This window comes from Parvimonas sp. KA00067, from assembly GCF_001553085.1.
In the GTDB taxonomy this organism is placed as follows: domain Bacteria; phylum Bacillota; class Clostridia; order Tissierellales; family Peptoniphilaceae; genus Parvimonas; species Parvimonas parva.
Map to the genome: position 1 here is coordinate 196,026 of NZ_KQ960141.1, position 96,671 is coordinate 292,696.

General features: G+C 25.6%; 88 protein-coding genes and 1 other RNA gene (1 of these 89 only partly in view). 31 read left to right on the forward strand and 58 right to left on the reverse strand.

Translation table 11 applies throughout. The features are described from left to right. Nucleotides 1-118, forward strand: the end of a protein-coding gene (locus HMPREF3181_RS01500) for an ATP-binding cassette domain-containing protein (RefSeq protein ID WP_068472315.1). The gene continues 1,487 nt to the left of window position 1, outside the view; only the last 118 of its 1,605 coding nucleotides appear in the window; its start codon lies off the left edge, out of view; it ends in the stop codon at nucleotides 116-118. A 60-nt stretch (nucleotides 119-178) separates the two neighbouring features. Here HMPREF3181_RS01500 and HMPREF3181_RS01505 read toward each other — a convergent pair whose 3' ends face one another. Continuing rightward, the gene (locus HMPREF3181_RS01505) at nucleotides 179-784 is read right to left on the reverse strand and encodes a Maf family protein (RefSeq protein ID WP_068472317.1); all 606 of its coding nucleotides are present in this window, start codon (nucleotides 782-784) and stop codon (nucleotides 179-181) included. Between the two features lie 131 nt (nucleotides 785-915). Continuing rightward, nucleotides 916-1,047: a hypothetical protein gene (locus HMPREF3181_RS08020; protein WP_255353722.1), complete on the reverse strand. Its 132-nt coding sequence runs from the start codon at nucleotides 1,045-1,047 to the stop codon at nucleotides 916-918. Nucleotides 1,048-1,212: 165 nt separating this feature from the next. Between HMPREF3181_RS08020 and HMPREF3181_RS01510 the strand changes: the two genes are divergently transcribed. After that, the gene (locus HMPREF3181_RS01510; RefSeq protein ID WP_068472319.1) at nucleotides 1,213-1,851 is read left to right on the forward strand and encodes an XRE family transcriptional regulator; all 639 of its coding nucleotides are present in this window, start codon (nucleotides 1,213-1,215) and stop codon (nucleotides 1,849-1,851) included. 42 nt (nucleotides 1,852-1,893) lie between these two features. Here HMPREF3181_RS01510 and mgtE (HMPREF3181_RS01515) read toward each other — a convergent pair whose 3' ends face one another. Then, complete coding sequence (gene mgtE, locus HMPREF3181_RS01515) at nucleotides 1,894-3,270, reverse strand: magnesium transporter (RefSeq protein ID WP_068472321.1); 1,377 nt, start codon at nucleotides 3,268-3,270, stop codon at nucleotides 1,894-1,896. Continuing rightward, nucleotides 3,260-4,654, reverse strand: coding sequence for a magnesium transporter (gene mgtE, locus HMPREF3181_RS01520; RefSeq protein ID WP_068472322.1), 1,395 nt, complete (start codon nucleotides 4,652-4,654; stop codon nucleotides 3,260-3,262). The genes mgtE (HMPREF3181_RS01515) and mgtE (HMPREF3181_RS01520) overlap by 11 nt, the downstream gene beginning before the upstream one ends. Nucleotides 4,655-5,028: 374 nt before the next feature. On the opposite strand from mgtE (HMPREF3181_RS01520), the gene rsmD reads away from it, so the two are divergent. The 24 genes from rsmD (at nucleotide 5,029) to efp (ending at nucleotide 28,598) form a co-directional block, all read left to right on the forward strand. After that, a complete protein-coding gene (rsmD, locus tag HMPREF3181_RS01525) occupies nucleotides 5,029-5,571 on the forward strand; it encodes a 16S rRNA (guanine(966)-N(2))-methyltransferase RsmD (protein ID WP_068472324.1) in 543 nt (180 codons plus the stop codon). Between the two features lie 2 nt (nucleotides 5,572-5,573). Beyond that, nucleotides 5,574-6,053: a pantetheine-phosphate adenylyltransferase gene (coaD, locus tag HMPREF3181_RS01530; RefSeq protein ID WP_068472326.1), complete on the forward strand. Its 480-nt coding sequence runs from the start codon at nucleotides 5,574-5,576 to the stop codon at nucleotides 6,051-6,053. Next, complete coding sequence (locus HMPREF3181_RS01535) at nucleotides 6,053-6,526, forward strand: ATPase (protein WP_068472328.1); 474 nt, start codon at nucleotides 6,053-6,055, stop codon at nucleotides 6,524-6,526. The genes coaD and HMPREF3181_RS01535 overlap by 1 nt, the downstream gene beginning before the upstream one ends. An 11-nt stretch (nucleotides 6,527-6,537) precedes the next feature. Continuing rightward, entirely contained in the window at nucleotides 6,538-7,506 is a 969-nt protein-coding gene (locus HMPREF3181_RS01540; protein WP_068472330.1) for a PhoH family protein, read from the forward strand. A 2-nt stretch (nucleotides 7,507-7,508) separates the two neighbouring features. Beyond that, entirely contained in the window at nucleotides 7,509-7,979 is a 471-nt protein-coding gene (gene ybeY / locus HMPREF3181_RS01545; RefSeq protein ID WP_068472333.1) for an rRNA maturation RNase YbeY, read from the forward strand. Further along, entirely contained in the window at nucleotides 7,963-8,334 is a 372-nt protein-coding gene (locus tag HMPREF3181_RS01550; RefSeq protein ID WP_068472335.1) for a diacylglycerol kinase family protein, read from the forward strand. Before ybeY ends, HMPREF3181_RS01550 begins: the two co-directional genes overlap by 17 nt. Beyond that, a complete protein-coding gene (gene cdd, locus HMPREF3181_RS01555; RefSeq protein ID WP_068472337.1) occupies nucleotides 8,335-8,730 on the forward strand; it encodes a cytidine deaminase in 396 nt (131 codons plus the stop codon). It begins immediately after the preceding gene. Between the two features lies 1 nt (nucleotide 8,731). Then, nucleotides 8,732-9,628 carry a GTPase Era gene (gene era, locus HMPREF3181_RS01560; protein WP_068472339.1) on the forward strand — a complete coding sequence of 299 codons (897 nt, stop codon included), beginning with the start codon at nucleotides 8,732-8,734 and terminating at the stop codon, nucleotides 9,626-9,628. Beyond that, nucleotides 9,609-10,307: a DNA recombination protein RecO gene (locus HMPREF3181_RS01565; RefSeq protein ID WP_068472341.1), complete on the forward strand. Its 699-nt coding sequence runs from the start codon at nucleotides 9,609-9,611 to the stop codon at nucleotides 10,305-10,307. The genes era and HMPREF3181_RS01565 overlap by 20 nt, the downstream gene beginning before the upstream one ends. Before the next feature lie 5 nt (nucleotides 10,308-10,312). After that, on the forward strand, nucleotides 10,313-12,130 hold the full coding sequence (gene dnaG, locus HMPREF3181_RS01570; protein ID WP_068472343.1) for a DNA primase: 1,818 nt from the start codon (nucleotides 10,313-10,315) through the stop codon (nucleotides 12,128-12,130). Continuing rightward, nucleotides 12,123-13,271 (forward strand): RNA polymerase sigma factor RpoD, encoded by a 1,149-nt coding sequence (gene rpoD, locus HMPREF3181_RS01575; protein ID WP_068472345.1) that lies wholly within the window; start codon nucleotides 12,123-12,125, stop codon nucleotides 13,269-13,271. Before dnaG ends, rpoD begins: the two co-directional genes overlap by 8 nt. Nucleotides 13,272-13,275: 4 nt before the next feature. Beyond that, nucleotides 13,276-13,956, forward strand: a complete 681-nt coding sequence (locus tag HMPREF3181_RS01580; protein ID WP_068472347.1) for a tRNA (adenine(22)-N(1))-methyltransferase — start codon at nucleotides 13,276-13,278, stop codon at nucleotides 13,954-13,956. Further along, complete coding sequence (locus HMPREF3181_RS01585) at nucleotides 13,946-14,725, forward strand: Nif3-like dinuclear metal center hexameric protein (protein WP_068472349.1); 780 nt, start codon at nucleotides 13,946-13,948, stop codon at nucleotides 14,723-14,725. Before HMPREF3181_RS01580 ends, HMPREF3181_RS01585 begins: the two co-directional genes overlap by 11 nt. A 6-nt stretch (nucleotides 14,726-14,731) precedes the next feature. Continuing rightward, nucleotides 14,732-15,062: RNase P RNA component class A (rnpB, locus tag HMPREF3181_RS01590), an RNA gene on the forward strand. A gap of 190 nt (nucleotides 15,063-15,252) precedes the next feature. After that, entirely contained in the window at nucleotides 15,253-17,343 is a 2,091-nt protein-coding gene (gene rnr, locus HMPREF3181_RS01595; RefSeq protein ID WP_082713862.1) for a ribonuclease R, read from the forward strand. 4 nt (nucleotides 17,344-17,347) lie between these two features. Further along, on the forward strand, nucleotides 17,348-17,815 hold the full coding sequence (smpB, locus tag HMPREF3181_RS01600) for an SsrA-binding protein SmpB (RefSeq protein ID WP_068472351.1): 468 nt from the start codon (nucleotides 17,348-17,350) through the stop codon (nucleotides 17,813-17,815). Between the two features lie 11 nt (nucleotides 17,816-17,826). Further along, complete coding sequence (gene miaB, locus HMPREF3181_RS01605) at nucleotides 17,827-19,143, forward strand: tRNA (N6-isopentenyl adenosine(37)-C2)-methylthiotransferase MiaB (RefSeq protein WP_068472354.1); 1,317 nt, start codon at nucleotides 17,827-17,829, stop codon at nucleotides 19,141-19,143. Between the two features lie 12 nt (nucleotides 19,144-19,155). After that, on the forward strand, nucleotides 19,156-21,741 hold the full coding sequence (gene mutS / locus HMPREF3181_RS01610; RefSeq protein WP_197415905.1) for a DNA mismatch repair protein MutS: 2,586 nt from the start codon (nucleotides 19,156-19,158) through the stop codon (nucleotides 21,739-21,741). A 13-nt stretch (nucleotides 21,742-21,754) separates the two neighbouring features. Continuing rightward, on the forward strand, nucleotides 21,755-23,608 hold the full coding sequence (gene mutL / locus HMPREF3181_RS01615) for a DNA mismatch repair endonuclease MutL (RefSeq protein WP_068472356.1): 1,854 nt from the start codon (nucleotides 21,755-21,757) through the stop codon (nucleotides 23,606-23,608). A gap of 2 nt (nucleotides 23,609-23,610) precedes the next feature. Beyond that, the gene (miaA, locus tag HMPREF3181_RS01620) at nucleotides 23,611-24,552 is read left to right on the forward strand and encodes a tRNA (adenosine(37)-N6)-dimethylallyltransferase MiaA (RefSeq protein WP_156435978.1); all 942 of its coding nucleotides are present in this window, start codon (nucleotides 23,611-23,613) and stop codon (nucleotides 24,550-24,552) included. A gap of 1 nt (nucleotide 24,553) precedes the next feature. Continuing rightward, a complete protein-coding gene (locus tag HMPREF3181_RS01625) occupies nucleotides 24,554-25,834 on the forward strand; it encodes a methionine gamma-lyase family protein (protein ID WP_068472357.1) in 1,281 nt (426 codons plus the stop codon). A 114-nt stretch (nucleotides 25,835-25,948) separates the two neighbouring features. Further along, on the forward strand, nucleotides 25,949-26,551 hold the full coding sequence (nth, locus tag HMPREF3181_RS01630; RefSeq protein WP_068472497.1) for an endonuclease III: 603 nt from the start codon (nucleotides 25,949-25,951) through the stop codon (nucleotides 26,549-26,551). Between the two features lie 13 nt (nucleotides 26,552-26,564). Beyond that, nucleotides 26,565-27,959, forward strand: coding sequence for a VanW family protein (locus HMPREF3181_RS01635; protein WP_068472359.1), 1,395 nt, complete (start codon nucleotides 26,565-26,567; stop codon nucleotides 27,957-27,959). Nucleotides 27,960-28,040: 81 nt separating this feature from the next. After that, complete coding sequence (gene efp, locus HMPREF3181_RS01640) at nucleotides 28,041-28,598, forward strand: elongation factor P (RefSeq protein ID WP_068472362.1); 558 nt, start codon at nucleotides 28,041-28,043, stop codon at nucleotides 28,596-28,598. 47 nt (nucleotides 28,599-28,645) lie between these two features. Here the strand turns inward: efp and HMPREF3181_RS01645 are convergent, their stop codons facing one another. From HMPREF3181_RS01645 to HMPREF3181_RS01810, 34 genes are all read right to left on the reverse strand, one after another. Then, nucleotides 28,646-29,620 carry a tyrosine recombinase XerC gene (locus HMPREF3181_RS01645; protein WP_068472364.1) on the reverse strand — a complete coding sequence of 325 codons (975 nt, stop codon included), beginning with the start codon at nucleotides 29,618-29,620 and terminating at the stop codon, nucleotides 28,646-28,648. A gap of 147 nt (nucleotides 29,621-29,767) precedes the next feature. Next, nucleotides 29,768-30,889 (reverse strand): tetratricopeptide repeat protein, encoded by a 1,122-nt coding sequence (locus HMPREF3181_RS01650; protein ID WP_068472367.1) that lies wholly within the window; start codon nucleotides 30,887-30,889, stop codon nucleotides 29,768-29,770. Between the two features lie 6 nt (nucleotides 30,890-30,895). Then, nucleotides 30,896-32,632, reverse strand: coding sequence for an arginine--tRNA ligase (gene argS / locus HMPREF3181_RS01655; protein WP_068472369.1), 1,737 nt, complete (start codon nucleotides 32,630-32,632; stop codon nucleotides 30,896-30,898). Nucleotides 32,633-32,641: 9 nt separating this feature from the next. Further along, the gene (locus HMPREF3181_RS01660) at nucleotides 32,642-34,996 is read right to left on the reverse strand and encodes an endonuclease MutS2 (protein ID WP_068472371.1); all 2,355 of its coding nucleotides are present in this window, start codon (nucleotides 34,994-34,996) and stop codon (nucleotides 32,642-32,644) included. Continuing rightward, the gene (zapA, locus tag HMPREF3181_RS01665; RefSeq protein ID WP_068472373.1) at nucleotides 34,986-35,516 is read right to left on the reverse strand and encodes a cell division protein ZapA; all 531 of its coding nucleotides are present in this window, start codon (nucleotides 35,514-35,516) and stop codon (nucleotides 34,986-34,988) included. The genes HMPREF3181_RS01660 and zapA overlap by 11 nt, the downstream gene beginning before the upstream one ends. A gap of 13 nt (nucleotides 35,517-35,529) precedes the next feature. Then, nucleotides 35,530-37,896: a phenylalanine--tRNA ligase subunit beta gene (gene pheT, locus HMPREF3181_RS01670; protein ID WP_068472375.1), complete on the reverse strand. Its 2,367-nt coding sequence runs from the start codon at nucleotides 37,894-37,896 to the stop codon at nucleotides 35,530-35,532. Nucleotides 37,897-37,906: 10 nt separating this feature from the next. Continuing rightward, nucleotides 37,907-38,929 (reverse strand): phenylalanine--tRNA ligase subunit alpha, encoded by a 1,023-nt coding sequence (pheS, locus tag HMPREF3181_RS01675; RefSeq protein ID WP_068472377.1) that lies wholly within the window; start codon nucleotides 38,927-38,929, stop codon nucleotides 37,907-37,909. 12 nt (nucleotides 38,930-38,941) lie between these two features. Then, nucleotides 38,942-39,631 carry a response regulator transcription factor gene (locus tag HMPREF3181_RS01680; protein WP_068472379.1) on the reverse strand — a complete coding sequence of 230 codons (690 nt, stop codon included), beginning with the start codon at nucleotides 39,629-39,631 and terminating at the stop codon, nucleotides 38,942-38,944. Between the two features lie 10 nt (nucleotides 39,632-39,641). Further along, a complete protein-coding gene (selB, locus tag HMPREF3181_RS01685; RefSeq protein WP_068472381.1) occupies nucleotides 39,642-41,546 on the reverse strand; it encodes a selenocysteine-specific translation elongation factor in 1,905 nt (634 codons plus the stop codon). Nucleotide 41,547: 1 nt separating this feature from the next. Beyond that, nucleotides 41,548-42,936: an L-seryl-tRNA(Sec) selenium transferase gene (selA, locus tag HMPREF3181_RS01690; protein WP_231723242.1), complete on the reverse strand. Its 1,389-nt coding sequence runs from the start codon at nucleotides 42,934-42,936 to the stop codon at nucleotides 41,548-41,550. Between the two features lie 11 nt (nucleotides 42,937-42,947). Beyond that, nucleotides 42,948-44,003 carry a selenide, water dikinase SelD gene (gene selD / locus HMPREF3181_RS01695; protein WP_082713864.1) on the reverse strand — a complete coding sequence of 352 codons (1,056 nt, stop codon included), beginning with the start codon at nucleotides 44,001-44,003 and terminating at the stop codon, nucleotides 42,948-42,950. A gap of 10 nt (nucleotides 44,004-44,013) precedes the next feature. Continuing rightward, nucleotides 44,014-44,628 (reverse strand): helix-hairpin-helix domain-containing protein, encoded by a 615-nt coding sequence (locus HMPREF3181_RS01700; protein ID WP_068472388.1) that lies wholly within the window; start codon nucleotides 44,626-44,628, stop codon nucleotides 44,014-44,016. A 181-nt stretch (nucleotides 44,629-44,809) separates the two neighbouring features. Then, nucleotides 44,810-46,195 carry an asparagine--tRNA ligase gene (gene asnS, locus HMPREF3181_RS01705; RefSeq protein ID WP_068472390.1) on the reverse strand — a complete coding sequence of 462 codons (1,386 nt, stop codon included), beginning with the start codon at nucleotides 46,193-46,195 and terminating at the stop codon, nucleotides 44,810-44,812. Between the two features lies 1 nt (nucleotide 46,196). Then, the gene (locus tag HMPREF3181_RS01710) at nucleotides 46,197-47,483 is read right to left on the reverse strand and encodes a replication-associated recombination protein A (protein ID WP_068472392.1); all 1,287 of its coding nucleotides are present in this window, start codon (nucleotides 47,481-47,483) and stop codon (nucleotides 46,197-46,199) included. A 54-nt stretch (nucleotides 47,484-47,537) separates the two neighbouring features. Next, complete coding sequence (rplS, locus tag HMPREF3181_RS01715; protein WP_068472394.1) at nucleotides 47,538-47,885, reverse strand: 50S ribosomal protein L19; 348 nt, start codon at nucleotides 47,883-47,885, stop codon at nucleotides 47,538-47,540. 57 nt (nucleotides 47,886-47,942) lie between these two features. After that, nucleotides 47,943-48,635 (reverse strand): tRNA (guanosine(37)-N1)-methyltransferase TrmD, encoded by a 693-nt coding sequence (trmD, locus tag HMPREF3181_RS01720; RefSeq protein WP_231723243.1) that lies wholly within the window; start codon nucleotides 48,633-48,635, stop codon nucleotides 47,943-47,945. Then, nucleotides 48,628-49,128, reverse strand: coding sequence for a ribosome maturation factor RimM (rimM, locus tag HMPREF3181_RS01725; RefSeq protein ID WP_068472395.1), 501 nt, complete (start codon nucleotides 49,126-49,128; stop codon nucleotides 48,628-48,630). The genes trmD and rimM overlap by 8 nt, the downstream gene beginning before the upstream one ends. 4 nt (nucleotides 49,129-49,132) lie before the next feature. After that, the gene (locus tag HMPREF3181_RS01730; protein WP_068472397.1) at nucleotides 49,133-49,360 is read right to left on the reverse strand and encodes a KH domain-containing protein; all 228 of its coding nucleotides are present in this window, start codon (nucleotides 49,358-49,360) and stop codon (nucleotides 49,133-49,135) included. Nucleotides 49,361-49,371: 11 nt separating this feature from the next. After that, entirely contained in the window at nucleotides 49,372-49,626 is a 255-nt protein-coding gene (gene rpsP, locus HMPREF3181_RS01735) for a 30S ribosomal protein S16 (RefSeq protein WP_004833375.1), read from the reverse strand. 17 nt (nucleotides 49,627-49,643) lie between these two features. After that, complete coding sequence (gene ffh, locus HMPREF3181_RS01740) at nucleotides 49,644-50,987, reverse strand: signal recognition particle protein (RefSeq protein ID WP_068472399.1); 1,344 nt, start codon at nucleotides 50,985-50,987, stop codon at nucleotides 49,644-49,646. A 12-nt stretch (nucleotides 50,988-50,999) separates the two neighbouring features. Beyond that, nucleotides 51,000-51,353: a YlxM family DNA-binding protein gene (ylxM, locus tag HMPREF3181_RS01745; protein WP_068472401.1), complete on the reverse strand. Its 354-nt coding sequence runs from the start codon at nucleotides 51,351-51,353 to the stop codon at nucleotides 51,000-51,002. Between the two features lie 99 nt (nucleotides 51,354-51,452). Continuing rightward, nucleotides 51,453-52,337: an ADP-ribosylglycohydrolase family protein gene (locus HMPREF3181_RS01750; protein ID WP_068472403.1), complete on the reverse strand. Its 885-nt coding sequence runs from the start codon at nucleotides 52,335-52,337 to the stop codon at nucleotides 51,453-51,455. 112 nt (nucleotides 52,338-52,449) lie between these two features. After that, a complete protein-coding gene (gene ftsY, locus HMPREF3181_RS01755) occupies nucleotides 52,450-53,430 on the reverse strand; it encodes a signal recognition particle-docking protein FtsY (RefSeq protein ID WP_068472405.1) in 981 nt (326 codons plus the stop codon). 1 nt (nucleotide 53,431) lies between these two features. Further along, nucleotides 53,432-56,965 carry a chromosome segregation protein SMC gene (smc, locus tag HMPREF3181_RS01760; RefSeq protein ID WP_068472407.1) on the reverse strand — a complete coding sequence of 1,178 codons (3,534 nt, stop codon included), beginning with the start codon at nucleotides 56,963-56,965 and terminating at the stop codon, nucleotides 53,432-53,434. Next, nucleotides 56,955-58,034, reverse strand: coding sequence for an elongator complex protein 3 (locus HMPREF3181_RS01765; protein WP_068472409.1), 1,080 nt, complete (start codon nucleotides 58,032-58,034; stop codon nucleotides 56,955-56,957). The genes smc and HMPREF3181_RS01765 overlap by 11 nt, the downstream gene beginning before the upstream one ends. Further along, a complete protein-coding gene (rnc, locus tag HMPREF3181_RS01770; protein ID WP_068472417.1) occupies nucleotides 58,027-58,743 on the reverse strand; it encodes a ribonuclease III in 717 nt (238 codons plus the stop codon). Before rnc ends, HMPREF3181_RS01765 begins: the two co-directional genes overlap by 8 nt. A gap of 11 nt (nucleotides 58,744-58,754) precedes the next feature. Beyond that, a complete protein-coding gene (locus HMPREF3181_RS01775; RefSeq protein WP_068472419.1) occupies nucleotides 58,755-58,976 on the reverse strand; it encodes an acyl carrier protein in 222 nt (73 codons plus the stop codon). Next, nucleotides 58,976-59,971: a phosphate acyltransferase PlsX gene (plsX, locus tag HMPREF3181_RS01780; protein ID WP_068472421.1), complete on the reverse strand. Its 996-nt coding sequence runs from the start codon at nucleotides 59,969-59,971 to the stop codon at nucleotides 58,976-58,978. Before plsX ends, HMPREF3181_RS01775 begins: the two co-directional genes overlap by 1 nt. A gap of 47 nt (nucleotides 59,972-60,018) precedes the next feature. After that, nucleotides 60,019-61,356, reverse strand: a complete 1,338-nt coding sequence (locus tag HMPREF3181_RS01785) for an MATE family efflux transporter (RefSeq protein ID WP_068472423.1) — start codon at nucleotides 61,354-61,356, stop codon at nucleotides 60,019-60,021. Between the two features lie 70 nt (nucleotides 61,357-61,426). Beyond that, entirely contained in the window at nucleotides 61,427-63,244 is a 1,818-nt protein-coding gene (locus HMPREF3181_RS01790) for an aminotransferase class I/II-fold pyridoxal phosphate-dependent enzyme (RefSeq protein WP_068472425.1), read from the reverse strand. A 9-nt stretch (nucleotides 63,245-63,253) separates the two neighbouring features. Further along, entirely contained in the window at nucleotides 63,254-64,297 is a 1,044-nt protein-coding gene (locus tag HMPREF3181_RS01795) for a DUF1015 family protein (protein ID WP_068472427.1), read from the reverse strand. Nucleotides 64,298-64,501: 204 nt separating this feature from the next. After that, nucleotides 64,502-65,287, reverse strand: coding sequence for a uridine phosphorylase (udp, locus tag HMPREF3181_RS01800; RefSeq protein ID WP_068472429.1), 786 nt, complete (start codon nucleotides 65,285-65,287; stop codon nucleotides 64,502-64,504). Then, nucleotides 65,288-66,127 carry a 16S rRNA (cytidine(1402)-2'-O)-methyltransferase gene (gene rsmI, locus HMPREF3181_RS01805; protein ID WP_068472430.1) on the reverse strand — a complete coding sequence of 280 codons (840 nt, stop codon included), beginning with the start codon at nucleotides 66,125-66,127 and terminating at the stop codon, nucleotides 65,288-65,290. Continuing rightward, on the reverse strand, nucleotides 66,111-66,830 hold the full coding sequence (locus tag HMPREF3181_RS01810; RefSeq protein WP_068472432.1) for a tRNA1(Val) (adenine(37)-N6)-methyltransferase: 720 nt from the start codon (nucleotides 66,828-66,830) through the stop codon (nucleotides 66,111-66,113). Before HMPREF3181_RS01810 ends, rsmI begins: the two co-directional genes overlap by 17 nt. Before the next feature lie 82 nt (nucleotides 66,831-66,912). On the opposite strand from HMPREF3181_RS01810, the gene HMPREF3181_RS01815 reads away from it, so the two are divergent. After that, complete coding sequence (locus tag HMPREF3181_RS01815) at nucleotides 66,913-68,760, forward strand: ATP-dependent helicase (protein ID WP_068472434.1); 1,848 nt, start codon at nucleotides 66,913-66,915, stop codon at nucleotides 68,758-68,760. A gap of 30 nt (nucleotides 68,761-68,790) precedes the next feature. Here the strand turns inward: HMPREF3181_RS01815 and HMPREF3181_RS01820 are convergent, their stop codons facing one another. From HMPREF3181_RS01820 to HMPREF3181_RS01840, 5 genes are all read right to left on the reverse strand, one after another. Further along, nucleotides 68,791-70,530, reverse strand: coding sequence for a flavocytochrome c (locus HMPREF3181_RS01820; RefSeq protein WP_068472436.1), 1,740 nt, complete (start codon nucleotides 70,528-70,530; stop codon nucleotides 68,791-68,793). 15 nt (nucleotides 70,531-70,545) lie between these two features. Then, the gene (dusB, locus tag HMPREF3181_RS01825) at nucleotides 70,546-71,499 is read right to left on the reverse strand and encodes a tRNA dihydrouridine synthase DusB (RefSeq protein ID WP_068472438.1); all 954 of its coding nucleotides are present in this window, start codon (nucleotides 71,497-71,499) and stop codon (nucleotides 70,546-70,548) included. 1 nt (nucleotide 71,500) lies between these two features. Continuing rightward, a complete protein-coding gene (locus HMPREF3181_RS01830; RefSeq protein ID WP_068472439.1) occupies nucleotides 71,501-72,280 on the reverse strand; it encodes a type III pantothenate kinase in 780 nt (259 codons plus the stop codon). Nucleotides 72,281-72,533: 253 nt separating this feature from the next. Beyond that, nucleotides 72,534-74,135 carry a CTP synthase gene (locus tag HMPREF3181_RS01835; RefSeq protein ID WP_068472441.1) on the reverse strand — a complete coding sequence of 534 codons (1,602 nt, stop codon included), beginning with the start codon at nucleotides 74,133-74,135 and terminating at the stop codon, nucleotides 72,534-72,536. Between the two features lie 9 nt (nucleotides 74,136-74,144). Beyond that, complete coding sequence (locus tag HMPREF3181_RS01840; RefSeq protein ID WP_068472443.1) at nucleotides 74,145-76,220, reverse strand: glutamine synthetase III domain-containing protein; 2,076 nt, start codon at nucleotides 76,218-76,220, stop codon at nucleotides 74,145-74,147. A gap of 231 nt (nucleotides 76,221-76,451) precedes the next feature. On the opposite strand from HMPREF3181_RS01840, the gene HMPREF3181_RS01845 reads away from it, so the two are divergent. Both HMPREF3181_RS01845 and HMPREF3181_RS01850 read left to right on the forward strand, forming a co-directional pair. Next, complete coding sequence (locus tag HMPREF3181_RS01845; RefSeq protein ID WP_068472445.1) at nucleotides 76,452-77,552, forward strand: glycosyltransferase; 1,101 nt, start codon at nucleotides 76,452-76,454, stop codon at nucleotides 77,550-77,552. Nucleotides 77,553-78,087: 535 nt separating this feature from the next. Then, on the forward strand, nucleotides 78,088-79,434 hold the full coding sequence (locus HMPREF3181_RS01850; RefSeq protein ID WP_156435979.1) for a DUF6020 family protein: 1,347 nt from the start codon (nucleotides 78,088-78,090) through the stop codon (nucleotides 79,432-79,434). A 43-nt stretch (nucleotides 79,435-79,477) separates the two neighbouring features. Here the strand turns inward: HMPREF3181_RS01850 and HMPREF3181_RS01855 are convergent, their stop codons facing one another. The 4 genes from HMPREF3181_RS01855 to HMPREF3181_RS01870 form a co-directional block, all read right to left on the reverse strand. Further along, nucleotides 79,478-80,737, reverse strand: coding sequence for a Glu/Leu/Phe/Val family dehydrogenase (locus HMPREF3181_RS01855; protein WP_068472449.1), 1,260 nt, complete (start codon nucleotides 80,735-80,737; stop codon nucleotides 79,478-79,480). A 9-nt stretch (nucleotides 80,738-80,746) separates the two neighbouring features. Beyond that, nucleotides 80,747-82,642, reverse strand: a complete 1,896-nt coding sequence (locus tag HMPREF3181_RS01860) for an ABC-F family ATP-binding cassette domain-containing protein (RefSeq protein WP_068472451.1) — start codon at nucleotides 82,640-82,642, stop codon at nucleotides 80,747-80,749. 11 nt (nucleotides 82,643-82,653) lie between these two features. Further along, nucleotides 82,654-83,823, reverse strand: a complete 1,170-nt coding sequence (locus HMPREF3181_RS01865) for an O-antigen ligase family protein (RefSeq protein WP_231723244.1) — start codon at nucleotides 83,821-83,823, stop codon at nucleotides 82,654-82,656. 102 nt (nucleotides 83,824-83,925) lie between these two features. Then, complete coding sequence (locus HMPREF3181_RS01870; protein ID WP_068472455.1) at nucleotides 83,926-84,573, reverse strand: redox-sensing transcriptional repressor Rex; 648 nt, start codon at nucleotides 84,571-84,573, stop codon at nucleotides 83,926-83,928. A gap of 266 nt (nucleotides 84,574-84,839) precedes the next feature. On the opposite strand from HMPREF3181_RS01870, the gene HMPREF3181_RS01875 reads away from it, so the two are divergent. Further along, complete coding sequence (locus HMPREF3181_RS01875; RefSeq protein WP_068472458.1) at nucleotides 84,840-85,481, forward strand: Crp/Fnr family transcriptional regulator; 642 nt, start codon at nucleotides 84,840-84,842, stop codon at nucleotides 85,479-85,481. 47 nt (nucleotides 85,482-85,528) lie between these two features. Here the strand turns inward: HMPREF3181_RS01875 and HMPREF3181_RS01880 are convergent, their stop codons facing one another. The 3 genes from HMPREF3181_RS01880 to HMPREF3181_RS01890 all read right to left on the reverse strand — a co-directional run bounded on the left by HMPREF3181_RS01880 (nucleotide 85,529) and on the right by HMPREF3181_RS01890 (nucleotide 87,486). Beyond that, nucleotides 85,529-86,005 (reverse strand): hypothetical protein, encoded by a 477-nt coding sequence (locus tag HMPREF3181_RS01880; protein ID WP_068472460.1) that lies wholly within the window; start codon nucleotides 86,003-86,005, stop codon nucleotides 85,529-85,531. 11 nt (nucleotides 86,006-86,016) lie between these two features. Next, nucleotides 86,017-86,970 carry a flotillin-like protein FloA gene (floA, locus tag HMPREF3181_RS01885; RefSeq protein ID WP_156435980.1) on the reverse strand — a complete coding sequence of 318 codons (954 nt, stop codon included), beginning with the start codon at nucleotides 86,968-86,970 and terminating at the stop codon, nucleotides 86,017-86,019. 117 nt (nucleotides 86,971-87,087) lie between these two features. Continuing rightward, nucleotides 87,088-87,486, reverse strand: coding sequence for an ATP-binding protein (locus tag HMPREF3181_RS01890; RefSeq protein WP_068472463.1), 399 nt, complete (start codon nucleotides 87,484-87,486; stop codon nucleotides 87,088-87,090). Nucleotides 87,487-87,614: 128 nt separating this feature from the next. Between HMPREF3181_RS01890 and rodA the strand changes: the two genes are divergently transcribed. After that, a complete protein-coding gene (gene rodA / locus HMPREF3181_RS01895; RefSeq protein ID WP_068472465.1) occupies nucleotides 87,615-88,715 on the forward strand; it encodes a rod shape-determining protein RodA in 1,101 nt (366 codons plus the stop codon). Between the two features lie 42 nt (nucleotides 88,716-88,757). Here the strand turns inward: rodA and alr are convergent, their stop codons facing one another. From alr to HMPREF3181_RS07810, 8 genes are all read right to left on the reverse strand, one after another. Then, complete coding sequence (gene alr / locus HMPREF3181_RS01900; RefSeq protein WP_068472467.1) at nucleotides 88,758-89,939, reverse strand: alanine racemase; 1,182 nt, start codon at nucleotides 89,937-89,939, stop codon at nucleotides 88,758-88,760. A 4-nt stretch (nucleotides 89,940-89,943) separates the two neighbouring features. Continuing rightward, entirely contained in the window at nucleotides 89,944-91,167 is a 1,224-nt protein-coding gene (locus tag HMPREF3181_RS01905; protein ID WP_068472469.1) for an NAD(P)H-hydrate dehydratase, read from the reverse strand. Then, a complete protein-coding gene (locus HMPREF3181_RS01910; protein WP_068472471.1) occupies nucleotides 91,167-92,546 on the reverse strand; it encodes a GTP pyrophosphokinase in 1,380 nt (459 codons plus the stop codon). Before HMPREF3181_RS01910 ends, HMPREF3181_RS01905 begins: the two co-directional genes overlap by 1 nt. Nucleotides 92,547-92,659: 113 nt before the next feature. After that, nucleotides 92,660-93,850, reverse strand: coding sequence for a MalY/PatB family protein (locus HMPREF3181_RS01915; RefSeq protein WP_068472473.1), 1,191 nt, complete (start codon nucleotides 93,848-93,850; stop codon nucleotides 92,660-92,662). A gap of 48 nt (nucleotides 93,851-93,898) precedes the next feature. After that, nucleotides 93,899-95,077 (reverse strand): methionine adenosyltransferase, encoded by a 1,179-nt coding sequence (gene metK / locus HMPREF3181_RS01920; protein ID WP_068472475.1) that lies wholly within the window; start codon nucleotides 95,075-95,077, stop codon nucleotides 93,899-93,901. 10 nt (nucleotides 95,078-95,087) lie between these two features. Continuing rightward, a complete protein-coding gene (gene ispF / locus HMPREF3181_RS01925) occupies nucleotides 95,088-95,561 on the reverse strand; it encodes a 2-C-methyl-D-erythritol 2,4-cyclodiphosphate synthase (RefSeq protein ID WP_068472477.1) in 474 nt (157 codons plus the stop codon). A 1-nt stretch (nucleotide 95,562) separates the two neighbouring features. Then, nucleotides 95,563-96,249, reverse strand: a complete 687-nt coding sequence (gene ispD, locus HMPREF3181_RS01930) for a 2-C-methyl-D-erythritol 4-phosphate cytidylyltransferase (RefSeq protein ID WP_068472479.1) — start codon at nucleotides 96,247-96,249, stop codon at nucleotides 95,563-95,565. Nucleotides 96,250-96,465: 216 nt separating this feature from the next. After that, a partial coding sequence (locus HMPREF3181_RS07810; RefSeq protein ID WP_197415906.1) for a hypothetical protein occupies nucleotides 96,466-96,671 on the reverse strand: 206 nt, incomplete at its 5' end.

Below are 96,671 nucleotides of genomic sequence, written 5' to 3' on the forward strand. Positions count from 1 at the left end.
AAATTTAGGATTTATAAATATTTCCCACAATTATTCAGAAGAAAATTTACAAATGTATGACTATATCCTAGACTTTGAAAACGGAAAAGTAAATATAATGAAAAAATCCAATGTTTAAAATCATTGGATTTTTTCGTTCTCATTCAATGCGAAGTTCTGTGTAATGGTGAGTTTCTTCTTACATAATTTCTATTAATTTTCTATTTAGTTTTGAGATAGGGAGTCCTACTATATTAAAATAATCACCTTTTATGGATTTTATTAGTAGATTTCCTTTGTCTTGTATTCCATAGCCACCGGCTTTGTCAAATGGGTTTTCTGATTTAATATAATCTTCAATTAATTCTTTTTGTGTAGAATCTAGGTCATAAAAAGTTACAAAACTCTTTTCTGAAAATGTATGAAATTGTCCTTTAAAATATATTGTAACAGATGTTTGTACGATATGTTCTTTTCCGGATAAATATTCTAAAATAGATTTTGCATCATTATAGTCAAGCGGTTTTCCAAATAATTTTTTATCGTCATAAACAATTGTATCTGCCGATATAATTAATGAATCTTTATGTTTTAGACTTACGTCCTTACATTTTTCAAAGGATAGTATATCACATAATTCACTAAATTTTGATTTATTATCTTTAAATGTTTTACTTAAAAATTTTTGTTCTAATTCTCTTTCATCGATATTGGAAGAAATTATCTTAAAATCTTCAAATATATATTTTAGAAGTTCTTTTCTTCTTTGTGAGTTGCTGGCTAGTATAATATCATAATTTTTCATAAAATCCTCCTAATATATATTATAAAAATTATAACAAAAATAAAAAAACATCTCAACATTTCTTAATGTCAAGATGTATTTTTTAATCCAGTATTGCTCAACTGCCTTTGTAAAATAAGTTTTAAATTATATTAAATCAACTTTCCAGTTACTCCATACATTATCATAAAAAAGCATGATAATGTAAAAGTTGTGAAAGTTAGTAGTAATTTTAACATTTCTAGTGTTTCTATTTTTAAATTTTTATTTTTTCTTTTTTGCATAATAATTACCTCCAATTTAAAATAACTTTTTAAGTTACTAATATTATACAACTAAAAAAATAACTTGTCAAGATACTTTTTAAAGAAATTTGAAAAATTTTTTAAATAAATTGCTTTTTAAGTTATTTTGTTATATAATATATTTAGAATAGTAGAGGTGATAGTATGACTACTGGTGATAGATTAAAAGAACTTAGACAAAAAGCTAATCTTACTTTATTGGAGGCAGGTGAGCTTATTGGTACAAGTAAACAAAATTTATTCAAGTATGAGAATGATATAATAACAAATATTCCGATAGATAGATTGGTGAAGTTGGCTGAGATTTATAATTCAACGCCTATTGAAATTTTGGGTTGGGAAAATTATACAAATACTCCTAATTCAACTAAGGCATCTTTATATAATTATTTGCCTTATGGGGTTTCTGCGGGTGCTCCTGATGGTCCGAATTACGAAGTTGAACTTGAAAAAATAGAAATAAGTGATTCTGTTATGGGTCCTTATGCAAATGATGATGATATTTTAATAATGCATGTAAATGGGGAAAGTATGAATAAGGTAATTCCAAATGGAAGTTATATTGCTGTTAAATTGAATTATCCTATTTATAATTTAGAAGATGGAGATATTGTTGTATTTTCTAATAATGGGGAATATAGTTTGAAATTATTTTTTAGAGATGGGGAAGATATTATTTTTAGACCTTCTTCAACTTATCATTCATTTACGGATTTTAAATTTTCAAAAGATGAAGAATTTTCTATTTTAGGAAAAGTTGTTATGTATTGTGTTAATTTATAGTAAATTTAATTAAAAATCTAGTGCGTTTTTGCACTAGATTTTTTAAATTTTTAGTATTGCTATTGCTAAGATAAAATATATTATTAAACTTGTTGCATCTACAATAGTTGTTATGAGTGGAGCTGCAGCACTTGCAGGGTCCATTTTTAATTTTTTTGCAATTAATGGAAGTATTCCTCCAGCAATATTTGCAGAAATTAAAGATATTGTTATTGTAAGACTAACTACAAAACTTATAGCAAAGGTTATATTTTTTGAGCCAAAAATATATAATCTGACAAAATTTGTAACAAATAATATCGCTCCACAAATCAAGCCTACTGCTAATTCTTTTTTAAAAACTATAAAAATATCTTTTATATTCAAATCATCAACTGCAATTCCACGAATAACCATAGTTGAACTTTGTCCACCGGCGTTACCTGCTGTTGACATTATGATTGGAATTGATGCAGAAAGTATTGCAACAGCGCTAAGTTTATCTTCAAAGTATTGTAAAATATATCCTGTAAATGTTGCTGAAATCATTAAGATTAAGAGCCAAGATATTCTTGATTTTACCATTTCTTTTGTATCTGTTTTTAAGTATGAACCGTCAGTTGGTGTGATACCACTCATTTTATGAATATCTTCTGTTGCCTCTTCGTTCAAAATATCCAAAACGTCATCGGCAGTAACGATACCTATTAAACTGTTATGGTCATTTAAAACACAAATAGTCGTTAAGTCGTATTTACTTAGTATAGACGCAACTTCTTCTTGGTCGGTGTTTGTATAGACATAGTGAATATTTTTATCCATTATATCCGAAATTAATTTATCATTTTTAGAAACAATTATATCTCTTAAATTTACAATTCCAACTAAAACTCTTTTTTTATCTATTACAAAACATACGTTTACGGTTTCGGCAATTTCAGCTTGTTTTTTTATTTTTGTAATAGCCTCTGCAACAGTATCTTCTTCTAAAAGTTCTACAAAGTCGGTGCTCATAACAGAGCCGGCAGTATTTTCTTCATAACTTAAAAGATGATTTATTTCTTTTCTATGTTCAGGAGAAACATTATCCAAAATATGTTTAATTACATTTGATGGCATTTCTTCAAGGAAATCTATAATATCATCACTAAACATATTATCCAAAATACTTTTTAATTCAACAGAAGATAGAGCTGATGCTAAACTTTCTTGATATTCAGGCTCTAAGTAGCTGAATAGTTCTGCTGAAATATCTTTTGGCAATATTTTAAAAACAAATAATGCTTGGTCCAATTCTAATTCAATAAATATTTCACTTAAGTCAACAATATTATATTCATCAAAAATTTCTCTTATCAATAATACCTTTTTTTCTTTTATAAGTTCAGGAAGTAGGGAAGATAATTGCTCTTTACTGTATTCTAAAAAATTATACTCCATAGATTCCACCTCCTAAAAACATTGATGCTAACGCAAAATAAATTGTTAATGAAATTGCATCACAAACAGTTGTTAAAATCGGTCCACTCATTGACGCAGGGTCTTGCTTTAATGTACTTGCAAATAAAGGCAAAAGACCACCGATTAAATTTGCAATGGTTATAATTATATAAATAGTTGCAGAAATTAAAATTGCGATAGAGAGTGATACTTTAGGCATAAATATTAAAATTCTTAAAATATTTACCGTAAATAATATTGCTCCTAAAATTAGGGAATTTAAAAGTTCTGTTTTTATTACATATTTAAAATCACTTATACTTAAATTATCTATTGCTATTCCTCTTACTACCATTGCACTTGATTGACTTCCGGCATTTCCGGCTGTATCCATTAACATGGGAATAAATATAACAAGTGATGGAATTTTTAAAGTTAAATCACTATTTTTGGTTAAAATTATTCCGGAAACAGTAGCAGAAACCATCAAAATTAAAAGCCAAGTTATTCTACTTTTTACCATTTCAATTATTGGCATATTTATATAAGAACCTTCTATTGGAGTGATACCACCCATTTTTTGTAAGTCTTCAGTAACTTCATCTTGAATGATATCATAAACATCATCAATTGTTATAATACCTATAAGACGGTGTTGGTCATTTACAACAGGAAGTACAATTAAATCGTATTTTGTAAATATCTTAGAAACTTCTTCTTGGTCTTCATCACATTCAACAGAAATAACATCTGTTTCTATAATATCAGAAATTAATGTATTTGCAGGAGATAATAATATACTTCTCATCGAAACAAATCCTAAAAGAATGTGTTGGTCATTAGTTATATAGCAGTAAGAAATGGTTTCAGCAAGTCTTTCCTTATCTTTAATCATTTCTAAAGCCTCATCAGTTGTTATTTCAGGGTCTAACTCAACATAGTCGGTACTCATAACAGAACCGGCGCTATTTTCTTTAAAGTTTAAAATCATATTGATTTCACTTCTTCTTTGATTAGATGCAGAATTTAAAACCCTTTTTACAATATTTGCAGGAAGTTCTTCTAAAAATTCACTAATATCATCTGTAAACATATAGTCCAGCATTATTTTTATTTCATGATCTTGTAGTCCATTTATTACTTCTTGTTTCATATTTTGGGGTAAATAAGCAAAAATCTCAGCAGTTTTTTCTTTTTTAATAACTTTAAACATAAATAAAATTTCTTTTATTTCAAAATATTCTTCAAATATATTTGCAAGAGTTACTTCGTTTGTATCATAAATTATATCTCTTAAATGAAAAATATTTTTTTCTTCTAAATAAATTTTTAATTCGTTAGCAATGATTTTACTTTTTTCTAAAGAATTTTCTTTTAAATCCATAAAACACCTCCTATAAAAATTTTTAGAAATATATATTAATATTATATCATATTTCCATTTTAATAAATTTAAAAAGGTAAATATGATGAAATAAATATTCTTTTACACAAGAATCGTAAATTCATATTTATTATATCATATTTTTTGATTTGGATAAATTTATTTTGATTTAAAAAATATTTAAATAAAATTTGATAATATAATTTTTATAAATTTTAAATGTTTTTATAAATTTTTTGCTTGAAAAATTTTTATTAAAATGTTGAAAATTTAATCTTTTTGTGTTATAATTCAATGTGAATATATTTGTTTAAATCAAAATTTTACTTTTGTTTAGTTACAAAAATAAAATATATTGAAATTAAGGTGAGAAGATGAGAATAATATCTGGAAAAAAAAGGGGATTGAGTTTATTATCTCCTACAGATTATAATGTTAGACCTACTACCGATAAGGTAAAAGAATCTATTTTTAATATTCTATTTGATATAGATTCAAAATCAATTGTGTTAGACCTATTTTGTGGTAGTGGTGCTATGGGTATTGAATTTTTAAGTAGAGGAGCTGAGAGGGTTTATTTTTGTGATTTATCTACGGATAGTTTAAAAATTACAAAACAAAATCTTGAAAAAGCTAATTTTTTAGAAAATTCAATAATTATAAATAAAGATTATATGGCTTCTTTAAATTATTTTTATGATAATAATTTAAAGTTCGATTATATATTTTTAGACCCACCGTACAAAGAAGAATATATTAAAAAATCATTAGATTTTATTTGGAATAACAATATTTTAAATGATGATGCTGTAATTATTGTTGAAACGGATAAAGATATTGTTATAGAAAATTTTGAAATTATAAAAGAAAAAAAATATTCTAAAACTAAGGTAATATTTTTAGAAAGGAAAATCTAAATATGAAAGTAGTTTTTCCGGGAAGTTTTGACCCTATAACCAATGGTCATAAGAGTATTATTTTGAAAATACTAGATATTTTTAAATCAGTAGATGTCGTTGTTTTAAATAATATAAATAAAAATCATCTTTTTTCTATTGAAGAAAGAAAAGATATTATTTTAAATATATTTAAAAATTATGAAAATGTTAGAGTAAATACTTATAACGGACTTTTAGCTAATTATGTTAAAGAAAATGATGTTAATCTTTTAGTTAGAGGTGTTAGAAATTCTTTAGATTTTGAATCTGAAAAGATTAATGCTAAAGTTAATAAAGAACTTTGTGGAGTAGAAACATTATTATTGTTTTCAGAGAGTTCTGATGAGTGTATTAGTTCTAGTGTTGTTAAAGATGTATTTTTAAATGGTGGCAATGTTGATTTATATGTAGATAAAATTGTTTTAGATATGTTATATAGAAAATTTAGGAGGAATGGATAATGGAAATTTTAGAATTAATTGACCGTATTGAAGATTTAGTAGAAGAAAGCTCAAGTTTACCTTTTTCAAAGAAAGTTATGGTAGATTCTGAGGCGTTATTTTTTATTTTAAAAGAAATGAGAGAAAGTATTCCGGAAGAAATTAAACAAGCTGAATGGATTCAAGAAGAAAAAGATAGAATATTAAACGATGCATCCAAAGATGCTAACCAAATTTTAGAACAAGCAAATAATGAATCTTATAGAATTAAAGCTGATGCTGAAGCTAGATATGAAAAGATGATTAACGAAAGTGATGTTGTTGTTGCTGCCGAAAGTAAAGCAAATGAAATTTTATTAAAGGCTGAACAAAATGCTAAAACTATCAGAATACAAACTAATACTTATGTAGATGATGTTTTATCAAAAACTCAAGAAAAATTAAGAGATTTAATTACTGTTTTAGATACTAACAGAAGTGAATTGAGAAAATAATCGGAGATATAATGAATAAAGTTACTGAAAATTTAACTTTAGAAATTGATGATATTAAAAATTTATTTGGAAACTTAGATTCTAACATTGATTTAATTTCTAAAGAATTTGATGTATTTATAAAAAATAATGATGTTGGTTTATCTATTACCGGAGATGAAAAAATGGTTTTATTATGTATAAAAACCATTGAGTTTTTAGTTAAAGATGGTATGTCTGAAAGTATAGATAAACAAAAAATTTCTTATGTAATTGAGAAAGTAAAGGAAGAAAACAAAGAAATATTAAATGATTGGTTAGACTATACTATTTGTTTAAATTCAAAATTAAAGCCTATAAAACCAAAAACATTAGGTCAAAGAAAATATATTTCTGCAATAGAGGATAATGTAATTACTTTTGGTATTGGTCCGGCAGGAACCGGAAAAACTTTTTTGGCTATTGCTATGGCTGCAAAAGCATTAAAAAATAATTCGGTATCAAAGATAATTTTGACTAGACCAGCAGTTGAGGCAGGAGAAAATTTAGGATTTTTACCTGGAGATTTACAAGAAAAGATAGACCCTTATTTAAGACCTTTATATGATGCTTTATATAATATATTGGGATATGATAATTTTCTTAGATTAAAAGAAAAGGGGATTATTGAAGTTGCTCCTTTAGCATATATGAGAGGAAGAACTCTGGATAATGCTTTTATAATTCTTGATGAGGCACAAAATGCTACTAATGAACAAATGAAGATGTTTTTAACAAGAATAGGATTTGAATCTAAAGCTGTTATAACTGGAGATATTACTCAAATAGATTTAGGAAAGAGAAAAAGTTCCGGTCTTGTTTCAGTTAGTAAAATTTTGAAAAATATAAAGGGTATTAACTTTAATTATTTTGATAGCTCTGATGTTGTAAGACATAGTATAGTTATGAAGATAATAGAAGCATATACTAAATATGAAGATAGTCTAATGGAGAAAAAATAACTATGAATATTCTTTTTGATAATAGACAAGATTTTTTTGTTATCTCAGAAGAACTTAAAGAAAAAATTGAAAAATGTATTAAAACAGCTTTAAATATTGAAAATCACATAATAGATAATGTTGAAGTATCTGTTTCTTTTGTTACCAATGAGGAAATAAAGAATATAAATTCTGAATTCAGAAATATTGACAGGGAAACAGATGTTTTGTCTTTTCCTATGGATTTTGAATTTTTTGAAGAAGGAATGCCTTTTATTTTAGGTGATATTATAATTTCAACAGAAAAGGCTGTTGAACAGGCAAAAGAATTTGGACATAGTATTGATAGAGAAATTTTATATTTAGTTTGTCATTCTGTATTTCATTTGTTAGGATATGACCATATGGAAGAAAATGAAAAAATAATTATGAGAAGTAAAGAAAAAGAAACCATGAAGTTAATGGAAGTTTTTAAAGATGAAGAAAAATTCTAATTTTTTAGAAAGTTTTGTTTGCGCTTTCAAAGGGATAGTTTATGTATTTAAAAATGAGAGAAATTTTAAATTTCATATATTATTTTCTGCTTTAGTATTACTTTGTTCTTTATTTTTTAAATTATCTTATATAGAATTGTCTGTAATATTAATTATGATAGCTATTGTTTTAACTTTAGAAATTATTAATACTATTATTGAAAATATTATGGATTTTTTATGTAAAGATTATAATGTAAATATAAAAATAATTAAAGATATGGCATCTGGTGCAGTCTTGGTTTCAGCTTTTATATCAATAATTGTTGGACTTTTGATATTTGTACCAAAGATAATCATTATGTTGGGTGATTAAATGAATATTTATGAAAAATTGGTAGAATGTGCTTTAGATAGTCAAAAAATGGCATATACTCCTTATTCTAATTTTAAAGTAGGAGCATCTGTGTTGACAGACTCAGATAAAATATATGGAGGCTGTAACATAGAAAATGCATCATATACTCCGACTGTTTGCGCAGAACGTGTAGCTATATTTAAAGCTATATATGATGGAGAAAAGAAAATAAAAAAAATTGCAGTTGTTGGAAAAGAAAATTCTTTTACTTATCCTTGTGGCGTTTGCAGACAAGTTATAAGAGAATTTTGTACAAATGATTGTGAAATTATTATAGTTAAAAATAGAGAAGAATATAAGGTAATAAAATTTTCTGAACTTTTACCTTATAGTTTTGGACCAGAGGATTTATAATATGGAAAGTATAAAGTCAGGATTTGTTAGTATTATTGGCAGGTCAAATGTTGGAAAATCAACTTTATTAAATAGGATTATTGGTGAAAAAATCTCAATTATTTCAAATAAACCCCAAACTACAAGAACAAATTTAAAATTGATATATAATTCCTTGGATTCTCAAATAATATTTGTTGATACTCCGGGGGTACAAAATCCAAAAAATAAATTAGGAGAGTTTATGTTAAAAGAGGCAAGAACCTCTCTTAAAGATGTTGATTTGATTTTGTATATGGTAGATGCTAATTTTGAAATTGGAGAGTTAGATAGTTCTATAATTGAAATGCTTAAGAAAATAAATCTTCCAAAACTTTGTATTGTAAATAAAATAGATACATTAAACACCGAAGAATTATCTAAACTTATTACAAAATATGAGGATATGAAATTATTTGATAATATTGTCCCTATATCAGCATCTGAAGGAACAAATGTTTATAACTTAATAAATGAAATAAAATCTTTTTTACCTTATGGTCCTAAATATTATTCTGATGATATGATTACAGACCAAACTGAAAGAGAAATTGTTGGAGAAATAATTAGGGAAAAGACACTTAATTTATTGAGAGATGAAATTCCTCACGGTATAAATATTTTAATTGAAAAATTTTCTATTAGAAAAAATAAACCTATTATAGATATTGACGCAACAATTTGTGTCGAAAAAAAATCACATAAAGGAATGGTAATAGGTAAAAATGGAGCTATGATTTTAAAAATTGGAAAATCTGCTAGAATGGATATTGAAAAATTTTTAGATTCAAAAGTTAATTTAAAATTATTTGTTAAAATAGACGACGACTGGAGAAATAAATCATTCAAGGTGAAAGAATTTGGATATTTTAAAAAATAATATTTATAATAATGTAAATGGTTTTATTATTTCAGAAAATACTTATTTAAATAAAGGAAAAATATTTAGAGTTTATACAGATAAATTTGGACTTATTTCTATTTATAGTAAAAATACTGAAATGTATTTATCTATGTATTCTAATTACAATTTCAATTTAACATATGGAAATGAATTTTTTTACTGTAATGAATATGAAATGGTAGAATTTGTATCTTTTAAATCGAAAGAACATATTTTATTTTTGAATATTCTTACAGAAATAATTTTAAAAACTAATGTTCAAGAATTAAAAAATTTAGAAGTTTATAATTTAATTAAGGATATACTGAATGTAGAAAAAGTAGATTACAAAATAATTTTAACATATTTTTCAATTAAGTATTTAGCATTTAATGGTTATCATATATTATTTGAAAATATAAAAAATTTTGAAAAATTTAATTTTGATATATCTGAATTGGTTATAAATTCTAACTCAATTTTTAATTATAAATACAATTACATAATAAATAAATATGAGTATAATTATATTTATTTTCTATATAATTTAGAATCCTTTGAAAATTTTGATTCAAACAAGTTTGAAGTTAATTATTCTAGGATTCTCGGCATAATGCTTAACGCTTTATGTTTAAATTTTAATATTTATAAATTAAATAGTTTTAACTTAAGGTGATTGATATGGCTTATATAAAGAAAGAAAAAATTGAAGAAATTAAAGAAAAATCAGATATTGTTTCTGTTGTAAGTGATTATTTACCTGTTAAAAAAAGTGGAAGATATTATATGGGAAATTGTCCTTTTCATCATGAAAAGACTCCTTCTTTTTTTCTTTATCCGGAAACTAATACATTTCATTGTTTTGGTTGTGGGAAACATGGAGATAGTATTTCATTTTTAATGGAATTAGAATCTTTAGATTATGTTACTACATTAAAAAAATTAGCCGAAAAATTTGGCATAGAATTAGAGTATGAAAATAATTTTGATTCATTTAATAAAAAAAACTTTGATAAGTATTATGAGGTTAATGAATTTGTTGCAAAATTTTATTATAGAAAAATGTTAGAAAATTCTGTTCCAAAACAATATTTAGCTAAAAGAGGAATTAATCCTAAATCAATTAATATTTTTTTGATTGGTTATGCTGATGAAAATTGGAAATCTCTATATAATGAATTAAAAGCAAAAAACTTTGATATAAAAATTGCCGAAGAACTTGGACTTATAATAAAAATTAAAACTGGCGATTATATTGATAGATTTAGAAATAGAATTATGTTTCCTATTTTAAATAAGGATAAAAAAATAATAGGTTTTGGTGGAAGAACTATTGTAAATGACAATGCAAAATATCTTAATTCACCAGAAAGTGTTATTTTTAAAAAAGGAGATAATGTCTATGCTATTGATAAAATTGTAGAAAATAATATTAGAGATAAAATATTAATTGTTGAAGGATATATGGACGTTATTTCTTTATATCAAAGTGGAATAAATTATGTTGTTGCAGGACTTGGAACTGCATTTACCGAAAATCAAGCAAGGTTAGTAAAAAGATATTCAAGAGAGAATGTATATTTGTGTTATGATGGAGATAATGCAGGAATAAGCGCAACTAATAAAACTAATTCCGTTTTTAATGAAATTTCAATTAAACCAAATATTATAGTTCTTCCAGATAAATTAGACCCGGATGATTATATAAAAAAATATGGACTTTATGGATTTAATAAACTTTTAGAAAGTCCGTATGATATTAATGGTTTTAATTATGAAAATTTGAAAAAAAACAAAAAAAATACCAATTCTATAACAGAAAATACAATTTTTTATGAAAATGTTTTAAGTTTTTTAACTAAAATAGATACAAATATATTAAGAGATTTATATATAAATAAAATTTCAAGTGATTTTGGTTTAGATGTAAACTCACTAAAAGAAGATTTTAATAAATTTGATAAAAAAGAAGAAAATTATAAAGAAACTGAAGAGAATAAAGAGTTTCAAATAGATTATAAAAGTGAAAATTTGTTATTAAACTCTGACAAAAAAGTTTTAATAATGGGTATTATATTATTAATGAAGTGTGAAGAGAATATTTCAAATATTCTTCCTAAATTAGGAAAAATGTCTAAATATTCCAATTTATATGATATTTTTTCTTATGTTGAAAATAATGCGAAAAATAATACTATAACTATTCCGTCCATGCTAATTGATAAATTTAAAAATAGTGTAGAAAAGTTAAAGATTGTAGATTATATAATAAAATGTTATAAAGAAAAAATTAATCTATCAACTTTAGATTATGTTAAATTATTAGATATATCTATTATAAATTTTGAAATTAGAAGAGTTACCAAAAATATTGAGAAACTAAGAGAAATGGACAAAAATAATGATGACGTAGTTTCCAATTTGAATTTCAACATTGAAAAATTAATGGAATTAAATAGGAATCTTAAGAGTATGGAGAAAGGGGCTCATCGTGGATAATAAATTGAATGATATTGAATATGATGAAGTAAAAATTTTAATTATAGAAGAACTTACAAAATATGCTAATGAACATAATGGTTTTGTTAATAATAAGTATCTTGAATCTTTAGATTTATTTAATTTGGTAGATATTGATGATATTGAAGAGATAAAATCTAAATTAGCTGAAAATCAAATTGAATTTATTGATGAATCTGAAAATTTAGAAGATATTGAAATTGATGATGATTTAATAGATTTAGAAGATGAAAAAGAAGATAATGAAGATGAAGAAATAAAATTAGAGGATTTTTCTGATTTAAAAGGTTTTAACATTGATGACCCCGTAAAAATGTATTTAAAAGAAATAGGAAAAATTCCACTACTTAGTGCTGATGAAGAAAGAATTTTGGCTGAAGATATGGAATCTGGAAGTGTTGAGGCTAAGAAAAAACTTGCTGAAACGAATTTAAGACTTGTAGTTAGTATAGCTAAAAGATATGTTGGTAGAGGAATGCAATTTTTGGACTTAATACAAGAAGGTAATATGGGTCTTATGAAAGCTGTTGAAAAATTTGATTTCAGAAGAGGCTTTAAGTTTAGTACTTATGCTACTTGGTGGATAAGACAAGCTATTACTAGGTCAATAGCAGACCAAGCTAGAACTATAAGAATTCCTGTTCATATGGTTGAAACTATAAACAAATTAGTTAGAATTGAAAGACAATTAGTTCAAGAGTTAGGTAGGGAACCAACTAATGAAGAAATTTCTGAACATATGGGAATTGAAGTTGATAAAGTAAATGAAATTAGGAAAATTGCTCAAGAACCTGTAAGTTTAGAAACTCCTATCGGTGAAGAAGATGATAGCCATTTAGGAGATTTCATTGAAGATGAAACAGCTATAGCTCCAGATGAAGCGGCTAATTTTTCAATGTTAAAGGAACAATTAAATCAAGTTTTAAGTACGCTTTCAGAAAGAGAAAAGAAAGTTTTAGAACTTAGATTTGGTCTTAATGATGGAACTCCTAGAACTTTAGAAGAAGTAGGTAAAGAATTTGAAGTTACTAGAGAAAGAATTAGACAAATCGAAGCTAAAGCTCTTAGAAAATTAAAACACCCTAGTAGAAGTCAAAAATTAAAAGACTTTTTGGAATAGAATTATGATTAGTTTAAGGTTAAATGAGATTTGCAATTTAGTTGATAAAAATTCAATTGTTGCAGATATAGGGACTGACCACGGTATAATTCCTATGATGCTATCAAAAAATTGCATATCAAAAAAAATAATCGCAACAGATATTAGTAAAAATTCTTTAGAAAAATTAGAAAAGAAATTGATATTAAATGATAATATAACAAATATTGAAACCAGAGTATCAGACGGCTTAGACTGTTTAGATGAATTTGAAGTTGATACTATAATTATATCCGGTATGGGTGGAATTCTAATTAAAGAAATTTTAGAAAGAAACTTAAATATTGCTAAAAGTGCCAACTATTTAATTTTATCTCCAAATAATTCTTTAGATGTTTTAAGAAAAATTTTATATGAAAATAATTTTTTTATAGAAAAAGAAAAAGATGTTTTTGAAAATCAAAAATATTACCAAATTTTGAAGGTAAAAAGAGGTAAAGATTTCTATAAAAATGAATACGAATATTTATATGGAAAATTACTTATAAAGAATAAATCTGAAAATTTGAAATTATTTTTAGAAAATGAAATAAAAAAATATGAAAGCATTTTAGAAAAAATAAATATTGAAAGCAAAGATAATGAGAGAATATTAGAATTAAATGGTTTAATTGATGAAATTAGAGGTATCTTAAGTGAATTTTAAAATAAAAGATTTGATTGAATTATTGGACAGAGAATATTCATTTGATTTACAAGAAGATTGGGACAACTCTGGTTTTCAAATTGGAAATTTAGAAGATGAACTGACAGGGATATTATTAGCTATGGATATTTCAGTAAATTCCATTAATTATGCAATAGAAAATAATATAAATTGTATTTTAACTCATCATCCATTGTTTTTTGAAAAAATTAAAAATTTAGAGGCAAAATCCGGTAGTTACAAAAAATTAGAATTATTGATAAAAAATAGTATCAATGTAATATCTATACATACTCCTTTAGATTTACACCAAAATGGAATTAGTAAATTTTTAGCAGATAAATGTTTTTTAAATAATCAAGAAATTTTTATTAATTATAAAAACTCGGCAGGTTATGGTATAGTAGGGATTATTGAAAATCAAAAGTTTATAGATTATATTTCTAAGTTGAAAAATAATTTTGAAAATCCTATAATATATTTTGGAGATATCGATAAACACATTTCTAAAATTGCAGTATTAGGTGGTTCAGGAGCTTTTTCAATAAAAGATGCTATTAATAAAAATATTGATTTATTAATCAGTGCTGATTTTAAATATCACGATATCCAATTTGCATTGGAGAATAATCTTAATATAATTGATTTAGGACACTATGAATCAGAGATTTTTGGATTATTTTCATTAAAAAATTTCTTAATGAAAGAAAATTGTGATTTTAAAATATTAATTTATGAAAATAATATATTTAAAAGAAATATATTTTAATTTAATTAAGTAAGACAGACAATCGCGTGAATTTTTACGAGGAAAGTCCGTGCACCACAGAGCAGGATGCTGGATAACGTCCAGTGGGGGCGACCCTAAGGCTAGTGCAACAGAGATATACCGCCATTTTTATGGTAAGGGTGGAAAGGTGAGGTAAGAGCTTACCAGCATATAGGAGACTATGTGGCTATGTAAACCCCATTCGGTGCAAGATCAAGATTGGACTTTTGTAGTTGCTCGCTACGTCCATAGGTAGATTGCTTGAACAAATTGGTAACAATTTGTCTAGATAGATGATTGTCAAATACAGAACACGGCTTATAGTTTTGCTTAATATTTATAATAATTAAATATAAGGTATTGCCTTATATTTTTTTATTATGAAATAACAAGGTTCTCAGATATACATAGAATGTAGAGCATCGTGGAAAGATGAGGGGCTTATTATATAACAAATTTCAAAAAAATTTACAAGATATTTATATCTTGTGATTATAGATTATACTTTTATATAGGAGGAAGTTTTAATGAATTTTAAAAGAAAAATATTAAATTTTATAAAAAAAGAAAATTATATTCCATTAACAAATAAAGAACTAGCAGTTGCTTTAGATATTCCGTTTAATGATTTAAAGAAATTTTTCAAAATATTAGATTCTCTTGTTGAAAGTAAAATCTTATCAATAAATGATAATAAATACAATATTTATGAAAAAATGAAAACTTTAAAAGGTAAAGTAACTTTTACTCCAAAAGGTAATGCCTTTTTTATTTCAGAAGGTATGGAGGATATTTTTATTCCTAAAAATGAATTAAATAATGCTAACCATAATGATGAAGTTGAAATAGAAATTATAAAAGAAAAAAGTTTGAAATCAAAAGCTGAAGGTAGAGTTGTTAATGTATTAAATAGAAATTCAAATTTAATTGTTGGTACTTTTACTGAAAATAAAAATTTTGGATTTGTAGTTCCTGATGATAATAAATGTAATTATGATGTTTTTATCAAAAAAGGTGATAAAAATGGTGCTAAAACTAATGATAAAGTTGTTTGTAAATTAATTGAATTTCCAGATAAAAGAAGAAATCCTGAAGGAGTTATAATTGAAGTTCTTGGAAACAAAGAAGATAAGAATGTTCAAATAATATCTTTGCTTAAAGATATGGAAATTCCTTATAAATTTTCAAATAAAATAAATAAAGAGCTTGAAGAAATTTCACAGCTTGATATAAAAAAGGAAATAAAAAACAGAGTTGATTTTAGAGATTTATTTACTGTAACCATTGATGGAGCAGATTCCAAAGATTTTGATGATGCGATTTCTATTGATAAAAAAGGAAATGATTATATACTATATGTTCACATAGCAGATGTATCTTATTATGTAAAAAAAGATAGTAAAATAGATAAAGAGGCGTACAAGAGGGGAAATAGTGTATATTTATTTGATTTTGTTGTGCCTATGTTACCCGAAATATTATCAAATGGATTATGCTCATTAAATCCTAATACTGATAGATTAGCTATGACTGTAAAAATGGTTATAGCTAAAAATGGAAATGTTAAAGAATATAAATTTTATGAATCCGTTATAAACAGTAATTATAGATTAGTTTATGATGATGTAACTAATTTTTTAGAAGGTAAAAAGCATTTTTATTCCGATGAAATATTAAAAGAAAAATTGTTAATTATGCAAGAATTAGATGATATCTTAACAACTAAGAGAAAAAATAGAGGAACGATAGACTTTAATTTCCCGGAAGTTGCAATAACTTTTAATAAAGATGGAAGTGTTGAAAATATATCTAAAAAAGAACTAGGTATAGCAAATAGAATAATAGAATCATTTATGATATGTACAAATGAAGTAGTTGGAAAGCATTTTGCAGATTTTGATATTCCTATAATATATAGAATTCATTCAAAGCCGACTGAAGAAAAATTAGAAACATTAAGAAATTATTTTAAACGTTTAAATATAGAAATGAAACCTATAGATATGATTTCTTCTAAATATTTAAGTGAATTAGTTGAACAATTTAAAGATACTAATAAATCAAGTTTTGTGAATTATTCTATTTTGAGGTCTATGAGTAAAGCACAATATTCTTCAAATATTGATATACATTTTGGCTTATCAACATTTTTATATTGTCATTTTACTTCTCCTATAAGAAGATATGCTGATTTAACTGTTCATAGAAGTTTAAAAAATTATTTACATTCCAATAATGATTTACCTAAAAATTATTTGAGCTACTTAAATATAACAGCAAATCATATAAATGATACTGAAATATTAGCTGTTGATGCTGAAAGAAAACTTGAAGATATTAAAAAAGTTGAATTTATGAAAAATAAAGTAGGGCAAGTATTTGAAGGTATTATTGTTTCTGTTACTTCTTTTGGACTTTTTGTTCAATTGGAAAATACAGTAGAAGGACTTATTAGATATGAAGATATGACTGATGATTATTATATATTTGATGAAGAAAGTTTGACTGCTGTTGGCAAAAGAGGAAATAATATTTTTGATATAGGTATGAATGTAGAAGTTGTTGTTGCAAAAGTTAACGAATTAACTAATGAAATAGACTTTTATTTGAATAGGTGATATTATGAGAGATAAAACTAGTATAAAAATAATAGCAAATAATAAAAAAGCAAGACACGATTATTTTATAGAAAATACTTATGAAGTTGGAATTTCTCTTGCAGGAACTGAAGTTAAAAGTATTAGACAAGGAAAAGTTTCGATTAAAGAAAGCTATTGTCAAATAAAAAATGGAGAAGTTTTTATTATTGGTATGAATATCACTCCTTATGACCATGGAAATATATTTAATTTAGAACCTACAAGAGAAAGAAAACTACTTTTAAATAAAAAAGAAATAAATAAACTTATTGGGCAAACAAAAGAAAGGGGATATGCGTTAATTCCTCTAAATATTCATCTAAAAAACGGATGGATAAAATTGGATATAGCGCTTGCTCGTGGTAAGAAAAATTATGATAAAAGAGATAGTATGCTCGAAAAAGAACACGAAAGAAAAATCCAATATGCCTTAAAAAGTAAATATAAATAGAGGTGAAATTTTTGAATAAAAAATATACAATTATAACTTATGGTTGTCAAATGAATCATCACGATTCAGAAAAAATAGCTTATCTGTTAGAAACTTTAGGTTATACAAAAGAAAATGATATTGAAAAATCAGATTTTATAATTTATAATACATGTTTAGTTAGAGAAAATGCAGAACTTAAAGTTTATGGACAACTAGGAGCATTGAAAAATTTAAAAAGAAAGAAACCGGAAATGATTATAGCTGTTTGTGGTTGTATGATGCAAACGGGCGATGCAAGAGCAACTATAATTTCAAAATATAAACATGTTGATATAATTTTTGGAACTAAAAACATTTCAAGGCTACCATCCCTTGTTGCAAGACATAGAAGTACTGGAGAAGTTATTGTTGACATAGAGGAAGAAGATATTATAGATGATGAAACTCCAATAAATAGAGAGCATCCATTTATTGCTTATGTAAATATAATGACCGGTTGTAATAACTATTGTACTTTCTGCATAGTTCCTTATGCCAGAGGAAAAGAAATTAGTAGAACTCCGGAAAGTATAATTAATGAAATAAAAGAATTGGCAAAAAAAGGATATAAAGAAATAACTTTATTAGGACAAAATGTTAACTCTTATGGAAAAACTTTAAGACCAAGAGTTACTTTCCCAGAATTGTTAAAGATGGTTAATGAAATTGAAGGAATAGAAAGAATAAGATTTTTAACAAGTCATCCTAAAGATTGCTCAGATGAGCTAATAGATGCAATAGCAAATTTAGATAAAGTATGCGAAAATATTCATCTACCTTTCCAATCAGGTAGTAATAGAATATTAAAAAATATGCATAGAATTTATACGAGAGAACATTATCTAGAACTTATTAAAAAACTTAAAGAAAAAGTACCAAATATTACACTTTCAACAGATATAATTGTTGGATTCCCGGGAGAAACAGAAGAAGATTTTCAAGATACTTTAAGTTTAGTTGAAGAAGTTGGATATGACCAAGGTTTTACTTTCTTATATTCTATAAGAAAAGGTACAAAAGCTGCTGAAATGCAAGACCAAATACCTCATGATGTAAAACAAGAAAGATTCCAAAGATTAGTTGACTCAATGTATAAAATATTTTATGAAAAAAATAAAGAGTGCTTAGGACAAACTCTCGAAGTGCTTGTTGAAGGTCCTAGTAAAAATAATCCTGAAATTTTAACAGGAAGAACTAGAGGATATAAATTAGTACATTTTAAAGGTGGTTCAAGAAATATTGGACAGCTGGTAAATATTAAAATAACTGGACATAATTCATTTGCACTTGAAGGAGAAATGCTTTAATAAGGAGTTAATATGAGTAATTTTACACCAATGATGAAACAATATTTAGAAGTTAAGTCTAATTATAGTGATTGCATTATTTTTTATAGATTAGGTGATTTTTATGAAATGTTTTTTGATGATGCGAAAATTGTTTCAAAAATATTAGATTTAGCACTAACAAAAAGAGATTGTGGTGGTGGAGAAAGAGCACCAATGTGTGGAATTCCACATCATGTAGTAAATCAATATTTATATAAATTAGTTTCTCAAGGTTTTAAAGTTGCTATATGTGAACAAGTTCAAGACCCTAAACTTGCAAAAGGAATTGTAAAAAGAGAAGTTATTAAATTAGTTACTCCTGGAACTATTGATGAATTTGATGAATTAGCTACTAATAAAAATAATTATATTATGAGTGTGTATATGGATTCTACGAATTTAAGTATTACATATTCTGATATTTCTACAAGTGAAATATTTTGCACTAATATTTTTGAAATGAATAGAGATAATTTAATTAGTGTATTAGAAGAAGAAGTAATTCGTACAAATCCTTCTGAAATTATAATAAATTCAAATATATTAAAATCTTTAGAAAAAAGTGTTATTAAATTATTTAAAAATTTGAGAATTATTTATACTAAAGTAGATATTGACCATAATTTTAAATCTTTGAAGGAAAATAATGAACAATTTTACTTAGATAATCTAAATAATAAGATTTTACTCTTTTCAATAGATAATTTTTATAGTTATGTATGTAGATTCAATGTAAAATTAAATGATTTTAAAAATGTAAACATATATGAATTAAGTGATTATTTAAGAATAGATGCAAATTCAAGGATTAATTTAGAATTAAAGAAAAATAATTTCAGTAATGATATTAAAGGTTCTTTACTTTCTGTTATAAACTATACAAAAACTCCTATGGGATTTAGATTATTAAATAAGTGGTTAGACCAACCTCTTCTTGAAATTGATAAAATAGTTAGAAGACAATCTTTAGTTGAAGAATTGGTTTTAAATTCTAATTTTAGAAATGAATTAGAAGAATTGTTGAGTAATATTTCAGATATTGAAAGAATTAATTCAAAAATTTCTTTTGGAAATTGTAATGGTAGAGATTTAATTCATCTAAAAAATTCTTTATCTAGTATTCCAAAAATGAAAAATTTATTTTTAAATAGTAATACTTTATTTTCAAATATTGTTTCAAATATTCCGGAAACTAAAGATATTTATAATCTCATAGATTCATCAATACTTGAAGATGTTGGAATTCTAATAAAAGATGGTAATCTTATTAAAGTAGGATATGATGAAGAATTAGATTTAATTAGAAATAATAAGATTGTTGGAAAAGAAAGATTAATTCAATATGAAGTAGAACAAAGAAATATTACTGGTATAAAAAATTTAAGACTAGTATTTAATAAAAAAACAGGTTATTTTTTTGAAGTTACTAAATCTTATCAAAATCTAGTTCCAGATTATTTTGAATTAAAGCAAACTTTAACTAATGCAAATAGATATAAAACAAATGAACTTACTATTATAGAAAATATGATTTTCGGTTCAGAAGGCGATGTTGTAGAAAAGGAATATGAATTATTTGTCGCTATAAGAAATACTATAAAATTGAATATAAAAAGGCTACAAAAATTATCGGATATGATTTCTTTTATAGATTCTATTTTTTCTTTATCTGTTGTTGCATTTAAAAATAATTATTGCAAACCAACATTGAACAATGAAGGAATATTAGATATAAAAGATGGAAGACACCCTGTTATAGAAAGCTTTTTAAGTTCGATAAATGAATTTATTCCAAACGATACGAATATAGGACAAAAAGATAATTTGATTCAAATTATAACAGGTCCAAATATGAGTGGCAAATCTACTTATATTAGACAAGTCGCTCTCATAGTTATACTTGCTCAGATAGGTTCATTCGTGCCTGCAAGTAGTGCAAATATTTCTATTGTAGATAAAATATTTACTCGTATAGGGGCATCAGATAATCTATATAAAGGTGAAAGTACATTTATGGTAGAAATGAAAGAAGTTAATAATATTTTAAGATATGCAACTAAAAATAGCTTACTTATCCTTGATGAAGTTGGTAGGGGAACTTCTACTTTTGATGGATTGAGTTTAGCTTGGGCTATTGTTGAATACATTTCAAAAAATATAAAATCTAAAACATTATTTGCTACGCATTATCACGAATTAATTGACTTAGAAAATATTTTTCCGGATATAAAAAATAAGCATATAGAAGTTATTGAAGATAAAGAAAATGATGATATAGTCTTTTTAAGAAAAATAATGAATGGGGGAGCGAATAAAAGTTATGGTATTGAAGTTGCAAAACTTGCAGGACTACCTATTGATGTTATAAATCGTTCAAAAAATATTTTAGATAGTATTGAAAAGAAAGAAGTTGAAATAGAAAAAGATATTCTTAAATCATCAAATGAAACCACTTCTAAAGTAAATAATACTATAATTACTAATTTGAGTAATATAAATATAGAAAAGATAAGCCCGATAGAAGCTTTTGGAATATTAAATGATTTAATAAATATGGCTAAAAAAGATGAAAATTAGTTAGGAGATTTATATGTCTATAAAATTATTATCAGAAGATACAATTCAAAAAATTGCAGCCGGTGAGGTTGTAGAAAATCCATACTCTGTAATAAAAGAGTTAGTTGAAAATTCAATAGATTCCGGAGCTACTTTCATTAAAGTTGAAATTAAAAATGCTGGAAAAAAAGAAATTATGATTTCTGATAATGGTTGTGGCATAGAGGAAGATGATATAGAACTTGCTTTTACAAAACACGCAACTTCTAAATTGAATAATTTTGAAGATATATATTCAATTCTTTCTTATGGTTTTAGAGGAGAAGCGTTAGCCAGTATTTCTGCTGTTTCTAAGGTAGATATAAATACTAGAACAAAAAATAGTGAATTTGGAATACATTGTTATCTTGAAAATAATAAAATCATTAGAAAAAATAAAATTGGAATGAATCTAGGAACGACAATTTATATTAGAGATTTATTTTATAATGTTCCAATTAGAAAAAAGTTTTTAAAATCTGATGCTTATGAAAATTCAATAATAACAACTTTAATGTATTCTTTTGCGCTTGCAAATCAAAAAATATCTTTTAAATATATCAAAGATTCTAAAGTTGTTTTTGAAACCAATGAAAAAAACACATTAAAAGAAAATATAAAGTATATCTTTAAAGATGAACTTTATAAAAATTTGATTCCTATTGATATTAATGATTCAGATTATAAAATTTATGGATATATTTCAAATAATCATTTTTACAAAGGTACTAGAAGTTCACAATTTTTATTTGTAAATGGAAGATATATTTTTGATGAAAAAATAAGAAATATAATTGAAAAATCTATTTCTTCTTTAATACCGAAAGGAAAATTTCCGGCATTTATAATATTTATTGAAGTCAATCCAAATTTAATAGATATAAATGTTCACCCTAATAAACGAAAAATAAAATTTGTTTTTGAAGATAAATTATTGAATTTATTAAATAATAATATTACTGATATAGTGATAGACAATACTACAAGTGATTTTATTTCTTCTAAGGAAGAACAAAAGGAAAAAATTTTATATAATGAAAAAAAAAATACTAAAAATGATAATTCAACAGATGAAGATATTGTTGAAACAATAATTTACGATGAGGATTATAGTGTAAAAAATATTATAAATAAATTTTCTTACGATGATTTGTTCAAAGTTAATCAAGATGACATACAAACTATAAATGAAGATGATAATATAGAAAATTATATCATAGAAGAAGAAAAAGTAGAAATAGATCCTATTTTAACTCAAATACAGTTAGACCAAAAAGAAAATACAGCAAAAAATATTCTAGATTATGATTTGTTAGGAACGATTTTTTCAAAATATATTTTATTATCAGATAAAGATGAATTAATAATTTTGGATATTTTAAATGCAAAATACAGGATATTATATGAAAATTTATTGAATGAATACAATAACCATACTGTAACAAAACAAATACTTCTATTTCCTATAATTTTAGAATTAAATGAGTATGAAATGAATGTGTTTAATGATATAAAGACTAATTTAGATGATTTAGGTATAGAGGCTGATATTTTTGATGAAGATTCTATTGCAATAAGAACAATGCCTAATTTGTTAAATAATAATTTAGATAAAGAAGATATAAGAGCAATGTTTAATGAAATATTGTTAAAAAATAACGATGCTTTTGAAAATTCTTTGTATAAAATGATTTGTAAAAAAAGAATAAATGTTAATTTAACAGATTTTGAAATAAATGAGTTACTAGTACAACTTTCTAAAATTAATTTAGATATAAATTTCTATGATAAAAAAATATTAAGAAAAATATCTAAAGAAGATTTTGAAAAGTTATTTTTTAAGGATTAAATATGAAAAAGAAATTAATATTTATTGTTGGGCCAACATCTGTTGGAAAAACAAAATTAGGTGTAGATATAGCTAAAGAGTTTTCAGGAGAAATTATTTCTTGTGATTCTATGCAAATATATAAAGAATTTAATATTGGAACAGCAAAAGTTACTAATGAAGAAACTGATGGAATTAATCATTATATGATTGATATTTTAGATGGAAATCAAAATTTTAATGTTTCTGAATATAAAAATATGGCTGAAGAATGTATTGGAAAAATATATTCAAATAAAAATATTCCAATATTTGTTGGTGGAACAGGACTTTATGTAAATTCTATTATATATGATTTAAAATTTACAGATTCCGAACAATCAACTGAACTAAGAGATAAAATAGTTGAATTTTACGAAAAAAACGGTAAAGATTTACTTTACGATTTGTTGTTATACTTAGACTATTCTTGCAAAGAAAAAATTCATAAAAACAATGTAAAAAGAGTAATTAGGGCAATAGAAGTCTGCTTGAATACAAAAAAAGAATTTTCTAAACAATGTAATGACTACGAAAATAATACCAAAAAATATGATTCATTAGTAATTGGTTTAACTTTAGACAGAAAAATATTATATGATAGAATAAATTCTCGTGTTGATATAATGATTGATAATGGTTTAGTAGAAGAAGTTACAGAATTATATAAAAAATATGGAGAAAATTCTCAACCATTTACTGCAATAGGATATAAAGAGTTTATTCCTTACTTAAAAAACGAAATCACCATTGAAGAATGTATTGAAAATATAAAACAAAATTCCAGAAAATATGCAAAAAGGCAATTCACTTGGTTTAATAAAAATGAAAATATAAATTGGATTGATGTAGAAAATGGATATGATTATGTTTTAAGTGATGCAAAAGAATTGATAAGTAAGTTTTTATCAGAAGGAGATTTATAAATTGGAAAAATATTTAGATACTGATTTTAGCTTTAACTCTAAAATCATTGAATTTGTAAATAATTGTGTTAAAGATATAGAAAAAGGTTTTGAAAATTTAAAAGAGATTGAAGAATATAATCAGATAAAAGTTTTAAATGCTTTTAAAAAGCAAAAATTATCTGCTACTGATTTTTCGTGGACAACAGGATATGGTTACGGTGATTTTGGCAGAGAAAAACTAGAAAGAATTTATTGCGATATTTTTAAAGCTAAAGATGCTATTGTTAGACAAGAAATCACTTGTGGCACTCATGCAATAGCTTTAGCTTTGCAAGGTACTTTATTACCTAATGATGAGTTTATTTATATAACCGGAACTCCTTATGATACACTTCTAAAAGTTATAGGTATTTCTGGAGAAGAAAAAGGAACACTTTTAGACTATGGAATAAAATATAATAAAGTTGATTTGGTAGATAATAAAATTGATATAGAAACTGTATTATCAAAAATAAATGAAAATACAAAATTGTTGGCTATTCAAAGGTCTGCCGGATATAGTAGTAGAAGATGTATTTCTATTAGTGAATTAGAGTTTGCAATAGAAAAAATAAAAGAAAAATATCCAAATATATTAATAATGATAGATAATTGTTACTGCGAATTCGTTGAAAAGAAAGAACCAATAGAAGTTGGGGCAGATATAGTTGTTGGCTCATTGTTAAAAAATTTAGGCGCAGGAATTACTTTAAATGGGGGATATGTTGTATCAAATTCAACAGAAATTATAGATTCTATTTCAAATAGACTAACTTCTCCAGGTCTTGGAAAGCATGTAGGTGTTAGTTTTGGAACTACTAGAGCCATTGTTCAAGGCTTATACTTTGCTCCTCATATAGTTTTAGAGGCAGTAAAAAGTGCTAAACTCTTAGCTTATGTTTTTGAAAAATTAGGATATGAAATAATACCTAAATTTAATGAAGATAGAAGTGATATTATCCAAGTAATAACTTTAAAAGATGAAAATAAAGTTATAGACTTTTGTAGAGCAATACAAGAGTTTTGTTGTGTAGATAGTCATGTTATACCTTATCCTTGGGATATGCCGGGTTATTCTGATAAAATTATTATGGCTTCAGGTAGCTTTATAGATGGTTCAAGTATAGAATTAAGTGCTGATGGCCCACTAAGAGAACCTTTTAATGTATATTATCAAGGTGGGCTTAGTTTTTATCAAACAAAAATAGCTCTAATGAATGTATTAAATATTTTTTATGATAAAAAATATTTAGATATATAAAATCAATTTAAAAAATTTTTACTTTTTTTATTAAAAATTTTTTAAAATATGATATAATAAAACAAAGCAGGTGATTATTTGAAATCTTTATCAAAAGATAAGATAAATATTGTAATGAAAAAACTTGAAACATTGTATCCGGATGCAAAACCGGAACTTAATTTTTCTAATAGTTTTGAACTGTTAATAGCAACCATACTATCAGCTCAATGTACTGATGTTAGAGTAAATAAAGTTACTGAAAAATTATTTAAAGATTTTAAAACTCCTAAGGAATTTTTAACTCTAGATATAGACGGTTTATCAAAATATATACACAGTTGTGGTTTTTATAATTCAAAAAGTAAAAATATTTTAGAAACTTGTAAAATCTTGGTGGAAAAATATAACTCAGAAGTTCCAACGAATATGGAAGATTTAACAACTTTACCAGGTGTTGGAAGAAAAACAGCAAATGTTGTTAGGTCTTGTGCTTTTAATATTCCATCTCTTGCAGTTGATACACATGTTTTTAGAGTAACTAATAGGATTGGGATAGTAAATGAAGATAATGTTTTAGATACTGAATTATCACTTATGAAAAAATTAAAAAAATCTACTTGGAATAAGGCGCATCATTTATTTATTTTTCATGGCAGAAGATTATGTAAATCTAGAAAGCCAGATTGTGAAAATTGTATGATAAATTCTGAATGCTTATATTTCAAAAATTTATAGGCCGGGAGATTTTATGAAAAAATATTTAAAAATATTTATTATATTCGGAATATTGCTTATTGTGGCAGGAGTATCTATTTACTTTTACATAAATAGATATCCTTTAAGAAATGCTAGTGGAAATACAAAATCATTAACAAAAGAAGAGATTTTATCTTATGATAAGTTTTATGAAGGTATTTCAATTAATAATATTGATTTAAAAGATTTAACAAAAGAAGAAGCTATAAACAAAATTAAAGAGAATTTACAAGTAGAAGATAAATTTACATTCAAGTATAATGATTATGTAAAAAATTTTATCCCTAAAGATATAGAATTTTCATACGATTATGAAAATTTAGTAAATGAAGCATTCAAGCTGGGAAGAAGTGGTAATGCTGAAGAAAGAATAGAAACTTTAAAAAATTTATTAGCTAATCCTAAAAATTTTGAAGTAAAATCTAGTTATAATCTTGAAAAATTAAATGAAATAATAAAAGAAGTTTCTGAAAAATTAAATTCAGAACCCGTTGATGAAAAGATTGATTTTTCAAAAGAAAAAGCATCAGTAATTGATGGAAAATTAGGAATTAAAGTTGAAACAGAAAAAATAATAAATAATTTTAAAGCTATTCCTGTAAAATTTAATTTAGAAATACCTGTTTCCGTTACTGAATATAAAAAACTGGATAGAAATTTAGTATCTTCTATAAAAGGAGTTATTGGTGAAGCTACTACAAAATTTGATTACCAACCTAATAGAAATACAAATATAAAAATTGCAGCAAATAAAATGAACGAGTTTGTAGTAAATCCTGGAGAGACCTTTTCATTCGCAAATGTTTTGGGAGAAGTTTCTAGTAGTACTGGATATAAACCTGCAGGTACCTTTGTTAATGATAAGGTAGTAGATTCGATAGGTGGAGGTATTTGTCAGGTTAGTTCTACATTATATCAAGCTTTAGTAAAATCAGATTTAAAAATAGTAGAAAGAAATCAACACTCTATGAGAGTTGCTTACTGTACTATTGGATTGGACGCGATGTATTATGCCGGTTCTAGTGATTTAAAATTTAAAAATAATTTTGATTTTCCTATAATTATAAAAAGTTATGTTTCAAACGGGAGTTTAACTTTTAAAATTTTTGGAGATACAGATAAGAAAAATTATAAAATTTCATTATTTACATCTGGAGTATCAACAATTCCAATGCCAATAGAAGAAATTGAAGATCCGGAACTTCCCGAAGGAGAAAAAGTAATCGTTGAAAAAGGATTTAATGGATATAGAGGGTCATCATATATAAAAAGAGGAAACGGAGAGGCTGTTTTACTAAATAGCGATTACTATAAACCTAAAAAACAAGTTGTTAAAGTAGGTACTAAAAAGGAACCTACTGAAGAAAAAGAAAAAGAAAATGATTAAAAAATAAATTTAAATATGGATATTTATCAAATAATATGTTATAATTATTGATAGATTATTTATAAAATTAGGAGGAAATTAATGATATCAGCAGGAGATTTTAGAAAAGGGACAACATTTGAAATGGATGGAGATGTATATCAAATTATAGATTTTCAACATGTTAAACCTGGAAAAGGAGCTGCGTTTGTAAGAACAAAAATAAAGTCAGTTAAAAGTGGTGGTTCAAGAGAAATGACTTTCAACCCAAATGACAAATATGAAATCGCTAAGATTGAAACAAAAGAAATGCAATATTTATATTCAGATGGTGAATTATATTATTTTATGGATACTGAAACTTATGAACAATTACCATTAAACTTTGATGTAGTTGAAGATGCTCTTCTATATTTAAGAGAAAATGATAATGCAACAATAAGATTCCATGATGGAAAGGCATTTCAAGTTAATGCACCAAACTTTGTTGAATTAGAAGTTATTGAAACTGAACCTGGTGTTAAGGGAGATTCAGCTACCGGAGCAAATAAACCAGCTAAAGTTGAAACAGGAGCAGTTGTTACAGTTCCTTTATTCATAAACAATGGAGATAAAATTAAAATTGATACAAGAACTAATGAATATCTTTCAAGAGTTTAATAATTAAAATATTAAAGACAAGTTTTTAAAACTTGTCTTTTTTGTACTTATATTTTCAATTTTGAAATCGGATTTTTTGAAATTCCTTTTTTAATATCATCATCATCTAAATGGGTGTATATTTGTGTTGTAGCGACACTTGTATGACCAAGAATGCTTTGAATTGTTCTTATATCAACATCTCCATATTTATACATAAGTGTAGCGGCTGTGTGTCTAAGTTTATGTGGAGTATATATTTTAGGGTCTAATCCTGATAATAATATATATTTTTTCAACCTTAATTGAATTGAACGATTAGAAATCCTTTTATTATGTGAACTTATGAATAGGGCAGTTGTATCTTTTGTTACAGGTCTAAGTTGTAAATAACTTTTTATTGCATAAATACAATTTTCGTTTAGAAAAACAATTCTTTCTTTATTTCCTTTTCCTATAACACTTAATTTATCTTCTTTTATAGATTCGATATTAATACCTGTAAGCTCAGAAATTCTAAGTCCACAAGTTAAAAATATTAAAATTATACATAAATCTCTAGCTCTGTTAAATTCATTTTTTTCTTCTTTTATGGCGTTTATAAGTTTTTCAGATTCAGATAAAGTGAGATATATAGGATTTCTTTTTTGTAATTTCGGTAATTCCAGCTTTTCTGAAGGATTTTTATCAATTAATTCAACTGTATTATGTAGATATTTAAACCATGATTTTATAGCTGAAATTTTTCTCGCTTTAGTTTTTGTTGAATCATTATAATTAGAATCACAAAAAGAGATATAGGCGTGCAAATCTGTAATATCTATATCAGAAATATCTCGTTTATTAATTGATAAAATAGGTACAGAATTTATATCTGATTCTAAATTATATCCAAATAATTTTTTTCGCATTATAATAAATTTTAAAAATCTTTTTAAATCATAATAATATTCTTTAACCGTTAAATTTGAACGACCTTTAATAGTCAATAAATAATTTAAATAGTCATCTAAAATCGTTGGACAATCATCAAAATGTATCATACAATCTCCTCTAATATTTTTTACATTATTTTCGCAAAACTATAATTTTGCGAAAATAAATTTAATTAAAATAAAGAAGAGATTTTTTTAACCTCTACTCTATTTACATTTTAATTATATTATATTTTAAAAGTTAAGTCAAGTTTTTTATTCTAGCTCCAACTCTTCTTTATACATTTCTTTTAAGTACAATATATCGTTCATTATAGAATTATCTAAATCTTCATACAATAACAATTTATCTATATCTTCCTTAGCTTTTTGGTATTTTTTTAGTTTTAATTCCAATACTATCTTATTAAATAGCAATTTTTCATCATCAATATATATAGATAGTCCTCTTTCGAAAATTTTTAGTGATTTTTCGACTTTTTCTGTTTTGTAATATAATAACCCCAATTCTATAAAAATATTCAAAAAATCGGCGTTTAAATCCAATGATTTTTCATAATACTCAATAGATTTTTCAATTTCATTCAATTTGTTATATATATAAGCAATCCAATAAGAATCTTCTTTATCTAACGAAGTTTTGTCTATATTTTCTAAAAGCTCATAACATTCTTCATATCTAAATTTATCAACAAGTTGTAAAATTTCTTCAATTTTTACTTTTGTATCAATTTCCGATATTTTTTTCTTGATAATGTTATCAATGGAAAAATTAGAATTTGTAATAGCCTTTTTATAAAATAAATTTGCTTTTATATAAAATTTTTCTTTTACAAATAAATCACCATAAAGCATATTTAGTAAATAATCTTCTGAATTCTTTTTTTCTAAATCTGATAACAAAACCTTTATTTCATTCAAAAAAATATTATAATAGTTGTTATCAATATAATCTAATATCATTAGAAGATATTTAATATAGATTTTTAAAATAAAATCATCATAAATTTCTAAATTAAATAAACCTCTAACAATTAATAAATTGTAAATTATATTTTCAAACTTTTCATCATTAAAACGAATTTTAGATTTTGTAAAATCTATCAGATTAATTTTTTTAGATTTAATAAAATCATTTAAAAGTTCTATATTATCAAAATTTGAATTTATACCATTTAATAATAAAATTCCTTCAAAAAAATATTCTAAATTGATATTTTCGTTGAATTTATTATTTTTTATATTTTCTAAAAGTACATCTGAATTAATTGGAAAATCTATATTTTTATATAGATTTCCATTAATTTCAATTTCTTTTATAGTAAGAAAATATATTTTTTCAGAAAATTTTTCAAAATAATTACACAAATTATCCATATTCACCTACATTTTTTTAGGAGTATCCATACCTAAAAGCCCTAAGCCGATTTCTATAAGCAATCTTGTACAATAGGTTAAAATTAATCTAAATTCTTTAATATATTCTTCTTGATTATTTATTGGACATGAATTATAAAATTTATTGAATAATTTTGCTATTTCAGTTATATATCTAGCTAGTATTGAAGGTTCATATTTTTTAGCAGATTCTTGCAAAATATCTTCAAATTTATAAATAGCTTTAACTAAAGTTAATTCATCAATATTCATTTCATAATTTTCAAATTTTGAAATATCAACAGAATCTAACTTTGAATAAAAATTATTTTTTTCTAATATACTATTAGCTCTCGCTGCAGAATATTGAACATAAGGTCCAGTTTCTCCATCAAAATTTAATACATTATTCCAATCAAAAGCGTAATCTTTAATTCTAGTATTAAATAGTTCTTGGAATATAACCGCTCCGATACCTACCTCTTTTGCAATTTCTTCTTTATTTTCAAGAGAACTATTTCTATCATTTATAATTTCTAAAGTTTTTTCGACACTTTTTTCAAGAACATCATTTAAAAATATAACATTTCCTTCTCTTGTACTAAGTTTTGCAGAAGTACCTAAAAGGTCATCTTTAACACTAACCATACCAAAAGAAACGTGAATACAGTCTTTAGCCCATTCATATCCCATTTCTTCAAGAACAGCTTTTAATTGTTGAAAATGTAATTTTTGTTGAGTGGCTACAACATAAATATTTTTATCAAATTCATAATCTTTCTTCCTAGTTAAGGCAGTTGCAATGTCTCTAGTTATATATGTACTAGAAGAATTACTCTTTAATATTAGCGCTGGAGGTAGATTATATTTATCTAAATTTACGATTTTACAGCCTTCACTTTCAACCAATAAATTCTTATCTTCCAATTCCTTAACTACATCATCAATAAATTGTGAATGATATGCCTCACCTCTATATGAATCAAATTCAACTTTTAGTTTATCATAAACCTTTTGAAATTCTAATAAACTTATTTCTTTAAACCAATTCCAAAGTCTTACAGATTCTTCATCACCATTTTCTAATTTATTGAAATAATCTCTAGCCGTTTCAAGCATTTCTTCATCAGTTTTACAAAGATTGTTAAAGTCAACATATAATTTCAAAAGTTGATTTATAGGATCTGCATTTATCTCATCATCATTACCCCATATTTTATAAGCGGCAATTATTTTCCCGAATTGTGTGCCATAATCTCCAAGATGATTTACTCCAACTGTGTTATAACCCAAAAATTTATATATGTTCTTTATTACATTACCAATTAAAGTGCTCCTAATATGACCGATATGGAACGGTTTAGCAATATTAGTAGAAGAATAATCAATTACTATTGTTTTATCTAAATTATCATTTGATGAACCATAATTTTCTTTTTTTTCAAAGATTTCATTTATAACATTTTTAGAAAACTCTGAAGGTTTAATAAAGAAATTTATATAAGGTCCAACATTTTTTACATCTAAAAATATAGTATTTTCTAATTTAATTTTACCAACCAATTCTTCAGAAATCATATTTGGAGCTTTTCTTAAAATTTTTGATAACTTAAAACAAGGAAACGAAAAATCTCCCATTTCAGCATTAGGTGGAATTTCTATTAATTCTTTAATTTCTTCTTTACTTAAATTTATATCTAAGTCAAAGATAGTATTTACAACTATGTCTTTAAAATTTATCATAATATACTCCTATTTTAATTTTACAACGGTAGCACCATCGCCACCTTCATTAATTTTCCCAAAGCTAAAAGACTTAACTAATTTATGTCTTTTTAGAAAATCAGATATGTTATTTCTTAAAATTCCAGTACCTTTCCCATGTATAATAGTAACTTCATTCAAATTCGCTATAAAAGAGTCATCTAAAAACTTATCTATTTCATAAATAGCATCTTCAGTATTAAAACCCCTTACATCAATTTTATTATCATACATTTTATCACTCTTAATAAAAGTAGTCTTTGAATAAGACGTTTTTTCTTTAGAATCATCTATTATTTTTTCAATTCTAATTATATCGCTAATATTAGCATTTACCTTTAAAATACCAATTTTAACCTGTAAATTACCATTTTTATCAGGCAATGTTTGAACATATCCATTTTCATTTAAACTAAGAACTTTAATTTCTTCTCCTAACATTAAAGGCTCATTCAATATGTTTGCATTATTTTTGCTTTTTAACATTCTAGAATGATTAATTTTATCCGTCTTCTTAAATATTTCTTCAGAAATTTTTCTTAATTTTACAGACTCTTGCTTTGATTTAGCCTTGTTTATATCTTTGATAGTTTCTTTACAAAACTTATCTGTTTCATATATTGAATTTTCAATATATTCTTCTAATTTTTTTATTTTTTTCTCTTTTTGTATATTAAATTTTTCTAATTTTTCTTCATACTCTTCTTTAATTTTTTTATTATAATCTAATATTTCTCTTTGTTCGATAATGAGATTTTCATATTCCTTACGTCTATTATCTACATTACTAACAAGTTTATCAAAAGAGATTTCGTTGTTAGATATAAATTTTTTAGCATTTATAATAAAACTTTCATCAAGTCCTAATTTTTTAGAAATTTCAAATGCATTTGATTTTCCTGAAACTCCAATTATTAACTTATAAGTTGGTTCTAATTTTTCAACATCAAACTCCATAGCTGCATTTTGGACGTTTTCAGTTGACATCGCATACATTTTTAATTGACTATAATGAGTTGTTGCAATAGTCCTAATGTTTTTTTCTAAAAAATAATTCAAAATAGAAATAGAAAGTCCTGAACCTTCTTCCGGATCTGTACCTGAACCTAATTCATCAAATAAAACCAAACAATTTTCTTTAGCATTATCTATTATTTCTATTATATTTTTCATATGTGAAGAAAAAGTACTTAAAGATTGTTCTATACTCTGTTCATCACCAATATCGGCAAATAATTCAGTAAATATAGCAACTTCTGAATTATCAAAACAAGGTATCATAAGTCCAAATTGAGTCATTAAGGTTAATAAACCAACAGTTTTTAAAGTAACAGTTTTACCACCTGTGTTAGGCCCTGTTATTACCAAAGTATTAAAATTACCACCAAGAGAAATATCAATCGGTACAACTTTATCCTTGTCTATTAACGGGTGCCTTGCTAATTTCAAATTAATAATACCTTTATCATTAATTAATGGCTTACTAGCCTCCATATTATATGCAAGTTTTCCTCTTGCAAATATAAAGTCTATATTAGCGATTATGTCTAAATTTGATAATAATTCCGGTAAAATTTCTAAAATACGATTAGAAAATTCACTCAATATTCTTTCAATTTCTTTTTCTTCATCAATTTCTAATTTTTTTAAATCATTATTCAAATCAACAACAAACATCGGTTCAATAAAAACAGTTTGTCCTGATGCAGATTGGTCGTGAACAATACCTTTAAATGAATTTTTAAACTCACTTCTTACGGGAACAACATATCTACCATCTCTTAAAGTATAAATATTATCCATCAATTTATCTGATGTAGAAATAAGTTGATTAAGTCTATCTCTAATTAAATCATTTTTAGACTTAATCATTCTTCTTATCCTTTTAAGTTCAGGACTTGCATCATCAGAAATTTCTTCTTCTGATATTATTGAAACTTCTAAATCTCTTTCAAGTTGAGTATTAACATTTAAAGAACTTAAAAGTCCAAAAATATTTTCATACTCAACTTCATCATCACTAGAAATTAAATTTTTTAAAAATCTTGATGTATTCAAAAGTTTCCAAACTTCTAGAAGTTTTCTAATTGTAAAAAAACGTCCAACTTCTAAGAGTTTAAAATCTTCTTCTAAATCATCAATGTTAGAAATAGCAGGAGTCTTATGTTTCATTATAAATCTATAAGCCTCATCTGTTTCATCTAATAATTTTTTAATTTTTATAATATCAGTAGAAATTTCAGCATTTTTTATTAACTTTTTTCCTATTATACTCTGAGAACAATCTAATAACATATTTATAATTTTATAAAATTCTAAAGTTTTTAACACTTTATTTTTCATTATTATTTATTTCTCCATTTTTTATAATTTTTTTAATATATTCATCTTTTATTTTTGAAATTTCATTTTGTAATTCAATAATTTTTTCATCTTTTTGTTTTATTTCATAAAAATTATCGTAAGAAATTTTTTCAAGATTTTCATATCTTTTCTCAAGCGTACTAATAGTATGAATTAAAATATTATTTTTATCAGTTAGCTCTTTCAAGCTTTCTTTTAATTCTTCTTTTTCCTTTTCGATTTTTTCAGTATTCTTTATGAATTCTTCTTGTTTTTTAATAGGAAAATCACTATCTTCACTCATTAAATTTAATTCTTTTTTTAAGTCAAAATAATCACTAGAAATATTTAACGCTACCAAAGTTGCTGCCATAGTTGGATTTAACAAATAATTTTGTGAAGTTATTTTTTTTATTTCTTCATCAACAAAATTTGCTATTTCTTCAACTTCAGATTTATCTTTTTGTCCAATAATTGTATAAATACTTCCTGCAATATTAACTTTAATTTTATTATTCATAATATTCTCCTAATTATGACCTTAAACTTGCTCCTAATTTTTTATTTAAATCAGATAGCATATCATCGATTATAGAATTTATATCTTCATCAACTAAAGTCTTATCTTTAGATTGGAAAGTTAATTTATAAGCCATTGATTTCTTTCCTTCACTCACTTGATTTCCGATATAAACATCAAAAAGTTCAACATTTTTAAGTAAATTATTTGAATGCTCTTTAAATATTTTTTCTATTTCCCCACTATCTATATTTTTATCTACAACCAAAGCTAAATCTCTCTTTACAGCCGGATATTTTATAAGTGGTTCATAAATTTTTACAAGACTTGATTTATCTCTTATCTTCTCAATATCAATTTCACATACAAATATATTTTTCTTAATTGAGAAATTTTTACATACTTCATAAGAAATTTGACCAATTTCCCCTATCTTTTCGCCATTTGCTAATACATCAGCACATACTCCTGAGTGAAAATATTCAATATTATTATTTTTTACAAATTCAACATTTTCAATGTTTAATATATTTAACAAATTAAATATTATATCTTTCAAATAATAAAATTCATATTTCCCATAAGCTCCAATAGCAAGTTTTTTCTTTTCAATAGGTATTTTTTCTCCTTCAACTGAATGAAAAGTATTTCCAAGCTCATATACTAACAAGTCATCATTTTTATAATTTAAATTTTTAGCTAAAACATCAATAATATTTGGAATTAAAGATTTTCTCATAATACTAAATTCTTCACCTAACGGATTTAAAATCTTAACAGTATTTAAAGCATTCATCTTTGTCTTTCCGATTATATTTCCTCCAATGAAAGAATAAGTTGTAATTTCATATAAACCTAAATTTAATAAAATATTTTTTATCTTATCTTCAAAAACTCTTTTACTACTCTTTTTACCTATCGTATTTGGAGCTAAAATAGGTGTAGGATTAAGATTAGAGAATCCATATATTCTACCTATTTCTTCAACAATATCCTCTTGAATAGATAAATCTGTTCTAAAATAAGGTATAGTACAAATTATAACATCATCTTTAACTTCTGTTTCGATTTCTAATAAATTTAAATATCTAACTATCTTTGAATTTTCAATTTCAACTCCTAATAGTCTTTTTACTAAATTTGTATTAAATTCTATTTTAGTTGGAACAAAATTTGCGTTATCAACGTCAAATACTGAATCAATTTCACATTTTACATTTTTTTCTAACAAATATAAAAATCTAGATAAAACATTTATAGTATGTTCTGAAGTCAATCCTTTTTCATATCTTATAGACGCCTCAGATTTTAATCCCAATCTTTTTGAAGTAGATTTGATTGATTTTTTAGTAAAGTATGCAGATTCAACTAAAATATTTTTAGTATTTTCATCAATTTCTGAATTTTTAAGTCCCATAACTCCAGCAATAGCTATAGGTTTTACAGAATCGCAAATCAACATATCTTCTGATGAAAGAGTTCTTTCAACCTCATCTAAAGTTACAACTTTTTCTCCTTCAAATGCATTTCTAACAGTTATATCTCCTTCTAACTTATCTAAATCAAAAGCATGAAGAGGTTGTCCAAATTCTAACATTAAAAAGTTAGTTAAATCCACTATATTATTTATAGGTCTTATTCCGGCATTTAAAAGATAATTTTGAATTTTTCTATTTGATTCTTCTATCTTAATATTTTTTATTATACTAGCAGAATATCTTTTACAATTTTCTGCTGAAATATTTATATTTAACGAACTTTTATTTTCAATTTCTTTTAAATTTTTTAAATTAATTTTATTTAATTCTTTATCAAAACTTGCAGAAATTTCTCTTGCCATTCCAACAATAGATAAGCAATCCGGTCTATTAGGTGTAATTTCAAATTCTACAACAATATCATTCAAATCTAAAATTTCTCTAATATCTGTACCTAAAACAATATTTTCATCAAAAATTCTTAAAACTCCATCTTTATATTCTTTTGGAATAACCGAATCAGCATAACCTAATTCTTTATAACTACAAAACATTCCTTGTGAAATTTCTCCACCTAATTTTGCTTCCATAATTTTTGTTCCATCAGCAAGTGTCGAATTAACTTTTGCAACCGGAACATAATCAAATTGCTTTAAATTTTGAGCAGCAGTAACAATTTGAACTACTTCATTTCCCAAATCAACTTTTGTAATCCAAAGTTTTTTAGAATTTTCATGTCTATAAATTTCTAAAATTTTACCTATTACAATATTTTCTAATTCAGTTCCTAATTTTTCAATGGATTCAACATGAGAACCTGTAAGAGTTACTTTATCACAAATTTCCATTATATCATTATCTATATTAATATATTCTTTTGCCCATTTTATCGGTAATAACATATAATCCTCCTTAAAATTGTTCTAAAAATCTTTTATCATTATCATATAATAATCTAATATTATTTATCTTATGCTTAACCATAGTAATTCTATCAATTCCCATACCAAACGCAAAACCAGAATATTTTTTAGAATCAATTCCACAAGCTTCTAATACATTAGGGTGAACCATGCCACAACCTAACAATTCCATACTCCAACCTGTTCCATTACAAACTTTACAACCTTTACCTTTACAATTAAAGCAAGAAACGTCAACTTCAGCACTTGGTTCAGTAAATGGAAAATAATGAGGTCTGTATCTTGTTTGCATATCTTCTCCAAAAAACTCCTTGATAAAAGTATTAAGTGTTTCAATTAAGTTACTCATATTAATATTTTCATCTACAACAAGACCTTCGATTTGATGAAACATTGGTGAATGAGTATCATCAACTTCATCAAATCTAAATGTTCTACCAGCAGAAACCATTTTAATTGGAGGCTTTGTAGTCATCATAGTTCTAATTTGAACTGGAGATGTATGAGTTCTTAACAACAATTCCTTATCAATATAAAATGTATCAGACATATCTCTTGAAGGGTGATCCATAGGAGAATTTAATTTATTAAAATTATTTTCTACTGTTTCGATTTCCGGACCATCAATTACAGAAAATCCCATTGAAATAAAGAAATTTTCCAATTCTTCCATAGTTTGATTTAAAGGATGTCTATGTCCAACATTTATAAATTTTTTATTGATAGTAACATCAACTGTTTCTTCCTTTATTCTCTTTTCAAGTTCAATTTTATTAAACATTTCAACTTTTTCATTTATGATATTTTCAATTTCCTGCTTAGTTAAATTTATAAGCTCACCAATTTTAGGTCTTTCTTCCTTAGAAACATTGGCCATATTTCTTAAAATACTAGTAAATTCCCCTTTTTTGCCTAAATATTTTACCCTAATTTCTTCTAAATCATTTTTATCAGTTGAATCTTTAATTTCATTTATAATTTTATCTTTTAAATTATTAATTAAGTCTTTCATATTTTTCTCCTACTATCCTTGTATTTTTTTATAATAATATCCTTCTCCCCATTTAGTTTGAATATAGGTAATATCTCCGATATTTATTTTTTCTCTTAACCTTCTTATATGAACATCTATTTTTCTATAATCACTTACATGTTCTTCTTTCCATACACTTTTAGCAATATCTTCCCTACTAAAGACTTTTTCAGAATTAATAGCCATAATATATAAAATATCAAATTCTTTTCCGGTTAAATCGACTTCTTCTCCTTTTAATTTTACAGTCCTACCTACTATATTAAACTCTAAATCATCTGCAAATATTAAATTATCTATATCTGCTCTCCTCTGTCCAAATCTTCTCATGATAGCACGAATTCTCGCCTTTAATTCAAGTATATTGAAAGGATAAATTAAATAATCATCAGCACCATACTCAAAAATTAAAATTTTTTGCATATCGTCTTTCAAAGTAGTTGTAATAATAGTTGGAACATCACAAAATTCATTTAATTTCTTTTTCAAATCTAAACCAGAACCATCTTTGAAATACATATCCATAATTATCATATCAAATTTTTTTTGGTCAGCTAAAATAATAGTGTCTTCAATATTATCTGAAATAGTAATTTCATAATTTTCATCTTCTAACATAGAATACATCAAATCATTTATTTGTGAATCAGTGGGTAAAGCCATTAATATTTTTAATTTCATAATTCTACTCCTATTTCACTAATATTCTCTCATTTTCTCTTCTTAAAGTTATTTTTTCTTTATCTAAAAATTCAAGCAATTCCATAGTCGATTTTCTATTAGAACCAAGTAAATCTCTTGCATCAGAAACAGAAATAGCTCCATTTTTAACTATAAAATCCTTAATCATATTTACAGCTGAATCATAATTTTCTTTAAGCATATAACCTGAATCTAATTTTATAACTCCTTTATTACTTATCAAATATAAAATAAGTTCTCTAAAATGCTCTACACTCATATTTAAATTAAAATCTTCAAAATTCATAATTGAAAATTTATCAGAATTGAATTTATTTTTTATAATTTCAATATTTTTAAAGTCTGTATCATCTAAAGAAACTTTAAAATCTAAAAGAGAAATGTATTCATCAGAAACAAAAAATCTATCTGAAATTAAATAATTCATAAATTCATTCTTTATCTTTCCACCTAGAGAATCAAAGAATTTTGATTTAATAGTTTCTTTAGAAATTCCAATTCTTTTTGGATATTTCTTGTGAAAATCTCCTATAAATTCACTTATCTGTTCAATTAACTTTTCAACAAATTTATCCGATAAAATTAATCTGTCCGAATTAATACCAAAAGAAATAATTTTATTTTCTTCAATTAATTCATCAATTAATTTTGAAATATTTTTATTTGAATCTGATAAAAAGTTATAATAATTTTTTTCTAAATAAAATTTATCACTAAATCTATTAATATAATTATAAATATATTCTTTAAAATCACAACCATCAAGTCTTTTTATATTTTTTATATCATATTCATTAAATCTTTTCTTTTTTGTAGCATTAGAATCAATTATATATCCTCCACCTATAGTGTAAAGTGGTGAGAATAATCTAAGTATAAATTTATCATTTCTTTTACTAATAATCGGTTCTTCAAGTCTTAATTGAACGATATATTCCTTATTTGATTCTAAAACTTCATCTTCTAACAAAATTGCTCTACACAAAACTTCACTAGAACCTAAATATAAATGAAATCTAGTTCTATTTGTTATTTCAAAAGGTAAATTAACCGTTTTAAGTTTAACATCGATAATACTACTTTCAGTAAAAGTATTGTTAGGTACAAGAACAGAGCCTTTTGGTACATCTTCTTTTTTTACATTTGCAAGATTTATCGCAACACGTTGCCCAGCATAAGCAGTTGGAACATTACTATCATGCACTTGTAAATTTCTAATTTTAGTTATTTTATTTGATGGATATATTAAAATTTCATCATCAAGGTTAAATGTTCCGGAAATTAAAGTTCCTGTTACAACAGTTCCAAAGCCCGTTATAGAAAAAGACCTATCAACATATAACCTAGGATTAGAGCTTAAATCTTTATCCGGTAACGCATCTACAATTCTCTTTATCTCTTCTTTCAATTCATCAATACCAGTATTTTCAGTTGAAGACACCTCTATTATCTTGGCATTCTCTAAAAAAGTGCCTTCCATTTCATCAGCAATATCAAGTTTAACAAGTTCAATCCAATCCCTATCGACTAAATCACATTTTGTTAATGCAATTATACCATTTTTAATTCCTATTAAATTTAGAATATCTAAATGCTCTTTAGTTTGTGCCATAATACCTTCGTCAGCAGCAACAACTAAAACAATCATATCCATTCCACAAACACCCGAAAGCATATTTTTTATAAACTTTTCATGTCCAGGAACATCAATAATACCAACTCTAAGTTCATCTGTTAAATCAAAATGAGTAAATCCTAATTCAATAGAAATACCTCTATTCTGCTCTTCTTTTAATCTATCTGTATTTCTTCCTGTTAAAGCTCTTATCAAAGTTGTTTTTCCATGGTCAATATGACCGGCAGTTCCAACAATAATATTCTTTTTATTTTTCATATTATTCTCCTATTAATGAATCCAAAGCATCTTTAATTATACTAAATTCATTTTCAAAAATAGTTCTTACATCAAAAATTAAATTTCCCTTATAAATTCTAGCAACAATTGGAATATTATGATTTCTTAATTTTTCTTCCAGTTCGTTTTCTGTATATGAATTAGAAATAACTTTAACAGCTTTTGATGGTAATTTTTGAGTTGGAAGGGAACCAGCTCCTACTTCTGAATCAATATCTATAATTTCATAAGAAAATTCTTTATTTTCTCCTAAATAATCTATAAATCTTTCTGCCTTATTATAAAGTTCTTCAATTTTTATAGTTAGCATATTTAATGTTGGTATCTTTGAAATTGCTAATTCTTCATCGATATAATATGAAAATACAACTTCTAAAGCAGATAAAGTAAATTTATCAACTCTTAAAGCTCTAGTTAATTGATTTTTTTTCATCTTTTCAATAAATTCTTTTTTACCGACTATAATACCAGCTTGTACTCCACCTAATAGCTTATCTCCACTAAAACTTACAACATCTACTCCATTAGCTATACATTCTTGAACAGTTGGTTCATGTCCTAATCCATATTTAGATAAATCTATAAGCACACCTGAGCCTAAATCTTCAATAATTGGAATATTATATTTTTCTTTTAAATCTTTTAATTCTGTTGAAGTTACGGATTCTGTAAAACCTAGAATTTTAAAATTACTTTGATGCACTTTGAAAAGTGCCGCTGTATTTTCATCTATTGCATTTTCATAATCGCTAAGATGAGTTTTATTTGTTGTGCCAACTTCTTTAAGTTCTGCACCACTTTCTCTACAAACATCAGGAATTCTAAAAGAACCCCCTATTTCAACCAACTCACTTCTACTTGTAATTACATTTCTGCCCTTTGCCATAGTTGACAAAATAAGCATAACTGCAGCTGCATTGTTATTTACAACCATACAATCTTCAGCTCCAGTTATCTTTTTAATAATCTCAGTTAAATGAGAATATCTTGAACCACGTTCCCCTTTTTGTAAATCATATTCAAGATTTGAATATCCAACAGAAACATCTTTAATGTTTTCTAAAATTTCATCTGTTAAAACTGACCTTCCAAGATTTGTATGAATTACAACTCCAGATGCATTTATAACCTTTCTTAAATTTAAACGCTTTTTATTTAGTAAATTTTTTTCTATATTTTTAGCTAAATTTTCAATATAATTTAATATTACTTTTTCATCACAGCCATTTGAAATATTATTTCTAATAGAATTAAGCTCTTCGTGAATCGATTCCATTATTAAATTTTTAGAATTTTCCTCTAAAAGTTTTTTTATTATTTCATTATCTAAAATTTGGTCAACTTTAGGTATCATTTTATATAAATTCATAAATTTCTCCATTATTCAACTATTAAATATTTTTCTTTTTTCTCAATAACTTTTCCTATTACTGCAAATCTAGTAGGAATATCTTTTAGTTTTTCTAAAATATCATCTACTTCATTTTCAGGAACAGTAATCAAAAGACCTCCTGATGTTTCAGGATTAAACATAACATTAAGTAGAGCCTCATCTACTTCATTTTCAAGTTTATAATTATTTCCAACAAATTTTTTATTATCATAACAGCCCTTAGGGATAAGACCCATATTTGCATAGTCAATAGCACCTTTTAAAATTGGCATACTTGCACTATCAAGTACAAATGTAGTATTAGAACCTTTAGCCATTTCATAGCAATGCCCCATAAGTCCAAATCCTGTAATATCCGTACAAGAGTTAATCGTATTACTTTCCACTGCTCTCTTTGCATATTTATTAAGAGTTTCCATAGTATGAACTGCATCATTTATCTCTTCTTCACTTGCAACTCCACCCTTTATAGCAGTATTTATAACTCCAAGTCCAATTGGTTTTGTAAGAATTAAAACATCGCCTACTTTTGCAGAGGAGTTCTTCCAAACTTTATTAGGATGAACAAAACCCGAAACACTTAATCCATATTTTGGTTCATCATCTTGAACTGTATGTCCTCCTATAAGTAAGCATTCTGCTTCTTTCATTTTTTCTAACCCACCTCTCAAAATTTCAGTTAAAATTTTTGGAGGTAAACAATTTGGAAAACAAACTATATTCATTGCCATAGTAGGCTCTCCACCCATTGCATAAACATCAGAAAGAGAATTAGTAGCCGCTATTTTACCAAAAGTAAATGGGTCATCAACAATTGGGGTAAAAAAGTCCAAAGTTTCTATTAAAGCCAATTCATCATTTATTTTATAAACAGCAGCATCATCTGAAGTTTCAATTCCTACAAGTAAATCTTTACTTATAGACGTTTTATTATCCAAACCGGATAAAACCTCATCCAGAATATCTGGACCAACTTTTGCGGCTCACCCTGAAGTTTTTGCATAAGAAGTTAACTTTACATCTTTTATATCAATATTTTTCATACATTTTCTCCTAATCTACACTTATATTATTTTTTATTTTCTCAAAAGTTTTTTTCCCAATACCAGAAACTTTTGTTATATCCTCAATTTTATTAAATTTATTTTTTTCTCTATATTCGATAATAAGTTTAGCTTTAGTTTCTCCAATACCTGTTAATTTGCAAAGCTCTTCTTTGCTCGCAGTATTAATATTTACTAAATTATTAGAATTAGAATTCTGAGAATTACTAGATGATTCAGCATTTGAATTGTTTTGTGTTTCTCCAATTTTATAAATATGTATTTTCATTTCATCTTTTAACTTTACAGCTAAATTCAAACTATTCTTTTCTGCATTATCCGTTAAACCACCTGCAACTTTAATTGCATCATCAACTCTATCACCTAGTTTCATTTTATATACACCAGGTTTATTTATTTCACCATCAATATGTATATAAATTTCAGAATCTTTTTTATTACTTTCAGCTAAATCTTCATCTTTGATTTTTTCGTTTTGCTTAACAACATTTTCTATTTTCTTTTCATTTTTGTTTGAAATAAAAAATTTATATCCAAAACCAAGAAAAGTTAATCCTAAAAACATAGAAATAATTAAAATAATATCTTTTTTATTTTTTAACATATTACACCTCAATTATTGCATTTACGAAATAAAAATATATAATAATTATACCATATTATTACAAAAAAATCTAATTTGTTAATTATAAAATATAATTTATTAAAATTATTTAATATATTTTATTACTTAATATAAAAAAATGAGATGCTAATAAACATCTCATTTAAATATTTTTATTAAATTAAAATTCACATAGACCAACAGTTCTTGGGAAAGGTAATACATCTCTTATATTTTGCATTCCTGTTAAGTACATTAACATTCTTTCAAATCCTAATCCATATCCACCATGTTTAGTTCCACCAAATCTTCTTAAATCTAAATACCAAGAATAATCTTCTATATTCATATTAGAATCTTTCATTTTTTGCTCTAAAATTTCAAGCCTTTCTTCTCTTTGACTTCCTCCGATTAATTCCCCAATTCCTGGGACTAACATATCCGTTGCAGCAACAGTTTTATTATCATCATTAAGTCTCATATAAAATGCTTTTATCTCTTTTGGATAATCAGTTAAGAATACAGGACCTTTTACAACTTTTTCACAGATATATCTTTCATGTTCTGTTTTTAAATCCATTCCCCATTCAACAGGGTATTTGAATTTTTCTTTTGAAGATTTTAAAATTTCAACAGCTTCAGTATAAGTCATAACCTTAAATTCAGAATTTACAACAGCATTTAATCTTTCAAGTAATTCTTTATCAATAAAGTCATTGAAAAATTTCATTTCATCTGGTGCATTTTCTAAAACAAATTTTATTATATATTTTACCATATCTTCTGATAATTTTATTACATCATTCAAATCAGCAAATGCAATTTCAGGTTCAATCATCCAAAATTCAGCAGCATGTCTAGTAGTGTTTGAATTTTCAGCTCTAAAAGTTGGACCAAAAGTATAAATATTTCTATATGCCATAGCAAATGCTTCGCCTTGTAATTGACCACTAACTGTTAAATTAGTAGGTTTAGAGAAAAAGTCTTCTGTAAAGTCAATTTCTCCACTTTCAGTTCTTGGAATATTGTTTATATCTAAAGTTGTAACTCTAAACATTTCTCCAGCACCTTCTGCATCACTTGAAGTTATGATTGGAGTATGAGCATAAACAAATCCTCTTTCATAGAAAAATTTATGAATTGCATAACTAAGCACTGACCTAACTCTATAAACAGCATTAAATGTATTCGTTCTTGGTCTTAAATGTTGAATTGTTCTTAAGAATTCAAATGTATGTCTTTTCTTTTGAAGAGGATATTTTTCATTAGATTCTCCCTCAACAACTATTTCAGATGCATTTATTTCAAAACTTTGTTTTGCTCCTGTACTTTCAACAACTTTTCCTCTAACAATTATTGCTGAAGGCAATAGCAATTTTGAAATATTTTGAAAATTATCTAATTTTGACTCAACTACAATTTGAACACTTTTAAATGTAGTTCCATCATTAAGTTCAATAAAACCTATATTATTATTGAAACGACTATTCTTAATCCAACCTGCCACTTCAACTTCTTTGTTAATAAAATCTTTTTCATTTGCAAAAATATCTTTTAATAAAAACATACTATTCCTCCTTTAATTTATCAATAAAATTTTTTTCATATCCAATATTTTTAGGATTATAAAATTTTAAATTTTTAACTTTTTCAGGTAAATATTCTTGACCTGTATGCATATTTTCGTAATCATGAGGATATTTATATTCCTCATTTTTCTTTGAAATAGTTCTACCACTTTTTAAAAAATCAGGAACTTCTTCAAGTCCATTTTCTCTAATATATTTTAACGCATCATTTATAGCAATATATGACCTATTACTTTTTTCACTACAAGCAAGATATATTGCGCATTGCGATAAGATTATCCTAGCCTCAGGCATACCAATTTTTCTAACAGATTCAGCACAAGCATTAGCTAAAACAAGTGCATCTGGATTTGCATTTCCTATATCTTCTGATGCAAAAATAATCATTCTTCTTGCAATAAAATTTATATCTTCTCCAGCAATTAACATAGATGCCAAATAATAAACAACGGCATCAGCATCACCAACTCTCATAGACTTTATAAATGCAGATATAAAATTATAATGTTTATCCGAATTTTTATCATAATAAACTTTGACTTTATCAAATATAGTTTTTATTACAACTTCAGAAATAACTTTTTTATCTTCTTCAATATTGTCAACAATGAGCTCTAAATAATTCAAAGCAGTCCTTGCATCTCCATTTGACATTTTTATTAAATAATTAATACCATCTTCTGTATAAGATATTGTTTTATTTTTTAATAATTCATCATTTAAAATAGCATTATCAATTATATTTTTTAATTCATCAAATGCGAGAGTTTTTAGTTCAAAAACTATAACCCTTGATAATAAAGCACTATTAACTTCATAAGCAGGATTTTCCGTAGTAGCCCCTATGAAAATTATATCTCCATTTTCAACATATTCAAGTAAAAAATCTTGTTGCATTTTATTAAATCTATGTATCTCATCTATAAATAATATGGTCTTTTTATTATACATTGATAAGTTATCTTTTGCAAGCTCAACAATATCTTTTACTTCTTTAGTTCCAGAAGTAACTGCAGAAATCTTAACAAAAAAATTATCAGTACTATGAGAAATAATATTTGCAAGAGAAGTTTTACCACTTCCAGGTGGTCCATAAAGTATAATTGATGCAAATTTATTATTTTTAATCATATTTTTTAGCACAGAATTATTTTTTATTATATTATCTTGTCCAACAAAGCTAGATAAATTTTCAGGCCTCATTCTTTCAGCTAATGGCTTTGATGATTTAGAAAATAAATTGTAATTCATTTTAAATAAATCCATATTTTCCTCATTTCTATAAAATTAGTACCTCGAAAAAATCGAGGTACTTAAATTTTAGTATTTCTTTAATTCTTTAACTTTAGCAGCTTTACCCACTCTATCTCTTAAGTAGTATAATTTCGCACGTCTTACTTTACCACGTCTAACTACCTTTAAGCTTTCAATTCTTGGTGAATGAATTGGGAAAGTTCTTTCAACTCCAACTCCTTGTAATACTCTTCTTACTGTAAAAGTTGCTCTTGAACCTTTACCTTGAATCTTAATTACTGTTCCTTCAAAAGCTTGAACTCTTTCTCTATTACCTTCTTTGATTTTATATCCGATAACAACAGTATCACCAACATTGAAATCAAATTTTTCTTGTCTTAATTGTTCGTTTTCAATTTGTTTTATTATATCCACAACGATTCCTCCTAATATCAATGCTCTTAAATTTCTATCTAAAATCAGAGGAGCACCCTATTCTTTCTTCAAAATATATTTTTCATATAAGTCAGGTCTTTTTTTCTTAGTATTTTCTAATGAAGACTTTTCTCTCCATTTTTCAATTTCTTTATGATTCCCACTAAGCAAAACTTCTGGAACTTTTAATCCATTGAAATCTCTAGGCCTTGTAAAAACATCATATTGTAACAATGAATTATAATGAGAGTCAGTAGGTGCACTTTCAGAATTTCCCAATACTCCATCAACCATTCTACAAATAGCATCCATAAGTAACATAGCAGGAATTTCACCACCAGTTACAACATAATCCCCCACAGAAATTTCTTCATCCACAAAATTGTTTATAATTCTAGAGTCAATGCCTTCATAATGTCCACATAAAAATATTAAATGTTCATTTTTAGATAATTCTTTACATTTATTTTGTGTTAAAACTTCTCCTTGTGGAGAAAGAAACAAAACTTTTGAATTATCTTTTTTACTGAAATTTATAGCATCAAAAACCGGTTGAACAGCCATAAGCATACCAGCACCACCACCATAAATTTCATCATCAACTTTATTATGTTTATCTTTAGAAAAATCTCTTATATTTAAAACTTCAAGTTCAATAATACCTTTTTCAATGGCTTTTCCTAAAACACTATAATTTCTAATTGAATCAATAAATTCTGGAAATAAAGTTAAAATTGTAATTTTAATCATCTAACATACCATCTATTGTATTTACTTTTATTATAGAGTTTTCCATATCAACTTTTTTTACAAATTCTTTAACAGCTGGAATATAAACACTTTTTCCATTATAATCAACATCATACACATCATTAGCTAATGTAGTTAAGACATCTTTTATTTTGCCAATAAACTTATCATCTTGATTGTAAACATCCATTCCTATGAGTTTATATATATAAAACTCATTGTCTGGAAGTTCTAATAAATCACTTTCTTCAACGAAAAGTCCTTTATTTTTGAATTCTAAAACTTGATTAATATTGTCATACTCATTAAAAGTTAATAAAGCCAGTTCAGAACTTAATTCTCTAACAGATTTTATAGTAACTGCTATTTTCTTATCAATATAAAATTTACAATCAGCTTTAAATCTTTCTATATTGGAAGTTAATGAATATATTTTTACAGTCCCTTTTATTCCGTGAACATTTATAATTTTAGCTACTTCTATAAATTCCATAATACTAATTTATTTCTACTATTACCTTTTTACCTAACTTCATAGCAGAAGACCTAACTATTGTTCTTATAGCCTTAGCAATTTTTCCTTGCTTTCCTATAATTTTACCAATATCATTTTCGTCTGCTTTAATAAAAATCTTTACTAAATCACCTTCTTCCTCAGTTGTAATAACTAAATTATCAGGATTATCAACTAAAGACTTTACTATAAATTCAACTAATTCTTTCATAGATATAATCCTTATTTATTTTCAGAATATATGTTATTGTTTTTAAACAATCTATTTACAGTATCAGTTGGTTTTGCTCCGTTTTTAATCCAAGCATTTACCTTTTCAGCATCAACCTTAATTTCTTTTGATTCTGTTAATGGATTATAATATCCAATTTCTTCGATAAATTTACCATCTCTTGGTGCTCTTGAATCGGCAACAACTATTCTATAAAATGGTTTTTTCTTTGAACCCATTCTTTTTAATCTAATTTTAACTGCCATATTGTCCTCCTTAAAATTTATTTAAAAAAAGGTAAACCAAATTTCCCTTTTTTCTTAGCTCCTTTAGTCATTTCTTGCATTTTTTTCATCATCTTTTTACTATCTTTAAATTGCTTAATCAATTTATTAAGATTTGTAATACTTGTACCAGAACCTTTAACAATTCTTTGCTTTCTTGAATTATCAAGAATATCTGGATTTTCTCTTTCTTTTTTTGTCATTGATAAAATCATAGCTTCAATTTTATCAAGTTCTTTTTCATCAACATTTACATCTTTTAACATTTTAGAATTAACACCCGGCATCATCGCAAGTAAATCTTGTAATGGACCCATATTTCTAACTTGCCTCATCTGAGTTAAAAAATCATCTAATGTAAAACTTTGTTTTCTAATTTTTTCTTCAAGCTCTTTAGTTTGCTTTAAATCAAATTGCTTTTGAACTTTATCTATCATAGATAAAATATCGCCCATTCCTAAAATTCTTGATGCCATTCTATCAGGATAAAATTGTTCTAAATCATCCAACTTTTCTCCAACACCAATAAATTTAATAGGTTTGTTAGTAATTGCTTTTATAGATAAAGCAGCTCCACCTCTAGCATCACCATCTAACTTAGTCATTATTACACCGGTGATATTTAATTCGTTGTTAAAACTTTCTGCAACATTAACTGCATCTTGTCCTGTCATAGAATCTACTACCAACAGAATTTCAATAGGTTTAACTGAATCTTTTATAGCCTTCAATTCATCCATTAAAACGTCATCTATATGCAATCTACCAGCTGTGTCTAATATAACTATATCTTTAGAATTAGAATTTGCAAATTTTATAGATTCATTAGCTATTTTAGTAACATCTTTGCAATCATCAATAGTAAATACTGGAACATCAACTGATTTTCCAACTACCTGTAATTGCTTTATAGCCGCAGGTCTGTAAACATCACATGCTACTAGTAACGGTCTTTTATTTTGCTTTAAAAAATACTTAGCAAGTTTTCCTGCATGTGTAGTTTTACCAGCACCTTGTAATCCACAAAGCATAATAATAGTTGGAGGATTAGAATCAATTTGAATTTTTTCTTCCTTTTTCCCCATAAGAGCAGTAAGTTCTTCATTTACTATCTTAATAACTTGTTGTGCCGGAGTCAAACTCTCCATTACTTCCTTACCAATAGCTCTTTCTTTTACATTATTTATGAATTGTTTTACAACCTTAAAATTTACATCTGATTCTAAAAGTGCAAGTTTAACTTCTCTCATAGCAAGATCTACATCTTTTTCGGATAATTTTCCCTTGCCTCTTAACTTATTTAAAGCTCCTTGAAGTTTTTCAGATAAATTCTCAAATATCATTCCTATCACTTCCTATAAATCATTTTCGATAATTTCATTATTTTTCTTTTGAATAATATCAAGAATATTAGACAAATCAGAATTTTTATTTTTAGAATCCTCAATTAACTTATTAATTTCTCTTAAATTAGAATTTATTTTTTCAAATTTAGAAATTAATTTTAACTCATCTTCATAAAACTTTAATTTTTTTTCTGCTCTGCTTAAAATATCTGATATACCTTGTTTAGAAATTCCATTTAATTCAGCAATTTCTCTAAGAGATAAATCTTCATTACAATATTGGTCAACAACATTATATTGCTTATCGCTAAGAAGTTTACCATAATAATCAAATAGAACTGCTATCTCAACTATTTTTTCCATAATCACCTCTTAAATGGGTCAAGTTTTTTTCTTGACCCTATTATTATACCATTAAATACATATTTGTCAATAGTTTTTTAAAATTTTTTATCCTGTAATTTACATATTTAATCTTTCAAAACATTTAGTACATAAACTTTTTATCCACTCTTTTCTAGCAATATTATTTACCCATTCTTTTGGAATTCCATTTTCACTATTTCTTCCGTAATATATTCCTGCTAATCCTCCAACAATAGCAGAAATAGTATCAGTATCTTCTCCTAAATTAACAGCTGTTAAGACACATTCTTTATAGCTTGTAGTATTAATTAAACACCAAATCACAGCTTCTAAAGTGTTTATTACATACCCACTACTTTTTATATCATTAAGTTTTAAATCTTCAATATTTTTTAACCTTTCAAGTTCAGGAATATTTATATATTCAAAAGAATCTTTTATTGATGTAATAATATCTAAACCGTTTATTAGATTTTTTGCAATATTTATGTAAACTATACAAGCATTACAAGAAATTTTATTTGCATGAGTTATACTGGAAACAGAAATAATATCTTCAGTTTTACATTCTAAAAATGCTAAAGGTAATATGCGCATTAGTGAACCATTACCATTAGAATAAAAATCATCAAGCCCACATTTTTTAACAGATATTTTTTCTTTATAATATCTATCTAATGCAATTTTAGTTGTACTTCCAACACCAAAAACTTCTCCATAAGGTGTAAATTCTCCGTAGTATAACCATTTGATAAAATTATTGGCTATATCTTCTATATCAACTTTCCCTAATCTCGATATACTTTCAATCGTAGCTAAAGTCATAGAGCTATCATCAGACCAAGTTCCTTTAGGTTGGTTATATGTACCATATCCAACCATATCTGTACATTCAAAACTATTTCTATCTTTAAATTCATAAGGAACGCCTAATGCATCTCCTATAACAAGCCCTAGTATTGCATCATATATTTTATTCATATTATTTCCTCCAAAACGCAAAATTATACTACAATTCTATCACTATATTTATAAATAAACAACAAAATTTTTCAAAAAAAATTAACGTATATTTCAACGTTAATTTTAAAAACTATCTAAAAATTGCATTTACAAAATCTTCATCATTATAATCTTGTAAATCATCTATTTGTTCACCGATACCAATTTGTTTTACAGGGATTCCCATTTCAAGTTGAATTGTAAAAACAACTCCACCCTTTGCCGTCCCATCTAATTTAGTAAGTATTACACCGTCAATATTTGCCGTATCTCTAAATTCTTTCGCTTGAACAATGGCATTTTGTCCAGTTGTAGCATCGAGAACAAGAGTGACTTCTTTATTAGCATTAGAAAATTCTCTATCTATTACTCTAGTAATTTTATTTAATTCATTCATCAAATTCTTTTTGTTATGAAGTCTGCCTGCAGTATCACAAATCAACACGTCTATATTTTTACTTTTTGCACTTTGAATTCCGTCAAAAACCACTGATGCAGGGTCAGCACCTTCTTCATTTGAAACAATAGGAACTCCTGCTCTATTTGCCCATTCAGTTAGTTGTTCAGTAGCAGCAGCCCTAAAAGTATCCGCTGCAACCAGCATAACATTTTTTCCTTTTGATTTGAATTTATTTGCAAGTTTTCCAATGGAAGTTGTTTTTCCAACTCCATTAACTCCAACTACAAGTATAATTGTAGGCATACCTTCTACTATATTGAAATTATGATTTAATTCTTTTTCTGATAATTTTTTATTCATCAGTTCAATTAATTTTTCCTTTATTTGAACTGGCTCAGTCATTCTTTCACTTCTTACAATATCTTTTAAATCATCAATTAGTTCCATAGTTACATTAGCACCAATGTCTGCTGAAACTAAAATATATTCTAATTCTTCAAATAAATCCTCGTCAATTTTAGTTGACATAGATAGTAACTTATCAATTTTACTAGACAAATTATTTCTAGTATTAGTCAATCCATTTTTTAATCTTTCAAAGAAACCTTGTTTTTTTTCAACGATTTCTTCATTTGTATTTTCTTCTTTTTTACTTCCAAAAAAATTAAACATACTATTCTCCCTCATTAAATGTCATAGAAACAATTTTACTAATACCTTTTTGCTCCATAGTTACTCCATAAATCATATCTGCCATTTCCATAGTAGGCTTTCTATGAGTTATCATTATAAATTGAGTTTCAGTTAAGAAGTTTTTCAAATATTCAACATATCTTAAAATATTTGAATCATCTAGTGCAGCATCGACTTCGTCTAAAATACAGAAAGGAGATGGCCTTGTTTCAAAGATTGCAAATAATAATGCTACTGCTGTCAATGATTTTTCTCCACCGGACATTAAAGATAATGCCTGCATTTTTTTACCAACCGGTTTTGCAATAATATCTATTCCACAATTTAAAATATCATCACTATCAAGCTCAAGTCTTGCCTCTCCTCCGTTGAAAAGAATTTTAAAAATATTAGAAAACTTTTCATTAATATTTTTAAATTCATCAACGAAAGTTTTTTTCATTGTATTTTCTAATTTTAATATAATTTTATTTATATCTTCAATAGAATTTTGCAAATCAATTTCTTGATTCTTTTGAAATTCCAACTCAGTTTTAACTTTTTCAAATTCTTCTATTGAATCGTAACTAAAAGAGCCGAGTTCTCTTAAATTTTCTTTTAATTTCTTCAATTCATCTTTAGAAAAACACTCTTCTTTGTATAATTCCATCTTTTTCTCACATTCTTCTAAAGTTAAAGAATATTCCTCACAAAGTCTATTTATCAAAGAAGAAAATTGTTCCTTCAAATTAGAAATTCTTAATTCATTTTTTTCAATATCTTTTTCTAGAGTTAAAGATTTTTCATTTAATTCATTATATTTTTTTGAAACTTCTTCATTATCTGATACTAATTTTTTCTTTAAATTAGTATTATATGCTATTGATTTTCTCAATTCATCAATACTGAAATCTAAATCTATAACTAATTTTTCTATATTGTCTATTTCAATTAAATTGTTTTTGAATTGAGTTTCTAAATCTAATAACTCATTTTCTTTTAATTTTAATTTATCTTCAGTAGAAATCTTATTTTCTAATAAAATATTCTTTGAATTTAACAAAAGATTTATATCTCTTTCAACTGAATCTAAATTATTTATAACGACAATTTCTTCTTTTTCTAATTTTGAAATAGAATCTTTAATTTCATTAATTTCTGAATTTATTTTATTTATTTCATTAGCTATAAAAATATTTTTTTCAACAAATGAATCCAATTCTTTTTCTTTATCTAAATTAAATTCCTTATGATTTTCCTTATAATTATTTATTTCATCAATTTTATCTAAAATATTTTTTATATCAAACTCATTTTTATAAATTAATTTTTGCAAGGAATCAATTTTTAAGTTAGTATCATCTTTTTCGTTTTTTAAATTAATCAACTTTTCTTTACTTGAATTAGCGTTTAACTTTATCTTAGAAATTTTATTTGAGTTTTCACTTAAAATATTTTCTAAATTTTTAATTTCAGATAAAGTCTGTTCTAATTGTTTTTTTCTTCCAATTACAGAAAAAGAATTTTTATTTGACTTATATCCACCGGAAATAGAACCCCAACTATTTATAACATCACCATCTAATGTAACAATTCTAAATTTATTTTTATATTTATTGGATAATTTTAATGCAATATCTAAATTTTCACATATAACAGTGTTAGACAAAAAATAATTTATAATATTTCTATATTCATCATCACAAGTTATTATTTCATTTGCAAAAGATAATATATAATCATCAGTTATATTTCCATATTCTCTTTTAGAAAATATTTTTGAAATTGGAAAAAAATTAAGTCTGCCAATCTTATTAAGCTTTATTTTTTCTATTATTTTTTTTGCTTCTAAATCATCATGAACCACAATTCCCTGAAGATTTGAAGATAGAACTGTATCTATTGCTTTTTTATACTTTTCATCAACAGAAATAAGCTCTCCAAGAGTTCCACAAATCATTTTCTTTAATTCAATTTCTTTATCACAAAGTTTAAATAAATCTTGAACAGATTTACCATATCCCTCATAATTTCTAATATAATTTTTTAACATAGCAACTTCTTTGCTTTTATAAGAAATTTCATTATTTGCATTAGAATTTTGACTGTTTAAAAAATTATATTCTATTTCTAAATCATTTAAAAAGGATTCAGTTTTTGAAATATCTAAAGTTATATTTTCAACTTTTTGAATATTAGATTCCAAAAGAAATTTATTTTCAGATAATATTTTTTCAAATTCTTCTTTTTCTGTATTAAGTTTAAAAACTTCTTCGATATTTTCTTCTATTTTCTTTTGTATATTATCTTTTATAATTTCATTTGCTCTTTTTTCAGTTTCTAAATCATTTATATTATTTTCAATTTCAGATTTTTCTAAAGACAATTTATCCAAAACTTCATTTTTGGAGCTCAATAACTCTCTATTTTTAGTAAGTTCATCTTTAACTTTATTTTTATCAAAAATATATCGCTTTAAAATTAATTCTTTTCCTGAAATATCTTTTTCTTTTTCTGAAATTTCAGAATTTATTTTTTCTAAACTTTCAGTATATTCTTTTTTAAAATTTAATGACTGCTCATTATTTAATTTTATAAATTTATTTCTTTCAAGCAAAATATCTTTTTTACTCTTGATTTCATTTTTTTTATTTGAAATTTTATTTAAATCAGTAGAATTTATTTCAACTAAATCTGTAATCTTATCAAGTTCTTCCTTAAGTGGAGCAATTTTTAATTTTACGGTTTCAAATTCTTTATTTATATCAAATAATTCTTCCTTGTTTATTTCTAAAGTTTCTGAAATTTTATTAAAATTCACACTTAAATTATTATAATCTTTATATGAATTTGAAAATTCTGCCTTTTCAATATTTTCTAAAAGAGCAATACCTCTTTTAGCCTTATCTGATTGTCCCTTTAAAAAGTCAAATCTCTGCTCATTTTGTATAATTATATCTCTAAGCCTAGTTAAATTATCTTTTGCTTTAAATAATTTTTTTTGAGATTCATTTTTTTGATATTTAATTTTAGAAATACCTGATGCTTCTTCAAAAATAACACGTCTATCTTCTGACTTTCCGTTAATAATTTCTTCAATTCTACCTTGCCCGATTATAGAATATCCCTCTCTACCTATCCCTGTATCTAAAAACAATTCCTTAACTTCTTTTAATCTTACGGTAGATTTATTTATAAAATATTCGCTTTCACCAGTTCTATATAATTTTCTAGAAATAGTTACCTCTTTAAAATCAATAGGTATCATATTATCTGAATTATCAAAAGTTATACTTACAGTCGAATAATTTTTTCTAACCTTATTATCTGTACCAGAAAAAATAACATCTTCCATCTTACTACCTCTAAGAGTTTTAGCACTCTGTTCTCCCAAAACCCATCTAACAGCATCTGCAACATTGCTTTTTCCACTACCATTAGGCCCTATTATAGCTGTAATATTTGTTTCAAAATCTAACTTTATTTTATCAGCAAATGATTTAAAACCATTTATTTCAATACTTTTAAGTCTCATTAACTCTCCTCAAAATATCTTTTTCAAAAATATAATTAACAAAATCATTCATATATATTATATTTCCATTTAATTTTAAAATATTTTTATCTAAAATATGTGTTTTTGTTTTTATATTCATATTATACTTTTCTTTAAAATATTTTAAATTTAATTTTTTGTTTCCCACAATCTTTGAAACTTCAGAATTATTACATTCAATAATTAAGTCATTTTTTATATTTAAAATATTCATATAATATTCTATAAAATCTTTATAAATAGAACTTTCAACAAGTTCCCTAAAAGCTGGATGATAAGGTCCGGCAACAACATCTCCATCTTCAGAAATATTATCACTACTTTGTAACCCTAATCTTATTATAGGAATGTTATAATATTCAAATAATATATAAACATATTTACATAAATAAATAGAATCTTCAAGACTCATAGGTATATATTTTTTCATATAATAAAGTCTTTCCAATTCTGTATCTTTTATGGTTAATGTAGGATATACTCTTACAAAGTCAGGATTTATTTTAGATAATTTAAAAGCAGTATTCAATACAGTTTCAAAAGTATCCCCATAAAGTCCTACCATCATTTGTAATCCTAAATTAATACCATATTCTTTTATTAATGAAGATGCCTCATATACACAATCTACATTATGTCCCCTATTATTTAAATCTAAAGTGCTTTGAGTCATAGACTGAATTCCCAGCTCAATAGTTTTCACATTGTATTTTACCAAAACTTCCAAAATTTCTTTGCTTATATAATCAGGTCTAGTTGATAATCTTATAGAATCGACAAGTCCATTATTTATATAATCTTTTGCTATGGATAAATAACTAATCATTAAATTTCTATCCAATCCGGTAAAACTTCCACCATAAAAAGCAATTTCAATTGGAATATTTTTATTTTTAAAATAAGAAATATATTTTTCTATATTTTTACGCATATCTATTTCATCAAGAGCATCAATAAAATTTGTTATTTTTCTTTGATTACAAAAAATACAATCATGAGGACAACCTAAATGTGGAACAAAAATTGGAATTATATTACATTTATTCACTTATCGCTCCCGATTTTACAAGTGCATCTCTAGCAGCATTTTGTTCTGCCTGTTTTTTATTTTTACCAGTACCATAACCCATTACTTTATCATCAATATTTACACACATATCAAATTCCTTATTATGGTCAGGGCCTCTTTCTGCTACAAGATTATAAACTATTTTAGTTGTTGAATTTTTATGAAAATATTCTTGTAAATAACTTTTATAATCTTTTATAAAAATATTTTTATTTATCTTATAAACTACTGTATCAAAAAAATGTTTATTAGCTATTTCAGTAACTATGTCCATTCCTCCATCAAGATACAAAGCGCCAAAAAGCGCCTCAAAAGTATCAGCTAAGATACTATTTCTATCTCTACCACCAAAATTATCTTCTCCTTTTCCTAACAGAAGATATTTTCCTAAATCAAATGTTCTAGCAGCATAAGAAAAAGATTCTTCACAAACAATCTTACTTCTAATTTTTGTTAAATATCCCTCATCTGAATCCGAAAACTGACTATATAGTTCAACACTAACTACAAAACCTAATATAACATCTCCCAAAAATTCTAATCTTTCATTAGAAATCTTAGCCTCTTTACATTCATTCAAGTATGACCTATGAACAAATGCTAAATTTAACAATTCTAAATCCTTAAATTTATAGCCAAGAGTTTGCATTAATTCGTTTAATAACTCTTCTCTTTCTTTAGTAATCATAAAATTACCTCTTAAATATTTTTTTCTATATATTCTACTAAATCTCTTACAGTTACCATTGAACGAATAGTTTCTTCATCTAATTCAAGATTATATTCATCTTCAATGTCCATAACAACACTTAAAATTTTTATAGAATCAGCTTGTAAATCTTCTATAAATTTAGTATCTAATTCTATTTCTTTTCCTTTAAACGAATTTTGTAAAAATTCTTTAACTTTTTCAAAAACCATTAGTTTTCTCCTTTCTCAATTTGTTTTTCAATCTTAGAATTTATATCTTTATTTATATAATCACACATAGAAATAATCCCTGAAACAACAGCTTTTTCATCACTACTTCCATGGCCTTTAAATACTACCTTTTTTAATCCTAACATAGGGCAAGCTCCATACTCTTTATAATCAAGAGATTTTTTTAATTTTCTCATTGGTGATTTAATTAAAAGTGCTCCTATTTTCGCAGATAATGAAGACATTAAAGATTTCTTCATATTAGACATTATGAATTTTACAGAACCTTCAATAGTTTTTAAAAGTATATTCCCATGAAAACCATCACAAACTAAAACATCTATATCGCCATCAAAAATATCTCTTGATTCAATATTTCCAACAAAATTTATATTTTCATTTTCTAAAATAGAATAAGTTTCTTTTAAAATTTTTGTTCCCTTTCCATCTTCACTTCCAATATTCAATAAAGCTATTTTTGGATTTTCTTTATTCAAAGTTTCTTTAGCATAAATATTACCCATTATAGCAAATTGTTTTAAAATATCACTTGTACATTCAATATTAGCTCCGATATCAAGTAAAATCATCTTATCTTTATTTGTTGGTAATGTTATTGTTAATGCTGCTCTTTCTACATTTTCCATTCTTTTAACAATTAACAAACCGGAAACAAGCACAGCTCCTGTACTCCCAAAAGAAATTAATCCATCTGCATTTTCTTTATCTAAATATTTCATTGCCAAAACTATAGATGAATCTTTTTTTCTTCTAACTGCAAAAGTCGGTTCCTCTGTATTTAAAATATATTCTTCAGTATCTATAATTTCTAATCTACCTTCTAAATCTTCATCAATTTCAATTTTTTCTATTACTGATTTAGGTCCAACAACTACAAAAGATAAATCTTTAAGTAATTTACTTGTTTCCACTACTCCTCTAAATATAGTTTCTGCACCTCTATCAGAGCCTAATAAATCCACTACTATTTTCATAATTTCCTCCAATATTAATACATTTCAGTATATCATATTTATGTCTTTTATACAAATTTTTTCTTTTCATCTATATATACTTTATAGAAAAATGGAACTAATGGGATCAACGCAAAGACCCAAGCTAATGAATCTGAAAAACAAACTCCATAATATCCATAACTACTTGCTATCAATAATATAACTCCTACTCTTGCAAACAATTCAAAAAGTCCACCCAGCATAGATAAACCGGAGCGCCCAAATCCTTGTAATCCATTTCTATAAATAAATAATAAAGCTAAGCAAGGATAAAAATACATAACACAATTAAAATATATTGAAGATGATTTTTTCATCGTATTTGATGCTGTCGGAACAAAAACTTCTACAAAAAAATCTCCTAAAAAACTAATCAAAAATATTGCAAAAATACTAAATGCTATAGAAATAATTACAGAATAATTTATTCCTTTTCTTATTCTTTCGAAATCTTTAGCTCCAAAATTTTGTCCAACAAAATTAGCAACTGCAACACCCAATGCTATAAAAAGTTGCAAAACTATGCCTTGTATTTTCCCTGCAACTCCAAACCCTGCAATATACTCTGTACCATATTTATTTAACTCCATTTGTACAAACATTGTTCCAAAAGCAGTAATTGAGAATTGAAGTCCCATCGGAACACCTTGTTTTAACAATTCCAAAATTATTCTTTTATTTAGTTTAAAATCTTCTTTTGAAATTCTAAAAAATTCATATTTTTTTAATATATATGAAAACGAAATAATAACTGAAAATACTTGAGAAATTACAGTAGCAATAGCCGCTCCTTTTATATTAAGTTTCAAAAAATATACAAAAAGAATATCTAATACAATATTTAATATTGATGAAATCATTAAAAATACAAGTGGTGTTCTACTATTCCCTATAGCTCTTAATGTACTAGAACATAAATTATAAAACATTGTTGGTAAAATTCCAATATAAATAATGGATACATATATATAAGTTGAATTATATATGTTTTTTGGAGTGTTTATTAAACTTAATATTAAATTATTTGCTAATAGTAATATAACAATCATACACACGGCCAAAATTGAAGAAATCATTATTGACATTGCATAATATTTTTTTAATAATTCATATTTTTTTGCTCCAAAAACATGAGCAATTTTTATTCCAAAACCACTTGAAATTCCAACTAATAACCCTATAAACATAAATACTATTGGAGTGGTTACACTAATCGATGCAAGTGCATTTTCTCCATTTACATTTCCGACAATAAGTGAATCAATAATATTATAAAGTTGTTGAAATAAATTTCCTAAAAATATAAAGATAGTAAAACTTAAAATAGCTTTAAATATACTACCTTGAGTCATATCATTTTTCATACTTCTCCTATTAAAATATTAAAACACGCTATTCAAACGTGTTTTAATATTTTTTTACTGTATTTTATAATTATAATTTTTGAAAATAATCTTTCACTGCAAAAATAAAACTTTCATTATCTTCAATATTTCTTACAGCAACTCTTATAAATTCCCTATTTTCTAAATTAATTTTTGAAGTTAAGTCTTTAACAAAAATATTATAATCTTCTAACATTTTTGAACATAAATTTTTAGAAGTTCCTTTTTTCAATTCAATAGTAAAATAATTCGCTTGAGATGGAATAACTCTAAATTCTTCAATTTCATTTAATTCTTTTAAGAATATTCTTCTAGCATTTTTTATTTCTACTAAAGCATTAGCATAAACTTTTTTATATTTATCATATATTTGCAAATAATATTCTCCAAATGAGTTTATATTCCAAATAGAAACATCTTTTTTTATCATTGAAACTAACTTAGAATTTGAAGTTGCAACTACTCCAAGACGAATTCCAGGAACTCCATAAGATTTTGAAATACTTTTTACAACGATAAAATCTTTATATAACGCTAAAAATTCATCATTTAAGAAAGTTGGATTTTCTTCTTCAACAAAATCAACAAAACTTTCATCTAAAATAAATTTTATACCATTACATTTAGCCCAATCAATTAAAGTGAAAATATCCTTTTTACATATATAATTTCCGGTTGGATTATCAGGATTTATAAGAACTAAAGCCTCAATATCTTTATCAGAATAAAATTCAATTATATCCTTAGCTGTATATGAAAAATTATCATTGTTTGGAACAAACACTATTGACTTTTCAGAGTTATGTCTATTAGGATATTCTTCAAAAGTCGGTCTGATAAATCCGATATTTCCTTCAATTTTTTCTATAACAGACTTTATGAGCTCAGCCGCCCCATTACCAACAACTATATTTTCTTTTTTTATATCAAAAATTTTAGCTACAAGTCTAGAATTAACATCAAGTCCTGAAGGATACTGTTCCAATAGAACTTTAAAATTATATTTTAATTCGTCTATCATTTTCTTAGGTGGGAAATATGGATTTACTAAATAACAAAAATCTAACAATTTAGGATATCTCCAATAACCTCCATATCTAACTTGATACTTAGAAAGTTTTTCATCTCCACTAGAAAAAATAGAAGAGGCAATATCTAAATCTTGCTCATCATCAATTTCATACCACTTAATATCATCTGAAATTACTTTTGCAAAAATATGGTTTTTACCTAAATCAATAATTGTCTTTAAAACAGCCTCATAATAATCATTTTTACCATTTGCACTCATATATGCTTCTAAAAACGGAAAATAAATATTTTTAGAAAATTCTTTAGAAAATTTATAAATATTTATAGTTTTAAAATATTTGTCAGCATCATCAAAATTAAATTCCTTACCCGGAATAAAATTTAAAATTTCTTCATTTTCATTTATTTTTAGACAAGTTCCATCCATCCAACGTTCGTATTTTGCTACTAAAGCCAAATTTTCACGATTATCTTCTAGAAGTTCACTAATCATTTTATCATCAAAAATTAAATCGGATTCAAGTAAAATACTATCTTCTTTTATCATCTTATCTTTTGCAAGATACATTGAGTAAATATTATTTGTTTTATCATAAATTTCATTATTTATAAAAGTTAATTTAGTATTTATGTTTAAAGACTTTATATAATTAATAAAAAATTCACTCTTATATCCGGTAACAACAACGATATTTGAAAGAGATTTTGTATCTAAAATTCTAAGCATTCTTTCCATTAGAGAAATACCATTTACATCTACCATAGATTTTGTATTGTTTTCTGTTAATTTTTTTAACCTACTGCCAAGACCGGCTGCTAATATAACTGCTTGCATTTTACACCTCTATCTATATTTTTTAAAAACTAAAAATGATGGAAATTTTGGAATAAAGAAAGTGGATTTTGGTGGCAAAACACAAACTTCATTAGCTAATTCCATAAATTCATCAGATTCTAGTGGACAAAGTTCAATTAAAACATCATTTTTTCCAAGATTTTTTTTAGCAAAATCTATATCAGTATCTCCAATATAATCAACATTAGAAAAATTTAAAATTCTAAACGCTGTTGAAATAATTTGAGTATTCATTCTAAAAACATCATTATTCCAGAACAAATCATTTTCTGTATCTTTTAATTTTACAATAAAAGAATCTCCTTGATAAGTTATTCTAACAAATCCTTTTTTAAGCTCAGCATCGTCAGAAACTTCTAAAAAACTATCCATAAATAACCTTGCTTTTTCAAAAGAAGTTGCATCAATATTTTTAATTACTCTATGAATTGGAGAAATTGTAACTTGTGAAAAACTTAAAAAACAAGAAAATACTGTTTTTTTATTCTTCAACATTGAAGATGTATATAATCTATGATGTCCATCTGCTACATACATTCTTTCAACATCAGAAAATTTATCTAAAATTTTCTTCGCTTCATCTCCGGAATAAACATATAAATCAATATTTTTAAAATGATATTTTTTTATATATTTCTTTTCTTCAATAATTTTTTTGTAATCAATTTCTTCCTTATGTGCAATAAAAACTGGTGCCGTTTCAGAATTATATATATGATAATTAGCAATCATGCCTTGAATAACATCAGGTAAAACAAGTTCGTGACACTTAATTTTTTCTGAAATATATTCTTCTATTGGTAAATCTGCAAGAATTCCATAAGAATCAAAATATTTAAAAACATAAATACAATCATTATTACTTTCTAACGGCTGAGCATTTAATTTTTGCTTACTATTCCTCGAAAGAAATAAAGTGTCATCATCAAAACATATCTTTCCATCATTAATTTTGGCAAGATTAATGAAATCAGAATCATATAGATTTTGAGATATATTTATAAAACTATTTTTTAACGAATTTATTTTCATAAAACCTCCAAAACAAATTGAATTATAAATTAAAAATAAAATATAATTCTTTTACAAAATTAATTTATAATTCAATTTTTCAAAAAAATTCCAATATAAGTATATCACAAATTACATTTTATATCTAGACAACAAAAAAGATATTGATACATCATCAATATCTAATTAATTTCTTCTATTTAATTTTAAAGTTATATTCTAACTTTACTTACTTGCTTTTTCTTTGTCTTTTTTAATCAAATTTCTAAGAGCATCTATCGCTGTTCTTATGGCTCTATCTGTATCTTCTATTACATTATTTGAAAGATTTTGTTTAACTCTTTCTTGATTGTTTACAACTAAAAATATTGAACCAGCTCTTGTGTTTAGATAACTTGAAACAACAAAAAGTGTTGATGATTCCATTTCACTTGCTTTTGTATGAAGTCTTTTCCATGCTTCCCACTTATTCAAAAGCTCATAGCTAACCGGTTTGTTTTCCGGTTGATGTTGTCCATAAAAAGCATCTTTACATTGAACAACTCCAACATGGTAATTGTATTCTGTTTTTGCACAAGCGTTTGAAAGTTCATTTACAATTTCATAGTCTGCAACTGCAGGAAATTCTATTGGCGCATATTCTTTTGAAGTTCCTTCCATTCTAATCGCTCCAGTTGCCACAACTAAATCTCCAGCTTCCACTTCTAAATCTATTCCGCCACAAGTTCCAACTCTGATAAATGTATCTGCTCCAATTTTGTGTAATTCTTCAACTGCAATTGATGTACTCGCTCCACCTATCCCTGTACTTGTTACAGAAACTTTTTCACCTTCTAAATATCCTGTATATGTTACATACTCTCTGTTGTCTGCAACTAAAACTGCATCATCAAAATATTTTGCGATTAATTTACATCTTTTTGGGTCGCCGGGTAAGATTACATATCTTCCTACATCTCCACTTTTCATATCAATATGGTATTGTTTTTCTTTTAATAATTGTTGTGACATTTATATTTCCCCCTTATTTTCAAAATTTAACACTAATTCATAGGCCTCATTTTTTGATATGTTAAAATTATTTTTTAACATTTTTACAATATCTTTATTGCTATAACCTTCTTCTTTTAAATTTAATATTTCTTTTTCAAAATCAATCTCTTTTTCGTCTTCAGAAATTTTTTCAATTACAAGGACTATTTCTCCCTTTACACCTTTTTCTTTGTAATAAGAAATAACTTCTTCTAAACTTCCTCTTTTATATTCTTCAAAAAGTTTTGTAAGTTCTCTACACACACAAACATTTATATTTCCAAATAATTTATATAAAAATTCTAAAGTTTTTAAAAGTCTGTGAGGCGTTTCATAACAAATACCCGTAACATTCATCTTTTTAAAGTTTAAAAAGAATTTTTCTCTTTCTGAATTTGTCTTTGGAACAAAACCCAAATAAACAAAATTTGTTGTATCAAAACCACTTCCACAAATTCCATTTACCAACGCACAAGCTCCAGGCAAAATTTCATAAGCAATCCCCTCTTTTATAACCTCTTGTAAAATCACAAAACCGGGGTCATTTATTATCGGCATTCCTGCATCTGAAATAATCGAAACTATTTTGCCATTTTTTATATTGTTTATTATCTCTGCAACGCGTTCACTCTCATTGAATTTATGATATGATATTAGTTTAGTATCTATATTATGAAATTTTAATAGATTTGAACTATTTCTAGTGTCTTCACAATAAATTATATCACTTTTTTTCAAAACTTCCAAGGCTCTAAGGGTAATATCTTTCATATTTCCTATTGGTGTCGGAACAAAATAAATATTAGAAATTCTTTCCATAATATATCTCCTTAATTTTATCGGTATAATCCCCATTTTTTTCATAAATATAAAGATTATCCTCAACAAATAAATTGCTATTTCCATTTTTTACCAATTCAATTATAAATAAATGTGGCTTTTTATCTACATTTGTAGAAATGAATTGAATTCTCTTAGGTTCTAACTTAAATTTCCTTGACTCACTCAAAACATCAACCAAACGCTCCATACTGTAAATCAAAAAAACTTTTCCATTAGATTTTAACTTTTTATAAGAAAAATCTAAAATATTCTCTAATTTCAAACAATATTCATATCTTGAAATCAAAAAATTTTCATCTTCATTTAATATTCCCGTATTTATTTTCTTATAGGGAGGATTTGAAACGATATAGTCAACAGAGGCATTTTCAAAATCTTCATAGCATAATTTTAAATCTTTATGTAAAAGATTAACATTTTTTAAATTATTTTCAGAAATACTACAATCAATAAGTTTTGCATTTTCGTCTTGAATTTCAATCAAATATACAGCTTTTAAACTATTTAAAAAATTAATTCTAAGACCTATTATTCCGGTACCTGCGCCAATGTCTATTAAAATTTTATCTTTTTTTACATTTGCAAAATGTGACAACAAAATTGAATCAACGCTAAAAGAAAATTTATTTTTATTTGCAAATATGACTCCATTAGTGTTAGGAATAAAATGTTTCTCCATATCTCAACCTCCGACTTATATTTTACCATAAATATGCTTTAAAAGGAATTATTTTTATGATAGAATATATTAAGGTGATTATATGAATTTTACAAACCAACAAGTCGATGCTATTAACCATTTTGAAGGACCTGCTTTAATTTTAGCAGTTCCCGGCTCAGGCAAGACGACTGTATTATTAAATAGAATTTTAAATTTAGTTGAAAATTATAATGTAAAACCAAGTGAAATACTTTCTATAACTTTTAGTAAAGCTCAAGGTATTGATATGGAAAGAAGATTTTTGACCAAAAATCCTGATTTTAAAGGAAAAATAACTTTTAAAACAATTCATGCTTTTTGTTATGAGATTGTTAGAAATTATATGAAAGTTAGAAATATTAAAAAGACTTTAATTGAAGGAAATAACGAGTTTAATAGAAATTTAATTTTAAAAAGAGCATATTTTCAAACTAATTATAAAAAATTAACTGATGAAGAAATAAATGACTTTTTCTCAATTTATGATTTTGTAAAAAATAAAATGTTTGACTTTGAAGGATATATCAAGAAAAATCATTTTATTTCAAATCGAAATTTAATGTTAAAACTTTATAATTTGTATGATGAAATAAAAATTCAAAATAATTTTATGGATTTCAACGATTTACTCATACTTGCAAATGAATATATTTCAACGGATAAAAAACTTTTAAAGGCAATTAAAAATAGATATAAATTTTTTCAAGTTGACGAAGGACAAGATACCTCTACTCTCCAATTTGAAATTATAAAAAAAATTGTATTTCCTGAAAATAATATATTTGTAGTTGCAGATGACGACCAATCAATTTACAGTTTCAGAGGTGCAAGTCCCGAAAATCTTTTGAATTTTAAAAACATTTATCCAACTTCAAAAATATTTTTTATGGATAAAAATTTTCGCTCTACAAAAAACATAATAAAAATTAGCAATAAAATTATTCAAGGAAATAAAATTAGATACGAAAAATTTTCAAAACATACAACTGAAGAAAGTTCACAGATAATGCTTTTTAAGGTGAAAAACGCAAAAATACAAGCAAGAGAGTTATTAAACAAAATTTCTGAAATCAACACGAATGAAACTATTGGAATTTTATATAGAAATAATATCTCATCTTTATACATTGCAGATATGTTTAGAAAGGAAAATATTGACTTTTTCATAAAGGAAAATAGATTCGATTTTTATTCAAATAGAATTTTAAATGATGTAAAAAATATTTTACTATTTTCCGAAGACACAACTGATTTAGAAGTTTTTAAGCGAATTTATTTTAAATTGAACGCTTATATAAAAAAAGATTTTATTTCAAAATTAGAATATAAACCTTATAACCAATGCGTTTTAGAAAGTTTACTTGACTTGGAAGAATTAAATGATTTTTATTTGAGAAAATTCAGCGATTTAAGAAATAATTTCAAAAGAATAAAACGTATGAAAATGGAAGATAAAATTGATTGTATTTTATATGAAATTGGATATGGCGATTATTTAGATAATTTCAATGATTTTTCAAATCTAAATTATAATTTAATTTTCGATTTAATAAAATATTTATCAAAAGATTTAAAAACCTTTGACGAATTCATGGAAAAGTTGAATAATTTAAAAGAATTACTTAAAAATGCATCAAATTCAAATTCAAATATATCCATTTCAACAATACATTCATCAAAAGGCTTAGAGTACGACAATGTATTTATCATTGACCTTATAGACGGAGAATTTCCACAAAAAAGCGTATTGAATTCATTTGATGAAAAGTTATTAGAAGAAGAAAGGCGACTATTCTACGTTGCAATGACAAGAGCAAAGAAAAAACTATATTTATTCACAATCAAGGAAAGGAATAATCTACCTGTAGAACCGTCAATTTTTTACAACGAACTAAAAAAGAACAATTAAAAAGGAGCGTCAGCTCCTTTTTGTGCTTTATTATTTATTATTTCCTGCATTTGTTCCTGCGATTATTCCAAAAACTGTTATATCCGCAATGGAAACTGAACCTAATCTATTCTTACCATGAATACCTCCAGTCGTTTCCCCTGCTGAGTATAATCCTTTTATAACTTCACCATTTTTATTTATAACCTCTGCATTTTTATTTATCTTAAGTCCACCCATTGTATGATGAACTGCAGGAACTGCTTTTAGACAATAAAATGGTGCTTTTTTCACTTTAAAACCTAATCTTCTAAGATTAAATAAAGTATCTTTTCCTTTTTCGGAATCTTCGTTGAATTGCTTAATTGTTTCTTTTAAATTCTCTTTATCTATTCCAAAAAATTCTGCCATTTCTTCTATTGAATTTACTTTACAAAGTTTTTTACCTTCAATTAAATTTTTATATTCAACTTCATGAGTAGGTAAGATTTTTGATTTTTGCATAGAATCTTCATCCCAAATTTGATAAGCAATGCTATCTGTTTGAGCTTTAATTCCCATTGAAATTTCTCTTCTTGTTCCTAATTCTTCAACAAATCTCTTGCCCTCTTTATTTACAATTATAGCACCACCTGCAAGTCTTGTATCTCCAGTATATAAAAGTTTTCCAGTTTCAACATCACATACCGGATATAATTGAATTTGATTCATATCAACAACATCAGCTCCAATGGCTTGTGCCATTTTTATACCATCACCCGTTGAGCCCGGAGAATTTGTTGAAAGAATTTTATCATCAACCTCTTTATCATTATCATAAAGCATTTTTTTATTTGCACCAAAGCCTCCTGTTGTTAAAACTACAGACTTTGCATTTATTATTAATTCCCCAGTTTTTATTTTTGCCTTAACGCCTGTAACTACATTGTCCTTTGTCAAAAGTTCAAAAGCATTTGTTTCTGTTAAAATTTCTATTCCTAATTCTTCAGCTTTTGCATGTAATTTATTTATTAATTCTTTTCCAGACTGTCCTTTTGGAATTAAAGACCTTTTAACTGAATGACCTCCAAAGAACATAAGTTCATCTGTCCATTCAACCTTAACATCATCTCTGAGCCATTTTGCACCGTCAAGAGCATTATTAGCCAAGACATCTATAAGTTCCTTATCCCCTCCGGCTTTTTCTACGTCTTTTTTAAATAAATCAACACTGTCTTTTATATTTTCTTTTTCTTGTAGCCAATTATTTGGAGCTGAATATTCCGCACCGGAAATCAGAGTATTTCCTCCAATTAAAGGTAATTTTTCTATGATTACAACATTTGCTCCTGCTTGTTTAGATTTTATTGCTGAAATTAATCCTGCACCACCTGAGCCGACTACAACAACATCTGTATTCATTTCTTTTACTTCAAATTTTTCATTCATTACAGGATTATTTTTTAAGATTTTTTTATAATCTAATCCTGACTTTTTAATTGCATCTGCAAGCGCATTTACAAATGCCTTTGATGAATAAGTTGCTCCGGTAATTTCGTCTAAATTAAAATCTCCCGAATTAACCTTTTGAATTAATTTTTCAATGGCAAGTTTTCCAACATCTTCAGTTTCTACACTTTCCTTTAATGATACATTTTTTATTTTACTATTTTCAAAACTTACATTAAGCACAACATCTCCATTATGTCCTCTTGCTTTTCCCTCATAAGTTCCATTAACAGCTGACTTACAAGAAGTTAAAAATAGTACAAAAATAAGTAAAAATGATAAACTTCTAAATAATTTTTTCATAATATCCTCCAAATCTTACAAAACACAATTATTTTTATATTCGTTTAATACATCAAAAATCTCATCAATATCGTTCAAAGTATTTATTGTATTTTTTACTTTGTTTGAACCTTTAAAACCCTTTAAATACCACAAAATATTTTTTCTCATTTCTCTTATGGCTATTCTTTCAGGCTTAAATTCAAGTTCTAATTTATAATGTCTTTTTATCGTATCAATCACTTCTTCGAGGGTTGGAGAAGAATATTTTTTTGATAGATTATAATCTTTAATTTGTTTAAAAATAAATGGATTACCAAGAGCGTGACGCCCTATTGCAACAGCATCAACTCCGGTTTCTTCTTTCATTCTTACATAATCTTCAACACTACAAACATCACCATTTCCAACAACTTTTATTGGAACATGATTCTTTAAAACTTTTATATCATTCCAATCTGCATTTCCAGAATAAAACATTTCTCTTGTTCTGGCATGTAGAGTTATCATATATGCACCGGCTTCAACAATAGCATCTGCAACTTCCAAGAAATTTTTATTTTTATCATCAAATCCTAAACGTATTTTAACACTTACTGGAACTTTTGAATTTTTAACCATAGTTGAAACAATATTTTTAACCTTTTTAGGCTCTTTCATCAAATAGCTGCCCTCATGATTTTTTACAATTTTCGGAGCAGGACAACCTAAATTCAAATCAAGCTGATAAATATCATCTCTATTATTAAATTTAGTTTGTATTACTTCTTCCATAATCTTTTCATCACTACCAAAAACTTGTAATCCAACAGGCCCCTCTCTTTTATCAATATATGTTATGATTGAAGTGTTATCATTATCATAATATAAACCTTTTATAGAAACCATTTCTGTAAAAGTCAAACTTGCACCCATTTCACTTGCCAAAATTCTAAAAGCAACATCACTAACTCCGGCAAGTGGAGCTAAAAAAATATCTCCATTAAGCATATTATATCCTCTTCTTCATTTTGTATATTTCCAACATACCGTCAAGCGTAAGTTTCTTATCTATAATATCAATTCTATCTATACCTTTGGTAATTAAAGTTGAATAACCACCGGTTGCAACAACTTTTAACTTAGAAACATCAAAATTCATCTCTTTTACCATTTCATCAAGTAACTTTTCAATAAGTCCGATATAACCAATTACCATTCCAACTCTTATATTATCCATAGTGTTTTTTGCGACAACTTTTTCCGGTTTGTAGAGTTCAACTCTTGGCAATTTTGCAGTCTTTAAAAATAGTGCCTCTGATGAAATTCCAATTCCCGGAATAATAGCTCCCCCTTGATAAACTGAATTTTCGTCAACTACATCAAAAGTAATCGCCGTTCCTATATCAATAATTATCAAAGGAACTCCATATTTTTTTATCCCTGCAATAGAATTTACAATTCTATCAGCACCAATCGTTCTTGGATTGTCATGATTTATTTCAAGTCCCAAATCACAATTATCATCTATAATCATAGGCTTTAAATTAAAATATTTCTTTATAGCATTCTCTATTGAATGCATAACATCAGGAACAACCGATGCTACAACAACATCATCTATCTCAGATTTTTTTATATTATTAGCATGAAGTATCTCTGTAATAGACAAAGCATATTCATCACTGGTTTTATTTTTTATTGTATTAAGTCTGAAATCACAAATAAGAGAGTCTTCTTGATATACCCCCAAAACAATATTTGTATTTCCTACATCTATAACTAGTAACATTAAGTCCTCCAAAAATTAAACTTATATACTATATAATAGCATTTTTTTAAAATTTATACAATAATAAAAATATCACCTTTCCATAATATAATATGAAATTTTTATGTAAAAAAATAGAACTTGATTAAATTCAAGTCCTATTAATTAAAATTATCTATTTTTTCTTTTTTTAGAAATTACTATTGCTCCACCTAAAGTTAAAATTGAAGATACAGCATAATACATTCCACCTGATACAAAGAATCGTGGAATCCTACTTATTTTTATTGTTTATTGATGCTTGAATAAATCCGTCAAATAAAGGATGAACTTTATTTGGTCTTGACTTAAATTCAGGGTGGAATTGACAAGCAACAAAATAATTACTACCAGTGTATTCAATAATTTCAACAAGGTCAAGTTCAGGATTTATTCCAGAGAAAATAACTCCAGCTTTTTCAAGTTCTTCTCTAAATTTATTGTTGACTTCATATCTATGTCTATGTCTTTCTTGAATAATTTCTGCATTGTATAATTTTCTAGCTTTACTATCCTTTAAAAGTTTACAGTCATAATTTCCAAGTCTTAAAGTTCCACCAATATTTTCAACATCAAATTGACTTTCCATTAAATCAATTACAGGATATTTTGTAGTATCGTCTTTCTCAGTTGAATCTGCTCCTTCAAGTCCTGCAACATTTCTAGCAATATCAATGATTGCGATTTGCATTCCAAGACAAATTCCAAAATAAGGAATATTCTTTTCTCTTGCGTATCTACTTGTAGCAATCATTCCTTCAATGCCTCTACCACCAAATCCACCTGGAACAATAATTCCGTCAAGTCCTTTAAATATTTCATTAACATTTTCTTCTGTAACTTCTTCAGAATTTATCCAATGAATATTAATTTTGTGAGCATTTTTATAACCTGCATCTATTAATGCTTGTGAAACTGAAAGGTATGCATCATGTAATTGAACATATTTTCCAACAAGTCCAATTTCTAATTCTGATTTTACATTTTTATATGAATCAATCATTTCTTTCCAATTACTCTTAATTGATTTTCCTTCTAAACAAAGTTTATGTAAAACATAATCATCTAAACCTTGTTCATGTAATTTAACCGGTACTTCGTAAATAAAGTCAACATTTTCAGATTGAACGATAGCACTTTTTGGAACATCACAGAAAAGACTAATCTTATTTTTAATTTCATCAGAAATTTTTTCAGGACTTCTAACTACAATAATATTAGTTTTGATTCCTTGACTCATAAGCTCCTTAAAAGAATGTTGAGTAGGTTTTGTCTTTAATTCATCAGAACCAGGAATTGTAGGAACTAAAGTAGTATGAATGAATAATACATCTTCTTTTTTATTTTCAGCATGAATTTGTCTAATCGCCTCGATAAAAGGTAAAGATTCAATATCTCCAACAGTACCACCAATTTCTGTTATGATTATATCAGCTTTGCTTTCTTCAGCTGCCTTATAAACATATCCTTTTATCCTATCAGTAATATGTGGAATTACTTGAACAGTTGAACCATTGTAATCTCCTCTACGTTCTTTTTGAATTACTTCGCTGTAAATTCTTCCTGTAGTTACATTACTTCTTTGAGTTAATTCTTCATCTATAAATCTTTCATAATGTCCTAAATCTAAATCAGTTTCAGCGCCGTCTTTTGTTACAAAAACTTCCCCATGTTGATAAGGACTCATTGTACCTGGGTCAACATTTATATATGGGTCAAATTTTTGCATAAAAACACTAAAACCTCTATCCTTTAAAAGTCTTCCTAAACTCGCTCCACATATTCCTTTACCAATTCCTGAAACAACTCCTCCAGTAATAAAAATAAATTTGCTCATCATATCCTCCTAATTTAATGCTCTAAAAATTTCTTCATAAGTTGGTATATTCCAATTTTCTCTTGAAATATTTGATTCAATTTCATCACTAATCATTCTAATTTCTTCCAAATTTTTAGGAATAAATTTGTGTAAACTTATTACTTTTTCAATTTCATTTTCTCCATGATTTTCTTTTTCGAAATCACTAAATTCATCAAGTTTTATAAACAGTCCCTCAAGTAAATTATTAAGTTTATTTACTCTCTCATTAAGTTTAACATTTTTTATTCTATCATTCAAATTTATTTCAAAATTAAGCTCTTTTATACAAGATGGAATAACATCTTTGTTAATCATATTAACCAATGTTTTCATCTCTAACATATAAGTATTTTTTACATCTTCAATGCAAACATCATAAACAGCACTTAATTCCAAATCATTCAAAATATTATTTTCCAAAAGAACTTCAAACTCCTTAGATTCTTTTGCATACAATAAAGCATCTAAATATGTTCTATTATTTTTAAGACCTCTTCTTTCAGCCTCTTCAACCCATTCTTTTGAATAACTATCTCCAGAAAACAAGACCCTTTCACTTTCAATTAAAATTTCTTTTAAAAGATTTTTACAAGCAGAAACTCTTTCAGCCTTATCTTCAACATTTTGAACTTTTTCTAAAACATTCTTAAGCTCAGCACCCACAATTGTATTTAAAACTATATTACAATCTGCTGCACTTTGCATAGAGCCTAACATTCTAAACTCAAACTTTCCACCTGTATATGCAAAAGGTGAAGTTCTATTTCTATCATCAGTATCTCTTGGAGTAAAGCCTAAATTACTGATATTAAAATCATTTTGTTTTACAGAATTTTTAACTTCCATATCCAAAATATCATATAAAATATTTTCAATTTCATTTCCTAGATAAACAGAAATAATTGAAGGTGGCGCCTCATCTCCACCAAGTCTTAAATCATTTCTAACACTTGAAGATGAAACTCTAAGTAATGAAGAATATTTGTTTACAGCTGAAATTGTAGAAACCATAAAAATTGCAAAAAGTAATCTATCAATTTCATTATCATTTTTTGGTAATTTAAACAAATTTTTACCATAGTTTGTAACTAAAGACCAGTTATTATGCTTTCCACTTCCATTTACATTTTTAAATGGTTTTTCATGTAATAAACAAACAAGATTATGCTCATAAGCAGTATTTCTTAAAACTTCCATAACAATTTGGTTATTATCAACCGAAACATTTACAGTATCATATAGAATTGCAACTTCAAATTGTCCCGGAGCAACCTCATTATGTTCAGTTTTAGAGTTAATTCCTAATTCCTCCAATTTTTTATTTATACTATTGTAATATTCCATAACTCTTTTTGGAATTGAACCGAAATAATGTTGTAACAATTCTTGGTCTTTCGGTGGCATTTCTCCAATTAAAGTTCTTCCTGTATTTATAAGGTCAACTCTCTTTTCATAAAGTTCTCTATCAACTAAGAAAAATTCTTGCTCTAAACCAACTTTAATTTTAACCCTAAATATTTTATCATCTGAAAATAAATTATATAAATCAGTTGCTTGTTTTGATAAAAAATCCATACTCTTTAAAAGTGGTGCTTTTTTATCCAAACTAATTCCATCAAAAGAAACAAAAATTGAAGGAATATACAAAATATTATCCATTATAAAAGCATTCGCAGTACAATCCCAATATGTATAACCTCTAGCCTCAAATGTTGACCTCATTCCCCCGTTTGGAAATGATGATGCATCAGGCTCACTCTTTAAAAGTTCTTCTCCTGAAAATCTAACTATCGGTAAATTTTCGTAAGACTTATCTATAAAACTTTCGTGTTTTTTTGCAGTATTCCCATTTAACGGTTGAAACCAATGGCAATAATGTGTTGCACCATTTTCTATAGCCCATTCTTTCATAGCATGTGCAATTATATCTGCACTATCTTTATCTAATAATTCCTCTTTTCGAATCGCGTTTTTCCATTTTAAATAAATCGGATAAGGCAACTTTTTTTTCATTGCATTTTTATCAAAAGTAAACTTTCCAAAATTTTCAATTCTGCCCATATATTCCTCCTAAAAAAAAATTGGTCTTCTTTTTACCTCTAAATAGAGAAAAAAAAAACCAAATTTCTAAAATGTTTTATTTATACTAATATAATAAAATATTTTTACGATTATGTCAAGAGTTTAAATAAATTTTTTATTTAGAACTTCTAGAAAATATATCAGCAAAAATTTGACATCTTATATATATATATATATAATTAAGTATATAAAATTTTGGGGAGGTTTATTATGAAAAATAAAAAAACTATGGTTTTAATTCCTGCTTTAAATCCGCCGGAAAATTTAATTGATTATATTTATGAATTGAAACATTATGGACTAAATAATATTTTAGTTGTAAATGATGGTAGTAATGAAAGATTTAAAAAATTTTTTGAAGATTTAAAACAAATTGATGGTGTAACAATATTAACTCATGCAAAAAATTTAGGTAAGGGAAGAGCTTTAAAAAATGCTTTTAATTTTTTTCTGACATTACCTAATATTGATGATTTTAATGGAATTGTAACTTGTGATTCTGATGGTCAACATAGAGCAAAAGATGTCTTGAATATTGCAAATAATTTAGAAGTTTATCCAAATTCTTTAATCATAGGTTGTAGAGATTTTGATAGTAAAAATGTCCCTCCAAAAAGTAAATTTGGAAACAAGACAACAGTAAATGTTTTTAAATTGTTATACAGAAAGAAAATAACTGATACTCAAACAGGACTTCGTGGTTTCCCTAAAAATATTATTCCCGAAATGTTAGATATTTTTGGAGAAAGATTTGAATATGAAACAAAAATGTTAATAACTTGCTTTGAAAAAAATTTAAATATAGCCGAAATACCAATAGAAACAGTATATTATAACAATAATGCAGAAACACATTTTAACACTATCAAAGATTCTGTAAAAATATACAAAGTAATTTTTACATCTTTTTTTAATTATATATTAACCTCACTCTCTTCATTTTTAATAGACATAGGATTATTTAAAGTATTCGTATATATTTTTTCATCATCATTAGTTAAAAATTCATATTCAATATTTTTTTCAAGTGTTATTGCAAGAATATTTTCTTCTCTTTTTAATTTTTTTGTAAATAAGAATTTTGTTTTTAATGGAGAAAAAAGTTTCAAAAAAACAATATACAAGTATTATAGTTTATGTATTTTTCAAATGCTATTATCTTCATTTAGTGTTTCTTTACTTTGGAAAATAACAAATGTTAATGAAACAATAATAAAAATCATTGTAGATACAATACTATTTTTAATAAGTTATAGGATTCAAAGAACTTGGGTGTTTAAGAAAACGAGGAAACAAACTTATGAAAAATAAAATTTTAGATAAATTAACACACAAAAAATCTATAATAACTTTCTTTTTATCCTATATAATTACATTACTGTTGACTTTAAACAAAAATTTTAAAATTGAGAAAGAAACTTTTTTTCACATTTTTATAAATAATGATAGTTTGATTTGTTTATTGTTATTTATCCTTTTATTTATATTAATAAAAAATTTGGATTTAAAAACTTTAATAGATTTTGAAAAAAGAGAAAATAAGATAATAAATATATTTTCTTTTATCTTTTCAATAATAAGTACAATAGGTATTGAATCATTTAGAAATAATGTTAATAAATATTATATTATTTTATTTTTTTTAATAATGTTTATTTCATTTATAGTTTTTAATTTTTTTATTAGAATTTTATACCTTAAAACAAAAAATATAACTTTTGAACAACCTACATTTACTAACAAAAAATTTATTTTAAAAAAATTTTTTAAAATACTAATACCAATATTTATAATAAGAATAATATTTTTTGTAATATTTTTCCCTGGAAATTTTACGTGGGATAGTATGTACTGTATAAAAGAAGGAATAGGAGTTCTTCCATTATCTAATTCTCACTCATATCTTTATATCTATACAGTAGGATTATTTGGAAAACTCGGTTTAAAATATTTTTCATCAGTTGGTATAGGAATTGGAATTTTTAATTTTATAAATTTAATTTTTACAAGCATTGTATATTCTCTTTTACTATACAAATTATTTGAATTTAAATTTAATAAAAAATTAAAAATAGCTTTGTATTTTTATTTTTGTGTAAATCCATATTTTATAGTTTATAGTTTTACACTGTATAAAGACGTTATATTAGGTAATTTTTTGCTTCTTTTTGTTTTATTGATGATTGAAATGATTTACAATCCTAAAATATTCTTTAGTAAAAATATTTCAATAATATATTTTCTAATTTCTGTTTTTGGAGTGTTTATGTTACACCGAAAAGCAATAATTTATGTTATTGTAGGTTTGGTATTCTTATTATTTGGTACTCAAAAAAAATATAGAATAAATACTTTGACATTAATTTTTTTATCTATAATATTTTGTTTTTCAGCAAATAAAATCACAAAAAGCATTTTAAAACCTTTAGAAAGTTCAATGAAATATGATTATTTATCTACAAGATTTCAACAATTAGCAAGTGTTGCTAAATATCATCCGGAATCATTTTCTGAAAACGAGCTAAAATTATGTGATAAAATTTTTGGACTAGAAAAAATAAAAAATGATTTCGACCCATATTGTGCAGACCCAATTAAAAACCATATAAGGGAAGATAATTTTAAAGATTTAAAAAATGATTTCTTTAAACTATGGTTTAAAATGTATTTAAAACATCCTAAAACAAATATTGATGCTATTTTAAATTTATCTTTATCTTACTTTTATCCCTATAAATTTAGAGAAGGTATGTGGATTGGAGATTATTATGAACATATGTATGAAACAAAAACAGATTGGTTCACTTTTAAAACTTTTGATAAAACATCTAACTTACAATTAAAAGAAAAATATGGATATTTTGATAAAGGATGGAATCAAAACACAGATTTTAAAGAAATACATAAATTAAAGAAAACAACAACAAATATAATTTATTCTATAGCCTCATATCCTGTAATTTCTTCATTTTTAAAAGCGGGATTTGCTACTTGGTTGCTTATCTTATCAATAGGATATTCAATTTTGAAAAGAAACAAAAAAATTAGACCTTTAATATATTTATGTCTTTCCATTGTACTTACTTGTATTTATTCGCCTATAGTAAATTATTACAGGTATTCATATTTAATATTTATAACTGTTCCAATACTTATTCCACTTTTATTTGTAAATGGTTATAAAAAAGAGTAGTAAGGATAATTTTCTTACTACTCTTTTATTATTAAACATTTTTCTAAATTCTTGATCTTAGTTTTAATATTTTATATAGTCTTAATACTGAATAAATGTAAGATGCAAGTCTTGTCGTTACGTCATACTCTTGTTGAATTTTTAATATTTCATTATATGCAAGTAACATTTTATATTCTACTTTATTCAAAACATCATCTTCAGTCATATCAATACCTGAAATATTTTGCACCCATTCAAAATATGAAGCTATAACTCCTCCGGAATTTGCCAATATATCCGGAATGACTACAACATTTTTTTGTTTCAAAATTCTATCGGCAAGATAATCAACGGGTCCATTTGCTCCTTCAACTATCAGTTTAGCTCTTATTTTATTTGCCTCTTCTTCTGTAATAGAATTTTCCAACGCACATGGAATTATTACATCAACATCTAAAGAATAAAATTGATCGATTGAAATAAGTCTTGCTCCTTCAAAGTTGATTAATGTTTTATATTTTTCAAAATGAGAAATTAATTCTGAAATATTAAATCCTTTTTCATTATAAATCGTATAAACGCCTTTTTCATTATCATACTCTGAAATAGATAAAATATTCCCACCCATTCTTTCTAAGTGTTTAGCAGTATTTGAGCCGACATTTCCAAAACCTTGAATTGCAATTCTTGACTCTTTTATATCAATACCTAATTTATTCAAAGCCTCTCTTGTCATTACTGCAACACCAACTCCGGTTGCCTCTTTTCTTCCATGTGAACCTCCAAATTCAAGTGCTTTTCCGGTAAATGTTGCAAGAGTATTATTTCCGGTTAGCTTTATGTATTCGTCCAACATCCAAGCCATAATTTTTTCATTTGTATTTACATCAGGTGCAGGAATATCGAACCTGTCTCCTATATATTTATAAAGCTCTTTTACATATCCTCTTGAAAGTCTTTCAAGTTCACTTTCCGATAATTCATTTACATCTACAATTATTCCGCCTTTTCCACCACCAAAAGGTAAATGTGTAGCAGAACATTTTAAACTCATCCAAATAGATAGAGCTTTAACTTCATCAACATTTACATTTTGATGAAATCTAATCCCACCTTTATATGGACCCATAACATCACAATGTTGTGAACGATAGCCTTTAAATACTCTAACTTTTCCATTATCCATTTTAACCGGAATATTTATTTCTATCGTTCTTTCAGGCTCTTTTAAAAGTTCATATAAACTATCATCTAAATTTAAGATTTCACAAGATTTTTTCAAAATCTTTTGAACATTTTCTAACGGATTAACATTATGCATACAATTCTCCTATAAATAATTTTCCCATTCTAAATATAAATTTTCCTTTTCTTTTATCAACTTAGATAAATCTTCACCAACTTTTAAGAATTTATCTTTATCATTAAAAATTTCAGGATTTTGAATATCTTTATTTAAACTTTCAATTTTATCTTCAATTTCAAAAATTTTATTTTCAATATCCTTTAATTTTTGCTTATTTGCTCTTTCTTCTTTTTCTTTTTCTCTTTTTTTCTTCTTTTCTTTTTCAAGCTCCGTTTTAGAAATTATTTTTTCTTCAGGCTCATCTTTTTCATTTAGCTTTTCTAAAAAATAATCATAATTTCCGTAAAACTCTGTAATTTTATTATCTTCCAAATACCAAATTTTATTTACAACCTTATTTAAAAAATATCTATCGTGAGAAATTGTAAGAACGGTACCTGAATAATCAGAAATTGCTTTTTCTAAAACTTCTTTACTTTCAATATCTAAATGGTTTGTAGGCTCATCTAAAAGTAAAAAATTGGATTTAGACAACATAAGTTTTAAAAGCTCAAGCCTTGCTCTTTCTCCACCACTTAATTCTCCAACATTTTTAAAAATATCTTCGCCTACAAAATTAAATTTTGCAAGATAACTTCTAACATCAAAATTATTCATCTTCGGGTATGAATCCCAAAATTCGTCCATAATAGAATTTTGATTATTCAAAGTCTTTTGCTCTTGGTCATAATAGCCTAAAGAAACTCTTGCACCAAGATTGCAACTTCCTTTAATTCCCTCTAATTTTTGACAAATTATCTTAAATAGAGTTGTCTTTCCAACTCCATTTTTACCAACAAGTCCAATCTTATCTCCTTTATAGACATTTAAGTTTATATCTTCAAACAAAATCTTTTCATTAAATCCCATTGATAAATCAGAAATTGTCAAAACATCTTTTCCGGATTCAACCTCAGGAACAAGTTTTAATTTCATTGAATTTTTATAAATTTCAGGATTTTCAATCAAATCCATTTTTTCAAGCATTTTTCTTCTTGAACTGGCTTGTTTTATAAATCTATTATTTCCATAATTTTCAAATCTTTGAATAATTTCTTTTTGTCTTGAAATTTCTTTTTGTTGTTTTTCATAAAGATGCTTATTTACTTCAAGTTCTCTTTCTCGTCTATAAATAAACTCATCATATCCACAGTCAAAAGTTTTTAATTTCTTATTTTCTATTGAAAAAATCCTATTACAAACAGAATTTAAAAAGTATCTGTCATGAGAAATAACAAGACAGCTCCCCTTATAATCTCGAAGATAACTTTCTAAGAATTGAATTGACTCCATATCTAAATGGTTGGTCGGTTCATCAAGTAAAATTAAATTTGACGATTTTAGTAAAATTTTTGCTAAATGTAATCTACTTTTCTGCCCACCACTTAAATTATTAACAGATTTTGAAAATTCTGTTTCTAAAAAACCAAGACCGAGTAAAACGCCTCTAACTTTTGAATTATATGAGTATCCATCATTTTCTTCAAAATAACGTCTTTTATTTTCATATATATCAAAAAGTTTGTGCATTTCATCATCACTTAAATTTTTATTTCCCATTTCAATTTCTAATTCTCTAAGCTCGTTTTCGAGTGAAATAATATCTTCAAAAACTTCTAAACATTCATCATACACATTATTTTCACTAGTATATGAAACATTTTGATGCAAAATAGAAAAATTTACATTTTTTGAAAAATTTATTTCTCCACTATCAAAAGATAATTCTTTTGTTAAAAGATTAAATAAAGTACTCTTTCCACTTCCGTTATCTCCAACAATTCCAACCTTATCTCTATCCGAGATAGAAAAAGTTAAATTTTCTAATATATTTTCATCTATAAATGACTTAGTCAAGCCATTAACACTTAAAATAATCATAATACACCCTTTTAGAAAATGAATTTAGACTCAAAAGTGCCAACCTTTCCAGCTGCAAGTAAAACACTAAAATATATATATGCAGTTTGATGCCAAAGAATTGTTACATCTAACATTCCATGTAAAATAACTACACAAGTTAAGGAAATTATAAGTCTAAATAAATTTCTTCTTCTTATACTGTAAACTTTTTTACATAATCCAAAGAAAAATGGAAATATTATAGCTATCCCTACAATACCAAAATTTATAAGCAAATCGAGGACAATATTATGTGCATGATTTGCAGGGTGAGTTACCCACATTGCATTTTGATAAGCCATAGGACCACTACCAAATAAAAAAGTTTGTTTAAATAATTCAATTGCATTTTCCCATATTTCTTTTCTTGTTCCAAGTGAATTACCTATAAATTCATATCTTGGAAATACCCTATTTGAGAAAATCATTAGAATAACTATAACTACTGTAAAAACACCAAGAAAAGCAAATACTTTCTTATTGTTTTTAGTCAAAGAAAGCACCAACGTAGCTATAAGTATAGTTGGTAGTGCTGTTCTATTTTCAGTTAAAAATAAAACTATAAAAGCAAGTGTACTTACACACAAAAAGTATAATCTACTCTTTTTATTTTTATTCGATAAAAAGTAGTACATAGCTATTATAATTATAAATTCACATATTGTTGCATAGTAATTTGTATTGAAAAAAGATGATATAGGTCTATGTAAAGACATATATTCAATAAATTCATACATTTTTAAATGCATACTGAACTTATTATACAAAACAGAAAAAATCGTCAAGATAAAACAAAAAATCGATACAATCATATATAAATTTATAATCCTTGAAAATAATTTTCTGTTTATAATCATTCTATAATACATAAAAAACATAGAAAATTCAAACAAAATAATTGAAACGCCTATGCCATATAAATTGTGTTTTAATATTGATATAAATATTGTAAGACTCAAAAATGCTAAAATATTTTTAACATAAGGAGTTTCTTTTATAACAGGAATAATTTTCCCACTAACTAACAAATAGAAAAATAAAGCGTTAAATGAAAAAACTAAAAAATAAAAAGGTAAAAAAACCGTAAATGAAACAATTAAAATTAAAAGTTCATCAATATTTAACTCATATTTTTCTAAAATTTCATTAATATAATTCATATATTTAAAGCCTTTCATAAGACATTTTTTGATAAAACTTATTTCAATTATAGCATAAAAACAAAAAAAATAAAACTCTTAAAAAAGAGTTTTATCAAATAATTATCTAACACCAGGATAATCTTTTAAACTATTCATATAATAAGTTAGAGTCAATAAACTTCCATCTAAATGAACATTTTCAAGAACAACGCTCTTTGGTAATTTTAAGTCAATAGGTGCAAAATTCCAAATACCCTTTATACCACATGCAACTAATTTATCTGTAATTTCTTGAGCAGGTCTTGCAGGTATAGCTAGAATTGCAATATCTACTTTTTCTCTAGTAACAACTTCTTCCATTTCAGAAATATCTTTTACAACTACATCATTATGTTTACTTCCAATGATTTCAGGAGAATTATCAAAAATTCCTACAACCTTAAATCCTTTTTTTCTAAATCCACTATAATTTAATAATGCACTACCTATATTTCCAAAACCAATAATAACTACATTGTATGGTTTATCAACACCCATAATTTTTTCCAATTCAATTTTTAGCTCTTCAACATTATAACCATAACCTTGTTGTCCAAAAGCACCAAAATGATTTAAATCTTGTCTTATTTGTGATGCAGTCAAACCAGTTATTTTACTTAGTTCTTGAGAAGACACTCTTATAATACCTTTATCCCCTATCAATTCAAGATATCTGTAATACTTAGGCAAACGTTTTATAACCGCAACAGAAACTTTCTCGTCTAACATAATAACCCTCCTACCACTATGTTTTTAATTAATCCTTAAATATGTAATCTTAAAAACAACTATCTGTTTTAAGTATTATAACACTAATCTAATTTTATTGCAATATTTTTTACAATGTTTTTTACAATGTATCACTAATTTCATTAAAGTTTATCACTCTATACTAATCATAATAAATACTTTTTAACTAAATTTAAACAAAATATCTTGAAAAATGTAAAAAAAAGTTCTAAAATATAGTTAATAAAATTTAGGAGGAAATCACTTTGAATAATTTTGAAGTAATAAAAGACAATCCAATATTTAAAGATTTTTCAATAGATGAAATAATAGAAACTTTTTCTGTAATATCATTTTACGAAAAAGAATACAAAAAAAATGATTTAATATTAAATGAAAATATAAAATTAGAATATTTTGGAGTAATTACTGAAGGAAAAATAGCTCTTTCAAATTTTGACTATTTTGGAAATAGAAATATACTAAATGTTTTTGAAAAAGGAGTAACATTTGCAGAGGCTTTAGTTGCATTAGAAATAAATATTCCCCACGAAGTAATTTCACTTACAAATTCTTCCGTTTTATGGATTGAATATAAAAGTCTATCAAAATCAAATCAATATTCTAAAATTTTAAATAATTTACTAAATACAATAGCGACAAAAAATTTAATCTTAAATAAAAAATTACAAATATTATCAAAAAGAACAACTAGAGAAAAAATTTTAGAATATCTTTCAAATCAAAAAAAAATATTATCACTAGATAATAAAATCGAAATAAATTTAAATCGAAATGAAATGGCAGACTATCTTGCACTCGATAGAAGTAATCTATCCAGAGAGCTTAGCAAATTAAAAAAAGAAGGCATAATTGACTTTAAAAAAAATAAATTTAAATTACTATAAATAATTCTTGATATACGAAAAAAGGAGGTTAACGCCTCCTTTTAAAATTATTTCAATGATTTTGGTTTACCAATAATTTCTGAATAAACCACTGCTCTTAAAAGATTTTCTCTATCCTTTAAGCCTAATCTGTCATTTTTTTTCTTAATTAATTTTTCTAAATTATGATTTTCTTTTATTGAATTAGTATTCTCCATTTTATGAGAACTATACATTTGACTTTGTCCTTCAATAGACTCTGTCATCATGCTATTTCCTTCAATAGAATAACCTTCTAAGCCCTGACCCTCCATAGAAGAAGTCATAATACTCTTACCTTCAGAACTTTCAAAACTTCCATAAGATTTTTGTTTAGAATTATTTTTTTTACTCTTATTTTGATTTTTTTTATTCTTAGATTTAGTTGATGCCTTTAAAACATTTCCGTTATAACTTTCATGTTCTTCATTCAACTGTGCTTTTATATCATTAAGCTCAGACTTTAATTCATCAATAAAAGATAAAAAACCTGAATTTTTACTCATAGGAAACACCCCTATTCTGCTAATGATTCTCTCATTTTAGTATCAGATTTTAAATTTTTTAATTTTTCATAATCCAGTACAGAAATATTTCCATCTTCAAATGCTTTTGCAATAGCAAGAGGAATCTTACTTTCTGATTCAACAACTTTAGCTTTCATTTCTTCAATCTTAGCTTTGTTTTCTTGTTCAACAGCAACAGCCATTGCACGTCTTTCTTCTGCCTTAGCTTGTGCTATCTTCTTATCAGCTTCCGCTTGGTCAGCTTGTAATTGTGCTCCAATATTTCTACCAATATCTACATCGGCAATATCAATAGATAAAATTTCAAAAGCAGTTCCTAAATCTAGACCTTTTTTCAAAACAGTTTCTGAAATAGCATCCGGATTTTCAAGAACTAAGCTATGTCTTTCAGCACTACCTACAGTAGTAACAATACCTTCTCCAACTCTTGCTATAATAGTTTCTTCTCCAGCACCACCAATAAGTCTTGAAATATCAGCTCTAACAGTAACTTTTGCCATAACTATTACTTCAATACCATTCATAGCAACTGCAGCAATCTTTGGAGTATTAATAACTTTAGGATTTACGCTGACTTGAACAGCTTCTAACACATCACGTCCAGCAAGGTCAATAGCTGTTGCCATTTCAAAAGTCAATTCTATATTTGCCTTTTGAGCAGCAATCAAAGCATCAACAACATTATTTACATTACCTCCTGCTAGATAATGTGCTTCTAATTCTGAAATGTTAATATTAACATTAGCCTTTGTAGCTTTAATTAATGGGTAAATAATTTTTGATGCTCTAACCCTCCTAAGTTTCATTCCAATAAGGTTTGAAATTTTTACTTTAACCCCACTGAATAAAGCAGTAATCCAAAGTCCTACGGGAACAAAATAAAAGAACCCGAACACCAAAACCACTACTAAAAGTACAACTAAGCTATTAGTTCTTGGTAACATTCTCATAACTAAAACCTCCCTTTTTTATTTACACTATCGTGTATAATTACATTATATCACTTTTTTTAAAAAGTGCAATAGCAAAAAAAGAAATCAATTTCATAAATTAATTTCTTTTTAATCTAAATTATCACATTTTATTTTTGCACTAACTTCATTGTTATTTATTTCTAATTCATCAACTAAATGTTTAACAATTCTAAGACCACGACCTGACGTAGTCATATTTATATCTCCATTTTCGTTAAATATGTAATTTATTCCGTCTCCCTCATCTTTAACATTTATATGTATGCAATCTGTATTTACACAAACTTTTAAATTTATTCCCTTTTCTCTATTACATTTATTTCCATGTTCGTAACTATTTATAACTATTTCATTTATAACAATTCTAATATTAAACATAAGCTCTTCATCTCTAACAACAGATGACAATTTATTCAAAACAAAAGAAACTGCATCATCAATATCATTTAAATCACTTTTAATAATTTTAGCATATTCAAAATCCATATTTTGCTCCTAACTTTATAATATAATTTATATACCCAATTAAAAATTATTATTAACAAATTTTTAAAAAATTTTTATTTGCATATTTAGAATTTTTTTAATATAATATACACTATGAGGTGATTTATATGTTTTTTAAAAATAAAAATTTAGCTAAAATAGATTTATTTATACTTATTTCGCTAGTTTTAATCATATTAATAGGATTAGTTAATTTATATAGTGCAACAATAAGTTTAAAAAGGAATTTTATGATTTCTCAAATTGTTGCAACCGCTTTAGGTTTTATCTTAATGTTTATACTTATTGCAATTGATATAAAATTTTTAAAGAGGTTATACTTACCAATTTATATAGGTTCAATTTTTCTTTTAATTTTAGTTCTTATAATTGGTACAGGTGATTCAGTTGGAGCAAGAAGTTGGATTAGATTCGGTCCAATATCTTTTCAACCGTCTGAATTTGTAAAACTTGGTATGATTATTTGTTTAGCCACAGTTATAGAAAAAAATAGTGCAAAAATAAATGAGCCAAAAACTTTATTAAAAATTTTAGTGTTTGCTTTTTTACCTGTTGCACTTGTTCTTAAACAACCTGATTTCGGAACAGCATTTGTGTTTGTGTTAGTAATAGGCTCAATGCTATTTGTTGCAGGGATTAGCTTAAGACTTGTAGTTTATACATTATTTGCTACAATAGCAAGTCTTCCAATTTTTTATATAAGCCTATCTCCATATCAAAAAAACAGAATTTTAAATTTCTTACACCCTGAACGTGACGTTACAGGTACGGGTTATCAAGCTGTTCAAGGAAAAATTGCAGCGGGCTCCGGAAAATTTATCGGTAGAGGTCTCTTTAAAGGCCCTCAAAATCAATTTAACTTTATTCCTGAAAAACAAACAGATTATATATTTCCTGTTTTCGTTGAAGAAATGGGATTTGTAGGTGGAACAATTTTAATTGGACTTTATACTGTTATGCTTTATAGATTTGTTAAACTTTCTAAAAAAACAGTAAATAAATTCAATCAACTTTTAATCGTAGGAATATGTGCAATGTTTTTAGCTCATATTTTTGAAAATATTGGAATGACAATCGGGCTTATGCCTATAACTGGTATTCCACTTCCATTTTTAAGTTATGGTGGAACATTTCAATTAATAAATTTAATTGCAATGGGAATTGTATTATCAATTTCTTGTGAAAAAACTCCATTAGACTTTATGTAATAAATGTTTATATAAAAAAAGCTCGGTCAAACCGAGCTTTACTTATAATTCATAGTAATTTTTTTCTGTTGATAGATAATCTACAACTCTTACAACTTTTTCGTCTTCAATATATACTCTAGGTATTCTCATATTTATTCTACAAATCAAATCATATACATTTGTATTTGCCATATTTGCAATTTCAAATATATCTAATTTCATATCTTTATATTCTCCATAAAGTAAAACTGTATCTCCAATTTTTATATCATCAATATGAGAAACATCTATCATAGTTTGATCCATACAAACTTTTCCTAAAATCTTTGCTTTTTGATTATTTATCATAACATATCCTTTATTACTTAACTCATAAGGATAACCATCTGCATAACCTACAGAAATTGTCGCAACTTTAATAGTCTTATCTGCACAGAAAGTTCTTCCGTATCCAACCGTATCACCTTTTTTAATGTGCTTTATATTACTTACAGTACTTACAAAACTAACAACAGTATCCATTTTTATTTTAGAATTTTCTTTTACATATTCTGAAGGATAATGTCCATAAATTCCAATTCCAACTCTTACCATATCATAATAATAATTGTGAAGTAAAACTCCTCCGTCATTTCCTATATGTAACATTGGCATTTTTAAATTTTCTTCTTCTAAAATTGACTTAACCTTTTCAAATCTTTCTACTTGCAATTTTGTAAATGAAAAATCATCAATATCAGAAACGCATAAATGTGAAAACATTCCTTTAACTATAATATGTTTCATAGAATAAATTTCTTTTAAATAATCTCTTAACTTATCATCAATTAAAAATCCTAATCTATTCATTCCGGTGTCTATTTTAATATGAATTTTACATTTTTTTCTACATTTTGCTGCTATTTCATTTAGTTCTCTAACCATTCCTATATTATAAACAGTTAAATCCACATTATTTTTTATCAATTTTTCAAATAAAGCATTAGGAACATAACCTAAAATTAAAATAGGTAATTTAATTTTCTTTTTCCTAAGTTCCATAGCTTCTGAAAAATTTGCTACACAAAAATAATCTGCACCTTGTTTTTGTAAAAATTCAGCAACAGTACAAGCTCCAAGTCCATAAGCATTTGCCTTTAAAACTATTCCAACTTTAGCTCCATTGCATTTTTCTTTTATTTTCAAAAAATTATTTTTTAATTTATCTAAATCGACAAAAATCAAAGATTGATTTTCATACATAATATTACCCCCTAATATATTTAATAGCCTTTGGTAAAAATTTAATAATATCTGATGCTATTAAAGAATCTTCTCCTAATTCATCTTTAGCAAAATCTCCTGCCAAGCCATGAAGAAAAACTCCAAGCTTTGCAGAATTAAAAGTTTCTAAGCCTTGACCAAGCAAAGATAAAATAATTCCGGTTAAGCAATCTCCACTTCCTGCAGTTGCCATTCCACAATTTCCCGTATTATTTATAATACAATTTTCTTTTGACTTTATTATTGTATTTTTACCCTTTAAAACTAAAGTATATTTTAAATCTTGTTTATAAAAATTAATTAAAGATTCTAATCTATTATCCTTAATATAACTTAAATCATAACCTGAAAATCTTGAAAATTCAGCCTCGTGTGGTGTTATTATAATATTTTCTCTATTTAAAATTTCTTTTTCAATATCATTTAAGAAAAAAATAGCATCAGCATCTATAACTATCGGTTTTTGAAAATTTTTTATAATTGTTTCTAAAATTTTTATATTTTCAATACTTCTTCCCAGCCCACAACCAATAGCTATTGCATCTAAGTTTTCTATTTTTTCAATTATTTCATTTACATTTTCAAAAATAAAATGTCCTTCATTATTATCATTTATAGGAAAAATAATATTTTCAACAGCTTTTATTTGTAAAATATTTGAAATAGAATTAGGACAGATATTGTAAACAAGTCCGCTTCCCGTTCTAAGTGCAGATTTAGCACACAAATCAACACTTCCACACATTCCGATACTTCCACCAACTATTCCAACTTTTCCAAAAGTGCCTTTATGTCCATTTTCATCTCTATTTATCATAAGATTTTTATATTCTAAAAATTTTTCAGAAGCTATACTATCTTTAAAAAGTTTTATATCAACGACAGCAATAGCAAAATCCCCATCATGTGAAACAGAACAAGAAATTTCATCTATTTTGCTTTCAATGGTATTAAAAACATTTAATTCAGGTTTTCCAGAAAAGTTATGTATAACCTCCACATCAATTGGTAAAATTGTACCAAAACCCGTACCTATTGCCTTTACAAATGCCTCTTTTAACGAAAAAATACCGGCGATTGTTTCATCTCTATATCCTGTATTAGAAATGTACTCAATTTCTCTTATTGTAAAATATTTTTCTAAAAATTTATCTAAATTTTTCATATTTGAAAATCTGGAAATACTACAAATATCTATACCTATCATTATTCAAACTCATCCATTTCTTTATTCACAAAATTGCTCTCTAAAGAATTATATAATTCCTCATAATTTAAAGAAAACAATTCTTCAGGTTGCTCAACATTTTTCAAGAAATTTCTAATTTTATTTTCAACTTCTTTCATACTCTTAAAAGTAATTAAACTTGGAGAATAAGAATTACAAATAAATTCCATAACTATATAAGCAATATCCCACTTCAATTTTGACTTGTCTTCTGAAGAAATATTTAAATCATCTACTGCACGTCTTACTCTTTTTACAACAGCAAATACAATAAATTCAGAAAAAGAAATAAATTCTTCACAAAAATCATCTTCATCTATATCTTGAATAACAGAAAAAATTAAATTCCACTTAAAATCTTTATTTACTAACTCTAAAAGGCCTGTACCGAATTTTTTACATAAATCATTTTTAAATTCAATTTTGTCTGAAAATTCAAAAGTTTCTCCAATTACAATAGTTCTGCTATTAGCGCTACTAAGTCTATTTAAAAATCTAACAAAATAATCTTCATATCGCATAGAATTTTGAAATTTATTCTTTGAAAAAATATAATCGACAATAATATTTGCACAGTCTTTAAAATCTACAACAAAGCCTGTAGTTTCCTTTATTTTTACAGAATATAAATCATGCACCATTTTTGATACAATCGTCTTTAAATGTATTTTTGATGAGTCATAATTACTCTTATTTTCTACATTTTTCAAATGATTATAAACGCTTTGTAATTGATTGTCTATCATAGTTAAATTAGCCTTAATAGAAAACATTATTGAGCGAATAAAGTCCTCTGTTACCATATAACTAAAATTTTTATATAAAACACTATGGTCTATTTCTCCCCAGAATATATTTACAAGAGATTTTATCTGCAACTCAAAATTAACAAAATAATCTCCCTCTACTACATATCTTCCATCGATTTTATAAATTTCAAATCCATTTTTTTGAATTGTAGGTTGTTTTTCACTAAGTTTTAATTCTATATTAGAATTTAACTCACTTCTATAAAACCCATCTTCTAATTCAATAGTAAAATTTTTAGAAATAACATCAAAAATCTTTTTTTCATCATCAATAAATCGACATTCAACTCTAATACCGATTAAATCAGGAAGATTTTCTATCGCAACTTTATAATTAGAAAATCTATAATAATAGTTATTTCTTAACAATTTTTCCCTAATACTATCTTCAGTTTTTATTCTAGCTGTTGTATTTATAAAAAAATCACAATTCAAAAAAATATCATTAAAAAATTTTTTTAAAGATTCAGATGAGTTAGAAATAAAATCCATATTATTATCCATATGTTCTATTGATTTTTCTAAAAATTCAAAAATTTCAAGTTTCAAAAAAACACCTCCAATTACAAAAATATTTTACCATAGATTAAAAAGATTTACAATCAAAAAAATTTATCCAAAAGAAAAAAGACTGCATTGGCAGTCTTCAAACTTTAATTATATTACAAGCTGTCTATAACTTTTTTAAGTCTATTTAATCCATCAGTAAGCATATCTCTGTTACAAGCTATATTCATTCTAAAGAACAACTTTCCATTTTCTCCATAAGTCATTCCGGAATTTAATAACAATTTACCTTCATTGATAAGTTTTTGGTGTAACTGTTCATGTTCGATATCAAAAGCTCTAAGGTCTAACCATAATAAGAAACTAGCTTGTGGTCTTTTTACTTTAACCTTTGGTATTTCTCTATTTATAAAATCTATTGCAAAATCAATATTTGATTCAATATATTCCATACATTCTTCAAACCATTCTTTACCATACATATATGCAGCGGTAAAACCAACAGCAGCAAAACTTGCCATATGGAAAATACCATATCCAACTAAACCTGTTATAAATTTAGTTCTAAGTTCTTCATTAGGAATTATAGCAACAGATTGTACAAGACCGGCAACATTAAAAGTTTTGCTTGGCGCAGTCAACGTAACTGTGTTATATAAAAAATCTTCATTCATTGATGCAATTGGAGTATGTTTATAATCTTTTAATATTAAATCTCCATGAATCTCATCAGAAATCATTAATACATTATGCTTTCTACAAATTTCTCCATATCTTTGTAGTTCTTCTCTTGTCCATACTCTTCCAACAGGATTATGTGGACTACATAATATACTTAATTTAACATTATTTTCTACAATTTTCTTTTCAAAATCTTCAAAGTCAATAATGTATTTATCTTCTAATTCAATTAATTTGTTTTCAACAACAATTCTGTTATTTAAATGTATAGCATTAAAGAAAGGAGGATATACAGGAGTATTTATAATAATAGCATCTCCTTCTTTTGTATTGCGCAAAATAGTATTAGCTATTCCGGGAACAACTCCGGGAACAGGTACTATCCATTCTTTTTTTATATCCCAATTATTTTTTTCTTTTTGCCATTTAATAAATGATTCAAAAAACTTTTCACAAGGACAATCATATCCTATTACTCCATTTGAAATAGGTTCTTTTAAAGCATTTAAAATTTCATCACAACATTTAAACTCCATATCAGCAATAGACATAGATAAAACTGAATGGTCATTTTTTGGTGCTCCAGCAGAAACCATATTATTCCATTTTTCAGCATGTGAATGTTTTCTATCTACATACTCATTAAAATCATAACATCTACCCATAATAACATCTCCTAAAAATTTTTTATATTTTATTATTTTAATAATAACCTAAATTAAATTTTTAATTTCCTCAACCTTGTCTAACTTTTCCCATGATAAATCTAATTCATTTCTTCCGAAATGCCCATAAGCAGCAATTTGACGATATATAGGTCTTCTCAAATCTAAAATATCAATAATTGCAGCAGGTCTTAAATCGAATACCTTATTTACAATTTCAATTATTTTATCATCTGAAACTTTGCCTGTACCAAAAGTATCAACATAAATAGAAAGTGGCTTAGCTACCCCAATAGCATAAGAAATACCTATTTCTAATTTATCACAAAGTCCACTTGCAACAATATTCTTAGCAATATATCTTGCCATATATGCACCGGATCTATCTACTTTAGTAGGGTCCTTTCCTGAAAAAGCTCCTCCTCCATGTCTTCCAAATCCACCATAAGTATCAACAATAATCTTTCTTCCAGTTAAACCAGAATCTCCCATAGGTCCACCAATTTCAAATCTTCCTGTAGGATTTACATAAATCTTTGTATTTTCATCAATTAATTCTTCAGGAATTACTTCATCAATAACAAATTTTTTAATATCTTCTTCTATTTGTTCTGATTTAACAGATGGACTATGTTGAGTAGAAACTACAATAGCCTCTATTCTTGAAGGAACTCCGTCAATATATTCAACAGTAACTTGACTCTTTCCATCAGGTCTTAAATAACCCAATATATCATTTTTTCTAACATAAGATAATCTCTTTGTCAACTTATGAGCTAAAGTAATAGTTAAAGGCATAAACTCATCTGTTTCAGTACAAGCATATCCAAACATCATACCTTGGTCTCCTGCACCAACAGAATTATACTTATCTTCATTTCCTTTTTTATATTCCAAAGCACTATCAACACCTAAAGCAATATCTTTAGATTGTTCATTAATACTTGTTAAAACTGAACAAGTTGAAGCATCAAAACCAAATTTTGCTCTAGTATAACCAATATCTTTTAAAACATTTCTTACTGTACTTTGTATATCAACATATTGCGAAGTTGTTATTTCCCCAACAACCATAACAACCCCAGTTGTTGTTAAAGTTTCACAAGCAACTCTCGCTACTGGGTCAACTTTTAATATCTCATCTAAAATCGCATCTGAAATTTGGTCACAAATCTTATCAGGATGACCTTCAGTTACAGATTCAGAAGTAAATAAAACTTTTTTCATCTTTTCCTCCTTAAATTTTTTCAAGCAATACAACTGCGTGAGAAGAAATTCCTTCTTCTCTACCTTCAAAACCTAAATGTTCTGTTGTAGTAGCCTTTATGCTTACATTTTCAATATCTGTTTCTAAAACAGTTGAAATTTTTTCTCTCATTTGTAAAATAAAACCGGCAAGTTTAGGTCTTTGTGCACAAATAACGCTATCAACATTACCAATTTTATATCCTTTTTCTTTCATCAACCTAACAACTTCTTTAGTCATTATTAATGAATCTATATCTTTATATTTAGGGTCGTTATCCGGAAATAACTTTCCAATATCTCCTAAACACAAAGCACCAATAATTGCGTCATTTATGGCATGAACTAAAACATCAGCATCACTATGACCTAAAAGACCTTTTTCATGTTCTATTTTAACTCCACCAATTATCAAATCTCTTCCGGTAACCAATTCATGAACATCAAAACCAAGTCCAATTCTCATACTAAATACCTCTTTCTAACAATTCTCTTGCATAACAAATATCTTCCATAGTTGTAATCTTTATATTAGAATATTCGCCTTCTACAAGTTTAACTTTAATACCTAAATTTTCAACTATTGAAGAATCATCTGTAACAAAAAAATTTTCACCAAAAAACTTTTTATATCCATCTAAAATAATATTTTTTCTAAAAGCCTGTGGTGTTTGAATATTAAACAAAGAACGTCTATCCGGAGTAGAAATAACTTCTAACTCAGAAGAAACGAATTTCATAGTATCCTTAGACCTAACACCAGTTATAACTGCATCGTAACCATTCAGCTCATTTATAACATTTAAAATAACACTCTTACTAATAAGAGGTCTAGCCCCATCATGACACAATACAAAATCTGAAAAATTAGACACATTTAAAAGTCCGTTAAAAGTAGATTCTTCTCTTGAAGAACCTCCCTCAACCAATTTTATATCTAAAGAAATTTTATTAATAATTTTTTCAAAATCTTTAAAAAATTCTTTTTTAGTTACCAAAATAATCTCAACCACTTCAGGTATATCGACAAAAGCATTAATAGTTCTTTCAATAACAGAAATTCCACATAAATCTAAAAAAATTTTATTTGTAGAAATCCCCATTCTACTAGAAGAACCAGCAGCAGTAATTATAACAGAAATTCGTTTTGCCATAATTTCACCTCGACCTATATTGTACCACATTTGCAATTTATTTTCTATATTTTATGTAAAAATTTGTCAATTAATTAAAATAAATGTTATAACTTAATCTAACAAATTTATTTTAAAAATTAAAAAAAGCGTATAACAAAGCCAAATCAATATTAAACTTAGTCAACGCTTTTAATAAATTTTGCTACTTTACTATTAATAGCATTTTATTATTTACTATTTACTTTTTCTATTTTTTAAAATTTGTAAAACTCCTCCACTAATCACTAACATAGTTACTGAACTAAACATTGAATTCCCTATTGATGTTTTTGGAACTCTATTTTCTTTTTTAGGCTTTTGTGGATTTGGTACAGATGGCTTTTCAGGAATTTCCTTATTTGTAATTACAAATCCATTTTTTACATTTCCAGAAACTTTAC

Bases quoted from the DNA above. Each gene is read 5' to 3' on its own strand.
- HMPREF3181_RS01505 (WP_068472317.1), bottom strand. From the start codon at position 784: ATGAAAAATTATGATATTATACTAGCCAGCAACTCACAAAGAAGAAAA.
- HMPREF3181_RS08020 (WP_255353722.1), bottom strand. From the start codon at position 1,047: ATGCAAAAAAGAAAAAATAAAAATTTAAAAATAGAAACACTAGAAATG.
- HMPREF3181_RS01510 (WP_068472319.1), top strand. From the start codon at position 1,213: ATGACTACTGGTGATAGATTAAAAGAACTTAGACAAAAAGCTAATCTT.
- mgtE (WP_068472321.1), bottom strand. From the start codon at position 3,270: ATGGAGTATAATTTTTTAGAATACAGTAAAGAGCAATTATCTTCCCTA.
- mgtE (WP_068472322.1), bottom strand. From the start codon at position 4,654: ATGGATTTAAAAGAAAATTCTTTAGAAAAAAGTAAAATCATTGCTAAC.
- rsmD (WP_068472324.1), top strand. From the start codon at position 5,029: ATGAGAATAATATCTGGAAAAAAAAGGGGATTGAGTTTATTATCTCCT.
- coaD (WP_068472326.1), top strand. From the start codon at position 5,574: ATGAAAGTAGTTTTTCCGGGAAGTTTTGACCCTATAACCAATGGTCAT.
- HMPREF3181_RS01535 (WP_068472328.1), top strand. From the start codon at position 6,053: ATGGAAATTTTAGAATTAATTGACCGTATTGAAGATTTAGTAGAAGAA.
- HMPREF3181_RS01540 (WP_068472330.1), top strand. From the start codon at position 6,538: ATGAATAAAGTTACTGAAAATTTAACTTTAGAAATTGATGATATTAAA.
- ybeY (WP_068472333.1), top strand. From the start codon at position 7,509: ATGAATATTCTTTTTGATAATAGACAAGATTTTTTTGTTATCTCAGAA.
- HMPREF3181_RS01550 (WP_068472335.1), top strand. From the start codon at position 7,963: ATGAAGAAAAATTCTAATTTTTTAGAAAGTTTTGTTTGCGCTTTCAAA.
- cdd (WP_068472337.1), top strand. From the start codon at position 8,335: ATGAATATTTATGAAAAATTGGTAGAATGTGCTTTAGATAGTCAAAAA.
- era (WP_068472339.1), top strand. From the start codon at position 8,732: ATGGAAAGTATAAAGTCAGGATTTGTTAGTATTATTGGCAGGTCAAAT.
- dnaG (WP_068472343.1), top strand. From the start codon at position 10,313: ATGGCTTATATAAAGAAAGAAAAAATTGAAGAAATTAAAGAAAAATCA.
- HMPREF3181_RS01580 (WP_068472347.1), top strand. From the start codon at position 13,276: ATGATTAGTTTAAGGTTAAATGAGATTTGCAATTTAGTTGATAAAAAT.
- rnr (WP_082713862.1), top strand. From the start codon at position 15,253: ATGAATTTTAAAAGAAAAATATTAAATTTTATAAAAAAAGAAAATTAT.
- smpB (WP_068472351.1), top strand. From the start codon at position 17,348: ATGAGAGATAAAACTAGTATAAAAATAATAGCAAATAATAAAAAAGCA.
- mutS (WP_197415905.1), top strand. From the start codon at position 19,156: ATGAGTAATTTTACACCAATGATGAAACAATATTTAGAAGTTAAGTCT.
- mutL (WP_068472356.1), top strand. From the start codon at position 21,755: ATGTCTATAAAATTATTATCAGAAGATACAATTCAAAAAATTGCAGCC.
- miaA (WP_156435978.1), top strand. From the start codon at position 23,611: ATGAAAAAGAAATTAATATTTATTGTTGGGCCAACATCTGTTGGAAAA.
- nth (WP_068472497.1), top strand. From the start codon at position 25,949: ATGAAAAAACTTGAAACATTGTATCCGGATGCAAAACCGGAACTTAAT.
- HMPREF3181_RS01635 (WP_068472359.1), top strand. From the start codon at position 26,565: ATGAAAAAATATTTAAAAATATTTATTATATTCGGAATATTGCTTATT.
- efp (WP_068472362.1), top strand. From the start codon at position 28,041: ATGATATCAGCAGGAGATTTTAGAAAAGGGACAACATTTGAAATGGAT.
- HMPREF3181_RS01645 (WP_068472364.1), bottom strand. From the start codon at position 29,620: ATGATACATTTTGATGATTGTCCAACGATTTTAGATGACTATTTAAAT.
- HMPREF3181_RS01650 (WP_068472367.1), bottom strand. From the start codon at position 30,889: ATGGATAATTTGTGTAATTATTTTGAAAAATTTTCTGAAAAAATATAT.
- argS (WP_068472369.1), bottom strand. From the start codon at position 32,632: ATGATAAATTTTAAAGACATAGTTGTAAATACTATCTTTGACTTAGAT.
- HMPREF3181_RS01660 (WP_068472371.1), bottom strand. From the start codon at position 34,996: ATGAAAAATAAAGTGTTAAAAACTTTAGAATTTTATAAAATTATAAAT.
- zapA (WP_068472373.1), bottom strand. From the start codon at position 35,516: ATGAATAATAAAATTAAAGTTAATATTGCAGGAAGTATTTATACAATT.
- pheT (WP_068472375.1), bottom strand. From the start codon at position 37,896: ATGTTATTACCGATAAAATGGGCAAAAGAATATATTAATATAGATAAT.
- pheS (WP_068472377.1), bottom strand. From the start codon at position 38,929: ATGAAAGACTTAATTAATAATTTAAAAGATAAAATTATAAATGAAATT.
- HMPREF3181_RS01680 (WP_068472379.1), bottom strand. From the start codon at position 39,631: ATGAAATTAAAAATATTAATGGCTTTACCCACTGATTCACAAATAAAT.
- selB (WP_068472381.1), bottom strand. From the start codon at position 41,546: ATGAAAAATAAAAAGAATATTATTGTTGGAACTGCCGGTCATATTGAC.
- selA (WP_231723242.1), bottom strand. From the start codon at position 42,936: ATGAATTTATATAAAATGATACCTAAAGTTGACCAAATTTTAGATAAT.
- HMPREF3181_RS01700 (WP_068472388.1), bottom strand. From the start codon at position 44,628: ATGTTAAAAAATAAAAAAGATATTATTTTAATTATTTCTATGTTTTTA.
- asnS (WP_068472390.1), bottom strand. From the start codon at position 46,195: ATGTTTTTATTAAAAGATATTTTTGCAAATGAAAAAGATTTTATTAAC.
- HMPREF3181_RS01710 (WP_068472392.1), bottom strand. From the start codon at position 47,483: ATGGATTTATTTAAAATGAATTACAATTTATTTTCTAAATCATCAAAG.
- trmD (WP_231723243.1), bottom strand. From the start codon at position 48,635: ATGATTAAAATTACAATTTTAACTTTATTTCCAGAATTTATTGATTCA.
- rimM (WP_068472395.1), bottom strand. From the start codon at position 49,128: ATGGAATTTATAGAAGTAGCTAAAATTATAAATGTTCACGGAATAAAA.
- HMPREF3181_RS01730 (WP_068472397.1), bottom strand. From the start codon at position 49,360: ATGAAAGAATTAGTTGAATTTATAGTAAAGTCTTTAGTTGATAATCCT.
- rpsP (WP_004833375.1), bottom strand. From the start codon at position 49,626: ATGGCAGTTAAAATTAGATTAAAAAGAATGGGTTCAAAGAAAAAACCA.
- ffh (WP_068472399.1), bottom strand. From the start codon at position 50,987: ATGATATTTGAGAATTTATCTGAAAAACTTCAAGGAGCTTTAAATAAG.
- ylxM (WP_068472401.1), bottom strand. From the start codon at position 51,353: ATGGAAAAAATAGTTGAGATAGCAGTTCTATTTGATTATTATGGTAAA.
- HMPREF3181_RS01750 (WP_068472403.1), bottom strand. From the start codon at position 52,337: ATGAATAAAATATATGATGCAATACTAGGGCTTGTTATAGGAGATGCA.
- ftsY (WP_068472405.1), bottom strand. From the start codon at position 53,430: ATGTTTAATTTTTTTGGAAGTAAAAAAGAAGAAAATACAAATGAAGAA.
- smc (WP_068472407.1), bottom strand. From the start codon at position 56,965: ATGAGACTTAAAAGTATTGAAATAAATGGTTTTAAATCATTTGCTGAT.
- rnc (WP_068472417.1), bottom strand. From the start codon at position 58,743: ATGATTACTAAAGAAAGAGAAGAGTTATTAAACGAATTAATGCAAACT.
- HMPREF3181_RS01775 (WP_068472419.1), bottom strand. From the start codon at position 58,976: ATGGTTTTTGAAAAAGTTAAAGAATTTTTACAAAATTCGTTTAAAGGA.
- plsX (WP_068472421.1), bottom strand. From the start codon at position 59,971: ATGAAAATAGTAGTGGATTTATTAGGCTCTGATAGAGGTGCAGAAACT.
- HMPREF3181_RS01785 (WP_068472423.1), bottom strand. From the start codon at position 61,356: ATGAAAAATGATATGACTCAAGGTAGTATATTTAAAGCTATTTTAAGT.
- HMPREF3181_RS01790 (WP_068472425.1), bottom strand. From the start codon at position 63,244: ATGCAAGCAGTTATATTAGCAGCCGGTCTTGGCAGTAGGTTAAAAAAA.
- HMPREF3181_RS01795 (WP_068472427.1), bottom strand. From the start codon at position 64,297: ATGAAAATAAATTCGTTAAAAAATAGTTTTATAAATATATCTCAAAAT.
- udp (WP_068472429.1), bottom strand. From the start codon at position 65,287: ATGTCACAACAATTATTAAAAGAAAAACAATACCATATTGATATGAAA.
- rsmI (WP_068472430.1), bottom strand. From the start codon at position 66,127: ATGGAAAGAATTTCTAATATTTATTTTGTTCCGACACCAATAGGAAAT.
- HMPREF3181_RS01810 (WP_068472432.1), bottom strand. From the start codon at position 66,830: ATGGAGAAACATTTTATTCCTAACACTAATGGAGTCATATTTGCAAAT.
- HMPREF3181_RS01815 (WP_068472434.1), top strand. From the start codon at position 66,913: ATGAATTTTACAAACCAACAAGTCGATGCTATTAACCATTTTGAAGGA.
- HMPREF3181_RS01820 (WP_068472436.1), bottom strand. From the start codon at position 70,530: ATGAAAAAATTATTTAGAAGTTTATCATTTTTACTTATTTTTGTACTA.
- dusB (WP_068472438.1), bottom strand. From the start codon at position 71,499: ATGCTTAATGGAGATATTTTTTTAGCTCCACTTGCCGGAGTTAGTGAT.
- HMPREF3181_RS01830 (WP_068472439.1), bottom strand. From the start codon at position 72,280: ATGTTACTAGTTATAGATGTAGGAAATACAAATATTGTTTTGGGGGTA.
- HMPREF3181_RS01835 (WP_068472441.1), bottom strand. From the start codon at position 74,135: ATGAGCAAATTTATTTTTATTACTGGAGGAGTTGTTTCAGGAATTGGT.
- HMPREF3181_RS01840 (WP_068472443.1), bottom strand. From the start codon at position 76,220: ATGGGCAGAATTGAAAATTTTGGAAAGTTTACTTTTGATAAAAATGCA.
- HMPREF3181_RS01845 (WP_068472445.1), top strand. From the start codon at position 76,452: ATGAAAAATAAAAAAACTATGGTTTTAATTCCTGCTTTAAATCCGCCG.
- HMPREF3181_RS01850 (WP_156435979.1), top strand. From the start codon at position 78,088: ATGTACTGTATAAAAGAAGGAATAGGAGTTCTTCCATTATCTAATTCT.
- HMPREF3181_RS01855 (WP_068472449.1), bottom strand. From the start codon at position 80,737: ATGCATAATGTTAATCCGTTAGAAAATGTTCAAAAGATTTTGAAAAAA.
- HMPREF3181_RS01860 (WP_068472451.1), bottom strand. From the start codon at position 82,642: ATGATTATTTTAAGTGTTAATGGCTTGACTAAGTCATTTATAGATGAA.
- HMPREF3181_RS01865 (WP_231723244.1), bottom strand. From the start codon at position 83,823: ATGAATTATATTAATGAAATTTTAGAAAAATATGAGTTAAATATTGAT.
- HMPREF3181_RS01870 (WP_068472455.1), bottom strand. From the start codon at position 84,573: ATGTTAGACGAGAAAGTTTCTGTTGCGGTTATAAAACGTTTGCCTAAG.
- HMPREF3181_RS01880 (WP_068472460.1), bottom strand. From the start codon at position 86,005: ATGAGTAAAAATTCAGGTTTTTTATCTTTTATTGATGAATTAAAGTCT.
- floA (WP_156435980.1), bottom strand. From the start codon at position 86,970: ATGTTACCAAGAACTAATAGCTTAGTTGTACTTTTAGTAGTGGTTTTG.
- HMPREF3181_RS01890 (WP_068472463.1), bottom strand. From the start codon at position 87,486: ATGGATTTTGAATATGCTAAAATTATTAAAAGTGATTTAAATGATATT.
- rodA (WP_068472465.1), top strand. From the start codon at position 87,615: ATGTTTTTTAAAAATAAAAATTTAGCTAAAATAGATTTATTTATACTT.
- alr (WP_068472467.1), bottom strand. From the start codon at position 89,939: ATGTATGAAAATCAATCTTTGATTTTTGTCGATTTAGATAAATTAAAA.
- HMPREF3181_RS01905 (WP_068472469.1), bottom strand. From the start codon at position 91,167: ATGATAGGTATAGATATTTGTAGTATTTCCAGATTTTCAAATATGAAA.
- HMPREF3181_RS01915 (WP_068472473.1), bottom strand. From the start codon at position 93,850: ATGGGTAGATGTTATGATTTTAATGAGTATGTAGATAGAAAACATTCA.
- metK (WP_068472475.1), bottom strand. From the start codon at position 95,077: ATGAAAAAAGTTTTATTTACTTCTGAATCTGTAACTGAAGGTCATCCT.
- ispF (WP_068472477.1), bottom strand. From the start codon at position 95,561: ATGAGAATTGGACTTGGTTTTGATGTTCATGAATTGGTTACCGGAAGA.
- ispD (WP_068472479.1), bottom strand. From the start codon at position 96,249: ATGGCAAAACGAATTTCTGTTATAATTACTGCTGCTGGTTCTTCTAGT.